The organism is Streptomyces sp. GS7, from assembly GCF_009834125.1.
GTDB lineage: Bacteria > Actinomycetota > Actinomycetes > Streptomycetales > Streptomycetaceae > Streptomyces.
Genome location: NZ_CP047146.1, coordinates 7,450,550 through 7,565,892, shown reverse-complemented (window position 1 = coordinate 7,565,892; position 115,343 = coordinate 7,450,550). Strand labels below are relative to the sequence as shown.

The following is a 115,343-nucleotide window of genomic DNA, read 5'->3' as shown; positions in this document are numbered from 1 at the left end:
CGGAGTCCGCGGTCGCCGCGGTTGCCGCCGTTGCCTCGCATTCCACTGCCTCGGGTTCCACCGTCGCGCTCGCCGACGTCCACGGCCACGCTCCCGTCGCGGTCTCATCCTCTGCTTCACCTTCCGCTTCCGCTTCCACCTCCGTCTCGTCCTCGGCTTCCGCCCGTGCCGAGCTGGCCGGGCTCGTGGCGCGGCTCGGTTCGGACGAGGCGCGCTGGGTGCTGCTGCGGCCGGCGGCGCAGGATCCGGTGCGGGTGCCGGAGCGGCCGGTGCAGCGGGAGGAGAATCCGCGGTTCCGGGTGCAGTACGCGTACGCCCGGACCCGGGCGATGGTGCGGGGCGCGCGCGAGCTGGGGTTCGCGGGTGAGCCCGGCGAGGTGATGACGGCCGGGGACGGCCCGGTGGAGTCCGGGCGTCCGCTTGATCCGTATCATCCGCGTGATCCGCAGGGGCCCGCGGGCGGGCGGTCGTCGCGGACCCTTCAGGCCCTGCAGACGTGCCTGGCGACGTACCCGTCGGCCACGGAGAGCGCTCTGCGGCTGGGGGCGCCGGATCGGCTGGTGCGGCATCTGGAGGCGACCGCGGACGCCTGGCTCCGGTGCCGGGAGGAACTTCCGCCGCTGCCCGTCGGCGAGGAGAAACCCTCGGCCGTGCACCGTGCCCGACTGGCTCTTGCCGAGGCCGCGGGGACGGTGCTGGGGAACGGCCTGCGCCTGCTCGGCATCTCTGCTCCTGAATACGTCTGATGTGTGTGAGGCGCCTGATGGATCCGTCCTACTGCCTTCGCGCACCCCTGATGACTACCTCTGAAAGATTTTGAGGGGATCGTTCCGTTATGAGTCGTTCCGCGCATCCTGCTGGGCCCCGGCATGGCGACGTCCTGCCTGAAGGGCACTACGCCGGGCCGCCCGCCGACCTCAACACCCTTGACCCGCAGGTCTGGTCCCGTACCGTCCGGCGCGACGCCGACGGTGTGGTCACCGTCGGCGGGCTGGCCGTGACCGCGCTCGCCGAGGAGTTCGGCACGCCGGCGTACTTCCTGGACGAGGAGGACTTCCGGGCGCGCTGCCGGGCCTGGAAGGACGCGTTCGGGGCGGACGCCGACGTGTTCTACGCGGGCAAGGCGTTCCTCTCCCGGGCCATCGTGCGATGGCTGAACGAAGAAGGGCTGAATCTCGACGTTTGCTCCGGCGGCGAGCTGGCAACGGCGCTGGCCGCCGGGATGCCCGCCGAGCGGATCGCGCTGCACGGCAACAACAAGAGCACCGAGGAGATCACCCGGGCCGTCGAGGCGGGGGTGGGCCGGATCGTGCTCGACTCCTTCCAGGAGATCGTGCGGGTCGCGCACATCGCCGAGAAGCTCGGCAAGCGGCAGCCGGTGCAGATCCGCGTGACCGTCGGCGTCGAGGCGCACACGCACGAGTTCATCGCCACCGCGCACGAGGACCAGAAGTTCGGCATCGCGCTCGCCGGCGGCCAGGCCGCCGAGGCGGTGCGCCGCGCGCTGAAGCTGGACGGCCTCGAACTCATCGGGATCCACAGCCACATCGGGTCGCAGATCTTCGACATGGCCGGTTTCGAGGTCTCCGCCCGCCGCGTCGTCCAGCTGCTCGCCGAGGTGCGCGACGAGCACGGCGTCGAGCTGCCGGAGATCGACCTCGGCGGCGGGCTCGGGATCGCGTACACCTCCGACGACGACCCCCGCGAGCCGCACGAGATCGCCAGGGCGCTGGGCGACATCGTGACCCGCGAGTGCGAGGCCGCCGGGCTGCGGGTGCCGCGGCTGTCGGTCGAGCCGGGGCGGGCGATCATCGGGCCGACGGCGTTCACGCTCTACGAGGTCGGCACGGTCAAGGAGCTCGAAGGGCTGCGGACGTATGTGTCCGTGGACGGCGGGATGTCCGACAACATCCGTACGGCGCTCTACGACGCGGAGTACAGCGTGGCGCTGGTGTCCCGCTCGTCGGACGCCGAGCCGATGCTGTCCCGGGTCGTCGGCAAGCACTGCGAGAGCGGCGACATCGTCGTACGCGACGCCTTCCTGCCCGGTGACGTGGCGCCCGGGGACCTGCTCGCGGTGCCGGCCACGGGTGCGTACTGCCGCTCCATGGCGAGCAACTACAACCACGCGCTGCGGCCCCCGGTCGTGGCCGTCAAGGACGGTGCGGCGCGGGTGATCGTCCGGCGGGAGACGGAGGAAGATCTCCTGCGGCTGGACGTCGGGTAGGGGCGGATCGCCGGGACCGGGCCCCGGATGAAATAAATGTCTCGGTATCCGGACCAACGACGGAAAGAGCCGTCCGGTGCGTGAGACTGGTGCATGACCAAGCATGAAAACCGCTGGATCGAAGAAAAGACGAGGTCGAATGATGCGTACGCGTCCGCTGAAGGTGGCGCTGCTGGGCTGTGGTGTGGTCGGCTCAGAGGTGGCGCGCATCATGACGACGCACGCCGACGACCTCACGGCCCGCATCGGTGCGCCCGTGGAGCTCGCCGGGATCGCCGTCCGCCGCCCCGAGAAGGTGCGCGACGGCATCCCGGCCGAGCTGATCACCACCGACGCGACCGCGCTCGTCAAGCGGGGCGACATCGACGTCGTCATCGAGGTGATCGGCGGGATCGAGCCCGCCCGCGGGCTGATCACCACCGCTTTCGAGCACGGCGCCAGTGTGGTTTCGGCCAACAAGGCGCTGGTGGCGGCCGATGGCGCCGCGCTGCACGCGGCGGCCGAGAAGCACAACGCCGACCTGTACTACGAGGCGGCGGTCGCCGGTGCGATCCCGCTGGTGCGCCCGCTGCGCGAGTCGCTGGCCGGTGACAAGGTCAACCGCGTCCTGGGCATCGTCAACGGCACCACCAACTTCATCCTCGACAAGATGGATTCGACCGGCGCCGGCTACAGCGAGGCGCTGGACGAGGCGACCGCGCTGGGCTACGCCGAGGCCGACCCGACCGCCGACGTCGAGGGCTTCGACGCCGCCGCCAAGGCCGCGATCCTCGCCGGGATCGCCTTCCACACCCGGGTCACCATCGACGACGTGCACCGCGAGGGGCTGACCGAGGTCACCGCGGCCGACATCGCCTCCGCCAAGCGCATGGGCTGCACCGTCAAGCTGCTGGCCATCTGCGAGCGGGCGGCGGACGGCGCGTCGGTGACCGCGCGGGTGCACCCTGCGATGATCCCGCTGACGCATCCGCTGGCGTCCGTGCGCGAGGCGTACAACGCGGTGTTCGTGGAGGCCGACGCGGCCGGCCGGCTGATGTTCTACGGGCCGGGCGCGGGCGGTTCGCCGACCGCCTCCGCGGTCCTCGGCGACCTCGTCGCGGTCTGCCGCAACAAGCTCGCCGGTGCCACCGGGCCGGGGGAGTCCGCGTACACCGCGCTGCCGGTGAGCCCCATGGGCGAGGTCGTCACCCGTTACCACATCAGTCTCGACGTGGCCGACAAACCCGGCGTTCTCGCGCAGGTAGCGACGGTTTTCGCCGAACACGGCGTATCGATCGATACGGTCCGTCAGCAGGGTAAGGACGGCGAAGCGGACCTCGTCGTCGTCACCCACCGAGCGACCGACGCGGCCCTGTCGTCGACGGTCGCGGCACTGCGCGAGCTGGACACCGTCCGCGGTGTCGTCAGCATCATGCGGGTCGAAGGGGAGTAAAGGAACCCATGTCTGCCAATTCCACCGTGACCACCACCAGCCGTCAGTGGCGCGGAATCATCGAGGAATACCGCGACCGGCTTCCGGTCAGCGACACGACCGAGATCGTCACCCTCCGGGAGGGCGGCACGCCTCTCGTGCCGGCCCAGGTGCTGTCCGAGCGCACCGGCTGCGAGGTGCACCTCAAGGTCGAGGGCGCCAACCCCACGGGCTCGTTCAAGGACCGCGGGATGACGATGGCCATCACCCGCGCCAAGGAGGAGGGCGCCAAGGCGGTCATCTGCGCCTCCACCGGCAACACCTCCGCCTCGGCCGCCGCCTACGCGGTCCGGGCCGGCATGGTCTGCGCGGTGCTGGTCCCGCAGGGCAAGATCGCGCTCGGCAAGATGGGCCAGGCCCTCGTGCACGGCGCCAAGATCCTCCAGGTCGACGGAAATTTCGACGACTGCCTGACGCTGGCCCGGGGCCTCTCGGAGAAGTACCCGGTCGCACTTGTGAACTCCGTCAACCCGGTACGCATCGAGGGCCAGAAGACCGCCGCCTTCGAGATCGTCGACATGCTCGACGACGCCCCGGACATCCACGTGCTGCCCGTCGGCAACGCCGGCAACATCACGGCCTACTGGAAGGGCTACCAGGAGTACGCGGCCGACGGCATCGCCTCGCACACCCCGCGGATGTGGGGCTTCCAGGCGTCCGGCAGCGCCCCGATCGTGCGCGGTGAGGTCGTCAAGGACCCGCACACCATCGCCACCGCGATCCGCATCGGCAACCCCGCCTCATGGGAGTTCGCGGAGCGCGCCCGGGACGAGTCCGGCGGCCTCATCGAGGATGTGACGGACCGTCAAATCCTCGCGGCCTACCGCCTGTTGGCCGCGCAGGAGGGCGTCTTCGTGGAGCCCGCGTCGGCCGCCTCGGTCGCCGGTCTGCTCAAGGCCGCCGAAGAGGGCAGGGTCGACCCCGGCCAGCGGATCGTCTGCACGGTCACCGGCAACGGCCTCAAGGACCCGGACTGGGCGGTCGCCGGAGCGCCGCAGCCGGTCACCGTCCCGATCGACGCGGACGCCGCCGCCGAGCGGCTCGGACTCGGCTGACCGGACCTCCGTGACCTGCGCGTACGGCAGGGGATGACGGGGCGGCCGGCCCCCCGTCATCCGCCGTGCAGCAAATTGCGCAAAGCCTGCAAAGCCAGGCCAGGGGCACAGGAAGGCGCGCGACACGCATCGTGCGCCTCCTGTGCGCCCTATGTCGCGACAGAACCTTCCTTCGATAGGCTGGCACCCAACTCCCCTCCCCACGGCATAACGCAGTGGCGTGCAGGGCAGGTCAGAACAGACCCCACGAGCCGTCCGGGCACCTCGGTGCCGCGGCGCTGTGCTCGGGGGCAGTACCGCAGCATCAATCAAGGAGAGTCATCGAGCGATGGCCGGTCCCGCGTTCCGCGCCGCCGCCGTCCGGGTGCGCACCCCCGCTACCAGCGCCAATCTCGGTCCCGGCTTCGATGCCCTGGGTCTTTCCCTGGGCCTGTACGACGATGTCGTGGTGCGTGTCGCCGACTCCGGGCTGCACGTCGACATCGCCGGTGAGGGGGCCGACACCCTTCCGCGCGACGAGAGCCACCTGCTCGTACGGTCCCTGCGCACCGCCTTCGACCTGCTCGGCGGGCAGCCGCGCGGCCTGGAAATCGTCTGCGCCAACCGCATTCCGCACGGCCGCGGCCTGGGCTCCTCATCGGCCGCCATCTGCGCCGGAATCGTCGCCGCCCGCGCCGTGACCATAGGCGGCGAGCAGAAGCTCGACGACGCCGCGCTGCTGGAACTGGCCAACGAGATCGAGGGGCACCCCGACAACGTCGCCGCCTGCCTGCTCGGCGGCTTCACGCTCGCCTGGATGGACACCGGAACCGCTCGCGCGATCCGGATGGATCCCGCCGATTCCATCGTTCCGGTGGTCTTCGTGCCCGGCAAGCCGGTGCTCACCGAGACCGCCCGTGGACTGCTGCCGCGCACCGTCCCGCACGTGGACGCCGCGGTGAACGCCGGCCGCGCCGCACTGCTCGTCGAGGCCCTGACCAGGCGCCCCGAGCTGCTGCTGGCCGCGACCGAGGACCGACTTCACCAGGACTACCGCGCCCCCGCGATGCCGGAGAGCGTGGCCCTGGTGAACCGACTGCGCGCGGACGGCGTCCCCGCAGTCATCTCCGGTGCGGGCCCGACGGTGCTCGCGCTGGTCGAGGACGCGGCGGCCGACAAGGTCGCGGCGCTGGCGGGAGAGGGGTGGGCGGCCAACCGGCTGACCCTCGACGCGGCCGGTACGTGTGTGCTGCCGCTCGCCGGGTGACCACGACCAGTGATCGACGATTGCCGGTCTTTGAGAGGGGGAATGTTTGTTGGATCCGGTAGTGTTAACCTCAAGTCAGTACTCGACGCCAGTGTGGCGCGGTGCTTCGTGTCCCCCTTCGGGACCACTTTCTTCCGGGAGCCTCCCAAACTGCTTGGAGCAATGGCCTGAGCAGAAGTGAGCACGCTCCGGAATCGGCGTGACGAACCAGAGCCACACCGCATATCTTCACGCCGGAGCCATGAACTGATCTTCCGCCGTATCCGGCGGGACCACCGCCCCGGCCCGGTCCGCAAGACCCGAGGACCCAGCCGGACAGCACAACCGGTCGCCGAGCCAGACAGGCCGACGCCCGCTCCAGGGAAGGACCCTTCGTGAGCGACACCACCGATCTGATGGGCGCGCGCACCGATGGCAGTGCCACCACGCCCGCCACGGACGCTCCCGCCGCGCCTGCTACCACGCGGCGCCGCCGTTCCGGCACCGGCCTTGACGGCATGGTCCTGGCAGAGCTGCAGCAGGTCGCCTCCGGCCTCGGTATCAAGGGCACCGCGCGGATGCGCAAGAGCCAGCTGATCGAGGTCATCAAGGAGAGGCAGGCCGGCGGCTCGGGATCCGCCGCCAAGGCCGACGCGCCCGCTGCCGACACCGAGACCAAGCCCAAGCGCCGTACGACCTCCAAGGCCCGCACGGGCGAGGACGGTGCCGAGTCGGCCGCCAAGGACGACAAGCCCGCCAAGACGGCCAAGGCCGCGGACAAGGGGGCTCAGCAGCAGATCGAGATCCCGGGCCAGCCTGTCAGCGACGAGCAGCCGGTCGGCGAGCGCCGCCGGCGCCGGGCCACCGCCGCCGCGGGCAGCCCGGAGACCGCCCTCGCGGGCGACGTCAAGACCGAGGTCAAGGCCGAGGTCAGGACCGAGACCGCGACGGCTCCGCAGGAGACCGGCGAGGGCCGGCCCGCCAAGAGTGGTGAGCGCCAGGACCGCGGCGACCGCCAGGAGCGCGGGCAGAAGGGCGACCGCCGCCAGCGTGAGCGCGACCGCGGTGACCGCCGCAAGGGCGACGCCGGCGACGGCGGCCAGGGCGGTGGTGGCCGCCAGCGCGACCGCCGACCCGACGAGGACGACGACTTCGAGGGCGGCCGGCGCGGCCGCCGCGGACGGTACCGCGACCGCCGTGGCCGCCGTGGCCGCGAGGACTTCGCGACTGAGCCGCAGGTGGCCGAGGACGACGTGCTCATCCCGGTCGCGGGCATCCTCGACATCCTCGACAACTACGCGTTCATCCGGACCTCGGGCTACCTGCCCGGCCCCAACGACGTGTACGTCTCGCTCGCCCAGGTCCGCAAGAACGGCCTGCGCAAGGGCGACCACGTCACCGGTGCGGTCCGCCAGCCCAAGGACGGCGAGCGGCGCGAGAAGTTCAACGCGCTGGTGCGGCTCGACACCGTCAACAGCATGGCGCCCGAACAGGGCCGCCAGCGGCCGGAGTTCGGCAAGCTGACGCCCCTTTACCCGCAGGAGCGGCTGCGCCTGGAGGGCGAGTCGGGCGGGCTGACGACCCGGATCATCGACCTGGTCACCCCGATCGGCAAGGGCCAGCGAGGGCTGATCGTGGCCCCGCCGAAGACCGGCAAGACCATGATCATGCAGGCGATCGCCAACTCGATCACCCGCAACAACCCCGAGTGCCACCTGATGGTCGTCCTCGTCGACGAGCGTCCCGAAGAGGTCACCGACATGCAGCGGTCGGTCAAGGGCGAGGTCATCTCCTCGACCTTCGACCGCCCGGCCGAGGACCACACCACCGTCGCCGAGCTGGCCATCGAGCGTGCCAAGCGGCTCGTCGAGCTGGGTCACGACGTGGTCGTCCTGCTGGACTCCATCACCCGCCTGGGCCGCGCGTACAACCTCGCGGCGCCCGCCTCCGGCCGCATCCTGTCCGGTGGTGTCGACTCGACCGCGCTCTACCCGCCGAAGCGCTTCTTCGGTGCCGCGCGCAACATCGAGGACGGCGGTTCGCTGACCATCCTGGCCACCGCGCTGGTCGAGACCGGCTCGCGGATGGACGAGGTGATCTTCGAGGAGTTCAAGGGCACCGGCAACCTGGAGCTCAAGCTCGACCGCAAGCTCTCCGACAAGCGCATCTTCCCGGCGGTGGACGTGGACGCGTCCAGCACCCGCAAGGAAGAGATCCTGATGGGCAGCGACGAGCTGGCCATCGTCTGGAAGCTGCGCCGGGTGCTGCACGCGCTGGACCAGCAGCAGGCCATCGAGCTGCTGCTGGACAAGATGAAGCAGACCAAGTCCAACGCGGAGTTCCTGCTGCAGATCCAGAAGACGACGCCGACCTCGGGCAACGGCAACGACTGACGCCCGCCGGACGCACGCGCCGCAGGCACGGTAGACACCAGCCCCCCTCGCCGCACCGGCGAGGGGGGCTGGTGTCTACCGTGCCTGCGGCGCCCCGCGGCGCGGTGCGGCGTGTCGGCGGTGCCGCACCGGCGAGCTGTCCCCCTTGAGACCTTCCGCACAGGTTCGTACCGCGCACACAGCTCGGGCAAAGCCGGATCACAGGACGAAAGCGCAGGTGAGAGGGCGAAAGTCCGATGTCGCACGGGCCGTACGGGGCGTCTTTCTAAGAAAGCGCTCATAACGCGCCGTGCAACCCTTCCGGTCGACCTCCCGTCTGAATAGGCACTCACCCGTGACCACGGGATGACGGCGAGGGGCAGCCGAGGGAAAAAGGGACTGAGGAGCAGATGGCGGACAGCAACGGAAGCGCGCGGGCGGCCGAGGGCCGCGGCCGCGGCATACGTGCCACGGGCCGTCGGCGCAAGGGCCCGACCCGGCGCCGCCGCGCCCTGACGGTCACGCTGTGCGCGCTGGTCGGCGCGGTGCTGCTCGGCGGCGCCGGGCTGGGCTACGTCTACTTCAAGCTCAACGGCAACCTCAAGGGCGTCGACATCAACGCGGCCCTCGGCCAGGACCGGCCGAAGAACGTCGACAACGGCTCGATGGACATCCTGGTCATGGGCTCCGACTCCCGGGCCGGCAAGAACGGCGAGTACGGCAAGGACGAGGGCGGTGCCCGCTCGGACACCGCGATGGTCGTCCACGTCTTCAAGGGCCACCAGAAGGCCAGCGTCGTCAGCATCCCCCGCGACACCCTGGTCACCCGGCCCAGCTGCACCAAGGACGGCAGGACCGTCCCCGCGGAGCGGCGGGCGATGTTCAACACCGCCTTCGAGGTCGGCGGACCGGCCTGCGCCGTCAAGACCGTCGAGTCGATGAGCGGGATCCGCATGGACCACTTCGTCGAGGTCGACTTCACCGGCTTCAAGAAGCTGATCGACGCGCTGGGCGGGGTGGACATCACCACCACCAAGCCCATCAACGACCGCTACAGCCATCTGCACCTGCAGCCCGGCAAGCACACCCTCAACGGCGAGGACGCGCTCGGACTCGTCCGGACCCGGCACGGCGTCCCCGGGGGCGACGGCAGCGACCTGGGCCGCATCCAGCTCCAGCAGACGTTCGTCAAGGCGCTGATGAACCAGGTCCGCAACGTCGGCGTGCTCACCAACCCGGCCAAGCTCTACTCCATCGCCGACACCGCCACCAAGGCCGTCACCACCGACACCGACCTCAACTCGGTCCCCCAGCTCACCGGGCTCGCCAAGACCCTGGGCGGGATCACCTCGGACCACATCGAGATGGTGACGCTGCCGGTGGAGTACGACCCGGTCAACCCCTCCCGGGTGCTGCCGCTGACCGAGCAGGGCCGGCTGGTCTGGGACGCGCTGCGGAACGACCAGGACATCCCGAAGTCGGCGCTCAAGGGCTCGGCGGGTGACAAGGGCGGTACGGGCAGCTACGTGAAGTAGCCGTCCGGGCCGCGCCCCGGCCGCCGGACCTGCCGGGGAATAGTCGCGTCCGCACCCCGGTTTTGGGAGATACGGCTAGTCCTGGCAGACTGGACCGTCGGCCCCGGTTCACGTGACGCAATTCGGCAACACGACCCGGTGCACTCCCGAACCTAGGAGAATCCCTTGAAGCGCGACATCCACCCGGAGTACGTCGAGACCCAGGTCAGCTGCACCTGTGGCGCGTCGTTCACCACCCGTAGCACGGTCGCCGGCGGCAGCATCCGCGCCGACATCTGCTCCGAGTGCCACCCGTTCTACACGGGCAAGCAGAAGATCATGGACACGGGCGGCCGCGTGGCCCGCTTCGAGGCCCGCTTCGGCAAGTCCGCCGCGGCCGCCAAGAAGTAGCGACCCGCAAGGCGCCGGTCTCCGGTCGCCCCCGGACAGGGGGGACCGGACCGGCGTCTTTGTCGTCCGTAGCCTCCGCCGCCCCGGCGGGGAACGGTCCGCCGCGCAGCGGCAGCGGGGCGCACCGGCCCCGGGAAGCCACATCAGCAGTCAGCAGAGGAACACACGATGTTCGAGGCGGTCGAGGAACTGGTCGGCGAGCACGCCGATCTCGAAAAGCGGCTGGCCGACCCGGCGGTCCACGCGGACCAGCGCGAGGCCATGCGGCTCAACAAGCGCTACTCCGAGCTGACCCCGATCATCACGGCGTACCGTTCCTGGAAGCAGACCGGCGACGACATCGAGACCGCCCGGGAACTGGCCGCGGACGACCCGGACTTCGCCGACGAGGTCAAGGAGCTGGACGTCCGCCGCGGCGAGCTCACCGAGAAGCTGCGGCTGCTGCTCGTCCCGCGCGACCCCAGCGACGACAAGGACGTCATCCTGGAGGTCAAGGCCGGTGAGGGCGGCGAGGAGTCCGCGCTGTTCGCCGGCGACCTGCTGCGGATGTACCTGCGGTACGCGGAGCGGGTCGGCTGGAAGACCGAGATCCTGGACGCCAACGAGTCCGACCTCGGCGGCTACAAGGACGTCCAGGTCGCGGTGAAGACCAAGGGCGGCGGCGGTGCCACCGAGCCGGGGCAGGGCGTCTGGGCGCGGCTGAAGTACGAGGGCGGGGTGCACCGCGTCCAGCGGGTGCCGGCCACCGAGTCGCAGGGCCGGATCCACACCTCCGCCGCCGGTGTGCTGGTCACGCCCGAGGCCGAGGAGGTCGAGGTCGAGATCCAGGCCAACGACCTGCGGATCGACGTCTACCGCTCCTCCGGGCCCGGCGGCCAGTCCGTCAACACCACCGACTCCGCGGTCCGGATCACGCACCTGCCCACCGGCATCGTCGTCTCCTGCCAGAACGAGAAGAGCCAGCTCCAGAACAAGGAGCAGGCGATGCGCATCCTGCGGTCGCGGCTGCTGGCCGCGGCCCAGGAAGAGGCCGAGCGGGAGGCGTCGGACGCCCGCCGCAGCCAGGTGCGCACGGTCGACCGCTCGGAGCGCATCCGGACGTACAACTTCCCGGAGAACCGCATCTCGGACCACCGGGTGGGTTTCAAGGCGTACAACTTGGACCAGGTGCTCGACGGCGAGCTCGACCCGGTCATCCAGGCGTGCGTGGACGCCGACTCGGCGGCCAAGCTCGCCGCCGCCCAGTAAGACCGCAAGACCAGTACAGACCGGCTGGAGGACCAGTGCCGCACGATTCAGGGGGGCGCCCCCCGAGCCCCCGATCGTTGCTGCTCGCGGAGGTGGCCCAGGCCACCCAGCGGCTGGCCGACGCCGGTGTGCCCTCACCGCGCTTCGACGCCGAGGAGCTGGCCGCGCATGTGCACGGCGTCAAGCGCAGCCAGCTGCACACGGTCCGCGACGCCGACTTCGACGCCCGCTACTGGGAGGCGATCGCCCGCCGCGAGGCGCGCGAACCGCTCCAGCACATCACCGGACGGGCCTTCTTCCGCTACCTCGAACTCAGCGTCGGGCCGGGGGTGTTCGTCCCCCGACCGGAGACCGAGTCGGTGGTCGGCTGGGCCATAGACGCGGTCCGCGCCATGGACGTCGTCGAGCCGCTGATCGTCGATCTGTGCACCGGCTCGGGCGCCATCGCCCTGGCCCTCGCGCAGGAGGTGCCGCGGTCGCGGGTGCACGCCGTGGAGCTGTCCGAGGAGGCGCTGCGCTACGCCCGCAAGAACGTCGAGGGGTCCCGCGTCGTTCTGCATCACGGCGACGCGCTGACCGCGCTTCCCGAACTGGACGGGCAGGTCGACCTGGTCGTCTCCAACCCGCCGTACATCCCGCTGACCGAGTGGGAGTACGTCGCCCCCGAGGCCCGCGACCACGACCCGGAGCTGGCGCTGTTCTCGGGCGAGGACGGCCTCGACACCATCCGCGGCATCGAGCGGACCGCCCACCGCCTGCTGCGGCCCGGCGGCGTGGTCGTCATCGAGCACGCCGACACCCAGGGCGGGCAGGTGCCGTGGATCTTCACCGAGGAGCGGGGCTGGGCCGACGCGGCCGACCACCCCGACCTCAACAACAGGCCCCGATTCGCCACCGCGCGCCGGGCGACGCCATGACGCGCCCCGTTCCCGCGCCCGATGCACGCGATGCATCCGAAGTATTCGTTCCGCACGAGGAGGTCCCGTAATGGCACGGCGATACGACTGCAGCGACGCGACCGACCGCGCGACCGGTCTGCGTGAGGCCGCCTCGGCCGTCCGCCGCGGTGAGCTGGTCGTGCTGCCGACCGACACCGTCTACGGCGTCGGCGCGGACGCCTTCAGCGCCGAGGCCGTCGGTGATCTGCTGGAGGCCAAGGGCCGCGGCCGGGGGATGCCCTCTCCGGTCCTGGTCGGGTCCCCCAACACCCTGCACGGGCTCGTCACCGAGTTCTCCGAGCAGGCGTGGGAGCTGGTCGACGCCTTCTGGCCGGGCGCGCTCACCCTCGTCGCCAAGCACCAGCCGTCGCTGACCTGGGACCTGGGCGAGACCCGCGGCACGGTCGCGGTGCGGATGCCGCTGCACCCCGTCGCGATCGAGCTGCTCAACGAGTTCGGCCCGATGGCGGTCTCCAGCGCCAACCTCACCGGCCACCCCTCCCCGCAGGACTGCGACGCCGCCCAGGAGATGCTGGGCGACTCGGTCTCCGTCTACCTCGACGGCGGCCCGACGCCCGCCGCCGTGCCGTCCTCGATCGTGGACGTCACCGGCCCGGTCCCGGTGCTGCTGCGCGCGGGCGCGATCAGCGCGGAGGAGCTGCGCAAGGTGGTACCCGAACTTGAGGTGGCGAATTGATGCCGCCCCTGGGGCGTGGCATAGCGGGACCCGGCGACGACACCTTCCCCTCCGCGGCCCTCTCGTCCCCCTCGCCCGCCTCCGCCACCTTCCGGATCCTCCACGTCAGCACCGGCAACGTCTGCCGCTCGCCGATCACCGAGCGGCTGCACCGGCATGCCCTGGAGGAGCGGCTCGGCGACGCCAGGGCCTGCGGGCTGCTCGTGGAGAGCGCGGGCACCTGGGGCCACGAAGGCGCCCCCATGGAGGTGCACGCCGCGACCGTGCTCGCCGACTACGGCGCGGACCCGGCCGGCTTCATCGGCCGCGAACTGCTCGACGAGCACGTCATCCGGGCCGACCTGGTGCTGACCGCGACCCGCGACCACCGCGCCCAGGTCATCTCCATGGGCCACTCCGCCGGGCTGCGGACCTTCACGCTCAAGGAGTTCAACCGGCTGGTACGGGCCATAGACCCCGCCACGCTCCCGGCGCCCGACCCGGAGCTCCCCGGCGGAGGGCTGGTCGAGCGCGCCCGCGCGCTGGTGGGCGCCGCCGCCGCGCTGCGCGGCTGGCTGCTGGCGCCCAACCCGGAGTCCGACGAGGTCTACGACCCCTACGGCGCGCCCATCACCTTCTTCCGCTCCATCGGCGACGAGATCAACCAGGCCCTCGACCCGGTCGTCACCGCCCTCACCGGGGTTCCGGCACCCGCGTAGCGGCCGTCCGGTGGGCCGCGCACGGGCCCTGGAAGGGCCCTGGACGCCCCCTGACGGGCCCGGGACCGGGCCCGGGACCCCGATGGCCCGCACACCGCGCCCGATCGCTGAGCCGCGCCTACATTGGGATTAGGGCCTGCCCGGTGGTTTGGGCCGGACCGGCCCAGGGGCACGCGCAGCGTGCCCTGGTCCCCGTACGAGGCCCGGAGCCAGCGATGCCCGCCACCACCGCGTCACCCCGCAGCCAGTCCCCGGTCGGCCGCGCGCGGGCCGCCGCACCGGCCGAGACCATCGAGGACCGGGCGCGGGCCGCGGCCCGCGACGACGTCACCCGGCCGCCCGGCTCGCCGGACTTCGCGGCGCTGCTGCGGCAGGACCCGGAGATCGCCGGCGTCCTGCTGGGGGAGAGCGCCCGGCAGCGCGACGGGCTCCAGCTGATCGCCGCGGAGAACTTCACCTCGCCCGCCGTACTCGCCGCCCTGGGCTCCCCGTTGGGCAACAAATACGCCGAGGGCTATCCGGGCGCCCGGCACCACGGCGGCTGCGAGATCGTCGACCTCGCCGAGCGGATCGCGGTGGAGCGCGCCAAGGCCCTGTTCGGCGCCGAACACGCCAACGTCCAGGCCCACTCCGGGTCTTCGGCCGTACTGGCCGCCTACGCCGCCCTGCTGCGCCCCGGAGACGCCGTCCTGGCGATGTCCCTGCCGCACGGCGGACACCTCACGCACGGATCGCCCGCCAACTTCTCCGGCCGGTGGTTCGACTTCACCGGTTACGGCGTCGACGAGGAGACCGGGCTGCTCGATTACGGCGCGATCCGCGCACTGGCCCGCGAGCGGCGGCCCAAAGCCCTTGTCTGCGGCTCGATTTCCTACCCCCGGCACATCGACTACGCCGCCTTCCGCGACATCGCCGACGAGATCGGCGCGTATCTGATCGCCGATGTGGCGCACCCGATGGGGCTCGTCGCGGGCGGCGCGGCGCCCAGCCCGGTCCCGTACGCCGATGTGGTGTGCGCCACCACCCACAAGGTGCTGCGCGGGCCGCGCGGCGGGATGATCCTGTGCGGGACGCGGCTGGCGGAGCGGATCGACCGCGCGGTGTTCCCGTTCACCCAGGGGGGCGCGCAGATGAACGCGGTCGCCGCCAAGGCCGTCGCCTTCGCCGAGGCCGCCACGCCCGCGTTCGGCACGTACGCGCATCAGGTGACCGCCAACGCCCGCACCCTCGCCGCCGCGCTGGCCGCACAGGGCCTTGCGATCACCACCGGCGGCACCGACACCCACCTGATCACCGCGGACTCCGCCCCGCTCGGGGTGGACGCGCGCACCGCCCGGGGCCGGCTGGCCGCCGCCGGGATCGTGCTGGACACCTGCGCGCTGCCGTGCGCCGGCGTGCCCGGCAAGCGCGGGGCGCGCCCGACCGGGATCCGGCTGGGGACGGCGGCGGTGACGACCCAGGGGATGGGCGAGGCCGAGATGCACCGGATCGCGGAGCTGATCGGGGCGGCGCTGCGGGAGGACCGGGGGGCCCGCGCCGAGACCGCCGCGCTGGTGCACCGCTTCCCGCCGTATCCGGAGCAGGACTGACCCGGGAACCGTCCGCGGACCGGGTGCGTCTTTCCCTGTATTCACGGCCAGGGGGCTGACACGCATAAGGTGTGGGGCTGTGATGGCCAGCTATCTCTATGGGGCAGCCCGTGCGTGAATACCTGCTGACGCTGTGCGTCACGGCCGCGGTGACCTACCTGCTGACCGGGCCGGTACGGAAATTCGCGATCGCGGCCGGTGCGATGCCGGAGATCCGCGCGCGTGATGTGCACCGCGAGCCGACACCGCGGCTCGGCGGTATCGCGATGTTCGGCGGGCTGTGCGCGGGGCTGCTGGTCGCCGCGCATCTGACCAACCTCAAGAGCGTCTTCGAGACCAACGAGCCGCGGGCGCTGCTGTCGGGCGCGGCGCTGATCTGGATCCTCGGCGTCCTGGACGACAAGTGGGGCGTGGACGCGCTGGTCAAGCTCGGCGGCCAGATGATCGCCGCGGGGGTGATGGTCCTCCAGGGCCTGACGATCCTGTGGATCCCGATCCCCGGTATCGGCACCGTCTCGCTGACCCCGATGCAGGGCACGCTGCTGACCGTCGCGCTGGTCGTCATCACCATCAACGCGGTCAACTTCGTCGACGGCCTGGACGGCCTGGCGTCCGGCATGGTGTGCATCGCCGCCGCGGCGTTCTTCATGTACACCTACCGTCTGTGGTTCGGCTACGGCATCGAGGCCGCCGCCCCCGCCACGCTGTTCTCGGTCGTGCTGATGGGCATGTGCATCGGCTTCCTGCCGCACAACATGCACCCGGCGCGGATCTTCATGGGCGACTCCGGCTCGATGCTGATCGGCCTGGTGATGGCCGCCGGCGCGGTCTCGGTGACCGGCCAGGTCGACCCGGACCTGCTCAACCAGAAGGCGGGCGGTCTGCGTGAGGCGACCCACGCGATGGTGCCGGTCTACATCCCGCTGCTGCTCCCGCTGACGATCATCGCGGTACCGGTAGCGGATCTGATTCTGGCCATTGTGCGGCGGACGTGGAAGGGCCAGTCGCCGTTCGCCGCGGACCGCGGGCATCTGCACCACCGGCTGCTGGAGATCGGCCACTCGCACAGCCGCGCGGTGCTGATCATGTACTTCTGGTCGGCGCTGATCGCGTTCGGCGCGGTGGCCTACTCGGCGAACGACGCCAGCATGTGGATCGTCCTTGGCATCGTGCTGCTCAGCGCGGTCGGCCTGGTGCTCCTCCTCCTGCCGCGCTTCACGCCGCGCGCCCCCCGCTGGGCGGAGCGGATGGTTCCGCCGCGCTACCGCCGGGTCGCGAGCGGGCCGGCGGCGGCCGGTGCGGAGTCCGCGGAGACGCCGCCGGAGGAGCGGCGGCCGGCGATTCCGCCGGGCATCCACGGCGCCACCGCGATCGGCGACCGGTCACGCTTCGTGGACCGCCGCAAGGCGGGGAGTCATCGCTGAGTGGTGCGCCGTCGCCCGAACGTGCCTCGGGAATCAGGGCGGTTGACCGCATACCAGACAATCCGCCGCCCGTCAGTGCACCAACGCGCAGGTTCACGCTCAGGTGTGACAGGGTCCACACGAACCAGGTAAAGACCTCATCAAATAGTTTGTGATACCGTTCACGAAACCCGGCGACAGAGCCGAAGGACCGTAGTGCGACGGCCCTTTGGCCTCAGGTTCTTCCTCAAGCCGGGTCTACGCTCGTCCCTGACGACACCACCCCACCCCTTGCCGGAGCGCCGCCATGCAGTCGAATGACGCCCGACTACTCCTCCACGCCGTTGTGCCCACCCTCGCCGCCGGCGCGATCGCCGCTGCCGTGAGCGGTGCGGTCGCGGGCGCGACCGGAGCGATCGGCGCCGTCGTCGGCACCGTGCTGGTGGTGCTGGTGATGGGCGCCGGACTCGTCGTCCTGCAGCAGACCGCGAAGAAGCTTCCGCAGCTGTTCCAGATGATGGGCCTGCTGCTGTACACGGTGCAGATTCTGTTCGTGGCGGTGTTCCTCATCGCCTTCAAGGACACAACGCTCTTCGACACCAAGGCATTTGCGTTCACCTTGCTCGCAGCCACTCTCGTATGGATCGCGGCACAGACCCGTGGCCATATGAAGGCGAAGATTCTGTATGTGGACCCCGACTCCGCGGACGCCGAGAAGGCGGAGACGGCGGGGTCGCCGACGTGACACGTAGGGCCGAGATAAACGGCCTCATGCGGGCCTGCTATCGTCCGGTGCCAACTGCGGCGCAGATGGCGCAGGCGGCTGAGCTCCCAGATTCCACGCGATGGAACGGGCAGTTCTCGCGGCCGATGCCTGTGATCCGGTCCGGCCCCGCGCCGACCAGCCGCCCCCCAATCCGTAAGACCAGTCCAGTGCCGCTCCGTGGCTCAACGCCGCGCCGACACAACGAGGTTGCCGTACCCATGCGCCACGCTGAAGGAGCTCGCGGTGAGTGCTGAAACGATGCTCGCCTTCGAGACCGACTGCCACATCTTTTCCGGGTGCGGCTTTGATGCTCCCGGGCTTCATAACTTCGTCTTCGAGCCGCTCTTCACCATCGGCGGCTTCGAGTTCAACAAGCCGATGCTGCTGGCCCTGCTCAGCACGGTCGTTGTGGTGTGGTTCTTCTGGGCTGCATTCGGCCGGGCGAAGGTGGTCCCCGGAAAGCTCCAGATGATCGGCGAGGCGGGCTATGACTTCGTGCGCCGCGGGCTCGTTTACGACGCGCTGGGGAAGAAGGAGGGCGACAAGTACGTCCCCTTCATGGTCTCGCTGTTCTTCTTCGTGTGGATGATGAACATCTGGTCGATCATCCCCGTCGCCTCTTTCCCGGTGACGTCGGTGATCGCCTTCCCCGCCGGACTGGCGGCGATCGTCTACATCCTGTGGGTCTTCCTCACCTTCAAGAAGCACGGCTTCGTCGGCGCCTTCAAGAACTTCACCGGCTACGACAAGTCGCTCGGCTGGGTCCTGCCGCTGCTCATGGTCATCGAGCTCTTCTCGAACCTGATCATCCGGCCCTTCACCCACGCGGTCCGGCTCTTCGCCAACATGTTCGCCGGCCACCTGCTGATCCTGATGTTCACCATCGCCAGCTGGTACCTGCTGAACGGCATCGGCTTCGTCTACGCCGGCGCCTCGTTCATCATGACCCTCCTGATGACGGCCTTCGAGCTGTTCATCCAGGCCGTCCAGGCGTACGTCTTCGTCCTTCTGGCCTGCAACTACGTCCAGGGCGCGCTCGCCGAGCACCACTGAGCACCCCGCCTCCCACCCCAACAGCTGTCCGGTGGCCAACCCCCACCGGTATGTGAAACGAGAAGGAAGTAACGGCATGTCCGCTGCTCTCGAGATGGTCAACCACCTCGCCGCCGCCGGTGACAACGCCAAGACCACGGTCGTCGGCAACGTCGCCTCGATCGGTTACGGCCTCGCCGCCATCGGCCCCGGTGTCGGCGTCGGCATCATCTTCGGTAACGGCACCCAGGCCCTGGCCCGCCAGCCCGAGGCCGCCGGCCTGATCCGCACCAACCAGATCATGGGTTTCGCCTTCTGTGAGGCTCTCGCCCTGATCGGCATCGTCATGGGCTTCGTCTACAAGTAAGCCGAAGCCACATCGACTATCCATTCAGACGGAAGGCACTGATGTGAACGCCCTGAACTTGGCGGTGGAGGTTCCTGAGAACCCCCTTGTCCCGCCGATTCCAGAGCTGGTCATCGGCCTGATCGCTTTCTTCATCGTCTTCGGCTTCCTCGCCAAGAAGCTCCTCCCGAACATCAACAAGGTTCTGGACGAGCGCCGGGCGCAGATCGAGGGCCGTATCGAGGATGCCGAGGCGACTCAGGCCGAGGCCCAGCAGGTTCTCGCGGACTACCGGGCCCAGCTCGCCGACGCTCGCCACGAGGCCGCGCGTCTGCGCCAGGAGGCGCAGGAGCAGGGCGCGACGCTCATCGCCGAGATGCGCGCCGAGGGCCAGCGGCAGCGTGAGGAGATCATCGCCGCCGGTCACGCCCAGATCGAGGCGGACCGCAAGGCGGCGGCGCAGGCGCTGCGCCAGGACGTGGGCCAGCTCGCCACCGAACTGGCCGGCAAGCTCGTCGGGGAGTCCCTTGAGGACCACGCCCGCCAGAGCCGGACCATCGACCGCTTCCTCGACGAGCTCGAGGCGAAGGCGGCGTCGGACACGACGAAGGCTGAGGCCGGCCGATGAACGGAGCGAGCCGCGAGGCACTCGCCTCCGCACGCGAGCGGTTCAACGCGCTGACGGACCACACCTCCGTCGACGCGGTGAAGCTCGCCGAGGAGCTGGCTGCCGTCACCGCTCTGCTCGACCGCGAGGTATCGCTGCGTCGGGTCCTCACCGACCCGGCGCAGGGCGGCGAGGCGCGCGCCCAGCTGGCCGAGCGGCTGCTCGGCGGCCAGGTCGGCGAGGCGACTCTCGACCTGGTGACCGGCATGGTGCGCTCCCGCTGGTCGCGCTCGCGCGACCTGCCCGACGCGATCGAGGAACTGGCGTACAGCGCCGACCTCGTCGCGGCGCAGCGGGACGACCGGCTCGACGACGTCGAGGACGAGCTGTTCCGGTTCGGCCGCATCGTCGCGTCCAACGGTGAGCTGCGCCGTGCGCTCACGGACCGCAACGCGTCAGCCGCTGCCAAGACGGAGCTGCTGCGCACGCTGCTGGGCGGCCGGGCCAACCCGGTCACCGAGCGCCTCGTGATCCGTCTTGTCGCACAGCCGCGGGGCCGTAGCCTGGAGGCAGGGCTCGAAGCCCTCTCCAAGCTGGCGGCGGCCCGCCGGGACCGGATGGTCGCGGTGGTCACCTCCGCGGTGCCGCTCAGCGAAGGGCAGCGGCAGCGTCTCGGCGCCGCACTGGCCGAGCTGTACGGACGGCAGATCCACCTGAACCTCGACGTGGACCCCGAGGTCCGCGGCGGCGTCCGGGTCCGGATCGGCGACGAGGTCATCAACGGGACCATCGCGGACCGCCTCGAAGAGGCAGCCCGGCGGATGGCCGGCTGATCCAGCCACCAACTCAAGAGCTGCACAACCGACGGCCAGGCACCGGACCGGCCGGCCGGACCGAAAGGTCCGGCTGCGGTCCGGAAGACGCCCCGGAAGAACAGCACAAGCATGACGGCGGCCCGAGTTGGGCCGTAAGCGGAAAGCCCCTGGGGGGACGAGCCCCCCGGACCCCGCAAGTAACTTCGGGCCCAACAAGGAGAGCAGGGAACCCAGATGGCGGAGCTCACGATCCGGCCGGAGGAGATCCGGGACGCGCTGGAGAACTTCGTCCAGGCGTACAAGCCGGACGCGGCCTCGCGCGAAGAGGTCGGCACGGTCAGCGATGCCGGTGACGGCATCGCGCACGTCGAGGGCCTGCCCTCGGCGATGGCGAACGAACTGCTGAAGTTCGAGGACGGCACGCTCGGTCTTGCGCTGAACCTGGAAGAGCGCGAGATCGGTGCGGTCATCCTCGGCGAGTTCAGCGGCATCGAGCAGGGCCAGCCGGTGCAGCGCACCGGCGAGGTGCTCTCGGTCGCCGTGGGCGAGGGCTACCTCGGCCGCGTCGTCGACCCGCTGGGCAACCCGATCGACGGCCTCGGCGAGATCGAGACCGAGGGCCGCCGCGCCCTGGAGCTCCAGGCTCCGGGCGTCATGGTCCGCAAGTCGGTGCACGAGCCCATGGAGACCGGCTACAAGGCCGTCGACTCGATGGTGCCGATCGGCCGCGGCCAGCGTCAGCTGATCATCGGTGACCGCCAGACCGGCAAGACCGCCCTGGCCGTCGACACGATCATCAACCAGCGCGACAACTGGCGCTCGGGCGACCCGAAGAAGCAGGTCCGCTGCATCTACGTCGCCATCGGCCAGAAGGGCTCCACCATCGCGTCCGTGCGCGGCGCGCTGGAGGAGGCCGGCGCCCTGGAGTACACCACCATCGTCGCCGCCCCGGCGTCCGACCCGGCGGGCTTCAAGTACCTGGCGCCCTACACCGGCTCGGCCATCGGCCAGCACTGGATGTACCAGGGCAAGCACGTCCTGATCATCTTCGACGACCTCTCGAAGCAGGCCGACGCCTACCGCGCCGTGTCCCTGCTGCTGCGCCGCCCGCCGGGCCGTGAGGCGTACCCGGGCGACGTCTTCTACCTGCACTCGCGTCTGCTGGAGCGCTGCGCCAAGCTCTCCGACGACATGGGCGCCGGCTCGATGACCGGTCTGCCGATCGTCGAGACCAAGGCCAACGACGTGTCGGCGTTCATCCCGACCAACGTCATCTCCATCACCGACGGCCAGTGCTTCCTGGAGTCGGACCTGTTCAACGCCAACCAGCGTCCGGCGCTGAACGTCGGTATCTCCGTCTCCCGTGTCGGTGGTTCCGCCCAGCACAAGGCCATGCGCCAGGTCTCCGGCCGGCTCCGCGTGGACCTCGCCCAGTACCGCGAGCTGGAGGCGTTCGCCGCCTTCGGTTCCGACCTGGACGCGGCCTCCAAGGCGCAGCTGGAGCGCGGTAAGCGCATGACCGAGCTGCTCAAGCAGGGCCAGTACGCCCCCTACGCGACCGAGGACCAGGTCGTCTCCATCTGGGCCGGCACCAACGGCAAGATGGACGACGTGCCGGTCGAGGACATCCGCCGGTTCGAGCGGGAGCTCCTGGACTACATGCACCGGGAGAAGAAGGACCTGCTGACCAGCATCCGCGAGGGCGCGAAGATGTCCGACGACACCATCGGTGCGATCTCCGAGGCCGTCGACGGCTTCAAGCGGCAGTTCGAGACTTCGGACGGCAAGCTGCTCGGCGACGACGCCCCGGCCGCCACCAGCAAGTGACGACGGAAGGGACCTGATCCATGGGAGCCAAGCTCCGGGTCTACAAGCGTCGCATCCGCTCCGTCACCGCGACCAAGAAGATCACCAAGGCGATGGAGATGATCGCCGCCTCGCGCGTCGTCAAGGCGCAGCGCCAGGTGGCGGCGTCGACGCCGTACGCGAGTGAACTGACCCGTGCGGTGACAGCGGTTGCCACGGGCTCGAACACCCAGCACCCGCTGACGACCGAGGCGGAGAAGCCGACCCGGGCCGCGCTGCTGCTCATCACGAGCGACCGCGGTCTGGCCGGCGGCTACTCCGCCAACGTCATCAAGGCCGCGGACCAGCTCACCGAGCGGCTGCGGGCCGAGGGCAAGGAGGTCGACGCCTACCTCGTCGGGCGCAAGGGTGTGGCGTACTACAGCTTCCGCGAGCGCACGTTCGTGGAGTCGTGGACCGGCTTCACCGACAACCCGACGTACGCGGACGCGAAGAAGATCGGCGCACCGCTGATCGAGTCCGTCCAGAAGGGCGCGGCCGAGGGCGGCGTGGACGAACTCCACATCGTCTACACCGAGTTCATCTCGATGATGACGCAGACCGCGCTCGACGACCGGCTGCTGCCGCTGTCCCTCGACAAGTCCGCGGCCGAGTCGGACGGGCAGGCCAAGGGCGAGATCCTTCCGCTGTTCGACTTCGAGCCGTCGGCCGAGGACGTCCTCGACGCGCTGCTGCCGCGGTACGTCGAGTCGCGGATCTACAACGCACTCCTGCAGGCCGCCGCCTCCAAGCACGCCGCCACCCGGCGCGCGATGAAGTCGGCGACCGACAACGCAGAAGAGCTCATCAAGTCGCTCTCGCGGCTTGCCAATGCGGCCCGCCAGGCCGAAATCACCCAGGAAATCAGCGAGATCGTCGGTGGCAGTGCCGCACTGGCCGACGCGACCGCGGGGAGTGACTGACAACTATGACCACCACTGTTGAGACGGCCACGGCGACGGGCCGCGTCGCGCGGGTCATCGGCCCGGTCGTCGACGTGGAGTTCCCCGTCGACGCGATGCCGGACATCTACAACGCACTGACCGTCGAGGTCTCCGACCCGGCCGAGAAGGGCAAGTCGAAGACGCTGACCCTTGAGGTCGCGCAGCACCTCGGCGAGGGCCTGGTCCGGGCGATCTCCATGCAGCCCACCGACGGTCTGGTCCGCCAGGCCGCGGTGACCAACACCGGCGCCGGGATCTCCGTCCCGGTCGGCGACGTCACCAAGGGCAAGGTGTTCAACACCCTCGGTGAGATCCTGAACAAGCCGGAGGCCGAGTCCGAGATCACCGAGCGGTGGCCCATCCACCGCAAGGCCCCCGGCTTCGACCAGCTCGAGTCCAAGACCGAGATGTTCGAGACCGGCATCAAGGTCATCGACCTGCTGACCCCGTACGTCAAGGGCGGCAAGATCGGTCTGTTCGGTGGTGCCGGTGTCGGCAAGACCGTTCTGATCCAGGAAATGATCTACCGCGTGGCCAACAACCACGACGGTGTGTCGGTGTTCGCCGGTGTCGGCGAGCGCACCCGTGAGGGCAACGACCTCATCGAGGAGATGACCGACTCCGGCGTCATCGACAAGACCGCGCTGGTCTTCGGTCAGATGGACGAGCCGCCGGGCACCCGTCTGCGTGTCGCGCTGGCCGGCCTGACCATGGCCGAGTACTTCCGCGACGTCCAGAAGCAGGACGTGCTGTTCTTCATCGACAACATCTTCCGCTTCACGCAGGCCGGCTCCGAGGTGTCGACCCTGCTCGGCCGGATGCCCTCCGCGGTGGGTTACCAGCCGAACCTGGCCGACGAGATGGGCCTCCTCCAGGAGCGCATCACCTCGACCCGCGGTCACTCGATCACCTCGATGCAGGCGATCTACGTCCCCGCGGACGACCTGACCGACCCGGCGCCGGCGACCACCTTCGCCCACCTGGACGCGACCACCGTTCTGTCGCGTCCGATCTCGGAGAAGGGCATCTACCCGGCGGTGGACCCGCTGGACTCGACGTCCCGGATCCTGGACCCCCGCTACATCTCGCAGGACCACTACGACTGCGCCTCGCGCGTCAAGACGATCCTGCAGAAGTACAAGGACCTCCAGGACATCATCTCCATCCTCGGTATGGACGAGCTCGGCGAGGAGGACCGGCTCACGGTCTACCGCGCCCGGCGTATCGAGCGGTTCCTGTCGCAGAACACCCACGTGGCGAAGCAGTTCACCGGTGTCGACGGCTCGGACGTGCCGCTGGACGAGACGGTCGCGGCCTTCAACGCGATCGCCGACGGCGAGTTCGACCACTACCCGGAGCAGGCGTTCTTCATGTGCGGTGGCCTGGAGGACCTGAAGAACAACGCCAAGGAGCTTGGCGTTTCCTGACCCGTGCTCCCGGTCCGGGGGCGGCCCTGGCCGTCCCCGGACCGTACGACCACTAGTATTTGACCCAACATCTGCCACACCAGGCAGGTGGAGACCCGAGGAGCCATCGTGGCTGAGCTGCACGTCGAGTTGGTCGCTGCGGACCGGCAGGTCTGGTCCGGCAAGGCCAGCCTGGTCGTCGCGCGCACCTCGTCGGGCGACATCGGCGTCATGCCCGGACACCAGCCGCTGCTCGGCGTGCTGCAGTCGGGCCCGGTGACGATTCGTACGACGGGTGAGAGCGGGGACGGCACCGTCGTCGCCGCGGTGCACGGCGGCTTCATCTCGTTCGCCGACAACAAGCTGTCTCTGCTCGCGGAGATCGCCGAGCTGTCGGACGAGATCGATGTCCAGCGCGCGGAGCGGGCCCTGGAGCGGGCGAAGTCGGATGCTGACGCAGCCGCCGAGCGCCGCGCCGATGTCCGGCTGCGTGCGGTGACGGGCGTTCACTGAGCCCCGTCAGCGACGAGATCGATCCTCAGCCGCGGGCCGCCCGGAGTTCCGGAGCGGGCCGCGGCTGAGGCAGTGCAGGTGCGATTCCCGAATACACAGCGAGGAGGTCGGTCGAGATGGTCCTCGCTCTGCTTGTGAGCGGCGCGGTCGTGGTGCTGGTGCTGGTGGGACTGTTCGTCTTCGGACTGAGGCGGCGGCTCATCCAGCGGTCCGGAGGCACGTTCGACTGCAGCCTGCGCTGGAACGTGCCGGAGAACGAGCCCAGCGGCAAGGGCTGGATCTACGGCGTGGCGCGGTACAACGGCGACCGGATCGAGTGGTTCCGGGTCTTCTCGTACGCGCCCCGGCCCCGTCGCCTGCTGGAGCGCTCCGCCATCGAGGTGCTGGAGCGCCGCACCCCGCAGGGCGAGGAGGAGCTGGCGCTGCTCTCCGACTCCATCGTGCTCGCGTGCCGGCACCGCGGTACCCGCGTCGAGCTGGCGATGAGCGAGGACGCGCTCACCGGCTTCCTGGCCTGGCTGGAGGCGGCACCCCCCGGACAACGGGTCAATGTCGCCTGAATGAGAGGCGTCTCGACGGGTGGGGCCCCCGGACGGAGTCTGGGGGAGGGGCAACGTGACGTAGCGGCGTAGTGGCGTAGTGGCGCGGCACGGGCGCAGTGCCGCGGCGCGTGACGTGGTGGCAATGGCACGTGGCGTAGTGGCGCGGGTGCGGCGGGTGCCGTGACGCGGGTGCGGCAGGGGTAGTGGCGCGGGGCGGTTTCGGTGCGGTCCGGTGCTGCGCTGCCGGAGCCCGGACCGCGGCTCCACGGGAATACCCCCATGCCCCGCCCCGTTGTGGCCCCGCAGGGGGCGCTGCCACCCCCTACGGGATGCGTTCGACCGCCCCCTACGGCGCTTCCCCCCGTTACGGCGGGTCCGCGTCCTACGGCGCGTCCACCCCCAACTCCTGTGCCAGCACGGCCGCTTGCACCCGGCTGCGCAGGTCCAGCTTGGCCAGCAGCCGGCTGACGTGGGTCTTCACGGTGGCCTCCGCCATCGCCAGCCGCAGTGCGATATCGGCGTTCGACAGCCCCTGGCCCAGACACCCCAGCACCTCCCGCTCGCGCGGCGTCAGCGCGTCCAGCACCGCCGGATCGGGCGTCTCGCGGCACCGCGGGGTGCGTACCGCCGGACGGGGCCGGGCGAACTCGGCGATCAGCCGGCGGGTCACGGCCGGGGCGATCAGCCCCTCACCGGAGGCGACCGTGCGCACCGCGGTCAGCAGCGCCGCCGCGTCGCTGTCCTTGAGCAGGAAGCCCGCGGCTCCGGCGCGCAGCGCGCCGAAGACGTACTCGTCGAGGTCGAAGGTGGTCAGCACCAGGACGTCCGCCAGCTGTTCCGCGACCACCTGGCGGGTCGCCGAGACCCCGTCGAGCCGGGGCATCTGGATGTCCATCAGGACCAGGTCGGGGCGTAACGTGCGGGCCAGGCGGACGGCCTCCTCGCCGTCCACCGCCTCCCCGACGACTTCGACGTCGGGCGCGGAACGCAGGATGAGGACCAGCCCGGCCCGTACGGCGGACTGGTCCTCGGCGACGAGGACCCGGATCGGCTGCGCGGCGGCGCCTGTCATGGTTGTTCTTCCTCCCCGGTGGCGGGCATCGTCGCCCGCACCAGCCAGTCTCTTCCTTCCGGCCCGCTCTCGGGGCCGGCGTCGAACTCCCCGCCCAGCAGGGCGATCCGCTCGCGCATGCCGACGAGCCCGGCGCCGGAACCCGGTGCGCGGGGGCGCGGCCGGTCGGCGTACGGACTGCGGACGAGGACGACGAGCGCGCCCTCGGGGCCGTGGGCGATACGCACCCGGACCCGGCCGGGCGCGGCGTGCTTGAGGGCGTTGGTCAGTGATTCCTGGACGATGCGGTACGCGGCCAGCTCGACCGGTGCGGGCGGCTTCGGTTCGGCGTCCGGGCCGGTCAGCCGCCGGGCGTCGTCGAGGACGAAGGTCAGGCCGCTGCCGGCGCCGTTCGTACGGGCCTGGTCGACCAGGGCCTCCAGCCCGTCGAGGGTGGGCGTGGCGGCCGGTTCGTCGTTGTTCCCGGTGGCCTTCGGATCCCGTAACAGCCCGATGAGGCGGCGCATTTCGGCCAGGCCCTGGACGCTGTTCTCCCGGATCACGCCCAGCGCCTCGCGGGTCGCGGCCGGGTCGTCGATGGTCTGCGCGGCGGTGGCGTGGATGGCGATGGCGGACAGGTGGTTGGCGACCAGGTCGTGCAGCTCGCGGGCCATCCGGGCGCGTTCGCCCGCCACCGCCTGGGTGCGGTCCATCTCGGCCAGCAGCGCGGTCTGTTCGGCCCGCAGCCGGGCGGTCTGCGCGGCGTCGCGGTGGTTGCGGATGATCAGCCCGGTCCAGGCCGGGGCGGTGGTGATGAGCGCGATCCCGATGCTGATCAGCACGACCTGCGGGTCGCGCCAGACCGCCGTCAGCACGATCGTGGCCAGCACCGTCACCAGTACGGAGTGCACCGGGATCCGGCGGGCCGCGGCCGGCGGCCCGTACAGCACCGCCGCGTAGACCACGTCGGTGAACATCAGGACGGTGGCGACCAGTGTGCCGGCGGCGATGTCCAGCGCGAGGGCCGGTACCGCGACGGCCAGTGCGGCCATCGGGGCCGTGCGGCGCATCAGTTCGGCCGTCGACATCGCCGTGAGCGCGAGCAGCGTCAGCGGTGCGGGCAGGCCGAGGACCGGCGGCCCGCCGTACAGATCCAGCGTCCACAGCAGCAGCCCGACGAGCAGCCCGCCGCTCGCGATGATCACATCGAGGCGGTGCGGCCGGCCGGGCGCGGCGGGGGATCTCGGGGTCACCCCTCCATGAAACACGGCGCCGGGGCCGGGTGCCCCGCGTCCGGCTCATCCGGCTGTTCCCCGGGCTACATCGAAAGATGCAGCTCCGGATCATCGCCTGCGACGACGTACCGGGCGGTGGCGGCTGGAACGCTGGAGGGGTTCGGTCCGAGCGGTCCTGGACTCGGAGCGGCCGGAGAGGAGACTGCCGTGGTCGTCACGCTGATCATCGCCTGCGAGGTCGGGTTCTGGGTGCTGCTGGCCCTGGGCCTGGCCCTGCGCTATCTGGCGCGGATGCCGCGTACGGGTGCTGCGGTGCTGCTGCTGGAGCCGCTGCTGGAGCTGGCGCTGCTGATCGTCACCGCGATCGACCTGAAGAACGGCGCCTCCGCGGACTGGAAGCACGGCCTGGCCGCCGTCTACATCGGCTACACGGTCGCCTACGGCCACTACACGATCAAGTGGGTCGACGGGCACGTCGCGCACCGTTTCGCGGGCGGCCCGCGCCCGGTCAAGCACTACGGCCTCGCCCGCTTCCGGCACGAGCTGAAGCTGGTGCTGCGGACGGTGCTGATGGTCGTCGTCGCGGTGGGGCTGCTCCAGGGCGCGATCTGGTACGTGGGCCACGACGGCGACACCGCGTCGCTGCGGCACTGGCAGATGATGAGCCTGCGCATCCTGATCATCCACGGCGTGATCGCGCTGACGTACCTGGTCTTCCCGAGCAAGGCACCGCGCCGGGCCGCCTCGGGGGAGGCGGCCCGGCCCCAGGAGAAGTCGCTGCGCTAGGTGTGCCGTCCGGACAACACACCCGGCGGGTCGGCGGGTTCAGCGTTCGCCGCCCGGTACCCAGAGCACGTCCCCGACCTCCTTGTTGGCCGTCCGGGCCAGGATGAACAGGAGGTCGGAGAGGCGGTTCAGGTACGTGGCGGTGAGCGGGTTCATGGTCTCGCCGTGCTGCTCGAAGGCCGCCCAGGTGGAGCGCTCGGCGCGGCGGACGACCGTGCACGCCTGGTGGAGCAGGGCGGCGCCGGGCGTGCCGCCGGGGAGGATGAAGCTGCGGAGCTTCTCCAGTTCGGCCAGGAAGCGGTCGCAGTCCGCCTCCAGCTTGTCGATGTAGGACTGCTCGACGCGCAGCGGCGGGAACTCCGGGTTCTCCACCACGGGCGTCGACAGGTCGGCGCCGACGTCGAAGAGGTCGTTCTGCACCCGCAGCAGCACCGCGGCGACGTCCTCGGGCAGCGAGCCGAGCGCCAGCGCCACCCCGATCGCGGCGTTGGCCTCGTTGGCGTCCGCGTACGCGGCGATCCGCGCATCGGTCTTGGCGGTGCGGCTCATGTCGCCCAGGGCGGTGGTGCCCTTGTCGCCGGTGCGGGTGTAGATGCGGGTCAGATTCACCATGGGGCGAGCCTACGCCGCGGCTCCGCGGACGGCCCGGGGCGGAGCGACGTGGCGGCCGGAGCGCCGTGGTGCACCGGCCGGTACGGCGGCGGACGCGGACCCGGTGAGGGAGCCCCGGGACGTGGCGTGCCCGCCCTGTCTGACAGCGGGTCAGGCCCGCTGGGCGCACCAGGGCCTGAAGGCCCGCGGCGCCCACGAGGCGCTCCGCCGCCGCGGCCCTGCCGAGGGCGCCGGCGAGGCGCCGGACCTGCCCGGCGAGGCCGGGGAGCCGCCGAGCGGAAAGGTCCTCAACTCCGCGGTGCGGGCGGCCGCATGACGGCCCTCAGGGGGTGCGGGGCGAGCCGCGCCGGTGTGATGTCCGTCATGGAGGCCGGGCTGCGGCCCGAAGGGCCTCGCCGCGGGGCGCGGGGTCTCCCCTGCTCGAACGCAGGGGAGAGCTTGGATCGGGGTCTCCCCTGTTCGAACGCGGTCGAGAGCTTGGGGAAGGGCGGGTGACGGCGGCGAGTGACGCGCATCTCTTACCCACCAATCGATCGCCAACGACCGCTAACGTCACTGAGGACCGTCAAATGCACAGGGTGTGAGGGGACAGCAGTGGCAAAGAAGCTCGCCGTCATCGGCGCCGGACTCATGGGTTCCGGTATCGCGCAGGTCTCGGCTCAGGCGGGCTGGGACGTGGTGCTCCGCGATGTGACGGATGAGGCGCTGGCCCGCGGCAAGGGCGGCATCCAGAGCTCGTACGAGAAGTTCGTGGCCAAGGGCAAGCTGGACGCCTCGGCCGCCGAGCAGGCGCTGGCCCGCATCACCACCACGACCGACCTGGACGCGGTCGCCGACGCGGACATCGTCGTCGAGGCCGTCTTCGAGAGGATCGACGTCAAGCGGGAGATCTTCCAGGCGCTGGACAAGCTCGCCAAGGACGACGCGGTGCTGGCCTCCAACACCTCGGCCATCCCGATCACCAAGATCGCCGCGGCCACCTCCCGCCCCGAGCGGGTCGTGGGTACCCACTTCTTCTCGCCGGTGCCGATGATGCAGCTGTGCGAGCTGGTGCGCGGTTACAAGACCAGCGACGAAACCCTCGCCACGGCACGGGAGTTCGCCGAGTCCGTGGGCAAGACCTGTGTCGTCGTCAACCGCGACGTGGCCGGCTTCGTCACCACCCGGCTGATCTCGGCGCTGGTCGTCGAGGCCGCCAAGCTCTACGAGTCGGGCGTCGCCAGCGCCGAGGACATCGACACCGCCTGCAAGCTCGGCTTCGGCCACGCGATGGGGCCGCTGGCCACCGCGGACCTGACCGGCGTCGACATCCTGCTGCACGCCACCGAGAACATCTACACCGAGTCCCAGGACGAGAAGTTCGCGCCGCCGGAGATCATGCGGCGGATGGTCGATGCGGGCGATATCGGCCGCAAGAGTGGGCAGGGCTTCTACGAGCACTGATGTCGCGTCAGAACTTTGGTCCGACGCCGTCACCCCGTGGGGTGAATTCGGTATCGGTTCGCTTACAGGCGGCAACTTCGCCGTATGAGAGGCAGTCAGATCTGTAGACGACAATGCACCACAACCCATGACATCGGGGAGCGCATATGCACATCAGGGGCGACCACGTCGAGTTGGTCGTCGGGGGCCGGCTCGACGTCCGCAGCGCTGCGGACGCCCGTACGGCCCTGCACGCCGCCGTCGACTCCGGCCGGGGCGATCTGGTGCTGGACCTGACCGAACTGGAGTCGTGGGACGCCACCGGCCTCGGCGTGATCATGGGTGCGCACCGGCGTGCGGGCCGGGTCAACCGCCGGCTGGTGCTGCGCGGAGTGCCGCCCCAGATGCAGCGCCTCCTGGTCGCCACCCGGCTCCACCGCATCCTCGCGATCGAGGGCGGCATCGAAGCGGAATCGCTTCCCCGGGTGTGACGCGCCGGCCGCGGTGACCGGCCGGGCCCGGGAGGAATGCCGCAAACCGCGCCTTGTCCCCCTGATCCGGGGCGTTCTCGTCAAGGTGCCACCCCGCCGTGCGCTCCCCGGGTCACCGGGGCTAGGGTTCGGTTCCCCGCCGTATGCCATCAACCGCGGCGGGGCACCGGACCAGACGCGACGGCTGAAGAGATCCGCCGGAGCCGGGGGAGTGCGGACGGCCGGAAGCACCGACGGCACGCACATTCTGGGAGCTTGCAGCATGGACCCGAACACGCACCGGGGACCTGAGGAGTACGGCGAGCAGGACGCGCCCGACGCGCCGCCGGCCTCCGCGTCCGCCGACCGGCAGGGCGGCTCCGGCGGGCTCGCCCGGGTCGTCCGGCTGGTCGCCGGCAACTACCTCGTCGCCGTCAACCCGGTCGACGGCAGCGAGATACAGCCGTGCCCGCCCGGCGACCGGCCCGCCCCGCCGGAGAAGCTCGACCAGCAGGAACGTGCCGAGTCGGCCCGCGCCGCGGCGCCCCCGGTGCCGTCCGGCCCGGTCTCCTTCGCCGGCCACGAGGTCCCCCTCGAAGAGCGCGACGAGGACGTCGAACGGCTGGTCCGGCTGCTCACCCGCGGACGCTCCGTCCGCGTCACCGGCCCCTCCGGCTCGGGCCGCACCCGGCTGCTGGAGTCCGTCGCCGACGCGGTGGCGGACCTCGCCCCCGACGGCGTGGTCCGGCTCTCCGGCTACCACAGAGGCGTCACCGACGTCCTGCACGCCCTGTACGCGGCGGTCTACCGGGCCCCGCAGCACCGCCCCGACCGGGCCGAGCTGCTGCGGCTCCTCGGCGGCATCGGCGCGATCGTCGTCGTCGACGACCTGGAGTTCGGCGGCGCCGCGCTCGACGAGCTCCTCGACGCCACCCCCGAGTGCGCCTTCCTGCTCTCCGCGACCCCCGACGTCCCGGCCCCCAGCGCCGACTCGCACCTCGAAGAGGTCTTCGTCGGCGGGATCAGCCGCAACGCCGGCGTACGGCTGCTGGAGCGCGCCGTGGGCCGCCCGCTCTCCGCCGACGAGGACACCTGGGCCGCCGACCTCTGGTTCGAGTCCGAGGGGCTGCCGCTGCGGTTCGTCCAGGCCGCCGCCCTGCTGCGGCACCGCGAGCGGGCACGCACCGCGCCCGGCGCCCTGGACGACGGCTACGGGCTGTTCCCCGAGGAGAGCCCGGCCGCGGCCAATGAGCCCGGCGAGCGCCCCGAGACGCCGCTGCCGCCGCTCGGGGAGGCCGCCGCGCCCGCGTCGCTGCTCGCCGACCGGCTCGGCGCCGCCGCCCAGGAGACGCTCCGCTTCGCGGTCGCCCTCAACGGCGAACTGCCGCACCAGGCGCACCTGCCGGCCCTCACCCAGGACACCCACGCGGACGCCGCCCTCGGCGAGCTGCTGGGCAGCGGCCTGATCAGCCCGGCCGGCACCCACTACCGGCTCGCCGGCTCCGTCCGGGACCAGCTGATCGCCGCCGGCTACGCCGAGGGCGCCGCCGGCCGCGCGCACACCGCGGCCCAGCACTACGCCTGGTGGGCCGGTCACCCCTCGGTCACCCCCGATCGCGCCGCCGCCGAGTCCGACGCGGTGCTGGCCGCGATGGGCGTGCTGACCGGCAGCCGGGAGAGCGGCCACCCGGCCGCGGCCGTGCTGCTGGCCCGTACGGCGGCGCCCGCGTTCGCCGCGGCGCTGCACTGGAGCGCCTGGGAGCGCAGCCTGCGGCACGGCCAGGAGGCCGCCCGGCTGGCCGGTGAGGTCGCCGAAGAGGCGTACTTCCACCACGAGTTGGGCGTACTGGCGCTGTGCAGCGGCAACATCGACCGGGCGCGCGCCGAGCTGGAGGCGTCCATCGGGCTGCGCGGGGTGCTCTCCGACCGCGACGGCGCGGTCGCCGGGCGGAGGGCGCTGGCCCTGGTCATCGACGGCGCGCGGGCGGCCTCGGCGAACGCGGCCACGACCGTGCTGAAGTCCGTCGGCCCGGCGACGGCCGGCGCGGCGGCGGCAGCCGCGGACGCCCGGGACGCCGCGCGGACCCCGGCCACCGGGTCGCCCGACGCCGTCTCGACCGCCAAGCTGAACGCCGTCCGCCCCGCCGGCACCGGCCCGACGGTCGTCGCCCGCGGGGCCACGGCCGCCGCCGCGTCCGGCTCCGCCGGCGAGAGCACCGCGCCCACCGCCGCGGTCCCGGCCGCCAAGGGCACCGCCGCCGGCATCGGGGGCGCCCGGCGCGGCATCCTGCGCGGCAGCCGCCGCAACCTCGTCGCCGCCGGCGCCGGGGTGCTGCTGGCCGCCGCGCTCGGCACCGCCGTCACCATCGGAGCGACCTCCGGCACCTCCACCACCCAAGACCGCAACGTCACCACCGAGCAGACCTCGGGCGGCGACAGCGGCAGCCCGGACACGCCGGGGCAGGACCCCGCCACGGGCTCCGGCCTGCCGGGGGCCTCGGCGGGGGCGTCCGGGACGACCCGGCCCGGCACGCCCGGCCACAAGCCCGTCCCGGCGCCGTCCACCGGCCGTCCCGGTACCACCGGCGCGCCGACCGGTACCGGCCCGGGCTCCCCGACGACCGGTCCCACCTGGCCGACCGGCGAGCCCACCACGCCCACCGGCCGGCCGACCCACCCCACGCACAGCCCGAGCAGCAGTCCCACGAAGTCGACGTCGCCCAGCCCGACCGGGGAGCCCACCACCACGCCGACCGGCCCCACGGGCAAGCCGACGGGCCAGACCCCGTCGCAGAGCGCCGGCGGCCCGTCGGGCAACAGCCCGTCCGGCACCAGCGCCGCGGCGGCCACGGCCACCGGCTCCGGCGACCCGGCGTCCGCATCCGGCCAGGGCACTCCGACCGGCTGACGCCCCAAGAACGTCCGGGAACACCACGACGGCCCGGTACGGACCGCCCGCCGGAAGGCGGGCCGGCCGGTACCGGGCCGTCGTGGTGTTCCGTTCTCAGAACAGCCGCAGCTTGTCGTCCTCGATGCCGCGCAGCCCGTCGTAGTCCAGCACCACGCAGCCGATCCCGCGGTCCGTGGCCAGCACCCGGGCCTGCGGCTTGATCTCCTGAGCTGCGAAGACGCCCTTCACCGGGGCCAAGTGCGGGTCGCGGTTGAGGAGTTCGAGGTAGCGGGTGAGCTGCTCGACACCGTCGATCTCGCCCCGCCGCTTGATCTCGACCGCAACGGTCTGGCCGTCGGCGTCCCGGCACAAGATATCCACCGGACCAATGGCGGTGGGGTATTCACGCCGAATCAGCGAATAGCCCTCGCCCAGTGTCTCGATCCGATCGGCGAGCAGCTCCTGGAGGTGGGCCTCCACACCGTCCTTGATGAGTCCCGGGTCCACCCCGAGCTCGTGCGAGGAGTCGTGGAAGATCTCCTCCAGGGTGATGATGAGCTTCTCCCCGCCCTTGTTCTCCACCGTCCACACATCGCCGTCCCCTTCCTTGAGGGAACAGGGCGGGGACATCCAGTTGAGGGGTTTGTAGGCCCGGTCGTCCGCGTGGATGGAGACGGAGCCGTCGGCCTTCACCAGGATGAGGCGGGGGGCGGAGGGCAGGTGGGCGGTGAGCCGGCCCGCGTAGTCCACGGAGCAGCGGGCGATGACGAGACGCATGGTGCTTCACGCTACTCGAACCGGGGCCGCTGACGCGATTCGCCCCTGGACGCCGGTCCCTTTACGGGGGAAACCCCCGCACCCCCGGCGCCCGCCATTGGCCGGTTGTATGTGCAATCCCATGGTGCGGGCCCCTTGCGCGGCATACCGTTGAAGCAGGGGGTCGTGGGGCGAACACGCTCTGTCGCGAATTCCCCTTGTCCCATCCCTAGGCCCCGTCCGTCCCGGCGGGTCCGCGAGAGGAGAACCTCATGTCGCTCGACGTCTCACCGGCCCTCCTCGAACAGGCCGAGCGAGGCGAGGTCGACGAAGCCGCATTTGTCGACTGCGTCCGGAACTCCCTGCCCTACGCATGGGGGATGATCAGCTCTCTGGTGGCCCAGCTGAAGGTGGACGGCGGACAGTTCGCCGACAACCAGACGCCGCCGCCGGACGAGCAGGCGCGCGGCCAGCTGCTGCGCGCGCTGGCGAGTGACGCCATTCGCGGTTCGTTGGAGCGTCACTTCGGTGTGCGACTCGCCTTCCAGAACTGCCACCGGGTCGCGGTCTTCCCGCTCGACCCGGCGGTGGACGCGCGGCTGGCAAAATTCACCTCGATCCGGGGCCAGCTGCTGAACCAGTCGCCCGAACTCCGCGACTGCTGATCGGAGTTGCTGCCGCTGAGCGGGTCGGCCGGAGCACCCTCCGAGACCGTGCACCGGCGGCAGCACCACCGACCAGCCGTACTCCGCAGCTCGCCCCGCCCCCTCGCCACGGCCCGCCTCGCCGGCCCGCGAGGGCGCGCGGTGGCCGACCGGACGGCCACCGGCCCCGGTCACCCCAGCTGCGGCAGCACCTCGGAGCCCAGCCGCCGGACGTTCTCCTCGGTGGCGGCGAGATCCCCGGAGCCCTCCACGAGCAGCGCGAACCGCCGGATGCCCGTACGCTCCGAGGTCGCCGCCAGCCGGTCCGCGCACGACTCCGGCGTGCCGACCGGATGCAGCGCGCACAACAGCTCCGTATACGCCAGCGGATCCCGCATCCGGCGATAGCGGCCGTCGACCGTCACATGCGCGCCGAGCCCCTGCCGCAGCCAGCCGGGCATCGTCTTCGTCAGCGTCTCCACGGCCGCCGCCCGGTCGTCCGCGATCTGCACCACGCCCGCCGACACATGCTCCGCCGCGGCGATTTCGTCGCCGTCCCGGCCGGCCTCCCGCGCCGCCGACCGCCACAGCGCGACCATGTCCGCCTTCTCCTCGTCGCCGCTGTGCATCCCGAGCAGCATCGGCAGCCCGCGCGCGGCGGCCAGTTTGACCGACTCGGCGGAGGTGCAGGCCACCACCACCGGCGGCCCGGCCGTCAGACCGTCCGGATCGTCCGGATCCCCCAGCGCCTCGGCCGGCCGCGGCACCACCGCCACCTCCCGGAACGCGTAGCGCTCGCCCTGCGCGCCCACCCGCGGCTCGCGCAGCCAGCGCAGCAGCAGATCCAGTGACTCCGGGAAGCCGTGGTCGTACGCGGCCAGGCCGGAGCCGAAGACCTCCAGATCGACCCAGGGGCCGCCCCGGCCGACGCCGAGCGTGAACCGCCCCTCGGACGTCAGATGCAGCAGCGCCGCCTGCTCGCCGAGCGCCACCGGATGCTGGGTCGGCAGCACGCTGACCGCCGTGCCCACACCGATCCGGCGGGTCCGTCCCAGCAGCAGCGCGGCCAGCGTCGCCGCCTGCGGGCAGACGCCGTACGGCACGAAGTGGTGTTCCGCCAGCCAGACGTCATGGAGGCCGGCCTGCTCCGCGATCTCCGCGGAGCGCACCGCGCGGTGCAGTGCTTCCCCCTGTCCCTGGCCCGGGAATTGAGCGGCCAGGATGAACGCACCTACGCGCATCGCTCTCTGCCTCCTCGCAGCCGACGCGACTCCCCCCTCACAGGCAACAACGTGCGACACGTGCCCAGGGCACGGCCTGAAGCGAAATTTCCAGATCATCGCAGAAACGCGGCAGCGGGCTTCTGCCCCTGACCGTGCCGCGTACGCTGGTCACGGCCCTCCCCCCAAGCTCTCCACTCGTCCCCCGCTCTCCACTTCTCCCCGCCCTCGACTCCTTTCGAGCGGGGGGACCCCCATGAGCGGGGGAACCACGAGCAAGGAGGGACCCCCATCCCCGTCGACCTCCCGAGGTGTGCTGTGTCCCCGCGTCGAAACCGCCAGCGCGGTGCGAAACCCGTCGAGCGCGCGGGCGGCGAGCGCTACGGCCTGGAAGCCACCGAGGAGTGGCGGGGCGAGGAGTGGGTCGTCCGGCAGGTCGGTGCGAGCGGCGCGGCCAAGCACTACCGCTGCCCGGGCTGTGACCAGGAGATCCCGCCGGGCGTCCCGCACGTCGTCACCTGGCCCCGGCACGGCGACGTCGACGACCGCCGCCACTGGCACCGCGCCTGCTGGAACGCACGGGACCGCCGGAGCGCACGGCTCCAGCGGTCCCGGAACGCGCCCAGGTACTGAGCGCGGAAGGCGAGTCGAGCGGTCAGACGTCCCGCTTGAGGAGCACCGCGTAGGCGCCGCCCAGGGCGACCGCGGTCACCCCCGCGAGGATCAGCACCGGCGTCCAGCCCGACGGCCCCTCGGGCAGGAACGGGATGTCGTAGAGCGTGGCGAACGCGTTGGGCACCGAGTACTCGATCATCTTGTGCTGGAAGTCCTTGAGGGACTCGCCCTGGAGGAACAGCGCCAGCAGCATCGGCAGCAGCACCACGCCCATCATGGCGCTGATGGCGCCCGCGGAGTGCCGCAGCAGGGCGCCGACGGACAGCGCCAGCAGACCGAGCAGCGCGACGTACAGACCGGCGCCGACGGTGCCGCGCAGCCACTGGTCGACGGTCGGCTCCGGGCCGTTGAGCATCCCGTAGTCGAGCAGCGCCACCAGGGTCGTGGCGATCGTGGTCAGCACCAGCGCCAGCCCGAAGAAGACGATCGCCTTCGCGGTCAGCACCCGGGCGCGGCTGGGGCAGGCGGTCAGCGTCGTACGGATCATGCCGGTGCCGTACTCCGACGAGATCGACAGCACGCCCAGCGTCATCACGCACAGGCTGCCGAGCAGCACGCCGACGAAACCCACCGCGAGCAGCGGGTTGACCCGCCGCTCCGAGCCCAGCGCGAGCGCCGACAGCAGCCCGACGCCGACGATGAGCAGCAGCATCACGCCGAGCGTCCACATCGTCGAGCGCACCGAGCGGATCTTGGTCCACTCGGAGACCAGCGCATCGCCGAGGTGGCTCGCGCGCACCGGGATGGGGGAGACGTAACCGGCCCCGCCGGCCTGCCAGTTGGGGGCCTCGGGGTGGTGCGGCTGCTGCGGGGGCGGGCCCTGCGGCTGGGGTTGAGGGTGGGGCTGCGGGTGCGGGCCGGCGGCCGGGACGGTCAGCATCATCGTGCCGGCCGCCCCACCCGGCCCGCCCGGACCGTGCGCCGCCAGCGGCGTCGGCTCGGAGTGGCCGCCGGCCGGCGGCTGGGCCTGGGGGAGCGGCTGGGCCTGGAGCATCATCGTGCCGGCCTCCTTGGCGGGGCCGGGCTGCTCCGGTGCCGGCTGGGCCTGGAGCATCATCGTCCCCGCCTCCCTGGCGGGCGCGGGCTGCCCGGGCGCCTGCTGGGCCTGGAGCATCATGGTGCCCGCCTCCTTGGCGGGCGCGGGCTGCTCCGGTGCCGGCTGCGGCGGGGCCGGGGGAGCGGCGGGCGGCATCGGCGCGGCCGGCGGCATCTCCTGCGCACCGGTGTCGTGCGGTCCGCGCTCCGGCTGCGGCTGGGGCTGCGGCTGCTGAGGGCTGGTCATCGGGCGTCCTCGTGGTGCGGCGTGGGCAGGTCGGCGGGTGCGGCGGCGGGCGGCGCGGCCGGCGGCACGGGGGCGGCGGGCTGCGGCTGCTGCCCGTACGGGTGGGGCGCGCCGTAGGGACCAGGAGCCCCGTACGGGTGACCCTGGCCCTGCGGCGGCAGCGGCTGACCCGGCACCGGAGCGGCCCCGGGGGGCTGGGCGTACGGGTTCGGCGGCAACTGGCCCGGCACCGGCGGCTGGAGCGCCCCGGGCGGCACCGCATATCCCTGCGGGACGGCTCCCTGCGGCGCGTATCCCTGCGGGGCGTACCCGGCCGGTGCCTGCTGCTGGAGGCCGGCCCGCTGGTCGGTCGTCGAGCGGTAGTCGACGGCGCCCTGCGTCATCCGCATGTACGCCTCTTCGAGAGACGCCTGGTGCGGCGAGAGCTCCCACAGCCGGACCTCGGCCGTGTGCGCCAGATCGCTGATCCGGGGCAGCGGCAGCCCGGTCACCCGCAGCGCGCCGTCCGGCTCGGGCACCGCCTGGCCGCCCGCCTCGCCGATCGCCGCGGTCAGCTTCTCGCGCTGCTCCGGCTCGCCGTCCGGCGTCCGCACCCGGGCGAAGTCCGCGGAGTGGGCCGAGATGAAGTCCTTGACGGACATGTCCGCCAGCAGCTGGCCGCGGCCGATCACGATCAGGTGCTCGGCGGTCAGCGCCATCTCGCTCATCAGGTGCGAGGAGACGAAGACGGTACGGCCCTCGGCCGCCAGCTGCTTCATCAGGTTCCGCACCCACAGGATGCCTTCGGGGTCCAGGCCGTTGACCGGCTCGTCGAAGAGCAGCACCTGCGGATCGCCGAGCAGCGCCGCCGCGATGCCCAGCCGCTGGCCCATACCGAGCGAGAAGCCCTTGGAGCGCCGGCTGGCGACGTCCTGGAGACCGACCACCCCGAGTACCTCGTCGACCCGCCGGGCCGGAATGCCGGACAGCTGGGCCAGCGACAGCAGATGCGACCGCGCGCTGCGCCCGCCGTGCACGGCCTTGGCGTCGAGCAAAGCGCCCACCTGGCGCGGGGCGTTGGGAACGTCGCGGAACGGACGGCCGCCGATCGTGGCGCGGCCCGACGTCGGCGTGTCCAGGCCCAGGATCATCCGCATCGTCGTCGACTTGCCGGAGCCGTTGGGCCCCAGGAAGCCGGTGACCGTGCCCGGCCGCACCCGGAACGACAGGTTGTGCACGGCCGTCTTGGGCCCGTAGCGCTTGGTCAGGCCGACTGCCTCGATCATTCTCCGCCCCTCGCAGATGGTCGGGGCAGAGGCGCTCTCGTACCCCCGTGAGGGTTAGGAGGCTATACGTCCCTTGACGGTTCCCGTCAAAACGGGGGGACTCCGGCACCGGTCGGGGCGGCCCGGGACGGTCCCGTCAGGCGTCGCGCCTGCGCAGCAGCAGGAAGCCGCCGAGCAGCGCCGCCGCCGTCCACGCCGCCATGATGGCGAAGCCGCCCCACGGCCCGTACGGCGTCTGGTCGTTGACGGGGGCGACCACCTGCATGATCTTCGAGCCGGCCTGGTCCGGGAGGTAGCGGCCGATCTTCCGGGTCGCCGAGACGTTCCCGAGGATGCTGGAGATCAGGAAGAAGAACGGCATCAGGATGCCGAGCGACAGCATCGGGCTGCGCAGCATCGTGGCCACCCCCATCGAGAACAGCGCGATCATCGTCATGTAGAGGCAGCCGCCGACCACCGCCCGCAGCACGCCCGGATCGTCGAGGTACGCCCGGTGCTCGCCGAGCGCCGCCTGCCCCGCGAAGAACGTCACGAAGCTGGTCGCCAGGCCGACCGCGAAGACCAGCGCGGTGGCCACCAGCAGCTTGCTGAACAGGAAGGTGCCGCGCTGCGGTACGGCGGCGAGCGAGGTGCGGATCATGCCGGTGCTGTACTCGTTCGAGACCACCAGCACCCCGAAGACGATCATCGACAGCTGGCCCAGGCCCATCCCGGCGAAGCTGATGTTGGTCGGGTCGAAGGCGAGCCGCCGGGAGTCCGGCAACGAGGCGAAGTCGTTTCTGGCGAGGGTGCAGATCAGCACGCCCACGACGACGGTCACCACCACCGCGATGCCCAGCGTCCACACCGTCGACCGCACCGACCTGATCTTGGTCCACTCCGACCGCAGGACCTGCCCGACCACGGCCATCCGTCAGCTCCTTCTCTTCTGCCACTGCGCGCCCCAGCCGCCCTGCTGCGGGCTTCCCTGCTGCGGACCCCCCGGTGGCGGACTGCCGGGTGGCGGACCGGCTGGTGGTGGACCGGCTGGTGGTGGACCGCCCTGCTGCGGACGGCCGGGCTGCGGACCCCACGGCCGCGGGCTTCCCGGCTGCGGACCCCCCGGCCGGGGGCCGGCCGCGTACGCGCCCTGCGGTACCGCGGGCCGCCGCGGCTGCCCGGCCCACGGCCCGGCCGGCTCGCCGTTGTGCGCGTGGTACTCCACCGAACCGGCCGTCAGCCGCATGAACGCCTCCTCCAGGGACGCCTGCTGGGGGCTCAGCTCGTGCAGCACCAGCCCGCGCGCGGCGGCCAGTTCGCCCAGCCGGCGGGCCGGCACCCCGTCGACCTCCAGCGAGCCGTCGCGGGCCGCCACCGCCGCGACGCCCTCGCGGCGCAGCACGTCCAGCAGCCGCTCCCGCTCCGGGGACCGCAGTCGGACGTACGACCGCGAGTTCTGCCGGATGAACTCCGCCATCGACGTGTCCGCCAGCAGCCGGCCCTGCCCGATCACCACCAAGTGGTCCGCGGTCAGCGCCATTTCGCTCATCAGGTGGGAGGAGACGAAGACCGTACGGCCCTGGGCCGCGAGGTTCTTCATCAGGTTGCGGATCCAGTGGATGCCCTCCGGGTCGAGCCCGTTGACCGGCTCGTCGAACATCAGGATCCGCGGGTCGCCGAGCAGCGCCGCCGCGATCCCGAGCCGCTGGCCCATGCCGAGCGAGAAGCCCTTGGACCGCTTCCCGGCGACCGCGGTCAGCCCGACGGTGTCCAGCACCTGGGCGACCCGGGACCGGGGGATGCCGTTGCTCTGGGCCAGACACAGCAGGTGGTTGGCGGCGCTGCGGCCACCGTGCATCGCCTTGGCGTCCAGCAGCGCGCCGACATACGTGAGGGGGTTCCTCAGCTGCCGGAAGTGCATGCCGTCGATGCGGACCGTGCCGGCCGTCGGATTGTCCAGATCGAGCATCATCCGCATGGTGGTGGACTTGCCCGCGCCGTTGGGACCGAGGAAGCCGGTGACGATGCCCGGCCGGACGGTGAACGTCAGATGGTCCACCGCAACCTTGTCGCCGTAATGCTTGGTCAGCCCCATGACCTCGATCATGTACAGCACGCTAGGCCCGCCCTGATGGCCCCGCCACCGGGGCGGCGCCGCCCGGTGGACCGGTCACGACGGCGCCCCCGCACCGCCACGGAGGCGGTACGGGGGCGCGGTTCGGCGATGCGGGAACGTGCCTGCGGTTCAGCGCGACTGCTGGGCGGGCACGCCGCGGGTGAGGGACTCCTCGTCGCCCGGCGCACCGGCCGCGGCCACCGCGGCACCGGTCAGCGTCGCCAGCATCTCGCGGACGTTGGTCAGCTGCGCGTTGATCGAGTCCCGGCGGTTGGTGAGCGCCGCCAGCTCGCGCTCCGATTCGCTGCGGATCCGGTCGGCCTTGGCGTTGGCGTCCGCCACGATGTCCTCGGCCTGGCGCTGCGCGGTCTCCACGGTCTGACGGGCCCGGCGCTCGGCGTCCGTCCGCAGCTTCTCGGCCTCCAGGCGCAGCTGCTCGGCGCGGTGCTCGATCTCCGCCAGTCGCTTCTCGGCCTTGGCCTGGCGCGAGGCCAGATCGCGCTCGGACTGCTCCCGGCGCTTGGCCAGGTTGGTCTCGAAGTCCGCGGCGGCCTGGGCGGCCTTGGCCCGGGTCTCCTCGAAGAGGGAGTCCGCCTCCTCCCGCTTGGACTGGGCGTCCTTCTGCGCCTCGGCGCGCAGGGTCGACGCCTCGCCCTTGGCCTTCTCGACGATCCTGGCGCCCTCGTCCTCGGCCTTCGCCTTGCGCTCGGCGGCGAACTGCTCGGCGTCGTTGCGGACCTGCTGGGCGGCCGACTCGGCCAGCTCGCGATGCTGCTCGGCAGCCCGACGAGCCTCCTCGCGCAGGTCCTTGGCCTCCTCCTCGGCGAGACGGAGGATCTTTTCGACGCGCGCGCCGAGGCCCGCGTAGGACGGCTCGGCGTCATTGACCTGAGCCTGGGCGTTCTGCGTTTCGAGGTGCAGCTCCTCGATGCGCTTCTCCAGCGAGGTGATACGGGCCAGCGCGCTGTCGCGGTCCGCGACGAGCTTCGTAATGCGGTCATCCACCTGACCGCGGTCGTACCCACGCCGCACGAGCTCGAAGCCGAAGGGGGAGGAAGTGTCGCTCATGGGGTTCCTGTCGAAAGAGACCGGTGAGGTGATAAGGAGAATCCTAGGGGTCTTAACGGCGTGTCATCGAGTCATTGCGCGTTTGAAGTGGAGAATGACCCCTCGTTTGAGTGGCTACCCTTCAGACTGCTTGCCACTCGAACGAGTTGCGCCCGCTCCCGCAGCGGCCTTCACACCCCCGCCCTTGCCGTCCGCGCCCCCCGCGGGGGTCTCGAACGACTCCAGCGCTTCCAGAACGTCCTGAACTCGGGAGATTTCGGCGTTGATGTCCTCGCGGCGGCGCACCAGCACCTCCAGCTCGCGCTTGCCCTCCTCCACGATCCGGGTGGCCTCCTCCTCGGCCTCCGTACGCATCCGCTTCGCGTCGCGCACCGCCTCGGCCTTCTTGTTCTCGGCCTCCTTGATGAGGCCCTCGGCCTTCTTGACGGCCTGGATCCGGACCTTGCTCGCCTCGCTGTTCGCGTCGGACATCATCCGGTCGGCCTTCTCCTCGGCCTCCACCTGCTGCGCGGTGGCCTGCGCGATGAGCTTGTCGACCCGCTCGCCGGCGTTCTTCATCGTCTCCGCCGACTCCCGGCGGGCCCGCTCGTGCAGCTCCTCGACCTCGGACTCGATGCGCACCCGCAGCTCCTCGGCGCGCTCCCTTATGGCCGTGGCGTCCCCGCGGGCCTCGCTCAGCAGCGTGTCGGCGTCCGTACGGGCCTTCTCCACGCGCGTGTTGCCCTCGTTCGTCGCCTCCCGGACGATCCGGTCGGCCTCCTTGCGGGCCGCCCCGACCATCGTGTCGGCCTGCTCCTCGGCGCCGGTGGCCGTCTTCAGCGCCTCCTCCTGGGCCTTGGCGATGAGCTGGTCGGCCTGCTCGGCGGCGTCGCCGCGGCGCTTGGCCGCGTCCTTGCGGGCCTCGTCCAGCAGTCCGTCGGCCTCCTCCTGAGCCTCGGTCCTGGTGCGCTCGGCGGCCGCCTCCGCGTCCTCGCGGACCTTCGCGGACTCGCTGCGGGTGCGGTTGGCGTGCTCCTGGGCGGCGGCGACGGTCTCGGCCGCCTCGGCGCGCAGCCGGTCCGCCTCCGCGGTGGCCGTGGCGATCATCCGGTCCGCCTGCTCGCGGGCGTCCGCCCGGGCGCGGTCCGCGTCCCGCTCGGCCTCCGCGGTCCGCTCCGCCGCCTCCGAACGCAGCCGCTCGGCCTCGCCGGCGGCCTCCGCCACCAGCTCGTCGGCCTGCGTCGCGGCGTCCGCACGCGTCTTGTTGGCCGCCTTGCGCGCCTCGTCGCCGGTGCGCTCAGCGTCCGTACGGGCGCCGTCCAGCACCTCGGCGGCCTCGGCCCGCAGCCGCTCGGCCTCCTCGGTGGCCTCCGCGACCCTCGCCCGCGCCTGCTGCTCGCCCTCCGCGCGCAGCAGGTCGGCGGCCTCCTGGCCCTCCCGGACCGTGCGGTCCGCGTCGTCCTGCGCCGAAGACGTCAGCTCGGTGGCCTCGGTGACGATCCGCTCGGCCTCCGTACGCGCCTCGGCGATCAGCCGGTCGGTCTGCCCGGCGGCCTCCGACCGCATCCGGTTCGCGTCGTCCCGCGCCTCGGCCCGCGCCCGCGCCGCGTCCTGCTCCGCCGACGCCAGCGCGTCCGACGCGTCGGTGCGCAGCTGCTGCGCCTTCGCGGTGGCGTCCGCGACCAGCTTGTCGGCCTGTGCGGTGGCTTCGGTGACGAGCCGGTCGGCCTGTTCGGCGGCTTCGGTGCGGGCGGCGTTGGCGTCGCGGCGGGCCTCGTCCAGGACGTCCGCGGCCTCGGTCCGCAGCTCCTCGGCCTGCGCGGTGGCGTCCGCGACCTGCTTCTCCGCCTCGGCGGTGGCTTCGGTGACGAGCCGGTCGGCCTGTTCGGCGGCTTCGGTGCGGGCGGCGTTGGCGTCGCGGCGGGCCTCGTCCAGGACGTCCGCGGCCTCCGTCCGCAGCCGCTCGGACTCCTCGATGGCCTGCGAAACCGTCCGCTCCGCAAGGGACTTGGCGGCCTCCGACGACTCCTGCGCGTCCCGCCGCACCCGCGCCGCGTCCTCCGACGCGCGCTCGCGCTCGGCGTAGGCGTCCGCGCGGACCCGGTCGGCCTCCTCCTGCGCCTCGGTCCTGGTCCGCTCGGCGGCGTGCTCGGCCGCCGAACGCAGCCCGGCGATCTCCTCGTTGGCCTGGTCGTGCAGCCCCGCGACCGCGTCGCGCACCTGCTGCGCGGTCTGCTCGGCCCCCGCCACCAGCTCGCCGGCCCGCCGGTCCGCCTCCTCGACCAGCCGCTCGGCCTCCGCCTGCGCCTCGCTCACCCGCGTACGGGCCGACGCCAGCAGCTCCTCGCTCTGCTCCCGCGCCGCGGTGCGCTCCTGGTGGGCCTCCTCGCGGGCCTCGCCCAGCAGCTGCTCGGCCTCCCGGCGGCGGCGCGCGGCCTCCTCCTGGGCCTCGGCGAGCGCCTGCGCCGCCTCCGTGCCGGTGCGCTCGGCTGCGGCCGCCGCCTCCGCGCGCACCCGGTCCGCGGTCTCCTGCGCCTCCGCCTTCAGCCGCTCCGCCTCGGCGGAGGCCTCGCCGCGCAGCCGTACGGACACCGCCTCGGCCTCGGAACGCGCCGCCGAGGCGTCCTCGGCGGCCTCCGCGCGCAGCCGTTCGGCCTCCTCCTCGGCCTGCTGCGCCAGCGACCGCCGGCGCTCCGCGGCCTCCGCCTTGAGCCGGGCCGCCTCCTCCTGCGTCTCCCGGCGCAGCTGCTCGGCCTCCGCACGGGCCTCGCGCAGTGCCTCCTCGGCGGCGGCGACCCGCTCCTCCGCCTCGACGCGCAGCCGGTCCAGCTCGGCCTGTGCCTCGGCCCGCCGCTCCTCGGTGGCCTCCTCGGCCTCCGCGCGCAGCGCCGCGGCGCTCTTCTCGGCCTCGGACGTCAGCTCCTCGGCGGCCTGGGTGCCCTCCAGCAGCAGCTGTTCGGCCTCCGCACGGGCCCGCTCCAGCGCCTCGTCGGCCTGCCGGCGCAGCCCCGAGGCCCGCTCGATGGCCTCCGTCCGCACCCGCTCGCTCTCCGCGACCGCGCCCGAACGGGTCTCCTCGGCACCGGCCTTGGCCTTGGCCAGCAGCTCCTCGGCGGTCCCGGCCGCCTCCTCGATCTGCTGAACGGCCTCCCGGCGCGCCTCACTGCGGATCCGCTCGCCCTCGGCGACCGCGTCCGCCCGCAGCTGCTCCGCCTCGCCGCGCAGCCGCCGCGCCTCCTCCTGGAGTTCGACGGTCTTGGCGCGGTACTCCTTGGTGTCGTCCTTCGCCGCGCCCTTGAGCTGCGCCGCGGTGTCGTGCGCCTCCTCGCGCAGCCGGTCCGCCTCGGACTCGGCCTCCCTGCGCAGCCGTTCGGCCTCCTCGGCGGCGGCCTTCGTGGTGGCCTTGGCGTCCTCGGACGCCCTGGTCAGCACCTCCTCGGCGGTCCGCGCCGCCTTCGCCAGCTGCGCCGCGGAGTCCTCCGCCACCTTGGAGCGCGCCGCGTCCTGCGCCTCCGAGAGCAGCCGATCGGACTCCGCCCGCGCGTCCGCCCGCAGTTGCTCGGCCTCCGCCTTGAGCGCCTCGGCCTCCTTGGTGGCCTCTCCCACCAGCCGGGCGATCTCCGCCTTGGCCGTACGGGTGCGCTGCTCGTTCTCCGACTCGGCGGCCGACAGCCGCTTGGTGGCGGACTGCTGCGCCTCCTCGACCAGCTTCTCCGCCTCGGTGCGCGCCTCGCGCAGTGCGGTGTCGGCCTCCTTGACCCGGGCCTCGGCGGTACGGGTCAGCTCCGCGGCCTGCCGGCGGGCCTCCTCCGACTCGCTGCCGGCCGTGGTGCGCAGCTGCTCGGCCTGGTCGGTGGCCTCCTGGGCCTGGTTGGACGCGGCGTTCAACAGCCGCTCGGCGTCCGTACGCGCCCGGCGCAGGATGGATTCCGCTTCGGCCCGCGCCTCTTCGGCCTGGGTGCCCAGCCGCTCGCGGGCCTGCTCGGCCAGCCGCTGCGCCTCGGCGCGCGCGGACGCCAGCGCCTGCTCGGCCTCCGCCCGGGACTCCTCCATCAGGCGGCGGGCCTGCGACTCCGTACGGGCGCGCAGTTGCTCGGCCCAGGCGACGTTCTCGTTGACGTGCGATTCGACGGTCTGGCGGCGCTCGTTGAGCTCCTCGTCCAGCCGCTGCCGGCGGCCGACCGCCTCGGCGTGCAGCTCGGCCTCCAGCCGGGCCTGCCGCTCGGCCTGGTCCTGGAGCAGCCGCTGGGTCTGCGCCCGTGCCTCGCGCAACTCCCGCTCGGCGTCCGAACGCAGCTGGTCGGCCTGGATCTGCGCGTTGCGCAGCAGTTGTTCGGCCTGGTGGCTGACGTTGTCGTAGGCAGGTCGGGTCGCGAGACTGCGGCGCGCCTCGTGGAGCTTGGCGCGCAGCACCTCGACCTGGTAACCGAGGTCGTCGGCGTGCTGGACGGCCTTGTCCCGCTCGGTCTTCAGCCGCTCCATCTCGGCTTCGAACTGAGAGAGGTGGTCGGCCTCAGCCCACTTACGCTCCTGGCGTTCGTTGCCCCGCACTGCGCGGTCCCATCCGTCCCCTGGTCATGGTGGCGGCCGGCTCCGGTCCTGCGATGCGCGTCCCGTACACGTCCCGTCGTACCCGACTCGCACCCATCGGAGCTGACCCTTCCGAAGAAATGGTGTCAGATCATCGGCAGAGTATGGACCGAGCCCCATTCCCTTACCCCGGCCGAAGCTGCACTCTACCGGCCGGGGAAGGCGAAGGTCAGTGGTCAGTCGCGGCAGGCGGCGCCGCGGTGACGAGTTCGGTGAGTACGCCGTGGCAGTCCTTGGGGTGCAGGAAGGTGATCCGCGAGCCCATCGAACCCGTCCTGGGCTCGTCGTAGAGGACCCGGACGCCCTTGTTCCGGATGTCGTCGGAGTCCCCGTCGACATCGGCCGTGCCGAAGGCGATGTGGTGCACGCCCTCGCCGTTCTTGGCCAGCCACTTGCCGACCGCGGAGTCCTCGCGGGTGGGCTCCAGGAGCTGCAGGTAGGACGCCCCGCCGTCGGACGTCTCGTTGATTTTGAGCATGGCCTCCCGCACGCCCTGCTCCTCGTTGACCTCGGAGTGGAACACCTCGAAGCCATACGTGGCACGGTAGAACTCGACGGTCTTGTCGAGGTCGAAACAGGCGATCCCGATGTGGTCGATTCGCGTCAGCATGGCTCCAGTGCACCGCCCGCACGGCTGGTTACGCAACGTGCGCGCGATCACACCTGCTTGCCGGTGACCCGGCGGCTACCCCTCAGTACATTGACGGGAACCCTCGTTAACTTCCCTGCAAAGGAAGGCCGCACCGTATGTCTGCAAACAACGGCACCACCTCAGTGATCGTGGCCGGAGCGCGCACCCCCATGGGCCGGCTCCTGGGGTCCCTGCGGACCTTCTCCGGAGCCGACCTCGGCGGCGTGGCCATCAAGGCGGCGCTGGACCGGGCCGGCATCGGCGGCGACCAGGTGCAGTACGTGATCATGGGCCAGGTGCTCCAGGCCGGGGCGGGGCAGATCCCGGCGCGCCAGGCCGCGGTCAAGGCCGGCATCCCCATGAACGTCCCCGCGCTGACCGTCAACAAGGTCTGCCTCTCCGGCCTCGACGCGATCGCGCTGGCCGACCAGCTCATCCGCGCCGGCGAGTTCGACGTGATCGTGGCCGGCGGCCAGGAGTCCATGACCAACGCCCCGCACCTGCTGCCGAAGTCCCGCGAGGGCTTCAAGTACGGCGCGGTGGAGATGCTCGACGCGATGGCGCACGACGGGCTCACGGACGCCTTCGAGAACATCGCGATGGGCGAGTCGACCGAGAAGCACAACACCCGCCTCGGCATCGGCCGCACCGAGCAGGACGAGATCGCCGCGGCCTCCCACCAGCGGGCCGCCGCCGCGCAGAAGAACGGCCTGTTCGAGGCCGAGATCACCCCCGTGGAGATCCCGCAGCGCAAGGGCGACCCGGTCATCTTCAGCAAGGACGAGGGCATCCGCGGCGAGACCACCGTGGAGTCGCTCGGCAAGCTCCGGCCGGCCTTCGCCAAGGACGGCACGATCACCGCCGGCACCTCGTCGCAGATCTCCGACGGCGCCGCCGCGGTGGTCGTCATGAGCAAGGCCAAGGCCCAGGCGCTGGGCCTGGAGTGGATCGCCGAGATCGGCGCGCACGGCAATGTCGCGGGCCCCGACAACTCCCTCCAGTCGCAGCCCTCCAACGCGATCGACCACGCCCTCGGCAAGGAGGGCCTGACCGTCGAAGATCTTGACCTGATCGAGATCAACGAGGCGTTCGCGGCGGTCGCCGTGCAGTCAATGAAGGATCTGGGGGTTTCCCCGGAAAAGGTGAATGTCAACGGTGGTGCGATCGCGCTCGGGCACCCGATCGGCATGTCCGGCGCCCGTATCGTGCTGCACCTCGCGCTGGAGCTGCGGCGGCGCGGCGGCGGCGTGGGCGCGGCGGCGCTGTGCGGCGGCGGCGGCCAGGGCGATGCGCTGATCATCCGGGTGCCTGGCAAGTAGGCGGATCCGCGCGGAGCGGGTACGGGAAAGAGTCCTCTTGTACCGGGCGGACCGGGCGGACCGGGCGGACCGGGCAAACCGGGTCCGGGAGCCGGCCCTCGCGTGCCGGCGTACCGGGTGAGGAAGCGAGCGCGTACGGGCGGGCCGGACGCGGACGAGCGAGCCGAAGGAGCCGAGCGGCGATGGTGGACGTCCCCCAGCTGGTGGAACAGGCCCGGCAGGGCCGGCCGAGGGCGGTGGCCCGGCTGATCTCCCTCGTCGAGGGGGCGGCGCCGGAGCTGCGCGAGGTGATGGCGGCGCTGGCGCCGCTGACCGGAGGCGCGTACGTGGTCGGGCTGACCGGCTCGCCCGGCGTCGGGAAGTCCACCACGACGTCCGCGCTGGTGACCGCGTACCGCAAGGCGGGCAAACGGGTCGGCGTGCTCGCCGTCGACCCGTCGTCGCCGTTCTCCGGGGGCGCGCTGCTCGGCGACCGGGTGCGGATGAGCGAGCACGCCTCGGACCCCGGCGTCTACATCCGCTCGATGGCCACCCGCGGCCATCTGGGCGGGCTGGCGTGGGCGGCGCCACAGGCGATCCGGGTGCTGGACGCGGCGGGCTGCGACGTGGTGCTGGTCGAGACGGTCGGCGTCGGGCAGTCGGAGGTGGAGATCGCCTCCCAGGCCGACACCAGCGTGGTGCTGCTGGCGCCCGGGATGGGCGACGGAATCCAGGCCGCGAAGGCGGGCATCCTGGAGATCGGCGACGTCTACGTGGTCAACAAGGCCGACCGGGACGGCGCGGACGCCACCGCGCGCGAGCTCAACCACATGCTGGGGCTGGGCGAGGCGCGGGCCCCCGGCGACTGGCGGCCCCCGATCGTGAAGACGGTGGCGGCGCGCGGCGAGGGCGTCGACGAGGTCGTCGAGGCGCTGGAGAAGCACCGGGCCTGGATGGAGGAGCACGGCGTCCTCGCGCAGCGGCGGCTCGCGCGGGCGGCCCGCGAGGTCGAGACGATCGCGGTCACGGCACTGCGGTCGCGGATCGGTGACCTGTCGGGCGACCGCCATGTGGACGCGCTGGCCGAGCGCATCGTGGCCGGCGACACGGACCCGTACCGGGCGGCGGACGAACTGGTGGCGGGCCTGACGTCGGGGGAGTGACCCGGACCCCGGCGGCCCGCTGCGGTCGCGGTCCGGTGGCGGCGTCGCTCCCCGGGCGCCGCCACCACCGGACCCACCCGCGCTACAGCGCGCTGCGCCGCTCGCGGAGGTGTTCGGCGACGGGGGCCAGCGAGACGCGGAAGGCTTCGAGGTCTTCGGGGGCGAAGAGGTCGATGAAGTGCCTGCGGACCGAGGTGACATGGTGCGGGGCGACCCGGCGCATGGTGTCCCAGCCCTCGTCCGTGAGGACGGCGTAGAGGCCGCGGCGGTCCGACTCGCAGCTCTCGCGGCGCACCAGGCCGGCGTTCTCCATACGCGTGATCTGGTGCGAGAGGCGGCTCTTGGACTGCAGGGTGCTGGCCGCCAGGTCGCTCATCCGCAGCCGGCGGTCCTCGGCTTCGGAGAGGTTGACCAGGATCTCGTAGTCGTTGTTGGTCAGGCCGAACGGCTGCAGATCGCGCTCCAGTTGGTGCATCAGCAGTCTGCTGACGTCCAGATGAGTGCGCCAGGCACGCTGCTCCTGGTCGGTCAGCCAGGGGGTGTCGCTGTCGGTCGTCATGGATGAATTCTACCCGTGAAAGTTGAATAGTGAATTAATCATGGCTGTGGTGTGACAGGCATCGGCCGGCCGGGACCTGGTGTTGGTCAGACGTTCGAGGTCACCGTCCGCAGACTACCGTTCACAGCCCGAAGCGGCGCTGGAGCCCCCCGACGCTGCCGGGAAGCCGCGGCGGTTGTGAGCCACTTTGCGCAGCGTGGCCGCCGCCGTCCGGTATGCGGTCCTCCTCGGCCGGCGCGCCGGTCGCCGGCTCCGGCAGCATCTGTTCGGTCGACTGGAGCAGGACCGTCCCGGCGCCGGTGAACTCGTACTGGTGCTCCTCGCCCGAGGCGCCGCCGAAACCCGTGTGCGCCCGTACGCCGCCCAGGAATCCGCGCAGGTACCGATGGTCGTAGTGATGACAGGGGGAGGGGCGGTCGGCCCAGCCGACGAGGGCCTGCGGGTCGACGCGGATCGGGGGCTCGACGAAGGCCACGGGGCCGTTGGAGGCGGCGACGAACTTCCCGGTGCCGAGGAGCGTGAGGAAGCCGGGGATGATCGACTGCTTCAGCGACAGAGATGGCTGAAAGGCGAGCACGTTGCCGGAGCGAATCGTGAGGTTGCCCTCGTCCAGGTCGTAGGAATTCACGTCGAAGGACCGGTCGGCGAGCAGCATCTTTCCCCGGCCCTCGGCGACGACCCAGTCCGCGGCGTGCAGTGGCGAATGGAAACTGCCGGCGACGAGGCGGTCCAGGGGGCCGTGCCCGACGCCGTGGAAGTCGATCTGCCCGTAGTAGGCGATCCGAAAACGAGCCACGGCCCCGACGGTATCGGCCCGGGGCCGCGCGGGGCAGGGCTTTTGTCCCGGACCTTCCCCCGACGTCCCCCTGGCGCCCCGCTGACCTCTCGCCGAGTCCGGGCGCCGACCCGGGCGCGGTGATCACCGGGGTGGCTGTAACAATGGGGCCGATGCTTGTGAACTCTCGCACAAGCATCCGTGCTTGCCTCCCCCCTCCGCCCGAACGAGGTTCCCGTGGACATCAAGACCGCCGCCGCCCTGCACCGACTGCGCCTGGCATCCATTCCGGAGGCGCTCTCCTTCCCGGCGCTGCTGATATTCGGCACCGGATTCAAGCTGTTCCTCCACTACGACGCGCTGGTGTTCCCGCTCGGCATGCTGCACGGCATCCTGTTCACCATCGTCGTGGTGCTGCTGCTGGACGCCTGGAACCGCACCAAGTGGCCCTGGAAGCGCGCCGCCTTCTTCTTCGTCCTGGCCATCGTGCCGTTCGGCGGCCTGTACGCGGACAAGGTGCTCAAGCGCGAGGAGCAGGCCAGCGTGATCGCCGCCCGCGCCCGCAAGGAAGGTGTCGTGAACGCATGATCGTCGCCTTCTCCGTGAGCCCGCTGGGCGTCGGCGAGGACGTCGGCGAGTACGTCGCCGACGCCGTCCGGGTCGTCCGCGAGTCCGGGCTGCCCAACCGCACGGACGCCATGTTCACCTCCATCGAGGGCGAGTGGGACGAGGTGATGGACGTCGTCAAGCGCGCCGTCGCCGCCGTCGAGGCGCGCTCCGGGCGGGTCTCGCTGGTCCTGAAGGCCGACATCCGGCCGGGTGTGACCGACGGGCTGACCTCGAAGGTCGAGACCGTCGAACGGCACCTGGCCCAGGACGCCCGGACCTCCTGAAGCCCGGACGTCCCGTAGTCCGGACCTCTTGGCGGACGCCCGCGCCAGGGCCGCCCCGTCAGCCGCCCGCCGCCAGGGCGATGCCCAGCGGCGTCCGCTCGTAGCGCACCTGATGCCCGTGCCGGCGCGAGACCAGCAGACCGGCCTCGCGCAGCACGGACAGATGCGCCGAGACGGACGACGCGGCCAGCCCGAGCCGGTGCGCCAGCGCCGAGGTCGTCGCCGGCGCGTCCAGGGCCGCCAGCACCGCGGCCCGGTTGGCGCCCAGCAGCCGCGCCAGTGCCGGGCCGGCCGCCGGGCCCTGCCACAGCCCGCCGATCCCGCGCGCCGGATAGATCACGGTCGGCTGCCACGGCGGATCGAAACCGCTCACCACGTCCGGCCACACGAAGACGCTCGGCAGCAGCAGCACCCCGCGCCCGTCCAGGTCCTGCATCTGCACGAAGTCCGTCCGGGTGCGGACCGTGAGCGTGCCCTCCGACCAGGACAGCCGCGGATGCAGATCGGCGAACAGCCGGCGCAGCCCGCCGTCCGCCAACTGCCGCGACCGATAGGCGATTTCGGCTTCCAGCAGCGCCCGCAGCCGGGGCCAGTCCGGGGCCAGCAGGGCGTGCCAGGCGCGCTCCGTGGTGTCCGCCAGCTCCTGGACGGCCCGCCGGGGATCGGCCAGCGCCGCCCGGCCGCGCGCCGATTCCGCGGCCCCCGGCGTACAGGCCAGCGACTTGGCCATCTCGGCGCGCGCCAGCGCCGGGTCGGTGGCCCGCAGCCGGGCCAGCTCCGCCGCGAAGTCCGCCAGGGGGACGTCCGGCGGCCGGCCCAGGAAATCGGGGGTGTACCCGGGCCGCGGCGACGGCATGAACAGCCACACCGGCGACAGGTCCAGCCCGGCCACCCGCTCCCGCATCCGCCGCAGCCACGGCAGGTGGTAGCCGTGCCGGTCGGTCCGCCGCAGGGTCCGCAGCGCCTCATGGGTCTCGCACAGCGGCGAGATCGCGAACCGGATACGCAGCAGGTCGTCCGCCCCGAAATGCAGGTCCAGCGGCACGGCCGGGCCCTCCCCTCCCCAGGATTCGGCTGGAGCCGAAACACTACGGCGCGCCCGGCGGCCCCGGCACGCTGGCGCCATGCCGTCCCCCTCCGGGCCCGCACAGCCGGGCCGCGCCCCCGCCTGCCCGCCGGCCCCCGACCGGGACGCGGACCGCCGCGCCCCGGCCCGCCGGGGCTACCGCGCGGTCTTCGCCGTCCCGGAGTTCCGCTGTGTCTTCGCCGCGCACCTGCTGTCCTCCCTGGGCGTGGTCGTCTGCGAGATCGCGCTCTCCGTCCTGGTCTTCCGGCTCACCGGCTCGCCGCTGCTCAGCGCCCTGACCTTCGCGCTGGGGCTGCTGCCGTACGTCCTCGGCGGCACCCTGCTGTCGGCCGTCGCCGACTGGTTCCCGGCCCGGCGGGTGCTGGTCCTGTGCGACACGCTGTGCGCGCTTGCGGCGGCGGCCATGGTGCTCCCCGGTGTCCCGGTGGCGGTGCTGCTCGCGCTGCGCTGTGTGATCGCGGCCATCGCGCCGGTCTTCGCCGGGACCCGCGCCGGGACGCTCGGCGAGATCCTCGGCGAGGGCGATCCGTTCGTCCTGGGGCGCTCGCTGATCCGGATCGTCAACCAGGGCGCCCAGCTGGCCGGTTTTGCCGCCGGGGGGCTGCTGCTGACCGTCGTTCCCCCGGGCGCGGTGCTCGGCGTCACCGCCGGCACCTTCGCCTGCTCGGCCCTGCTGCTGCGGCTGGGCACCGCCGCCCGCCCGGCGCGGGGGGCGGGTCGGCGCGGGGCGCCGTCTTCTGGGGGCGGAGGTCGGGTGACGGGAGGGCGGGCCCGCGGTGCGCTGCTGGGCGCCTCGCTGGCGGGCACCCGGCGGCTGCTCGCCGACCGGCGGATCCGGGCGCTGCTGCTCCTCGGCTGGGTGCCGCCGGCGGTCGTGGTCGTCCCCGAGGCGCTGCTCGTGCCGTACGGGGACCTCCTGGGCGCCGGGACGGCCGGACAGGGGCTGCTGATGTGCGGCATGCCCATCGGCGCGGTGGTCGCCGAAACCCTGGCCGGGTCCTTCCTCGGGCCGCGGGCGCGCGCCCGACTGACCTTCCCCATGGGCGTGTTCGCGGTGCTGCCCTCGCTGGGCTTCGCCGCCCGGCCGCCGCTCGGCTGGGCCGTGCTCCTGCTGGTGCTGACCGGGACCTCGATCTCGTACAACTTCGGCGTCGACCGGTGGTTCGCCGCCGCGGTCCCCGACGAACTGCTGGGGCAGGCGATGACGCTGATGCAGGCGGGCCGGATGACGGTCATGGGGCTGGCGATGGGGCTGGCCGGGGTGGCCGCCGACCACGCGCCGCTCCCGGTGGTCATGCCGGCCGCCGGGGTGGTGGGCGGGGTGTGCGTCCTGGCGGTGATCGCCGAGGTGCGGCGTACGCGGGCGCGGCCCGGCACCGGGCCGCGCCGTGCGGCGCGCGCCCGCACCGCCCCCTGAACCGCGTGTGCGTAGGGGGCGGTGCGTCCGTGAGGTCCCCGTGTGCGTAACGGCCCCCGCGTCCGTACGGCCCCCGGCACACTGGATCCGCGTGGGCCGGAGCCCGCTCCCTGAGGCCGGGGCCCGTCGCAGGAGACCGAAAACTGAGACAGGGCCGCCCAGCATATGACCGCCGGGTAGGGTCGGAGACGTGCCGAAGCCGCTCAGCCTTGCTTTCGACCCCATCGCCCGCGCCGACGAACTGTGGCAGCAGCGTTGGGGATCCGTCCCCTCGATGGCCGCGATCACGTCCATCATGCGGGCGCAGCAGATCCTGCTCTCGGAGGTCGACGCGGTGGTCAAGCCCTACGGGCTGACCTTCGCGCGCTACGAGGCACTGGTGCTGCTGACCTTCTCCAAGGCGGGCGAGCTGCCGATGTCGAAGATCGGCGAGCGGCTGATGGTGCACCCCACCTCGGTCACCAACACCGTCGACCGGCTGGTGAAGTCCGGCCTGGTCGCCAAGCGCCCGAACCCGAACGACGGGCGGGGCACCCTGGCGTCCATCACGGACAAGGGGCGCGAGGTGTGCGACGCGGCCACCCGCGACCTGATGGCGATGGACTTCGGGCTCGGGGTGTACGACGCCGAGGAGTGCGCGGAGATCTTCGCGATGCTGCGCCCGCTGCGGGTCGCGGCGGCGGACTTCTCCGAGGAGTGAACGGGGGCCGGACCGCGCCCCCTGGCAGGTGCCCGGAGGCCGCGGATCCGCGGCCGTGACGGGTGCTGTCTGCGGCTTTTCCACCGGGCGGGGGGTGGCGAAGATCGCCCCGGAACGGGTCGTTACGCTCAGGGGCATGAAGCGAAGCGTCCTGACCCGTTACCGGGCGATGGCCTACATCACCGCTGTGATGCTGCTGGTGCTGTGCGCCTGCATGGTTTTCAAGTACGGCTTCGGGATGGGCAAGGACCTGACCCTCGTCGTCGCCCAGATCCACGGCGTGCTCTACATCATCTACCTGGTCTTCGCCTTCGACCTGGGCTCCAAGGCGCGCTGGCCGTTCGCGAAGCTGCTGTGGGTGCTGGTCTCCGGCACGATCCCCACCGCCGCGTTCTTCGTCGAGCGCAAGGTCGTCCGCGAGGTCGAGCCGCTGCTGGCGGACGCCGCGCCGGAGCCGGTCAAGGTCTGACGGTTCCGCCCCGGCCGGCGGGCGCCCCGACGCGCCGCCCGTCGGAACCGCTCCCGGGTCCGGTACGGCCGGTCGGGTCCGGTACGGCCGGTGGATCCGATGCGTTCGCCACGCGCCTCTCCCGTCTGCCGGAGGGGCGCGTTTGCGCTGTTCAGGCCCGGGGCAGGGCCCGGTCCGGGGGCCCGCGCACCCCTTAGGGGACCGTCCCCGACCCCGAATCCGGGGCGCCAGCCATCGACAGGTACTAGGACGTCCTAGTAAATTCGACGGTATGGACGCTGACGCGATCGAAGAGGGCCGCCGCCGCTGGCAGGCCCGGTACGACTCCGCCCGGAAGCGCGATGCGGACTTCAGCACGCTCTCGGGCGATCCCGTCGAGCCGGTGTACGGGCCGCGGCCCGGCGATCCGGTCGAGGGGTTCGAGCGGATCGGGTGGCCGGGCGAGTACCCCTTCACGCGCGGGCTGTATCCGACCGGCTACCGGGGGCGCACCTGGACCATCCGCCAGTTCGCGGGCTTCGGCAACGCCGAGCAGACGAACGAGCGGTACAAGATGATCCTCGACGCCGGCGGCGGCGGCCTCTCCGTCGCGTTCGACATGCCGACCCTGATGGGACGGGACTCCGACGACCCGCGCTCGCTCGGCGAGGTCGGCCACTGCGGCGTGGCCATCGACTCGGCGGCGGACATGGAGGTCCTGTTCAAGGACATCCCGCTGGGCGACGTGACGACGTCCATGACGATCAGCGGGCCCGCCGTGCCGGTCTTCTGCATGTATCTCGTCGCCGCCGAGCGGCAGGGCGTCGACCCGGCGGTGCTCAACGGCACGCTCCAGACGGACATCTTCAAGGAGTACATCGCGCAGAAGGAGTGGCTGTTCCAGCCGGAGCCGCATCTGCGGCTGATCGGCGACCTGATGGAGCACTGCGCGCACGGCATCCCCGCCTACAAGCCGCTGTCCGTCTCCGGCTACCACATCCGGGAGGCCGGCGCGACGGCCGCCCAGGAGCTGGCGTACACCCTGGCCGACGGCTTCGGGTACGTCGAGCTGGGCCTCTCCCGCGGCCTGGACGTCGACAGGTTCGCACCCGGTCTGTCCTTCTTCTTCGACGCCCATCTGGACTTCTTCGAGGAGATCGCCAAGTTCCGCGCCGCGCGCCGGATCTGGGCCCGCTGGATGCGGGACGTCTACGGTGCCTCCAGCGAGAAGGCGCAGTGGCTGCGGTTCCACACCCAGACCGCGGGCGTGTCGCTGACCGCCCAGCAGCCGTACAACAACGTGGTACGGACCGCGGTGGAGGCGCTGGCCGCGGTGCTCGGCGGCACCAACTCGCTGCACACCAACGCCCTGGACGAGACGCTGGCGCTGCCCAGCGAGCAGGCGGCGGAGATCGCGCTCCGGACGCAGCAGGTGCTGATGGAGGAGATCGGGGTCGCCAATGTCGCCGACCCGCTGGGCGGTTCGTGGTTCGTCGAGGCGCTGACCGACCGCATCGAGGCGGACGCGGAGAAGATCTTCGCGCAGATAAAGGAGCGCGGGGCGCGCGCCGTGCCGGACGGGCAGCACCCGATCGGGCCGATGACCTCCGGCATTCTGCGGGGCATCGAGGACGGCTGGTTCACGGGCGAGATCGCCGAGTCCGCGTTCCGGTACCAACAGGCCCTGGAGAAGGGCGAGAAGAAGGTGGTCGGCGTCAACTGCCACGAGGGCTCGGTCACCGGCGACCTGGAGATCCTGCGGGTCAGCCACGAGGTCGAGCGCGAGCAGGTGCGGATGCTGGCGGAGCGCAAGGCGGCCCGGGACGACGCCCGGGTGGCGGCGGCGCTGAAGACGATGCTGACCGCCGCGCGCAGCGGGGCGAACATGATCGAGCCGATGCTGGAGGCCGTACGGGCCGAGGCGACGCTCGGCGAGATCTGCGGGGCGCTGCGCGACGAGTGGGGGGTGTACACCGAACCGGCCGGGTTCTGACGGGAGTCGGGTCCGGCGCGGCGGCCGCGCCGTGGCGGTGCCCGTCCACCTCTGAGACGGCCCGCCGCCGCGGCCGCAGGCCGCCGGTGTCTCGCCGTGCCGCCCCCGTCACCCCGCCGGCATCCGCAGCCGGAAGAGCGCCCCGCCGCCCGGCGCCCGCTCCGCCGTCAGCTCGGCGCCGTGGGCGCGGGCGATCTGACGGGCCATCGCCAGGCCGAGGCCCGAGCCGGGGAGGGCGCGGGCGGCCTGGGCGCGGTAGAAGCGGTCGAAGACATGCGGCAGGTCCTCGGGGGCGATACCGGGGCCGTGGTCGCGGACGGTCAGCTCCAGCGCGTCCGGCACGGCGGTGAGTTCGGCCTCCACGGGGCCGCCGGGCGGGGAGAACTTGGCGGCGTTGTCGAGGAGGTTGGACAGCAGCCGGTTCAGGCGCTGCGGGACGCCGGGGAGGGCCGTCCCGGCCGCCGCGGGGTCGGTGCGGCAGGTGAAGGTGATCTCCGGCCAGTGCTCGCGGGCCGCGGCCACCGCGTGCTCCAGGAGGGCGGCGGGGCGGACCTGCTCGACCAGGGGCCGGGGCTCCTCGTCGCGGGCGAGTTCGATGAGGTCGTTGACGAGGGTGGTGACCTCGCGCAGCTGGCGGCCCAGCGCGGCCGACGCCCGGTCCCGCTGAGTGTCCGTCAGGCGGTCGGAACGGGCGAGCAGTTCGGCGTTGGTGCGGAGCGCGGTCAGCGGGGTGCGCAGCTCGTGGGAGGCGTCGGCGACCAGCCGGCGCCGGGCGGTGACGGACTCCTCCAGTTCGCCGAGCATGGTGTTGAAGCTGGTGGCGAGCCGGGTGATCTCGTCCTCGTGGGTGTCCGGGCCGTCCGGCAGCTCGATGCGGTGGCGGGCGTCGCGGGTGGCGGCGATGCGCTCCGCGGTGGCGGTGAGCCGGGCGACGGGAGCCAGGCCCGTACGGGAGACCCAGTAGCCCAGGGCGGCGGCCAGCAGGACGCCCGCGCCGCCGACCACGGACAGGGCCCAGGCGGCCTGGCGCACGCCGCGGTCGACGGTGTCGGAGCGGAGCGCCACCTGGAGCGCCAGGTCCTTGTGCGGGAGGTGCCTGGTGAACATCCGGACGGGGTGCCCGGCGACGGTGAGGTCGGTGTAGTAGGCGGGGCGCGCTCCGGCGGCCACCTCGCGGGTGGCGGCCGAGACCGGGAGGGCGTACGGGCCGCGGGCGTCCTTGCGGGGGTCGGCGGGGACGATCTGGACGCAGGCGGCGGCCGGGTACTGGCAGGAGGCGTCGCCCGCGACCGGGCCCCAGTCGTGGATGCGCTGGAGCTGCTGGGTGGCCGTCTGCCCCAGGCTGAGGTTGAGCTGGCGGTTCATCTGGTGGCGGGTGACGAGGAACGCGGCGGCGCAGACCCCCACCGCGACCAGCGCCACCGCCGCGGAGGCGGCCAGCGCCAGGCGGGTGCGCAGCGGGCGGCGGCGGATCCAGCGGCCGCCCAGCCGGCGGCGGCCGGTCATGCGCCCTCCGCCCGGTCCAGGCGGTAGCCGACGCCGTGCACGGTGTGCACCAGGCGGGGCTCGCCGCCCGCCTCCAGCTTCCGGCGCAGATAACCGACGTACACGGCCAGGGAGTTGGATTCCGGGCCGAAGTCGCGGCCCCAGACGCGCTCCAGGATCACCTCGCGCGGCAGCACCTGGCCGGGGTGGAGCAGCAGCAGTTCCAGCAGGGCGTACTCGGTGCGGCTGAACTCCAGCGGCCGGCCGCCGCGGTGGCCGGTGCGGGTGACGGGGTCGACGACCAGATCGTCGTAGCAGAGCCGGGTGTCGTCGGCGGCGGGGGCCGCGGCCCGGCGCAGCAGGGCCCGGATACGGGCGATCAACTCGTCCAGGGCGAACGGCTTGACCAGGTAGTCGTCGGCGCCCGCGTCCAGGCCGTCGACCCGGTCGCTGACCGCGTCCAGGGCGGTCAGGACGAGGATCGGGGTGCGGTCGTCCAGGGCGCGCAGCCGGCGGCAGACCGCCAGGCCGTCCAGTACCGGCATCATCACGTCGAGGACGATGGCGTCGGGCTGCCAGGCGGCGACCTCGGAGAGCGCGGCCAGGCCGTCGGCGGCGCCGCGTACCGCGTAGCCCTCGACGGCGAGTCCGTCCGACACGGCGGCGCGGACCTCCGGTTCGTCGTCGACGACCAGGATCCTGGGGGCGGCGGACGGGGACGGGGAGTTCCCGGACGCGGTGGGCGCGGATCCGGGCGGTGGCGGAGTGGGCATGGCTACAGGCTCCCAAACACCCGTCTTAGAACCTTCTTAGGGCCGCGGGTGAGCGTGGCGGCCATGCGCACACCACTCTCGGTCGTGATCGGTGCGGGCGGCACCGGCGGCCACATCTATCCAGGACTTGCCCTCGCCGACGCCCTCCGCCGGGCCGTGCCCGACGCGGTGATCTCCTTCGTCGGCACCGAACGCGGGCTGGAGACGCGGCTCATCCCGGACGCCGGATACCGGCTGCACACCGTCGACATGATCCCCTTCGACCCGTCGCTGGGCGCCCGGCGCTTTCTGCTGCCGGCCGCGCTGCTGAAGTCCGGCGCCCAGTGCCGGGCCATCCTCAAGGAGCAGCGCGCCCAGGTCGCGGTCGGCATGGGCGGCTATCCCAGTGCCCCGGTGATCGTCGGGGCCCGGATGGCCGGGCTGCCGAGCCTGATCCACGAATCCAACGCGGTGCCGGGCCGGGCCAACCGGTTCGCCGCCCGGCTCACCCCTCACCTCGCCCTCGCCTTCGACCGCAGCCGGCCTCATCTGGCCGGCGGCGAGCGGGCGGAGACCGTCGGCCTGCCGCTGGTCGGTCCGCTGGCCGGACTGGACCGGGCGGCGCTGCGGCCGGCCGCCCGGCAGGCGCTGGGCATCCCGGAGAGCGCGCGGCTGCTGCTGTTCAACGGCGGCAGCCTGGGCGCCGCCCGGCTCACCGAGGCCGCCGTGGGCCTGGCGGCCCGCCACCGGTCGCGGGCGGACCTGCGGCTGCTGATCAAGACCGGTCCGGCGGCGCTGGACGACACCCGGGCGCGGCTCGTGGCGAGCGGCGGGTCCGCGGTCGCCGAGGCGGTGCCGTACCTGGACCGGATGGATCTGGCGTACGCGGCGGCCGACCTGGTGGTCTGCCGGGCCGGTTCGGCGACCGTCGCGGAGCTGGCCACCATCGGGATGCCCGCCGTCCTGGTCCCGTATCCGCATGCGCCCGGAGACCACCAGACGCACAACGCACGGGTGCTCTCGGACGCCGGGGCGGCGCTGCTGCTGTCCGACGCGGAGACCTCGGCGGAGCGGCTGGACGGGCTGGTCACCCCGCTCCTCGACGACCCCGGCCGGCTCGCCGCGATGAGTGCGGCGGCCGACCCCGGCACCCATGCGCACGCCGCCGACCTGCTGGCCGCCAAGACCCTGGCGCTGGCCGGCCGTCCGCACCACCCGGCCCACGACGGCCCCGTCCACGACGGCCACACCACCCGATACCCCAACCCCCTGAACCTGAAGGAGTCCGCATGACCACCAGCAGCAGCCCCACGACCCCCGCTGCCACCACCTCCCTCACCCCCCTCACCGGCAGCGGCGCGCGGCAGTGGGCCGGACGCCGGGTCCTGGTCACCGGGGCCGAGGGGTTCATCGGCTCCACGCTGGTCGATCTGCTGGTCGAGGCGGGCGCCGAGGTGCGCGCCTTCGTCCACTACAAGCCGTATGCCGAGAAGGGCAATCTGGCCCGCTACCTGGCGCCCGGCAGCCCGGTCGAGATGATCGCCGGCGACGTCCGGGACGCGGGCCGGGTGATGGACGCCGTCGCGGGCTGCGACACCGTCTTCCACCTGGCCGCGCTGATCGGCATCCCGTACAGCTACGACTCGCCCGGCGCCTATGTGCAGACCAACGTGGTGGGCACCGAGAACATCGCCGAGGCGTGCCGCCGGCACGGCGTGCGGCGGCTGGTGCACACCTCCACCAGCGAGGTCTACGGGACCGCGCGGACCGCCCCGATCAGCGAGGAGCACCCGCTCCAGCCGCAGTCGCCCTACTCCGCCTCGAAGATCGGCGCGGACATGATGGCGCTGTCGCACTGGCACGCCTTCGAGCTGCCGGTGACGGTGGTCCGCCCCTTCAACACCTACGGCCCCCGGCAGTCCGCGCGCGCCGTGATCCCGACGATCCTGGCCCAACTCCACTCCGGCGCCCGGCAGATCAAGCTCGGCTCGCTCACCCCGACCCGGGACTTCACCTACGTCACGGACACCGCGGCCGGGTTCCTGGCGCTGGCCGACTGCGACCGGGCACTCGGGCAGGTGGTGAACCTGGGCAGCGGGCGGGAGATCGCCATCGGGGCGCTGGCCGAGGCGCTGATCGCGGCCTCCGGGCGCAGCGCCGAGGTGGTGGTGGACCGTACGCGGCTGCGGCCGTCGGGCAGTGAGGTGGAGCGGCTGCTTTCGGACAACTCCCGGGCACGGCAATGGGCGTCATGGGAGCCGCGGGTTTCGCTGAAGGAGGGGCTGGAGCGGACCTCGGAATGGGTCGCGGACCATCTGCACCTGTTCCGGGCGGAGCGCTACCAGGTCTGACCGACCGGGCGGGTGACGGTACGTCAGCCCAGTCGGCCCGGCCGGCCGACCCGGCACCGTCGGCCGACTCAGCCCAGTCCGCCGAGGCCGGTCAGCAGCATCGTCGAGAACTGGTGGGCCCAGGCGGCGTCCACCGGCTCGGCGCTGACCAGGGTGCGGTGCACGATCGCGCCGGCGATCACGTCGAAGATCAGCCCGACGGTCCGGGTGGCGGCCAGTGCGCCCTCGGGCCCGGCGCCGTCGGGCGGCAGTTCGCCGCGCTGCTGGGCGCGTTCCCGGCCCAGCAGCACCAGCCGCTTCTGCCGGTCGACGATCGCCGACCGGATGCGCTCGCGCAGCGCGTCGTCGGTGGTCGACTCGGCGACCACCGCCATCAGCGCGGTCTTGGTCTCGGGCCGGGCGAGCAGCGCGCCGAACTGGAGCACCACGCCCTCGATGTCGGCCTGGAGGCAGCCGCGGTCGGGGAGTTCCAGTTCGTCGAAGAGGACCGCGACCGCGTCCACGACCAGCTCGTTCTTGTTGGCCCAGCGGCGGTAGAGGGTCGTCTTGGCCACGCCGGCGCGCGTCGCGACCTCGCTCATGGTGAGCTTCCCCCAGCCCACGTCGACGAGCGCGGCACGGGTCGCGTCGAGGATCGCGCGATCCGCCTCGGCGCTGCGGGGGCGGCCCGTGCGGCCTTTCCGGGGACAGGGGGAGCGGTGCATGCGGGCGACCATACCGGCGGGTAAGAGGGCGGGCGGGGCGCTCCGTGAGGCAGATCACTCCGTGGCGTGGGGGAACCGGTTGCCGGGCGGGGGCGGCTCCGAGTTACGCTACGACCCGTAGCGAAAGAGCGACAGCCACTGGCCGTGGGTGGGGACCCATGGCCGCGCACGCCGGCCCTCCTCGGGGCCGAACGCCGGCCCTCCTCGGGGCCGGACCGGGCACCGGTCCCCGAACGCACGCCGCATTCCGGCAGGGTGTACGGACGGGTGCGGAGCCCGCCGCCTGGCCCGGCCCGACCTCTGGTCCAGGACGTGTACGACGAATTCCGGAGCGTTCTCCGGACCGCTTTCCGGAACCGGCCGCGCAGGGGGGAGGATGGACTCATGCAGCCACGCAACATGTCCATGAGCGGAGTCGTCGATCTCGCAGCGGTGAAGGCGGCCGGCGAAGCGAAGCAGAAGGCGGAGCAGGCCCGTGCCGAGGCCGCCCGTACGGGCGCGGCGCCCGCGAGCGGCGCCCGTCTGGTGTTCGACGTCGACGAGGCGGGGTTCCAGCAGGACGTCCTCCAGCGTTCCACCGAGGTCCCGGTCGTCATCGACTTCTGGGCCGAGTGGTGCGAGCCGTGCAAGCAGCTGGGTCCTCTGCTGGAGCGCCTCGCGGCGGAGTACGCCGGCAAGTTCGTGCTGGCCAAGATCGACGTCGACGCCAACCAGATGCTGTTCCAGCAGTTCGGGGTGCAGGGCATCCCGGCGGTGTTCGCGGTCATCGCGGGCCAGCCCATCCCGCTGTTCCAGGGGGCCGCCCCCGAGGCGCAGATCCGGCAGGTGCTGGACCAGCTGGTGCAGGCCGCCGAGCAGCAGTTCGGCATCGTGGGCGCGCCCGTCGACCCCGCGGCGGCCGAGCAGCAGCCTGCCGCGGCGCCGGCCCCGGCCGGTCCGTACGACGCGGCGCTGACCGCGGCGAACGACGCGCTGGACTCCGGTGATCTGGGCGGCGCCATCCGCGCGTACCAGAACGTCCTCTCCGACGACCCCGGCAACCCGGAGGCCAAGCTCGGCCTCGCGCAGGCCGAACTCCTCTCCCGGGTGCAGGGCCTGGACGCACAGGAGGTGCGCACCGCCGCCGCGCAGCGCCCCTCCGACGTCGCGGCGCAGATCCGGGCCGCGGACCTGGACCTGGTGGGCGGTCATGTCGAGGACGCCTTCGGCCGGCTGGTCGAGACGGTGAAGCGGACCGCCGGCGAGGACCGGGAGGCCGCGCGGGTGCGGCTGCTGGAACTGTTCGACGTCATCGGCGCGGACGACCCCCGGGTGACCAAGGCGCGGACCGCGTTGGCGCGCGTCCTGTTCTGAGCCGACCCGCCCCGACTCACCTGCTCCTTCCGTCCTGCCCGCTTCTGACCTGTACGAACCTGCAGCACCTCCCGTGAGCCTGTCCGGCAAACGGAACCGCGGCCACGTTTTACCAAATCTTGGTAAGCGTGGCCGCTGTTACTTGGAGTAAGTCCAAGCGGCCACCTTGTGGCGTTATGTCGGTAATTGCCTTGTGTCCGCTTGTCGTTAGCGGCGACGCTGGGTGCCTGGTTGATCTCGGTCCGTCGCGGCGTGGTTATCGGTCCGTTACCCGCAAGTAACGAGGGCCTTGTGCGGCGGGCGGGAATGCACGACGATCGGCCACGCTCGGTCCATTCCCGCAGCCCGGCATCCGGTTGGCGCCGCGGGGTACTTGGGTCCCCACCGAGTCGGTCGGCGGCAGTGGCGCCGACCGAGGACAGGGGGGTCTCTGCCCCAACTGGCAGGGCCTGTCCGGTGAGGTTGCGCGAGAGCGTGGCCAGTGGTTGTCGCTCGGGGGTGATCGCCGGTATTCGGAAGCACGCAACTCCGAGGACAGGCGCTCTCCTTCCCGAGGACGTAGCACTTCTCCCATCCCAGGTACGGCCGCCCCAACTGAGGCGGCGCGTCCCGGAGATGTACGTCCGAGAAGGAGGAAAGTCATGGAGTCCCTGGCTCGTGGCGGTACCAGATGGAAGCGGTTCGCCGTCGTCATGGTGCCGAGCGTGGCGGCCACCGCCGCCATCGGCGTGGCCCTCTCGCAGGGTGCGCTCGCGGCGTCGTTCAGCGTGTCCGGCCAGCAGTTCAAGGTCAGCACGGACCGGCTGGACGGCACCGGATTCGTTCAGTACGGAGCGGTCGACGCCCAGAAGGACGGCAAGAACGTTCCGGTTGCGGTCTCGGGGTTCTCGAACGCCAAGATCCACAACCTGTGCCAGTCCGTCGTCGTGCCGGTCCCGGTCTTCGGCGACGTGTCGATGAAGCTGTCGGCCGGCGGTGGCAGCCAGCCCGTGGAGGCCAAGAACCTCTACATCGACCTCGATCAGCTGAACGCGGACGCGACCTTCAACAACATCAACATCGGTGTTGCCGCGGGTTCGACGTCCAAGGGTCCCGGCATGCACAAGGGCGACAAGGCGGACCCGGGCTCCTTTGCCCAGGAAGCCGACTCGGCCACGCTGACCCACGTCCAGCAGCGTGCCTGGGCCACCACGGCCGGCACGTTCAAGCTCAGCGGCCTGAAGATGAGCGTCGCCAAGGGCAAGAACGAGTGCTACTGACGCGCTGAGGCGTGCGGGTGCGGGGTGGAGCTGCGCGGCGAGAGCCGTTCCCCGTACCCGTACGCCCGGTAGCGCCGGGCAGTACCCACTGAACCACCGACTTGCCAGTCCGAGGAGCCGTACGACATGAGCGAGCGGAGCACGGGGGTCCTTCCGGCCGGAGGCTGGGGGAGAGTCAAGAACAGGCGCGCGCGGCACGACTTTTGCGGGCCCGCCGACCGCAAGGAGGCTGGTGCATGAGCGCCGAAACGCGATCAGGGCTGATCGAGATCCTCGGCCGGAAGCGGCTTGCGTTCCGGGAATGGCGCGGACACCGCCCGTTCTGGGGCGGCCTGCTGACTCTGCTGGCCGGCATACCGATCATGTACATCCCCTATGCGAACCTCACCATCGGTTCCCTGACCGTCCGCATGGCGACCACCGCCGGAGCAGGCTCGCTGATCATCGGCGTCCTGCTGGTGGTGCTCGGTCTGACCATGTGGTTCCAGCCGGCCTCGCGGGTCTTCGCGGGGGTCGCGGCGATTCTGCTCTCCCTGGTCTCCCTGGTCGTCTCGAACTTCGGCGCCTTCCTGATCGGCTTCCTGCTGGGGCTGATCGGCGGTGCGCTGGGTGTCTCCTGGGCGCCGGGCAAGCCCGAACAGAGCGCGGACGAGCCCGGTGATCCGGACCGCATCGTCGGACCGGTCGTCGCCACGAACCCCGCGCCGGCGGCCGGCGGTCCCGCGTTGGGCAACGGACTGGGCAACCTGTCAGGAACGAGCCCGACCAACGGAGAGAACGGGAGGCACCGTGCCGGGTGACGAGCTGCACCAGGAGAGCGCAGCCGCCGGGGCGAGATCCGGGCCGAGGCACGCCGCGCCCAGAAAGCCGCTGCTGACTCGGCTGCACGTGCCCGCGGGCAAGGCCATCGCCATCGCCGCGATGCCGTCCGCCGTGCTCATGGGCATGGGGCTGACGCCCCAGATGGCGATCGCCAAGTCGGCGCCGCCGGAGAGTCCCTTCAAGGACGGTCCGTGCGTCAGCGCGCCGGACACCTCCGGGCAGAGCGCCACGTCCAAGGACGACGCGAAGAGCAAGGACGGTACGGCCGGCAAGAGCACCGCCTCGCCGTCCGCCTCGCCCTCCGCGACGCCCTCGCCGTCCGCGAGCAAGCCCGCGGCGAAGCCCTCCGCCACCCCGAAGACCGACGCGCCCTCGGGCTCCGCGACGCCGTCGCCGTCGGCCTCCGCGAAGAAGGACGACGGCGGGCTGCTGGGCGGTATCGGTGATGCGCTCGGCGGTATCTTCGGCGTCCACAAGACCGCCCAGCCGTCGGCCTCGCCGAGCCCCTCGCCGTCCGCGTCCGCCACCAAGGCACCGGCCCCGGCCCCGTCCACCCCGGCGGCGTCGCCGGCGGACTCCGGACCCGGCCTGAACGAGGTCACCAAGCCGGTCAAGGACGCGCTCACGGACCCGTCGAAGGCGGTCAACGACACCACGCACGGCCTGGTGGGCACGGCCGACAACGCGGCCGGCGGCGCGCTGACCGGCAAGGACTCCAGCGGCAAGCAGGCCTACCCCTGCGTCGTCGAGAACAAGCAGAAGGGCAAGGACGAGCAGACGCCCGTCACCCTGCCGGACCTCCCCTGGCACCTGGAGTCCAGCGGGCTGACCCTGCGCGGTCTGAACTACGAGGGCGTCGTCAACGTCACGACGCAGAGCGGCCACGTCAAGCAGGCCCTGAAGTTCACCGCGGACAGCATCGACATCGGCGACCTGCACCAGATCGTCGACGACCCGTCGTCGGGCAAGCACTACCACGTGCGGTCGACGCCGGGCTCCACGTCCACCATCCGCGGTGGCAAGGTGACGCTGTACACCGAGCGGTTGCAGGGCAACCTCTTCGGGCTGATCCCGATCGTCTTCGACCCGGAGCACCCGCCGCCGCTCAACGTCCCGTACGCCTACTTCAGCAAGGTCAAGCTCGACCAGGCCGGCCAGTTCGGCGGCAACCTGCACGTCCCGGGCATGGCCGTGTCCATCGAGAACTGACCGGGGATCCACCCGGCCGGAATCCTCCGGGAGCCGCGGAAACGGCGGTGGGCCGCCCCCTACGAGGGGGCGGCCCACCGCCGTTTCCGTCCGCTCCGTCAGCGGGTGACCCGTCAGGCGGGGTCGCCGCCGAGGTGGTGCACCCGGACCATGTTGGTGGTGCCGGGGACGCCGGGGGGCGAACCGGCGGTGATGATCATGGTGTCGCCCTTGCCGTAGCGCTGGAGCTTGAGCAGCTCGGCGTCCACCAGGTCCACCATCGCGTCGGTGTTGTCGACGTGCTCGACGACGAAGCTGTCCACGCCCCAGCTCAGGGTGAGCTGGTTGCGGGTGGCGATGTCGGTGGTGAAGGCGAGGATCGGCTGGGCGGCGCGATAGCGCGACAGCCGGCGGGCGGTGTCACCGGACTTGGTGAAGGCGACCAGCGCCTTGCCGTCCAGGAAGTCGGCCATCTCGCAGGCCGCGCGGGCCACCGCACCGCCCTGCGTACGCGGCTTCTTGCCGGGCACCAGCGGCTGGAGGCCCTTGGACAGCAGCTCCTCCTCGGCCGCCTCGACGATCTTCGACATCGTCTTGACGGTCTCGATCGGGTACTGGCCCACCGAGGACTCCGCGGAGAGCATCACCGCGTCCGCGCCGTCCAGGATCGCGTTGGCGACGTCGGACGCCTCGGCGCGGGTCGGCCGGGAGTTGGTGATCATCGACTCCATCATCTGGGTCGCCACGATCACCGGCTTGGCGTTCCGGCGGCACAGCTCGATCAGCCGCTTCTGCACCATCGGGACCTTCTCCAGCGGGTACTCCACCGCCAGGTCGCCTCGGGCCACCATGACGGCGTCGAAGGCCATCACGACCTCCCGCATGTTGGCGACCGCCTGCGGCTTCTCGACCTTGGCGACGACCGGGACCCGGCGGCCCACCTCGTCCATGACGCGGTGCACGTCCTGGACGTCCTTGGCGTCCCGCACGAAGGACAGCGCGACCATGTCGCAGCCCATGTGCAGCGCGAACTTGAGGTCGTCGATGTCCTTCTCGGACAGCGCCGGGACGTTGACCGCGGCGCCGGGCAGGTTGATGCCCTTGTGGTCGGAGATGACCCCGCCCTCGATGACGATGGTGCGCACCTGCGGGCCGTCGACCTCGACGACCTGGAGGGCGACGTTGCCGTCGTTGATCAGGACCGGGTCGCCCTTGGAGACGTCGCCGGGCAGGCCCTTGTAGGTCGTGCCGCAGATGTGCTTGTCACCGGGCACGTCCTCGGTGGTGATGACGAACTCGTCACCGCGCACCAGCTCGACGGGGCCCTCGGCGAAGGTCTCCAGGCGGATCTTGGGGCCCTGGAGGTCGGCCAGCACGCCGACGGCGCGGCCGGTCTCCTCGGCCGCCTTGCGGAGGCGGTGGTACCGCTCCTCGTGCTCCGAGTGGGTCCCGTGGCTCATGTTGAAACGGGCCACGTTCATACCGGCCTCGATCAGCGTCTTCAGCTGGTCGTAGGAGTCGACGGCGGGGCCCAGGGTGCAGACGATTTTGGAACGGCGCATGGCTGGAATCCTATCCGTTTGTTTAGCAGCGGAATATTTCGGTAGGCGGAAACGCCGAGTGCTACGCGTTGACCAGGGCGTATGTCTGCTGGGCGATCTCCAGTTCCTCGTCGGTGGGCACCACGGCGACCGCGACCCGGGCGTACTCGGGCGAGATCAGCCGGGCCTCGTCGGACCGTACGGCGTTGAGCGAGGCGTCCACCGCCATGCCCAGCTCCTCCAGGCCGGCGACGGCGGCGGCCCGCACCGGGGCGGCGTTCTCGCCGACGCCCGCGGTGAAGGCCACCGCGTCGACCTTGCCGAGGACCGCGGTGTAGGCGCCGATGTACTTCTTCAGCCGGTGGATGTAGATGTCGAAGGCGAGCGCGGCGCGCTGGTCGCCTTCGTCGATCCGGCGGCGGATCTCCCGCATGTCGTTGTCGCCGCACAGCCCGAGCAGCCCGCTCTTCTTGTTGAGCAGCTCGTCGATCTCGTCCGCCGACATCCCGGCCACCCGCTTGAGGTGGAAGGTGACCGCCGGGTCGATGTCGCCGGAGCGGGTGCCCATGACCAGGCCCTCCAGCGGGGTCAGGCCCATGGACGTGTCGACGCACCGGCCGCCCCGCACGGCGGACGCGGAGGCGCCGTTGCCCAGGTGCAGCACGATCACGTTGACGTCCTCGGGCGCCTTGCCGAGCAGCTGCGCGGTTCTGCGGGAGACGTAGGCGTGCGAGGTGCCGTGGAAGCCGTAGCGGCGGATGCGGTGCGCGTCGGCGGTCGCCACGTCGATGGCGTAGCGGGCCGCGTACTCCGGCATCGTGGTGTGGAAGGCGGTGTCGAAGACCGCGACCTGCGGGAGGTCGGGGCGCAGCGCCTGCGCGGTGCGGATGCCGGTGATGTTCGCCGGGTTGTGCAGCGGGGCGACCGGCACCAGCCGCTCGATCTCCTTGAGCACCGCGTCGTCGACGACCGTCGGCGCGCTGAACTTCAGTCCGCCGTGCACCACCCGGTGCCCGATCGCGGCCAGCTCCGGGGAGTCCAGCCCGAGCCCGTCGGCGGCCAGCTCCGCGGCGACGGCCTTCAGCGCGGCCTCGTGGTCGGGTATCGCACCCTCGGTCTCGCGCCGGTCGCCGCCGGCGGGGGTGTGCACCAGGCGCGAGGTCTCCTCGCCGATCCGCTCGACCAGGCCGGTGGCGAGCCGGGCGCCCGCGGGGGCGCCGCTGTCCGGCGCCGTGCGCATGTCGAGCAGCTGGTACTTCACCGACGAGGAGCCGGAGTTGAGGACGAGGACGCGGGTGGCGGTGGCAGTCATGGAGCGGCTTTCCGGTGGGGAGGCGGTCAGGCGGTGGCAGGTGGTGTCAGGCGGTGTGTCCGGCGCCGGGCTGGGCGCCCTGGGCCTGGATGGCGGTGATGGCGACGGTGTTGACGATGTCCTGGACGAGGGCGCCGCGCGAGAGGTCGTTGACCGGCTTGCGCAGGCCCTGGAGGACCGGGCCGACCGCCACCGCGCCCGCCGAGCGCTGGACGGCCTTGTAGGTGTTGTTGCCGGTGTTGAGGTCCGGGAAGATCAGCACGGTGGCCTTGCCCGCCACGTCGGAGTCCGGCAGCTTGGTCCGTGCGACCGCCGCGTCCACCGCCGCGTCGTACTGGATCGGCCCCTCGACCAGCAGATCGGGCCGCAGCGCGCGGACGATCTCGGTGGCCTTGCGGACCTTGTCGACGTCCGCACCGGACCCGGAGGTGCCGGTGGAGTACGACAGCATCGCGATCCGCGGCTCCACGCCGAACCGGGCGGCGGTGGTGGCGGACTGGATGGCGATGTCGGCCAGCTGCTCGGCGTCGGGGTCGGGGTTGACCGCGCAGTCGCCGTAGACCAGCACCCGGTCGGCCAGGCACATGAAGAAGACCGACGAGACGATCCGGGCGCCCGGCCGGGTCTTGATGATCTCGAAGGCGGGGCGGATGGTGGCGGCGGTGGAGTGCACGGCACCGGACACCATGCCGTCGGCCAGCCCCTCCTGGACCATCAGCGTGCCGAAGTACGAGACATCGGCGACGACGTCGTAGGCCAGCTCGTAGCTGACGCCCTTGTGGGCGCGCAGCTGGGCGTACAGCTCGGCGAACCGCTCGCGCAGCTCGGAGGTGTGCGGGTCGATGATCTGCGCGTCCGCGAGGTCGATGGCCAGGTCGGCGGCGCGCTTGCGGATCGCCTCCGCCTCGCCCAGCAGCGTCAGGTCGCAGACGTCGCGGCGCAGCAGCACGTCGGCGGCGCGCAGCACCCGCTCCTCGGTGCCCTCGGGGAGGACGACCCGGCGGCGGCCGGCGCGGGAGCGCTCGATCAGCTCGTGCTCGAACATCATCGGGGTGACCCGGCCGGAGCGGGCGACGGAGATGCGGTTCGTCAGCTCCGCGGTGTCGACGTGCCGCTCGAAGAGCCCGAGCGCGGTCTCCGCCTTGCGCGGCGAGGCGGCGTTCAGCTTGCCCTCGATGGCGAACAGCTCGGCGGCGGTCGGGAACGAGCCGGCCGGTACGGAGATGACCGGGGTGCCGGGTGCCAGCCGGGCGGCCAGCGCCATGATGTCGGGGCCGGGCCGCTCGTCGAGGGTGAGCACCACTCCGGCGATCGGCGGGGCCCCGGCGCTGTGCGCGGCGAGCGAGCCGATGACCAGGTCGGCCCGGTCCCCGGGGGTGATCACCATGCAGCCGGGGGTCAGGGCCTTGAGGAAGGTCGGCAGCATGGCGCCGCCGAAGACGAAGTCCCGCGCGTCCCGGGCGAGCCCGGAGTCGTCGCCGAGCAGCACCTCGGCGCCCAGGGCGTGCACGATCTGGTTCACGGTCGGCGCGGAGAGCGAGCCCTCCTCGGGGAGCGCGTAGCAGGGCACCGGCAGCCGGGCCGCGAGCCGCTCCACGACGGCCTCGCGCAGCTCGGGGGTGACGCGGTTGACGACCATGGCGACGACGTCGCAGCCCAGCGAGGTGTAGGCGCGGTAGGCGTTGCGGGCCTCGGCGCGGACGGCCTCGGCCTCCTGGCCCTGGCCGCCCACGACGGGTATCACCGCGGCGCCGAACTCGTTGGCGAGCCGGGCGTTGAGGTTCAGCTCGGCCGGCAGGCTGGTGGCGGCGTAGTCCGAGCCGAGGACCAGGACGTACTCGTACTCCCTGGCGACCTGGTGGAAGCGGTCGACGAGCCGGGAGACCAGCTCGTCGGTGCCGCGCTCGGCCTGGAGGGTGGCCGCCTCCTCGTAGCTGATGCCGTAGACGGACTCGGCGGGCTGGGTGAGCCGGTAGCGGGCCCGGAGCAGTTCGAAGAGCCGGTCGGGTCCGTCGTGGACGAGCGGGCGGAAGACCCCCACCCGGTCGACGTGGCGGGTCAGGAGCTCCATGACTCCCAGTTCGACGACCTGGCGGCCGTCGCCGCGCTCGATACCGGTCACGTACACGCTGCGCGTCACGTGTGCTCTCCGTCCCTCTTCGATGCCCGCGAGCGTGCGTGCTCACGAGTTTTCCCTGCTCGCAAGGTCAAAATTACCCGTTATTGTGGGCTTGCCCCTCTTGACAATACCTGCGCGTGTGGCTAGGCCGCTCTCCCAGTTTCCCCGGTGCGCTCGGGGCGGGGACAGTGGGGGTGGTCCCTGTGTGAGGCACGGGCCGGCCGGCCCGTGAAACAATCGGACCGGCTCACACGAACCAACAGCGAGCACAGGAGACACAGCACGATGCGTATCGGAGTCCTCACCGCGGGCGGCGACTGCCCTGGCCTGAATGCTGTGATCCGGTCTGTCGTCCACCGCGCGCTCACCGGCCACGGCGACGAGGTCATCGGCTTCGAGGACGGCTTCAAGGGCCTGCTCGACGGCCGCTTCCGCAAGCTCGACCTCGACGCGGTCAGCGGCATCCTGGCCCGCGGCGGCACCATCCTCGGCTCCGCCCGGCTGGAGCGCGCCCGGCTGCGCGAGGCGTGCGAGAGCGCCAAGGACTTCTCGCGGGAGTACGGCATAGACGTGCTGATCCCGATCGGCGGCGAGGGCACGCTGACCGCGGCGCGGATGCTCTCCGACGCCGGGATGCCGGTCGTCGGCGTCCCCAAGACCATCGACAACGACATCTCCTCCACCGACCGGACATTCGGCTTCGACACCGCCGTCGGCGTCGCGACCGAGGCGATCGACCGCCTCAAGACCACCGCCGAGTCGCACCAGCGGGTCATGGTCGTCGAGGTCATGGGACGGCACGCCGGCTGGATCGCGCTGGAGTCCGGGATGGCCGGCGGCGCCCACGGCATCTGCCTGCCGGAGCGCGAGTTCGACGTCAACGACCTGGTCAAGATGGTCGAGGAGCGGTTCGACCGCGGCAAGAAGTTCGCCGTGGTCTGCGTCGCCGAGGGCGCCCACCCGCTCGCCGGCACCATGGACTACAAGAAGGGCGCCATCGACCAGTTCGGCCACGAGCGGTTCTCCGGCATCGGCACCGCGCTCGCCCATGAACTGGAGAAGCGCCTCGGCAAGGAGGCCCGCCCGGTCATCCTCGGCCACGTCCAGCGCGGCGGCACCCCGACCGCCTACGACCGGGTGCTGGCCACCCGCTTCGGCTGGCACGCCGTCGAGGCCGCGCACCGCGGCGAGTTCGGCCGGATGACCGCGCTGCGCGGCACCGACGTCACGATGGTCCCGCTGGCCGAGGCGGTCACCGAGCTCAAGCGGGTCCCGGCGAGCCGCATGGACGAGGCGGAGTCGGTCTTCTGACGTCCCCTCAACACGCCGCAGGCGGCGCGCCGTTGGGTGCGCCGCCTGCGTGCTTTCCGGGACCTCACTGGGCGCCGATGGCCTCCAGCATGTTCAGCCGGGCGGCCCGGCGGGCCGGCCAGAGCGCGGCCAGGACGCCGACGACCAGGGCGATCAGCAGGAACAGCCCGAGCCGGCCCCAGGGGAGCACCAGCGCGTACGCGGGGAACGACGAGCTGACCAGGCTGCCGCCGGCCCACGCCAGGAAGACGCCCACGCCCATGCCGAGCACCGCGCCGAACAGCGAGATGACCACCGACTCCAGCCGGACCATCTGCTTGATGCCGCTGCGGGCCAGGCCGATGGCGCGCAGCATGCCGATCTCGCGGGACCGCTCGAAGACCGACATGGCAAGGGTGTTGACCACGCCGACCACCGCGATGATCACGGCCATGCCGAGCAGCCCGTAGACCATGTTCACGATGGTGTCGATCGCCCCGGCGGCCTTCTTGCGCAGATCGTCGCGGGTCTGGACCTTCAGCAGCGGGCTGTCGCCGAGCGTGTGCCGGATGTCCTTGGCCAGCGCCGGGGAGCCGCCGCCGGACGCCTTCACCAGCAGCCGGTCGTTCTTGGCCCGGGGCAGATGCGGGTCGACCAGCGACATGTCGGCGAAGGACTCGCCCAGTACCTCGTTGTCCTTGTAGACGGCGGCGATCTTCAGTTTCGCCGGCTTCTTCTTGTCGAAGAAGTTCGCGCTCACCATGTCGCCGGCGTGCCAGCCGTGCTCCTCGGCGCCCTTCTCGGATACGGCGATCCCGCCGGCCCGGACCGTGTCCAACGAGCCCTGGACGAAGGTGATGCGGGTGACCTTGTCGATCTGGGCGAGGTCGGTGCCGCGGAGGTAGCCGAAGCCGCCCTGGCCGTCAGCCCGGGTGCTGAAGCCCACGCCGCGCAGCGGGGCCACCGCCTCGACGCCCGGGAGCTTCGCCACCTTCTTCGACAGTTCGGGGTCCAGGCCGACGAGCGTCGAGGTCTCGATCTGGTAGTCGGCGGTCAGCTCCTTGGCCGCCATCTTGTCCATGGCCACCTGCGCGGAGTGCCCCACGACCGTCATGCCGGTGATCAGGGTGAGGCCGATCATCAGGGCGGACGCGGTCGCCGCCGTACGGCGCGGATTGCGCAGCGCGTTCTCCTTGGCGAGCCTGCCGCCGATGCCGAAGAGGCGGGTGGTGACCGGGCCGGCGAGGGATATCAGCGGACGGGACAGCAGCGGGGCGAGGACGATCACGCCGGTCAGGGTCAGCATGGAGCCGAGCATGGCGACCGGGAGGCCGTCACCGGTCTTGAGGGTGGAGACGTAGAACATGACGGCTACGCCCAGTGCGGTGATCACCGCGCCGAGGGTGTTGCGCAGGACCAGACCGCGCTGCGTCGGCGGGGCCTCGACGCTGCTCAGCGCCTCCACCGGGGCGATCCGCGCCGCCTTGCGGGACGGCAGCCAGGCGGCCAGGACGGTCACCAGCACACCGACGGCCAGGGAAGCGAGCACCGTGGTGGGGCTGATGACCACCGGCCCGTCCGGGAAGCCCGCGCCGTTGGCGTCCAGGACGGCGCGCAGTCCCACCGCGATCCCGGTCCCCAGCGCGAAGCCGACGACGGAGGAGATCAGCCCCAGCAGACCCGCCTCGGCGAGCACCGAGCGCACGACCTGGCGGCGTGAGGCGCCCACCGCGCGCAGCAGCGCGATCTCGCGGCTGCGCTGGGAGATGAGCATGGTGAAGGTGTTGGCGATGATGAACACCCCGACGAACAGGGCGATCCCGGCGAAGGTCAGCAGCGTCTTGCTGAGCGCGCTGTTCTGCTCGGCGATCATCCGGGCCTGCTCGGCGGCGAGTTGCTTTCCGGAGGTCGCCTGGGCGCGCTTGGCGGGCAGCAGTTGGCTGACCTCGTCGGTCAGCTTCTGCTGGTCGGTGCCGGGGGCGGCGGCGACCACCAGCTCGTCGAACTGGCCGGGGTGCAGGTACAGCCGCTGCGCGGTGGCGGTGTCGAACAGCGCCAGGCTGCCGCCCGCGGTCACCGCCGGGTCGTCGGTCGCCACGATGCCGACCAGCTTCTTCGTCAGCACCGGGCCGTCGGTGGCGAACCGCACGGTGTCGCCGATGCCGACACCGGCCGACTTCGCGGTGGACTCGGCCAGTGCGATCTCGTTCCCGTTCGCCGGGCCGCGGCCCCGGACGAGCGGATAGCGGCTGTCCTTGCCGTCCGCGCCCGGCTGGTAGTTGACGGCGCGGTTCTGCCAGCCGTTGCCGATCGGCTGGTCGTCGCGGCCGGCCAGGGTCGCCTCGCCGGTGACGTCGGACCGTACGGACGCCACCCCCGGCAGTGCGCGGATCCGGTCGGCGAGCCGGGTGTCGAGGGCGGTGGTGCGCTTGCCGTCCTTTCCGGGCCCGGGGCCGGCGTCGGGGTCCGAGGTGGCCTTCACGGAGACGGCCACGTCCTTGAGGTTCTTGGCGGAGGCGTTCTTGACGGCCTCGCCGACGGAGTCGCTGAAGATCAGGGTGCCGGCGACGAAGGCGACGCCGAGCAGGACCGCGAGCGCGGTCATCAGCAGACGGGCTTTGTGCGCAAGGACGTTGCGCAGGGCGGTTCGCAGCATGGTGGTGGTGTCAGTCCTGGGTCCGGGGGGTGGCGGGGATGCGGCCGGGCGGTGCGCCGGCGGCCGTACGGCCTGTGGCGAGGGCGGGCCCTAGCTCGTCCGGCCCTTGGCGTCGAACATCCGCATCCGGTCCAGGACGGCGTCCGCGGTCGGCTCGTGCAGCTCCTCGACGATCCGGCCGTCCGCGAGGAAGACCACCCGGTCCGCGTACCCGGCGGCTACCGGATCGTGGGTCACCATCACCACGGTCTGGTCCATCGCGCGCACCGACTCCCGCAGGAAGCCCAGGACTTCGGCGCCGGACCGGGAGTCGAGGTTGCCGGTCGGCTCGTCCGCGAAGATGATCTCGGGCTGGGCGGCCAGTGCGCGGGCCACCGCGACCCGCTGCTGCTGGCCGCCGGAGAGCTGCGCGGGCCGGTGGCCGAGCCGCCCGGAGAGGCCGACGGTCTCCACGACCCGGGATATCCACTCCTGGTCGGGGCGGCGGCCGGCGATGGCCATCGGGAGCGTGATGTTCTCCAGTGCGGTCAGCGTCGGCAGCAGGTTGAACGCCTGGAAGATGAAGCCGATCTTGTCCCGGCGCAGCCGGGTCAGCTGCTTGTCGCCCAGCGACGCCAGCTCGACGTCCCCGATCCGGGCGGAGCCGGCGGAGATCGAGTCCAGCCCGGCCATGCAGTGCATGAGGGTTGACTTGCCGGAGCCCGACGGGCCCATGATGGCGGTGAACCGGGCCCGGCCGAACTCCACGTTCACGGAGTCCAGCGCGACCACCCGGGTCTCACCCTGGCCGTAGACCTTGCTCAGGTCGGTGGCGCGGGCGGCGACGGCGGTGGCGCGGGCGGGGACGGTGGGACGGGGGACGGCGGCGTGCGGCACCGGAACTCCTGAAGGGGCGTGGAAAGGGCGATACCCCCATCCTCGATCCCGCAGGTCAGCCCGGTCTTCGCCCGCAGGGACCGAATGCCGTACCGGCCGCAGGTGCCACGCCGGCCCCCGGCGTCATCCTCTGGACGGACGGGGCTCCGCCCGCAGACCGACGGGGACACGTCAGGGTCGGGACCTGCCGCGGCCGGTCACCCCGGTGGCTCCGCCTCACCGGCCCGGCGCCAGAACTCCGCCACGATGCCGCCGAGGAAGTCGCGCCCGGCCCGGCCGGACTCGTCGGGGGCCTCCCCGCCGGTCCAGCTCAGCGAGGCCGCCATGGTCGCGTGGTATTCGTCGTGCAGCTGCTCCAGGACGTCCTGGAGCAGTTCCTTGGGCAGCGGTGCGAGCTTGCCGACCGGACGGACGTAGCCCTGCCAGCGGGTGGTGGCGGCGCTCGTCAGCAGCTCGGCGAGCTTCGCCTCCTGACCGGTGCAGCGGAGCAGCGCGGACAGCGGCAGGTGCAGCACCTCGGTGAGGGCGGCGGCCTGGCGCTCGGTGCCGCGCCAGGGCCCGCCGCCTTCCAGGCGCTCGTACGCGGTCTGGTCCATGCCGATCCGCAGGGCCAGGTCGGCCGGGGCGAGGCCGAGCGCGAGGCGGTATTCGCGCAGGGTTCCGGGCGCACTGAGGAGTTCGGCGGGGGCGCACCACAAAGCGCCCGCGAGCGCGGTCAGCTCGGCTTCCGTGGGGGCGCTCTCGCCCAATTCCCAGGAAGCCACCGTCACCGGTTGCAGCTGAATTCCGTAAGCGGCCCAGATTCCATAGGCGACATGCGCATGGGTCATGCCGAGGGCCTCGCGCAGCCGGCGGGCGGCGGCGGCGTTGAAAGGGGGCCTGTGCGCGTCCCCGGCGTGCGTGTTCACCGGCACACGGTAAGTGACGGTACGGCTTCGCACCTATCGTGCGGATATCCAAGTTTCCGGGTTGGAGGAAGGTACGTGGCGACAGGCCGTCCCCGGCCGTATTTCGCTGCTTTCCGGCCAACGGGCCGCCGGGCCGGTGCGCCGGCGCTCCCGGCTCCCGTTCCGGTCCCGGCCGGTCAGCCCTTCACCGCGCCGCCGAGCGCGAAGCCGCCGCCCAGCCGCCTGGAGACAAGGATGTACAGAAGGATCACCGGTGTCGAGTACAGGATCGAGAATGCGGCGAGTTCACCGAAGGCGACGGCGCCGTAATTCCCGAAGAAAGTGAAAATGCTGACAGACGCCGGAAGCCGGTCGGGCGAGAGCAGCAGCATGAACGGGACGAAGAAGTTCCCCCACATCATGATGAAGGTGTAGATCGCGACGACACCGCAGCCGGGCCCCATGAGCGGCAGGATGATCCGCCGCAGGGTCTGCCACCAGGACGCGCCGTCCGTCCAGGCGGCCTCCTCCAGCGCCTTCGGCACCCCGTCCATGAAGTTCTTCATCAGCCAGATGGCGAACGGGAGTTGCGCCGCGGCCATGAACAGCGCGGTGCCGTACCGGGTGTCGATCAGGTCGACCCGCACGAACAGCCCGTAGACCGGGACCATCACCGCGGTGATCGGCAGGCAGGTCGCGAACAGGACGGTGAGCAGGTACGGGCGGCTGAAGCGGGACCGGTAGCGGGACAGCGGGTAGCCGGCGAGCGCCGCGCAGACCACCGTGAGCAGGGTCGCGCCGCCGCAGATCAGCAGGCTGTTGAGCATCGGGGTGAAGGTGATCTCGTCGGTCAGCACCGCCGAGAAGTTGTCCAGGGTGGGCGGGGCGGGGAGCCCCACCCGGAGCGTCGCGTGCGGGTCCAGCGACGCCAGCACCAGCCAGGCCAGCGGGATCGCGAACGCCACCGCGGCGACCAGCAGCGCGACGTCGGCGGCGAGCCGGTGCCGGGTGGCGCGCCGGAGCACCGGCCGCCCGCGGACCGTGCGCCGCCGCACGGCCACCGCCGGCCCTCGCGGTCCCGTACGCACCGGCCGCATCAGGTGTCCTCCCGCAGCAGCCGCAGATACACCGCCGAGAACAGCGCGCCCACCACGAGCAGCAGCAGCGCCACCGCCGTGCCGTACCCGATCAGGGACTTCAGGAACGCCTGGTCGTACATGAACACCGGCAGTGTCTGGCTGCGGTTGCCGGGGCCGCCGCGGGTGATCGCCCAGATCAGCCCGAAGACGGAGAGCGTCTGGAGGGTGTTGAGCATCAGGTTGGTGCCGATGGAGCGGCGGATCATCGGGAGCGTGATGTGCCACAGCCGGCGCAGCCCGCCCGCGCCGTCCACCGCCGCCGACTCGGCGACCTCCTGGGGGATCTCGGAGAGCGCCGCGGAGTAGACCAGCATCGAGAAGGCCGTGCCGCGCCAGACGTTGGCGAACGACACCGCCAGGATGGGCAGGGTGAACAGCCAGTCCTGGGTGGGGAGATGGAGCCAGGCCAGGAGGGCGTTGAGGGTGCCGCGCCGCTCGAAGAAGGTGTAGAGGAGGAAGCCCGCGACGATCTCCGGGAGCACCCAGGCGGTGATCACCACCGCGCCGGTCAGCGTCCGCACCGGCCGCGAGGCGCGCCGCATCAGCCCGGCCAGCGCCAGCCCGAGCGTGTTCTGGCCGAGGAGCGAGGAGACGACCGTGAACACCAGCGTCAGCACCACCGCGTTGCGGAAGGCCGGATCGGCGAAGGCGTGCCGGAAGTTGGCCAGCCCGACGAAGGACGCCGACTGCTGGCCCGTCAGCTGGGTGTCGGTGAAGGCGAGGTAGCCGCAGTAGCCGATGGGCCCGGCCAGGAAGAGCAGCAGCAGGACGGTGGCCGGGGCCAGCGGCGACCAGCGCAGCGGGTGCCGGTTCATGGTTTGGCGACGACCCGGCCGCCGACCACGGACCGCACCGCGGCGTCGTACTCCCCGGCCGCCTTGTCCGGCGAGGCGTCGCCGGCGGTGACGGACTCCGTCGCCTCCCCGATCGCCGCGGCGACCCTGGGGTATTCGGGCAGCGCGGGGCGGTACTGGCTGATGGGCACCAGACCGGTGAAGAAACCGACGCCCGGCACCGACTTCAGATACCGCGGATCGGCCGCGACGTCCTTGCGGACGGTGATCTGGGCGCCCCGTACGCACCACTCCAGCGCGTTGCTCCGCGACTGGAAGGTTTCGATCAACTTCCAGGCGAGATCGGGGTGTTGGGCGCGCCGCGGTACCGACCAGGTCCAGCCGCCGGCCAGGCTGACCCGGCCGGGCGGGGCGCCGTGCTGCGTCGGGAACGGCGCCTGGCCGAGCGTCGTCGACCAGGCCGGCCACGGCTTCCCGCCGCCCGTCTTCTGCCACTGCTGGGCCAGCCAGGAGCCGTCGAGGTCGATGGCGAGCTTCTGGCCGGGCAGCAGCTCGGCGGCCACGTTGGTCTGGATGTTGGGGCTGAGCGCGTCGGAGACGTCGGGCCCCAGTTTCTCCTTGTAGACGGTGTCGATGAAGCCGAGGCTGTCCTTGAACCCCTGGGTGCCGGTGACCCACTTCCGTGCGCCGGGGTCGTAGAGCTGGTCGTGCCCGGTGCCGTACAGCAGCATCTCGAAGCCCTGCATCACGGCCGCCTCGCCCGCGCCCTTGCCGGTGAAGACGTTCAGCGGGATGACGCCGGGGACCCGCTGCTTGATCGTGCGGGCGGCCTGCAGGACGTCGTCCCAGGTGCGGGGGTGCCAGTCGGCGGGCAGTCCGGCCTTGCGGAAGACGTTCTTGTTGAACCACAGCCCGCGGGTGTCGGTGCCGTCCGGGACGCCGTACGTCCGGCCGTCCTGCCCCCTCGCCGCGTCCCTGGCGGACGGCTCGAACTGCGGCCAGGCGGCCCACTTCGCCAGGTACGGGTCCAGGGGGCGCAACAGCCCCGCCGTGATGTCGGAGTTGACCAGGAAGGTGTCCTCGTAGACCACGTCGGGCGCGGTCTTCGGGGAGCGCATCATCTGCTGGATCTTGGTGTAGTAGTCGTTCTCCGCGGCCTGGATGGGGATCAGCCGGACCTTCTTGCCGGGGTTCGCCTTCTCGAACTGCCGCGCCACGAGGGCGACATAGTCGTCCCGGACGCGGACCGCGTTATTGGTGTCCTTGATGAAGGCGACCGTGACGGTGTCGCGGTCGCTCCCGGACCCGCTGCCGCAGGCGGTGAGTGTGCCAGCGGCCAGCACGGCGGCGGTGAACAACATCAGCGGGGTGGTGGAGCGCACGGCACGACCTCCAACGGACCACGGTCAACTCACCACGGCGTACTGCCTGCTGAAAGTAAGCCACCGGTCACACCGGGTCAATGCCCCGACCAGCGATAGCGCAACTCCGGGCGGCCGACCTGGCCGTACTGCGGGGCGCGGACGGCCTGGCCGCCCGCCACCAGGTGCTCCAGGTAGCGGCGCGCGGTGATCCGGGAGATTCCGACGTCCGCGGCGGCCTCGGTCGCGGTCAGCCCCTCGGCGGCGCCCCGCAGCACATCGGTCACCGCCCGCAGGGTGGCCGCGGTCAGCCCCTTGGGCAGCGAGGCCGGCCGCGGGGCGCGCAGCGCGGCGAGCGCCCGGTCCACCTCGTCCTGCCCGCTGGCCTCCCCGGTGGTCGCGCGGAACTCGGCGTAGCGGACCAGCCGGTCGCGCAGGGTGGCGAAGGTGAACGGCTTGAGCACGTACTGGACCACGCCCAGCGAGACGCCCTCGCGCACCATCGCCAGATCGCGGGCGGAGGTCACCGCGATGATGTCCGCGCCGTGCCCGGCCGCGCGCAGCGTCCGCACCAGCTGGAGTCCGTGCCCGTCCGGCAGGTAGAGGTCGAGCAGCAGCAGGTCTACCGGGTGGTGGTCGAGATGGCGGCGCGCGTCGGCGCACGAGTGCACGGTGCCGGACACCGCGAAGCCCGGCACCCGCCCCACGTACAGGGCGTGCGCGGCGGCGGCGACCGGATCGTCCTCGACGACCAGGACCCGGATGTCGGCAGGGCTCACCGGGCACGTCCTTTCGCCGCCGGGCGGCCGGCGGGGCGGGGGAGAGGGCGCCTCATGGTGCCACCCGCAGCGGCAGCCGGACGGTGAACCGGGCGCCGCCGTCCGGCCCCCGGCCGAGGACGATCGTGCCGCCGTTGCGCCGGACCGCCTGCCGGACCAGCGCGAGACCCAGTCCGCGAGAGCCGCCGCGGTTGCCGCCCCCGGCGGGCTCCTTGGTGCTCCAGCCGCGCCGGAACACCTCGTCGGTCGCGTCCGCGGCGACCCCGGGCCCGTTGTCCGCGACGCACAGCAGCAGTTCCCCGGCGTCCGCCCGCGCGCTCACCCGCACCTGCGGGGGCACGCCGTGCTCCTGCGGCGGGGCCGCGGCGTCGATGGCGTTGTCGACGAGGTTGCCCAGCACGGTCACCAGGTCGCGGGCCGGCAGCCGCGGCGGCAGCAGCCCGTCGTCGATCCGGCTGTCCGGGGTGAGGACCAGCTCGACGCCGCGCTCGCCGGCCTGGGCGGCCTTGCCGAGCAGCAGCGCGGCCAGCACCGGTTCGGCGACCGCGCCGACGACCCGGTCGGTCAGCGCCTGGGCCAGCTCCAGCTCGGCGGTGGCGAACTCCACCGCCTCCTCGGCGCGCCCCAGTTCGATCAGCGAGACCACCGTGTGCAGCCGGTTGGCGGCCTCGTGCGCCTGCGAGCGCAGCGCCTCGGCGAAGCCGCGTACGGAGTCCAACTCGCCGGACAGCGCCTGGAGTTCGGTGTGGTCGCGGAGGGTGACGACGCTGCCGCGGTGCTCCCCGCCGGAGACCGGGGAGGAGTTGACGACCAGCACCCGCTCGCCGGTCAGATGCAGCTCGTCGACCCGCGGGCCGGCCGCCCGCAGCGCCTCGGTCAGCGGCTCCGGCAGCCCCAGCTCGTCGACGGTGCGGCCCACCGCGTCCTGCGACAGGCCCAGCAGCTCCCGCCCGCCGTCGTTGATCAGCGCGACCCTGCGCTGCCCGTCGAGCATCAGCAGCCCCTCGCGGACGGCGTGCAGCGCGGCCTGGTGGTAGTCGTGCATCCGGCTCAGCTCGGCGGCGTTCATCCCGTGGGTGTGCCGGCGCAGCCGGGCGTTGATCACGTACGTTCCGGCGCCGCCCAGCGCCAGCGCCGCCGCGGCCACCCCGGCCAGCGCCAGCACCTGGTCCCGCAGCTGCTCGCTGATCGACGCGATGGTGATCCCGGAGCTGACCAGCGCGGTGATCCGGCCGCCCTGCCCCGGGTCGCGGACCGGCGCGACGACCCGCACCGACGGGCCCAGCACGCCCAGGTGCGTCTCGGCGAAGATCCGGCCGTGCAGCGCGGGCCCGATGTGCCCCAGGTACTTCCCGCCGATCGCGGACGGCTCCGGATGCGTCCAGCGCGTCCCGTCCGGCGCCATCACCACCACGAAGTCGACCCCGGCGTCCCTGCGCAACCGCTCGGCGTACGGCTGGAGCACGGCCGTCGGGTCCTTCGTCCGGGCCGCCGCCACCACCGCCGGGGAGTCGGCCACGGCGGTGGCCGCCGCGGTCGCCTGCCGGCGCGCGGTCTCCTCCGCCTGCCGCCCCGCGCTGAGGTACGCGAACACCGCGCAGCCCGCGACCACCACCGCGACCAGCACGACCTGCATGGCGAAGAGCTGCCCGGCGAGGCTGCGGGGGCCGCGCAGCCGCCAGGGCCGTCGGGGCCGCCGGGGACGGGGGAGGCGCATGCATAACAGTCTGCACGGTCACTTTTACGTGAACGAAATGTACGTAAGGGTGACGGGCGCCACACGGCCATGCATAGTCGCCGGGACTTGTTGTGCGCCGGAGCCGCAGATCGGCGCAGAACCGCAGACCCGAGGAGGCAGCCGTGGCTGCACAGACCCCGCCGTCCGGGGACACCGCCGAGGAGACCCCGCCGGCCAAGCGGGACCGGACCCATTTCCTCTACATCGCCGTCATCGCGGCGGTCCTGCTCGGCATCGCCGTGGGCTTCGCCGCACCCGGCTTCGCCGTCCAGCTCAAGCCGCTCGGCACGGGGTTCGTGAACCTCATCAAGATGATGATCTCGCCGATCATCTTCTGCACCATCGTGCTGGGCGTCGGCTCGGTCCGCAAGGCGGCCAAGGTCGGCGCGGTGGGCGGGCTGGCCCTCGGCTACTTCATGGCGATGTCCACCGTCGCGCTGGCCATCGGCCTGGTGGTCGGCAACATCCTGGAGCCCGGTTCCGGCCTGCACCTGACCGAGGCGCTCCGGCACGCCGGCCAGGCCCAGACCGCCGGCGGCCACGAGTCGACCACCGACTTCCTCCTCGGCATCATCCCGACCACCCTGGTCTCCGCCCTCACCAAGGGCGAGGTGCTCCAGACCCTGCTGGTGGCGCTGCTGGTCGGCTTCGGCCTCCAGGCGCTGGGCCCGGCCGGCGAGCCGGTGCTGCGCGGGATCGGCCACCTCCAGAAGCTGGTCTTCCGGGTGCTGTCGATGATCATGTGGGTGGCGCCGGTGGGTGCCTTCGGCGCCATGGCCGCCGTCGTCGGCGCCACCGGCGTGAAGGCGCTGACGTCCCTGGTCGCCATCATGACCGGCTTCTACGTCACCTGCCTGCTCTTCGTGATCGTGGTGCTCGGCGCACTGCTGCGGCTCTGCGCCGGGGTGAACATCTTCGCGCTCCTGAAGTACCTCGGCCGCGAGTTCCTGCTGATCCTGTCCACCTCCTCCTCGGAGTCGGCGCTGCCGCGGCTGATCGCGAAGATGGAGCACCTGGGCGTCAGCCGCCCGGTCGTCGGCATCACCGTCCCGACCGGCTACAGCTTCAACCTCGACGGCACCGCCATCTACCTGACGATGTCCTCGCTGTTCGTCGCCGAGGCGATGGGCAAGCCGCTCTCCCTCGGTCAACAGGTCTCGCTCCTGGTCTTCATGGTCATCGCGTCCAAGGGCGCGGCCGGCGTCACCGGCGCGGGCCTGGCGACCCTGGCCGGCGGCCTCCAGTCGCACCGCCCCGACCTCGTCGACGGCGTCGGCCTGATCGTCGGCATCGACCGCTTCATGAGCGAGGCCCGCGCGATGACCAACTTCGCCGGCAACGCGGTGGCCACCGTCCTGATCGGCACCTGGACCAAGGAGGTCGACAGGGCCCGGGTCGCCGAAGTGCTCGCCGGCCGGCTGCCGTTCGACGAGCGGATCCTGGCCGCCGACGCCCACGGCACACCGCCCGCCCCCGAGGCCGCCGCGCCGCGGGACGGTGCGGAGAAGACGTCCGCGACGGTCTGACGCTCCCCCGGCCAACGCCGGGCGGTGCCCGAGACGCGCAGGACGCGCAGGAGGGGAGAAGGGGCGGGCGCCACGGGGCGCCCGCCCCTTCGGCGCGGTCCCCCTGTCCGGCTGTCCGGCTATCCGGGCAGCAGCCAGAGCGTGGCCAGCGGCGGCAGGACCGCCGCGACGGAGCGCTCGCGGCCGTTCCAGGGGACCGGTTCGGCGGGCAGGGAGGCGGGGTTGGCGACGCCGCTGCCGCCGTAGCGGGGGTCGTCGGTGTTGAGGACCTCGCGCCAGGCGGGGACGCGGTCCGGGACGCCGATGCGGTACGCGTGGCGCACGACGGGCGAGAAGTTGGTCACCGCGACGAGCGGGCTGCCGTCGGCGGCGTGGCGGAGGAAGGAGAAGACGTTGTCCTCGCTCGCGCCGCCGTCGATCCACGAGAAGCCCGCGGGGTCGGTGTCGCGCTCCCACAGAGCGGGGAGGGCCGCGTACCGGCGGTTGAGGTCGCGCACCAGATCGCGCACGCCCCGGTGGTCCGGCTCCGCCTCGTACGACGGGTCCAGCAGCCACCAGTCCGGGCCGTGGCTCTCCGCCCACTCCGCGCCCTGGGCGAACTCCTGCCCCATGAAGAGGAGTTGCTTGCCCGGGTGGGCCCACATGAAGCCCAGGTACGCGCGGTGGTTGGCGCGCTGCTGCCACCAGTCGCCGGGCATCTTCGACACCAGGGCGCGCTTGCCGTGCACCACCTCGTCGTGCGAGATCGGCAGGACGTAGTTCTCCGAATAGGCGTAGATCATCGAGAAGGTCATCTCGCCGTGGTGGTACTTGCGGTGCACCGGCTCCTTCTCGACGTAGCCGAGGGAGTCGTGCATCCAGCCCATGTTCCACTTCAGCCCGAAGCCCAGCCCGCCGAAGCCGCCCGCCCCGACGTGGTGCGTGGCGCGGGTGACGCCGTCCCAGGCGGTGGACTCCTCGGCGATGGTGACGACGCCCGGGCAGCGCCGGTAGACCGTCGCGTTCATCTCCTGGAGGAAGGCGACCGCGTCCAGGTTCTCCCGCCCGCCGTGGGCGTTCGGCGTCCAGCCGCCGTCCCCGCGCGAGTAGTCGAGGTAGAGCATCGAGGCGACCGCGTCCACCCGCAGCCCGTCGATGTGGAACTCCTCGCACCAGTACACCGCGTTGGCGACCAGGAAGTTGCGCACCTCGGTACGGCCGTAGTCGAACTCCAGCGTGCCCCAGTCCGGGTGCGCGGCCCGTGCCGGGTCCCCCGGCTCGTACAGCGGGCGCCCGTCGAACTCGGCCAGCGCCCAGTCGTCGCGCGGGAAGTGCGCCGGCACCCAGTCCATCAGCACGCCGATCCCCGCCCGGTGCAGCGCGTCGATCAGGAACCGGAAGTCGTCCGGGGTGCCCATACGGGCGGTGGGCGCGTAGAAACCGGTCACCTGGTAGCCCCACGAGCCGCCGAAGGGGTGCTCGGCGACCGGCATGAACTCCACGTGCGTGAATCCCAGGTCCTTGACGTAGGAGGGGAGTTGGGCGGCCAGCTGGCGGTAGGTGAGACCGGGCCGCCAGGACGGGAGGTGGATCTCGTAGACCGAGAACGGCGAGGTGTGCACCGGCCGCGCACCGCGCCGGGCCATCCAGTCGGCGTCCCGCCAGCGGTAGTGCGACGCCTCCACCACCGACGCGCTGGCCGGCGGGCACTCGGTCCGGCGCGCCATCGGGTCGGCGCGCACGGTCTTCGAGCCGTCCGGCCGGGTGATCTCGAACTTGTACAGCTCGCCCTCGCCGATGCCCGGCAGGAACAGCTCCCAGACCCCGGACGACCCCAGCGACCGCATCGGGAAGCCGGTGCCGTCCCAGTAGTTGAAGTCCCCGACGACCCGCACCCCTTGGGCGTTGGGTGCCCACACCGTGAAGCGGGTGCCGAGCACGCCCTGGTGTTCCATGGTCCGCGCCCCCAGCGCCTGCCACAGCTGCTCGTGCCGGCCCTCGCCGAACAGGTGCAGATCCAGCTCCCCGAGCGCCGGCAGAAAGCGGTACGGGTCCCGTACGGTCAGCCGGCCGCCGTCGCCGTAGTCGACCAGCAGCTCGTAGTCCGGGACCGCGCGCAGCGGCAGGACGCCGGCGAACAGCCCGTCCCCTTCGGAGCGGAGCGTGGCCCGCAGCCCCTTCCCCACGACCGTGACGGCCTTCGCGTACGGCCGCAGCACCCGGATCCGCAGTCCGCCGGACACCGGGTGCGCGCCGAGCAGGGCATGCGGGTCGTGGTGCGCGCCGCCGAGCAGCCGCCCGCGGTCCTCGTCGGACAGCGGCTCGGCGGCGGGCAGCGGCCGGCCGCCGGCGGCCGGGGCGGGGGCCTGGGGAGCGGCCTGGGGGGCGGCGGCCCGTGCGGTGGGGTCGTGTGGCGGGGGGCCTCCGGGACGGAGCCCCGGGGAGAGTCCGTCCGGGGTGGTGGCGGGGGGTGACGGCGATGCGGGGGAGCATCGCGAAGCGATTCCGTCCGGGGTGGTGGCGGGTGACGGCGATGTGGGGGAGCATCGCGAAGCGATTCCGTCCGGGGTGGTGGCGGGTGACGGCGATGTGGGGGAGCATCGCGAAGCGATTCCGTCCGGGGTGGTGGCGGGTGACGGGCGGGCGGTCACGAGGGGGCCTCCTAGGGGCGGGTTCGGTCGGTGCCTGGCGGGTGGGGCGGGCCCGGCGTACGGGCGTGGGTCAGCCGGCCGCCCCCGGCTCCCCGCAGGCCGCCAGCCGGCGGATCGCCGCCATCGGCACGGACAGCCAGTCGGGCCGGTGCCGCGCCTCGTACAGCACCTCGTAGACGGCCTTGTCCGTCTCGTAGGCGCGCATCAGTTCCGGGGCGGAGCGCGGGTCCAGGCCGCCGGCCTCGGCATAGCCCAGGCAGTAGGCGGCGCGGGTGCGGCGGGCCCAGTCCAGCGCCCAGGGGTCGCCGCCGGCCGGTCCGCTGCGGGCCGCGTAGTCGAAGGAGCGGAGCATCGCCGCCACGTCGCGGACGGCCGGCTGGGGGCGGCGCCGCTCGGCCAGCGGCCGGGCCGGTTCGCCCTCGAAGTCGATCAGGGACCAGTGGCCTCCCCGGGCCGAGCGCAGCGTCTGGCCCAGATGGAGGTCGCCGTGGATGCGCTGGGCGGCCCAGCTGCGGCCGTCGTGGCCGACCGCGGCGAGCGCGTCGAAGGCGGTGCGCAGCCGCCCGCGGTAGGGCTGGAGTACCGGTACGGCGCGCGCGGTCGCCTCCAGCCGCTCGTGCATCTGGGCGGCGATCACCTCCAGCTGCGGGCGGCGCAGTTCGGTGGTGGGCAGGGTCTGGGCGAGCGCGGTGTGCACCTCTGCGGTGGCATGGCCGAGGGCCCGTGCCGACCCGGTGAAGTCGGCGCGCACCGCGAGCGCGTTGAGGGCCAGCTGCCAGCCGTCCGCCGAACCGGGCAGGAACGGCTGGAGGACGCCCAGCGTGGTCGCCTCGCCGGTCTCCTCGGGGGTCGCCGCCTCGAACCAGGCGGCGGGGGCCGGGACCCGGGCGCACTGGGCGCCGGCCAGGGCGCGCGGCAGCTCCAGGTCCGGGTTGACACCGGGCTCGATCCGCCGGAAGACCTTCAGAATGAACGTATCTCCATAGACGATGGACGAGTTGGACTGCTCGACGGCGATCGGCCGGGCGGTCAGCCCGGTGGGGATGTCGGTGTCCGGCTCCCGGCAGAAGCGCAGCGCCCCGATCCGGCCGGGGACCCGCAGCCGCTCCAGCAGCAGCCCGCAGAGCCGGTTGTCGAGCAGCGCGTCGTAGACGGTGCGGCCGCGCAGCGGGCCGCCGGCCGGGCGGCCGATCACCGCGGGCGCCAGCTGCGGCGGCGGCGCGGGATGGGCGCCCAGCAGCAGCTGGTAGCAGTCCCCGCCGGCCGGCGCGCGGCCCGGCGGGGCGCTCTGCTGGGCGCGGATCAGCATCTGGAGCAGCCCCGGTGTGCCGCCGCCGCCGTCGCCGTCGCCGTTGGACGGCAGCAGTTCGGTCGCCGAGACCAGCGTGAAGCCGGTGATCAGCCGTCCCTTGCCGGCGAACCAGCGCTGGCGGGGCACCCATTCGGCGAGCAGCGGTGCCAGCGAGGACAGCAGGTCGGGGGCGGTGACCAGCGGGCGGTCAGGGGTGTTTCGGGTGGCACGGGTCGAGGCGGTGTCCGACATGGCGTCGCGTCCTTTCCCCGGGCACACGACAGATAGGCAAAGTGTCCCGGAATGCGGCCTTCACTGAGCGGCGGTATGGGACGTGTCGGGCGAGATCGTCCGTACGCGCGCGCGTTTTCGGCGTTTCTGGGCGTTCGCTTCGCTGTGCGGCGGTGCTCCCCCGAACTCTGACGAGCAGGGGGGACCCTCGCCCCCGAGCTCTGACGAGCAGGGGACCCCCACCCGGGCCGGGGGGACCGTCCATGGCCCTCGCGGCCCGTGCGGTAGTAGGGAGGTTGCCCGAGCCGAAGGTCAGAAAACGCCCGTACGCGCCGGCAGGCCGCGTACGGGCGGGGAGCAACCCGGGGCCCGTGCCCGGTGGGGCAGGAGCTAAGCGGGGTTCTTGCGCAGTCGGAACCAGTAGAAGCCGTGGCCCGCGAGGGTCAGCAGGTACGGCAGCTGGCCGATGGCGGGGAAGCGCACGCCGCCGATGAGTTCCACCGGATGGCGGCCGTTGAAGGACTGCAGGTCCAGCTCCGTCGGCTGCGCGAAGCGCGAGAAGTTGTGCACGCACAGCACCAGGTCGTCGTCCGCGCCGTCGCTGCCCGGCGCCTCCCGCAGGAACGCCAGCACCGCGGGGTTCGAGGAGGGCAGTTCGGTGTAGCTGCCGAGCCCGAACGCCGGGTTCTGCTTGCGGATCTCGATCATCCGGCGGGTCCAGTGCAGCAGCGACGACGGCGAGCTCATCGCGGCCTCGACGTTGGTGACCTGGTAGCCGTAGACGGGATCCATGATGGTCGGCAGGAACAGCCGGCCCGGGTCGGACGAGGAGAATCCGGCGTTGCGGTCCGGCGTCCACTGCATCGGCGTGCGCACCGCGTCGCGGTCGCCGAGCCAGATGTTGTCGCCCATCCCGATCTCGTCGCCGTAGTAGAGGATCGGCGAGCCGGGCAGCGAGAGCAGCAGCGCGGTGAAGAGTTCGATCTGGTTGCGGTCGTTGTCCAGCAGCGGGGCGAGCCGGCGGCGGATGCCGATGTTGGCGCGCATACGCGGGTCCTTCGCGTATTCCGCGTACATGTAGTCGCGCTCTTCGTCCGTGACCATTTCGAGGGTCAGCTCGTCGTGGTTGCGCAGGAAGATGCCCCACTGGCAGCCGGAGGGGATCTGCGGGGTCTTGGCGAGGATCTCCGAGACCGGGTAGCGGGATTCACGGCGGACCGCCATGAAGATGCGCGGCATGACCGGGAAGTGGAAGGCCATGTGGCATTCGTCGCCGCCGACCCCGTAGTCGCCGAAGTAGTCGACCACGTCCTCCGGCCACTGGTTGGCCTCGGCCAGCAGCACGGTGTCCGGGTAGTGCGCGTCGATCTCCGCGCGGACCCGCTTGAGGAAGGCGTGCGAGGCGGGCAGGTTCTCGCAGTTGGTGCCCTCCTCGGCGTAGAGGTACGGCACCGCGTCCAGCCGGAAGCCGTCGATCCCCAGGTCGAGCCAGAACCGCAGGGCGGAGATCATCTCCTCCTGGACGGCCGGGTTCTCGTAGTTGAGGTCCGGCTGGTGGGAGAAGAACCGGTGCCAGTAGTACTGCTTGCGGACCGGGTCGAAGGTCCAGTTGGAGGCTTCGGTGTCGACGAAGATGATCCGGGCGTCGGCGTACTGCTTGTCGTCGTCGGCCCAGACGTAGTAGTCGCCGTACGGCCCTTCCGGATCGGTACGGGATTCCTGGAACCACGGGTGCTGATCGCTGGTGTGGTTCATCACCATGTCGATGATGACCCGCATTCCGCGGTGGTGCGCGGCGTCCACGAACTCCACGAAGTCGGCCAGGTCGCCGAACTCGGGGAGTACCGCGGTGTAGTCGGAGACGTCGTAGCCGCCGTCCCGCAGCGGGGACTTGAAGAACGGCGGCAGCCACAGACAGTCCACCCCCAGCCATTGCAGGTAGTCCAGCTTGGCCGTGATGCCTTTGAGGTCCCCGATGCCGTCGCCGTTGCTGTCCTGGAACGAGCGCACCAGGACCTCGTAGAAGACGGCCCGTTTGAACCATCCGGGGTCCCGGTCCTTCTCCGGGGTGTCTTCGAACGTGTCGGGAACAGGCTCATTGACGATCAATTGGGTGACCCTCCGATCGGTGAGGACGGTCGCAGTGACAGCACATGAGCGGGCGCGAGCGAACTGCCCGGCTCCAGGCGCACATAGTTGTCCCTGCCCCAGTGGTAGGTGTCGCCGGTGAGCTCGTCGCGCACCGGGAAGGAATCGTGCCGGCCGAGGCCGAGTTCCGGCATGTCCAACGACACCGTCGCCTCGTGGGTGTGGTGCGGGTCGAGGTTGACCACTGTGAGCACCGTGTCGGCTCCGTCGCCGTGCCCCTCGCGTTTCGAGTAGGCGATGACGGCGTCGTCGTCGACGCGGTGGAAGTGCAGGTTGCGCAGCTGCTGGAGTGCGGGATGGCGGCGGCGGACCCGGTTGAGGGCGGTGATGAGCGGGGCGATGGTACGCCCCTCGCGGGCCGCGGACTCCCAGTCGCGGGGCCTGAGTTGGTACTTCTCCGAGTCGAGGTACTCCTCGCTGCCGGGCCGCAGCGGGGTCCCCTCGCACAGCTCGTACCCCGCGTAGACGCCCCACGTCGGGGAGAGGGTGGCGGCCAGCACGGCGCGCACCTCGAAGGCGGGCCGGCCGCCCTCCTGGAGGTAGGCGTGCAGGATGTCGGGGGTGTTCACGAAGAAGTTGGGCCGCAGGTAGCCGGCGCTCTCGCCGGTCAGCTCGGTGAGGTACTCGGTCAGCTCCTGCTTGGTGTTGCGCCAGGTGAAGTAGGTGTACGACTGGTGGAAGCCGATCTGGGCGAGGGTGTGCAGCATCGCGGGGCGGGTGAACGCCTCGGCCAGGAACAGCACGTCCGGGTCGGTGCGGTTGATGTCGCTGATGACCTTCTCCCAGAACGCCACCGGCTTGGTGTGCGGGTTGTCCACCCGGAAGATCCGAACGCCCTTGGCCATCCAGAAGCGCAGCAGCCGCTCGGTCTCGCGGACCAGCCCGCGGAAGTCGCCGTCGAAGGCGATGGGGTAGATGTCCTGGTACTTCTTCGGCGGGTTCTCCGCGTAGGCGATGGAGCCGTCGGAGCGGTGGTGGAACCACTGGGGGTGCAGGGTGACCCAGGGGTGGTCGGGGGAGCACTGGAGGGCGAAGTCCAGCGCCACCTCCATCCGCAGGTCGCGGGCGGTCCGTACGAAGTGGTCGAAGTCCTCGAAGGTGCCCAGTTCGGGGTGGAGCGCGTCGTGGCCGCCGGCCGGCGAGCCGATGGCCCAGGGGGAGCCGACGTCGTCCGGGCCCGCGGACAGCGCGTTGTCGGGGCCCTTGCGGAAGGACGTGCCGATGGGGTGGACCGGCGGGAGGTAGACCACGTCGAAACCCATCGCGGCGACCGCCGGCAGCCGCTCGGCGGCGGTCCGCAGGGTGCCGCTCGCGGCGGTGCCGTCCGGTCCGGTGACGGCGCCCTCGGAGCGCGGGAAGAGCTCGTACCACGAGCCGTACAGGGCTCGGCGGCGCTCGACGACGAGCGGCATCGGGCGTGAGACGGTGAGCAGTTCGCGCAGCGGATGGCGGTCCAGGGCCTCGACGACCTCCGGGGCGAGCGCGGCGGCGAGTCGGGTGGCGGCCGGCCGGCCGGTGTCGCGCAGCGCGTCGACGGCGGTGAGCACGGACTCCCGGCCGTCGCTCTTGGGGACCTCGGCGGCGGCCCGTTCGTGCAGCTCGGCGCCCTCGGCGAGCACCAGCTCGGTGTCGATACCGGCCGGGATCTTGACCGCGGCGTGCTTGCGCCAGGTGGCGACCGGGTCGGACCACGCCTCCACGGTGAACGTCCAGCGCCCCTCGATCCCCGGCGTGACCTCGGCCGTCCACCGGTCGGTGCCCGGTGCCCGCTCCCGCATCGGGGTCCAGGGGCCGCAGCGGCCCGCGGGGTTGCGCAGCACCACGTTCGCGGCGACTGCGTCGTGTCCTTCGCGGAAGACGGTGGCCGAGACCTCGAAGGTCTCGTCCACCACCGCCTTCGCCGGGCGACGGCCGCAGTCGATCTGCGGGCGGATGTCCAGAACAGGGATGCGACCGATCATGGGCTCACCTGGGCTTGTGATGCTTTGCGGGGTTTTGTCCTTTGTATCCGCTCCACGGTAGGAGGACGGGGTGCGGGCATGGGCGCTCCTGTCCGCTTTCACTCTGCTGGCGGATGGCACGGCGGACCGGATCGGGTCCTGCGGATCGTGTGCGAGGAACGGCGTACCCGGTGAGCCTTCCCGTGCGGGGTGGCCGGGAAATCAGCCGGAACGTGAACTACTGATACGTAACCGCTCACGCCCCGCGATCCGGCGGGCAGGGCCCGGCGCCCTGGCGGGCGGCGGTGGCTCGGTGCTGCCACGGTCGGCGTTCGCCTCCTCAACTCGGTGTGATCACAGCGGAGTTGCGGTGTGCGGAAGTCCGGTGCCGCGCCGGGGCCCGTCGGCGCGCCACCGCAGCCTCTCGCCGCGGCGGGGTCCGTACAAGAGCGCACCAGGGGGTGGAATCGGCCATATCGGCGGACCGGGCGGTAGCGGGGCGGCGGCATGCGAGCGGGGCGGTGCCCGGAACACTTCCGGACACCGCCCCGCTCCTGGGGTGGGAGCACCCCGGTGCGCTCGGTGCGCGATCGGGCGGGTGCCCAATCAGCCGTTGCGCGAGTCTGCCTGACGCTATGTCAGCAGATGGCTCACTTGACGTTGACGCCGGTCCAGGCCGACTCGACGCCCTTGACCTCGGCGCTGTCCGCACCGTAGAGGTCGGTGGCGGCCTTGACGGTCGCCTCGCGGGCGGCCTTGTAGTCGGTGGTCGAGGTCATGTAGGCGGTCAGCGCCTTGAACCAGATCTTCTCGGCCTTGTCCCGGCCGATGCCGGTGACCTTGGAGCCGTCGGCGGTCGGGCTGTCGTAGTGGTCGCCGTTGGCGTCCTTCGGGCCGCTGCCCTCGGACAGCAGGTAGAAGAAGTGGTTGGCGATGCCGGAGGAGTAGTGGACGTCGACGTTGCCGGCGTCGGCGCTCCAGTTGTCCAGCGACTGGCCGTCCTTGCTGGGCTTGTCCATGTAGCGCAGCGGCTTGCCGTCGCCGTTGATGTCGATCTTCTTGCCGATGAAGTAGCTGCCCGGCTCGGCGGGGTTCTTGGCGTAGAACGCGACGGAGGCGCCGAAGATGTCCGAGGTGGCCTCGTTCAGGCCGCCGGACTCGCCGCTGTACTCCAGCTTCGCGGTGGCCGCGGTGACGCCGTGCGACATCTCGTGGCCGGCCACGTCCAGCGCGGTCAGCGGCTTCTTGTTGCCCTGGCCGTCGCCGTACGTCATGCAGAAGCAGCCGTCGTCCCAGAAGGCGTTGACGTAGTTCTGGCCGTAGTGGACGCGGGAGGTCGCGCCCTTGCCGTCGCCCTTGATGCCGCTGCGGCCGTGCACGTTCTTGTAGTAGTCCCAGGTCTCCTGGGCGCCGTAGGCGGCGTCGACGGCGGCGGTCTGCGGGTTCTCCGGCTTGCCGTCGCCCCACGTGTCGGTGGAGTTGGTGAAGAGCTTGCCGTTGCCGCTCTCGCTGCCGCCGAGGTCGAACGTCTGGTGGCCGCCGCGGCTGTCGTCGGTCAGCTCGTAGCCGTTGCCGCCCTTCTTGCTGGCGACGTCGACCTTGCCGGCGTACTCGCTGTTGCCGACGCCGTTCTCGATGCCCTGGTACTGGAAGAGCTTCTTGCCGGTGTTCGCGTCGGTGATGACGTGCAGCTCGTTGGGGGTGCCGTCCTTCTGGAGGCCGCCGACCACGGTCTCGTACGCCAGCACCGGGGTGCCCTTGGCGGCCCAGATCACCTTGCGCGGCGTCTGCGCGTCGGCCTTCTTGGCGCCGATGGTCTTGGTGGCGGTCGACTCGGCGGCCAGCGCGGCCGCCTTGGGGGCGATCTTCGCCGTGGTGGAGGGCACCGCGATGGCGGACTTCGCCGCCTTGGTGGTGCTCTTGATCGCGCCGCCCTTGGCGGTGTGCACCACCAAGTCGCCGCCCAGCACCGGCAGTCCGGCGTAGGTGCGGTCGTAGCGGGTGTGCGTGGTGCCGTCGGCGTCCTTGATGACGTCCCTGGCGACCAGCTGCTCCTGGGAGCCGAGGCCGAGCGCCTTCGCGGTCTGCGCGCGGGCGGCACCGGCGTCGCGGAGCAGTTCCGCGCGGTGCGAGCCGCTCAGCTTGAGCGGGGAGCCGCCCTGGGCGGAGGCGGTGGGGGCGGGGGAGGCTCCGGCGGTACCGGCGGTGATGCCGGCGGCGAGCAGGGCCGCCGCCGCGAAGGCGGTACCGGCCACACGGGTCTTACGGGATATGCGGGGGGTCACGCGTGCTCCTTCAACTTTGCCAAATGGTGGGGGTGCAAAGCGATGCGGGTGTGACATGCGTCGGGAAGACTGCCATTCGAACGCGTGCATGTCAGGGGGGTGTAAAGAGGTTGTCCGAAACTCGTTCGTGGAGAGGTGCACGCTGTCCGCATAACGGAGCCGGGCGCCGCCCCCGGAAGGCCGGGAGCGGCGCCCAACTTGTCCGCAGAGCGGGTGAGTTGCCGGAATCCAAGTGACGCCGTGGCGCCTCTTTCATATACAGGTGACGATCAGGTGGACACGCACCGTCAGAACGTCAACTTCCAGCCGTTGAGGGTGCCGGTGTCGCCGGGGTAGACGTCCCGGACCCGCAGCTTCCAGGTGCCGCGCGCCGGCTTCGCGGAGGCGTTGACGGTGTAGGTCGCCTTCACATCGGCGGCCGCGTCACGGGAGTTCGCGTTCTTCAGCCGGTAGGCCGTGCCGTCCGGGGCGAGCAGGTCGATCACCAGGTCGCCTCGGTAGGAGTGGGTGATGTCCACCCCGACCTTCAGGGTGCCGGGGGCGTTGCCACTGCGCTTGACGGAGATCGGCGAGGTGACCGCCGCACCCGCGTCCGGGATCGCCACCTTTGCGGTGCTCTCGAAGACCGTGCCGCCGCCGTCCGTGACGCGGGAGCCGACGTTGACCGCGGCCCAGGTGTCGGCGACCGTGTTGTACGTGGCGCTGCCCTGGCCGAAGAGGTCGGCCGCGGCCTGGAGGGTGGCGGTGCGGGCGCCCGCGTAGTCGGTGTTGGCGTTCATGTACTGGGTGAGCGCCTTGAACCACACCTGCTCCGCGTTGGCCCGGCCGATGCCCGGGACCGGCAGGTTGTCGGAGGTCGGGCTGTCGTAGTGGACGCCGTTGATGTCCTTGGGGCCGCTGCCCTCGGACAGCAGGTAGAAGTAGTGGTTGGCGACGCCGGAGGAGTAGTGGACGTCGAGGTTGCCGACGTCGCTCGACCAGTAGTCGGCCGAGGAGCCGTCCTTGGACGGCTTGTCCATGTAGCGCAGCGGGGTGCCGTCGCCGTTGATGTCGATCTTCTTGCCGATGAGATAGCTGCCCGGGTCGGCGGGGTTGTTGGCGTAGAACGCGACGGAGGTGCCGAAGATGTCCGAGGTCGCCTCGTTGAGACCGCCGGACTCGCCGCTGTAGTTCAGGGCCGCGGTGGCCGCGGTGACGCCGTGCGTCATCTCGTGGCCGGCCACGTCCAGCTCGGTCAGCGGCTTCTGGTTGCCCTGGCCGTCGCCGTACGTCATGCAGAAGCAGCCGTCGTCCCAGAAGGCGTTGACGTAGCTGTCGCCGTAGTGGACGCGGGAGTAGGCGCCGACGCCGTCGCCCCGGATGCCGGTGCGGCCGTGCACGTCCTTGTAGTAGTCCCAGGTCTCCTGGGCACCGTAGGCGGCGTCGACCGCGGCGGTCTCGGCGTTCTGCGGGGTGCCGTCGCCCCAGGTGTCGGTGGAGTTGGTGAGCAGCGAACCGGTCCCGGACGAGCCGTGGTTGAGGTCGTAGGTCTTGTGGTTGCCGCGGGTGGCGTCGGTCATCGTGAAGCTCGGCGACGAGCCGGACGTCCCGATGGTGACCTGGCCGCTGTACTCGCTGTTGCCGATGCCGTTCTCGATGCCCTGGTACGCGAAGATCCTGGCGCCGGTGGTGGCGTCGGTGACGACGTGCAGCTGGTTGGGGGTGCCGTCGTCCTGGAGGCCGCCGACCACCGTCTCGTACGCCAGCCGCGGGGTGCCGTCGGCCGCCCAGACCACCTTGCGCGGCGCCTTCGCCGCCGCCGTCCGCTTCGAGCCGCGGGCCTGGGCCGCCTTGACGGCCTTCGCCGCGGCGGCGGCCGGTGTGATCCTGGCGGTGGTGCCCGCCAGCGTGAGCCGTGCGCGGACGGCCCTGGTGACGCCCTTGAGCGCACCGCTCCTGGCCTGGTGCACCACGAGGTCGCCGCCGAGGACCGGCAGGCCCTGGTAGGTGCGCTCGTAGCGGGTGTGCAGGGTGCCGTCGGCGTCCTTCTCGACGTCCTTGACGACCAGCTTCTCCTGGGCACCGAGCCGCAGTTGCCGGGCGGTGGCCGCGGTGGTGGCGGTGGCCTTCCGTATCAGCTCCGCACGCTGGGACGGGGAGAGCTTGGCCGGCAGCGCGCCGGCGAACGGCGTGGCGTGCGCCGTGCCGGGACGGGCCGCGGCGCGCGGCTCGGCCGCTCCGGCGCCGGCCTGTGCGCCGACGGCCAGCAGCGCGGTGGCCGCGACGAGCGCGCAGGCGGCGGTGGTGCGTCTGGGGCGGGTCGGTGCATGGGGGGTGCGTCTCACACTGACTCCTTCTGCGGGGCCGCCGGCCTCGGGGAGGGCGGAGGCTGAGGGGGACCGGGCGGCGGAGCGGCCGTCCGGGCAGAGCGAGGCAGAACGGTGGAGCGTGTGGGGGGAACAGGTGGTGCGAGAGAGGCGACCGCCCGGGATGGCGCTGTGGGGGATCCGTGCGGTGGTTGCCGGGAAGAGTGCCACCGCCGCCGGGCGATTGTCAGGTGCAGTCCAACTAATTGGCCGGAAAACGTCCGTTGGGCGAAATCGATGTCCGGAAGCCGGACAGCGGGCCGGATTCCGAGGCGCAGCCCTCAGGCAGGGGCGGGCGAACCACCTTCATCGTCGGCGCAGTTGGGGATGCCGGAACGGCCGACCGTCACCCGACGCTCTCCCGCCACGCCCGGTGGAGCTGGGCGAACCGGCCCCCGGCGGCGGCCAGTTCGGCCGGGCTGCCGTCCTCGACGATCCGGCCGCCGGCCATCACCAGCACCCGGTCGGCGATCTCCACCGTCGACAGCCGGTGGGCGATCACCAGGGCCGTACGGGCGCGCAGCACCGTGGCCATGGCGCGCTGCACCGCGCGCTCGCCCGGGATGTCCAGCGAGCTGGTCGCCTCGTCCAGGATGAGGACGGACGGGTCGGCGAGCAGCGCGCGGGCGAAGCCGACCAACTGCCGCTGGCCCGCGGAGATCCGGCCGCCGCGCTTGCGGACGTCGGTGTCGTAGCCGTCCGGGAGGGCGGCGATGAAGTCATGGGCGCCGATCGCCTTCGCGGCCCGCTCCACCTCCCCGCGGGTGGCGTCCGGACGGCCGACGGTGATGTTGTCGGCGACCGTACCGGAGAACAGGAACGCCTCCTGGGTGACCATGACGACCTCCCGGCGCAGCTCGGCGCCGGCCAGTTCGCGCAGGTCGACGCCGTCCAGCAGGACCCGGCCCTGGGTGGGGTCGTAGAAGCGGGCCAGCAGCTTGGCCAGGGTGGACTTGCCGGCGCCGGTGGCGCCGACCACCGCCACGGTCGTGCCCGGCGCGAGCGCGAGGTCGAAGCGCGGCAGCACCTCGGCACCCGTCCGGTACGCGAACCGGACACCGTGGAAGGCCACTTCGCGGCCGGGCCGGGCGGGCGCCGCGGCCGGCAGCGCACGCGGTGCGGCGGGCTCGGGCACGGTCGGCCGCTGGGCGAGCAGCCCGGCGATCTTCTCCAGCGAAGCCGCCGCCGACTGGTAGTCGTTGAGGAACATCCCGAGGCGGTCGATGGGGTCGTACAGCCGGCGCAGATACAGCACCGAGGCGGCCAGCACACCGAGGACGAGAGTGCCGGTGGCGACGCGGTAGGCGCCCCACAGGACGATCGCGGCGATCGCGATGTTGGCCACCGCCCGGGAGCCGACGGTATAGCGCGCCATCTCCAGTATCGCGTCGCCGTTGATCCGCAGATGGCGGTCGTTCAGCCGGGCGAAGGCCGCGTCGTTGGCCCGCTCGCGGCGGAACGCCTGCACCGGGCGGATGCCGTTGAGGGTCTCCGCGAAGCGGACGATGACGGCCGCGACGGCGGTGGACCGCTTCTCGTACGCGCGCTTCGAGCGGCGCTGGAAGGAGCGGACGAGGAGCGCCAGCGGCACCGCGGAGACCAGGGCGGCGGCGCCGAACCCCCAGTCCAGCCAGAGGAGGGTCACGGTGATGTAGACCGTCGAGAGGGCGACCGTGACCAGCTCCTGGAGGCCCTCGTCGAGGAGTTCGCGCAGCGACTCCACGTCGGTGGTGGCCCGGGAGATCAGCCGGCCGGAGGTGTAGCGCTCGTGGAAATCCAGGCTGAGCGCCTGCGCGTGCCGGAAGATCCGGTCGCGCAGCTCGACCAGCACGTCCTGGCTGGCCCGGGCGGAGAGCCGGACGAAGGCGCACTGCAGCCCGCCGGCCGCCGTGGCGCACAGCGCCGCCACCACCGCCACCGCGATCAGCGGACCGTGGTCGCCCGCCCGCAGCGCCGGCACCGCGCGGTCGAGGGCGTAGGCGACCAGCAGCGGTCCGGTCTGCAGGGCGACCTGCTGGAGCAGCAGCACGAGGGCGGCGGCCCGGACGCGCCCGCGGTGCGGCGCCAGTAAGGACCGCAGCAGTGCGCGCGAGGCGCCCTTGGGGGTGGGCAGCCGGTCGGCCGCGAAGGCGTCGGGGGCGGCCTCCCGGGGGCGCCGCCCGGAGGGGGCGTCGTCCCGTTCGCCGCTGCTGTCCGGGTCGTCGGCCGGCAGGCCGGTCGCCGTGGTCGTCATCGGGCGCTCTCCCCCTCGCGCGGTCCGCTGCGGTCGGTACGGGTGGTGCCGCGGCCGGCTCCGGTGACCGGGCCGCCGTCCCGGGCGGGACCGCCGTCCTCGGGCTCCGCCGCACCGGACATCAGCGCGGCGTACTCCGGGCTGTCCCGAAGGAGTTGGTGGTGGGTGCCGACCGCGGCTATCCGGCCGCCCGACAGCAGAGCCACCCGGTCGGCGAGCAGGACCGTGGACGGGCGGTGGGCGACGACCAGCGCGGTGGTGCCCGCCAGGACCTTCCGCAGCGCCGCCTCCACCAGGGCCTCGGTATGGACGTCGAGGGCGGAGAGCGGGTCGTCGAGGATCAGGAAGCGCGGCCGGCCGACCACGGCGCGGGCCAGGGCCAGCCGCTGCCGCTGCCCTCCGGACAGGCTCAGCCCCTGCTCGCCGACCTCGGTGGCGGCGCCCTGGGGGAGCGCAGCCACGAAATCGTCGGCCTGCGCCACCTCCAACGCCCGCCGCAGGGCTGCGTGGTGGTCCGTCCTCCGGGCGGTGGCGAGGCCGGTGCGGTCGGCAGGGGCGTCGCGCTCGCCGTGGCCGTCCTGGCCGTGCCGGCCGTCCTGGCCGTGCTGCGCGTCCTTGGCGTCCGGGGTGCCCGACGCGCCCATGAGGACGTTCTCCGCCACGGTCGCCGAGAACAGGGTGGGCTCTTCGAACGCCACCGCCACCATCGCCCGCGCCTCGTCCCGGCCGAGCGTGGCCAGATCGCGGCCGTCCAGGGTGATCCGGCCCGCCGTGGGGTCGTACAGCCGCGGCACCAGCGCCGTCAGTGTGGTCTTCCCGCTGCCGGTCGCCCCGACCAGCGCCATCGTCTCCCCGGGCCGGATGCGCAGGTCGACGCCTCGGAGGGTGGCCGGGGTGCCCGGCGGCGCGTCCGGGTACCGGAACTCGACCGCTTCGAAGACCAGGCCGCCGACGGGCGGCGCACAGTCGGCCGGGCCGCCGCCGGCGACGTCCGCGGCGCGCGGCCCGTCCCCGTCTGCCGCCCCCTCCGCTGCCCGGCCCGCCGTCCCGTCCACTGCCCGGTCCACTGCCCGGTCCGGTGCTGCCGGGTCGTCCGGCAGGGGCTCGTCCATCACCTCGAAATAGCGGTCGGCCGCGGTCGCCGCCGCACTGCTCATCGCCAGCAGGAAGCCGATCGAACCCACCGGCCAGCGCAGCGCCAGCGCCGTGGACAGGAAGGCGACGAGCGTCCCCGCGGACAGCCGGCCGTCGGCCACCTGGACCGCCCCCAGCACCAGCGCGGTGCCCACCGCGAGCTCCGGGAGGAGGGTGTTGAAGCCCCAGATGACGGACAGCAGCCGGGCCTTGCGCAGTTCGGTCGTCCGGACCGACCGGGTCAGCTCCTTGAAGGCGCGGGCCTGGCTGCGGTGGCGGCCGAACCCCTTGATGATCCGGATGCCGAGGACCGACTCCTCGACGACCGTCGTCAGATCGCCCACCTGGTCCTGCGCCCGGCGCGCGGCCTGCGCGTACTTGGCCTGGAAGACCGAGCACATCACCATCAGCGGCAGCATCGGCGCCAGCAGCACCAGCCCGAGCGACCAGCGCTGGGCCAGCAGGATCGCACAACCCACCGCGATCGTCGTGCCGTTGACCACCAGGAACGTCAGCGGGAAGACCAGGAACAGGCGCAGCACCGTGAGATCCGTCGTGGCCCGGGAGAGCAACTGCCCCGATGCCCAGCGGTCGTGGAAGGCGACCGGCAGCCGCTGCACACGGCGGTAGAGCGCCTCGCGCATCGCGGCCTCCACCCCGGCCGTCGGCCGCGCCACCAGCCACCGCCGCAGCCCGAACAGGCCCGCCTCGGCGAGCCCGAGCAGCAGCAGGAAGCCGCCGCCCCACCACACCCCTCCGGTGTCGCCGGTCACCACCGGCCCGTCCACCAGCCACTTGAGGACCAGCGGGATGACCACGCCGATGCACGACGCGACCACCGCCACGAACGCGGCGGTGAACAGCCGCGCCCGCACCGGCCGCACGAACGGCCAGAGGCGCAACAGCGAGCGCACGGCGGAGAGTTGGACCGGCTCGGCCGGGTCCGCCGGGTCGGTCCGGGGCGTCGGGTGCGTGGTGAGTGCCATCACTCGCGAGCGTACGGCGAGCCACTGACAACGCTCATGCGGTTTTGCGGCATACGGGTCTTCCGCATACGGTCTCCCGCTTTCCGGAACATGACGTTCCGCGAGCTGTGAGCCACCGGGCACCGGCCACCAGCCGGTTTCCGCTACGCCGGCACCACCCGGAACAGCAGCACCGTCCGCCCGGGCACCGCCACCTCGCCCCCCGCCGCGTACCGCACGGCCGTCCGCGCCCCGCCGTCCGTCGCACCGTCGGCGTCCGCCCCCTCGGCCGAGGTGTCCACGACCAGCTCGTACGCACCCGCCCACGGCGGCCCCGGCAGCGTCACCGCCCGCGGCTGCGCGCCGGCGTGCAGTACGGCGAGGAAGCTGTCGTCGACGATCCGGATACCGCGGTCGTCGCGCTGCGGGATGTCGTTGCCGGACAGGTACATGGCCAGGGTGGCGCCCGGCGCGTACCAGTCCGGCTCGGTCATCTCCGTGCCGTCCGTGCCGAACCACGCCAGATCGCGCAGCCCGCCGTGCCGCTGCGGCCGGCCGGAGAAGAACGCCCGGCGGCGGAGCACCGGATGGGCGCGGCGCAGCGCGATCAGCCGGGCGGTGAGGGCGGCGAGCGCCCGCCAGTGGGGGTCGTCGAGGAGCGACCAGTCCAGCCAACTGGTGGGGCCGTCCTGGCAGTAGGCGTTGTTGTTGCCGTGCTGGGTGCGGCCCAGCTCGTCACCGGCGACCAGCATCGGGACCCCGGTCGACAGCAGCAGGGTGGTCAGCAGGTTGCGCAGCTGGCGGCGGCGCAGCGCGGTGACGCCGGGGTCGTCGGTCTCGCCCTCGGCGCCGCAGTTCCAGGACCTGTTGTCGTGGGTGCCGTCCCGGTTGTCCTCGCCGTTGGCCTCGTTGTGCTTGTGCTCGTAGGTGACCAGGTCGCGCAGGGTGAAGCCGTCGTGCGCGGTGATGAAGTTGACCGAGGCGTACGGGCGCCGGCCGCCCCAGGCGTACAGGTCGCTCGACCCGGAGAGCCGGTAGCCCAGGTCACGGACGTCCTGCGCGCCGCCGCGCCAGAAGTCGCGGACGGTGTCGCGGTAGCGGTCGTTCCACTCCGTCCACAGGGGCGGGAACGCGCCCACCTGATAGCCGCCGGAGCCCACGTCCCAGGGCTCGGCGATCAGCTTGACCCGGCGCAGCACCGGGTCCTGGGCGATCACCGCGAGGAACGGCGAGAGCATGTCGACGTCGTGCAGGGAGCGGGCCAGCGCCGCCGCCAGGTCGAAGCGGAAGCCGTCCACCCCCATCTCGGTGACCCAGTAGCGCAGCGAGTCGGTGATCAGCCGCAGCACGTTGGGCTGCACGACGTGCAGGGTGTTGCCGCAGCCGGTGTAGTCGGCGTAGCGGCGGGCGTCGCCCTGGAGGCGGTAGTAGCCGCGGTTGTCGATGCCCCGGAGGGAGAGCGTCGGGCCCAGTTCGCCGGCCTCCGCGGTGTGGTTGTAGACGACGTCCAGGATCACCTCGATACCGGCGTCGTGCAGCGCCCGCACCATCCGCTGGAACTCGCCGACCTGCTGGCCCCGGGTACCGGTGGCGGCGTACCCCGCGTGCGGCGCGAAGTAGCCGATGGAGTTGTAGCCCCAGTAGTTGCGCAGCCCCCGGCGCACCAGATGGTCCTCGTGCGCGAACTGGTGGACCGGCAGCAGCTCGACGGCGGTGACGCCGAGCCGGGTCAGATGGTCCAGCGCGGCCGGGTGCGCCAGCCCCGCGTAGGTGCCGCGCAGCTCCTCCGGGATGCCGGGGTGACGCATCGTGAAGCCCCGGACGTGCAGCTCGTAGAGGACGGAGTCCGGCCAGGGCGTCTTGGGCCGCCGGTCGTCCCGCCACGCGTCCCCGCCCTCGCCGTCGGCGACCACCACCCCCTTCGGGACGTACGGCGCCGAGTCGCGGTCGTCGCGCACCGTGTCGGCGTACTGCTGCTGCGGCCAGTCCCGGGCGTGCCCGTAGAGCTGGGCGGGCAGCGCGGGCCCTCCGGGGCCCGCTTCCGTGTACGTGCCGAAGTCGCCGTCCACCGCGCGGGCGTACGGGTCGAGCAGCAGCTTGGCCGGATTCCAGCGGGCGCCCGTCCAGGGGTCCCAGCGGCCGTGCACCCGGTAGCCGTAGCGCTGCCCCGGGCGGGCGCCGGGCAGGAAGCCGTGCCAGATCTCGTGGGTCAGCTCGGTGAGGGGGTGGCGGGTCTCCTGCCCTTCGTCGTCGAAGAGGCAGAGCTCGACGGCCTCGGCGCCGCCCGCCCACAAGGCGAAGTTGGTGCCCGCGACGCCGTCCGGCCCGGTGCGGCAGCGGGCCCCGAGGGGCGTCGGGCTGCCGGGGCGGACGTCCGCGGGCGCGGTGAGAGGTTCCCCCGCCACCGCCTCCTGCTCGGGTGCGCTGGACACTGCCGGCCTCCTGCGGCTTCGGGCTCGGTCGAGTGGTGGCCCCGAGCCTGGCGGCGCTCCCCCAGCTCACACTGGGGGGACCCCCACCCAGCGTGAGCTGGGGGAGTCCCGGCCGCGCGCGGGCCCACCGCCCGCAATGTCGTGCTGCGTCGTGCGGTGCCTGCTGCGTCGTACTGTGTCGTGCCGCGCCGTTCCGCGTCGATCCCCGTCGTCCACGGCGATCCTCGTTCCGTGTCGATCCCCGCCGTTCGGCGTCGCCCCCTCGTGCCGCGTCGCCCAGCGTCGTGCTGCCTTCTGCCGCACTGCTCGGCGTCATGCTGCGTTGGTCTCCGTTGTTCTTCCCGCAACCGGGCGTTGCCTCACGCTTCCCGTCGCCGCGGACATCCGGTGCTTTCGCCGCCCGCCCGCGCACCGTCCCCACCCCCCGCCGCGATCCCCGCCATGACATTCCGAACCGTGGCATACCGTCCAAGCGGCGCATCATCCGTCACAATCCGGCGTATGACCGGCCATCAGCACGACCGAGCAGGGGACCACACGGGGGACCGACCGGCGGACGGGACGAAGGTGCCGGGCCTGCCGGTCCGCCGCGCGCCCTCCGCGGGCCCGCGGGCCCCCCGTCTCCGCGCCGCCCACGCGCTGCTGGCCGCGCTCGCCGGCTGGGCGGCGCTGGCCGGCTGCGGCGGCCCGGACGCGCTGGTCGGCGGCCCGCCGGCCGCCCCCGAAGAGGCGATCCGGATCCTGCCGGGCGACGGCGCGCGCGGCGTACGGGCCAACGGGCGGCTGGAGGTCCGGGTCCAGGAGGGGCGGCTGGAGCGGGTGGAGGTCACCCGCACCGGGAGCGACGGCCGGGAACCGGTGAACGGCCGGCTCTCGCGGGACGGGACGATCTGGCGGCCGGCGGCCGACTCCCTCGAACTCGGCGCCCGCTACACCGTCGACGCCATCGCGCGCGACGGCGCCGGCCGCCGCCTGGCCCGCCACACCACCTTCACCACCTACCTGCCCCCGCACCGCATCATCGGCTCCTACACGCCCGAGAACGGCACCACCGTCGGCACCGGCCTGATCTTCTCGCTGGCCTTCAACCGGGCGGTCGCCGACCGCGCGGCCGTCGAGCGCGCCATCACGGTCAGCGCCGAGCCGGCCGTCGAGATCGCCCCCCACTGGTTCGGCCGCCGGCGACTGGACTTCCGGCCCCGGCACCGGTGGCGGCCGGGCACCCGGATCACCGTGAACCTGCGGCTGCGCGACGTGAAGGCCGGCCCCGGCTCCTACGGGCTCCAGAGCAAGACCCTGCACTACCGGGTCGACCGGGACCAGATCAGCGTCATCGACGCGGCCCTGCACACCCTGACCGTCCGCCGCTCGGGCCAGGTGCTGGCGACCCTGCCGGTGACCACGGGCAACGCCGAGAACCCCACCTACAACGGGAAGATGGTGATCCTGGAGCGCCATTCGGTGACCCGGATGGACGGCGGGACCGTCGGCTTCGGCGCCGAGTACGACATCCCGGACGTGCCGCACGCGATGCGGCTGACCCGGTCCGGGACCTTCCTGCACGGCAACTACTGGGCGCCGTCACGGGTCTTCGGCGGTGCCAACACCAGCCACGGCTGCGTCGGCCTCAAGGACGTCAAGGGCGGCGGCGCGGACACCCCGGCCGGCTGGCTCTACCGGAACTCGATGGTCGGGGACACCGTGGAGGTCCGCAATTCCCGGGACCGCACGGTCGCCCCGGACAACGGCTCGGGTGGCTGGAACATGTCGTGGCCGGCCTGGCGGGCGGGCGGCGCGCCCCACTGAGCGAGCCCCCGCCCGCGCTCGTACGTACGAGCGAGAGCCCACCCTCCCCCTTGGGACTGAACGGTGACATCCGGGGGGAGTTGAGTGTCAGTGCGGTGTGGTTATCTAGCGGCACGCGCGCGGCCCGCAGGTGCCGGCGCGCGGTGGTCCGCGGGCGGTGCGAGGGGAAGAGGGGCCAGTCGTGAACGTCCAGCCGATATCGGGGGAGCCGGTCCGCCGGCGGTCGTGGCCGCGCCGGGGACGCGCCCCGCTCGGGCTGCTGCTCGGTTCGCTGCTGCTGCTGGTGACGGCGTGCGGAGGCGGGGAGGGGGACGGCGGAAAACCGTCCGGCAAGACGGGGCCGGACACCTCCGCCTCGCAGGCCGTCGTGACGATCGCGCCCAAGGACGGCGCGCACGACGTCGCCACCAACGGCGCGCTGAAGGTGTCCGCGCAGAAGGGCCGGCTGCGGTCCGTCAAGGTCAAGGACGCCAAGGGCAACGAGGTCGACGGGAAGATATCCGGCGGCGGTGCCCTGTGGGAGCCGAGCGGTCATCTCGGCGCCTCGACGCAGTACACCGTCGACGCGGTCGCCGTGGACGCCCGGGGCCGCCAGGCCGCCGAGCACGCCACGTTCACCACGCTCGTCCCGAAGAACACCTTCATCGGCCAGTACAGCCCCGAGAACGGCCAGCAGGTCGGCGTCGGGATGCCGGTCTCCCTCCACTTCACCCGGGGGATCACCGACCCCGCGGCCGTCGAGAAGGCCATCACGGTCACGGCGCGTCCGTCCGTCCCGGTCGCCGGCCACTGGTTCGGCAACGACCGGCTCGACTTCCGCCCCGAGAAATACTGGGCGCCCGGCACCAAGGTCACCCTCAAGCTCGACCTCAACGGCGTCGAGGGCCGCCCCGGCGTCTACGGGACCCAGGCCAAGGAGATCTCCTTCACGGTCGGCCGCAGCCAGATCAGCACCGTCGACGCCCGCTCGAAGGAGATGACGGTGGTCCGCGACGGCGCGACGCTGAAGACCCTTCCGATCACCGCCGGCGCACCGGGCACCGAGACGTACAACGGCCGGATGGTGATCAGCGAGAAGCACCCGGTGACGCGGATGAACGGCGACACCGTCGGCTTCGGCGGCGAGTACGACATCAAGGACGTCCCGCACGCGATGCGGCTGAGCACGTCCGGCACGTTCATCCACGGCAACTACTGGTCGGGCCGGGACACGTTCGGCACCCGCAACGCCAGCCACGGCTGTGTCGGCCTGTTCGACGTGCGGGGCGGCGACGACGGATCCACGCCGGCGGCCTGGTTCTACCGGAACTCCCTCGTCGGCGACGTGGTCATCGTCGAGAACGCCCACGACGAAACGATCCAGCCCGACAACGGCTTCGGCGACTGGAACCTCTCCTGGGACACCTGGCGGGCCGGCGGGTAGCCCGGCCGGACGCGGGGCGGCGGGCGGCGTTAACGCGTACTAACCTGCCCGCATGACTGTGAATCTCGAGGTGGCCGACGGCGTCGGCACCATCCGCCTGGACCGCCCGCCGATGAACGCACTGGACATCGCCACCCAGGACCGGCTCCGCGAGCTGGCGGAGGAGGTCGGCCGCCGCGACGACATCCGTGCCGTCGTGGTCTGGGGCGGCGAGAAGGTGTTCGCGGCCGGTGCGGACATCAAGGAAATGCAGGCCATGGACCACGCCGCCATGGTCGTCCGCTCGAAGGCGCTCCAGGACGCGTTCACCGCCGTGGCCCGGATCCCCAAGCCGGTGGTCGCCGCGATCACCGGCTATGCGCTGGGCGGCGGCTGCGAGTTGGCGCTCTGCGCCGACTTCCGGATCGCCGCCGACGACGCCAGGCTGGGCCAGCCCGAGATCCTGCTGGGGCTGATCCCGGGCGCCGGCGGCACCCAGCGGCTGGCCCGGCTGGTGGGCCCGTCCAAGGCCAAGGACCTGATCTTCACCGGCCGCCACGTCAAGGCCGAAGAGGCGCTCGCCATCGGCCTGGTGGACCGCGTGGTCCCGGCCGCCGAGGTGTACGCGCAGGCGCACGCCTGGGCGGCCCGGCTGGCGTCCGGCCCCGCGCTCGCCCTGCGGGCCGCGAAGGAGTCGGTCGACGCCGGGCTGGAGACGGACATCGACACCGGGCTGACGATCGAACGCAACTGGTTCGCCGGGCTGTTCGCGACCGAGGACCGGGAGACCGGAATGCGCAGCTTCGTCGAGGAGGGTCCGGGCAAGGCCAAGTTCCGCTGATGCGCCTGGTGTTGACGGGGCACCTGCGGTTTGGCCGGGAGCCGGTGCCCCGTGCGGGCGAATTGCCGAAAACCTCGTTGCACCTTAAGAGAACCTTGCGGGCGGGTCCCGTCGGTCCGCCGCCGGTCCGCCGTCGGCGCAGGTCAGCGGGGTGACGCGGAACCTTAACTGCCGTTGGCATATGTCTGATCGGGGGTGTGGGGCCGGCGATTCCGGACAACGGATTCCGCCGGTTCCGCCCCCGGGGTGCCGAGTAGCGGCCATGATGGGGGCATGGCGGGCCTCGATGGAATGGAGCAGCCGCGGCCGGGGAGTGGTACGGCCGCCGCGCGTCGGTGCGCTCCCGGTGCGGACGGGGAGGCGGCTCCGGCGCCCGCCGGTCCGGCGTCCGCGCCCCTCGACCTGGTCGGCGACCCGACCCTGGGCGAGGTCAGACTCCCGTCGCGCCCCCAGTCCGCCGGCACCGCCCGGCGGTTGACCGCCGAGGTGTTCCTCAAGCAGTGGTCGCTCTCGCCGCAGCTCGCCGAGCACGCGGTGTTGCTGGTCTCCGAGTTGGTCGGCAACGCCGTACGGCACACGGGGGCCCGCACGTTCGGGCTGCGGATGCTCCGCCGGCGCGGCTGGATCCGCGTCGAGGTGCGCGACCCGTCCCGCGGGCTGCCCTGCCTGATGCCGGTACAGGCGATGGACACCAGCGGCCGCGGCCTCTTCCTCGTCGACAAGCTCTCCGACCGCTGGGGCGTGGACCTGCTGCCGCGCGGCAAGACCACGTGGTTCGAGGTGCGGGTCAACGACCGCTGACCGGGGTGCCCCCCGACACGGGACCGGGGTCCTCCCGCGGGGTGTCGCGGGGTGGGCCCCAGTAACCCGACCTCCGGCGGGCGGAAGGGGTGGGCCCGCGGGGTCGTGGACGGCCCGGAACGCATCGGCGGGGCCGACTATGGCAGGCGAGGCAGGGGCCGACCAAAGACGCGAAACTGCGTGTATCCGGGCATAGTGCTACTAATCGATCCGTCTCCGCGGGGTGAGGTGTGCCACCGCGGGCCACCGCGGGGCGTCGCGCGCCGGCGGTCCGTAGGATGGGACGTTCATCCGCGCGCCGGACCGGACCACCGGACGCAGACCAACGGATCACCGAGCCCGCCGGACACGGACCAGCGGAGCGGGACCGCCACCGAGGGGGAGGGAACATGCGCCAGCTGCGCCGGTCGGCGACGCTGACCCTGCTGCTCCTCCTCGCGGTCACCTTCGGGCCCATGCTCTGCCGGATCGGCGGCGACCAGGCATGGCTCGCGGGCCGGGCGGCGAACGCCACGGCGGCCTGGGAGTCCGGCGCCGCCGGCCCGGCCGCGCAGCGCGGTCTGCCGCTCGCCGAGGCCGCCCCGGTCGCGGTCGCCGACACCTCCAAGAAGTGCTCCGGCCGCCATGCGCCGAGCCCCGACGAATCGGCCCCGATCCCCGCGCCGCACCGCGCCGAGCCGCTCGCCCCGGCCACCACCGGGACCGGGCCGCTCCCCGCGGACCTGACCGCGCAGTTCGCGCGGGCCCGCCCGCCGACGGACGGCGCCACCGCCACCGACCACACCGCGCTCCTGCCCGTACTGCGGATATAGGCCGCTGCCCCGACGCACCCGCCTGTCGTTTTCCGCTTCCGTACGTCTGGAGCTCCCGCATGCCCACTTCCGCTTCCCCCACCCGAAAACTGGCCGCGATCGGCGCGGTCGTCGCACTCGTCGTGGCCGTGATCGCCATCGCGGTCGCCGTCGGCAAGGCCGTCGAGGGCGGCCGGGACGAGGGCGGCACCGCCGCACCCGACACCGCCGCCTCCGCGCAGTCCCAGGAGGACCCCGCACAGCAGAAGCTGTACGACGACTTCGCCCGGCGCACCAGCCGGCGCGTCGCCGGCGACCCGCTGGCCGTCGGCAAGCCGGACGCCCCCGTGGTCCTGGTCGAGTACGCCGACTACCAGTGCTCCTTCTGCGGGCGCTTCACCCGCGAGACCCAGCCCGCGCTGATCAAGAAGTTCGTCGACGCGGGCACCCTGCGCATCGAGTTCCGCAACTTCCCGGTCTTCGGCGCCGACTCCGAGCGCGCCGCCCGCGCCTCCTGGGCCGCCGGCCGGCAGGGCAGGTTCTGGCAGCTGCACGACCAGCTCTACGCCGAGACCCGCAAGGGCGACGCGCTGGCCGAGGACAAGCTCGTCGACCTGGCGCGCGCGAGCGGTGTGCCGGACATCGAGAAGTTCCGCGCCGACCTGAAGAGCCCCGCCGCCGACCAGGCCCTGAAGAAGGACCAGGACGAGGGCTACCAGCTCGGCGTGCAGTCCACCCCGTCCTTCCTGATCAACGGCCGGCCGGTGGCCGGGGCCCAGCCCACCGGGGTCTTCGAGCAGGCGATCACCCGGGCCGCCGCCGCGGCGAAGGGCGGGCACGGCACCGCGGGGGCCGGGAAGTGACCACCGACATCGGCTACCTCGCGGCATTCCTGGGCGGCGCGCTGGCGCTGGTCAGTCCGTGCAGCGCGCTGCTGCTGCCGGCGTTCTTCGCGTACTCCCTCGCCAACCCCGGCCGGCTGCTGGCCCGTACCGGCGTGTTCTATCTGGGACTGGCCACCACGCTGGTGCCGCTGGGCGCGGCCAGCACGGCGGCCAGCCGGCTGTTCAACGGCCACCGCGATCTGCTGGTCGCGGTCGGCGGCTGGGTGGTGATCGCGATGGGGCTCGCGCAGATCCTGGGCCTGGGCTTCGCCTCGAAGCGCGCCCAGGCCGCCGCCGCCCGGATCACCCCGCGCTCGGCGCTCTCCACCTTCCTGCTCGGCTGCGTCTACGGGCTCGCGGGCTTCTGCGCCGGCCCGATCCTGGGCGCGGTGCTGACCGTGACCGCGGTCAGCGGCTCACCGCTCTACGGCGCCTCGATGCTCGCCGTCTACGCCCTGGGCATGGCGCTGCCGCTGTTCGTCCTGGCGCTGCTGTGGGACCGCTTCCGGCTCGGCACCCGCGGCTGGCTGCGCGGCCGGGCCTTCCGCCTCGGCCGGCTGGAGCTGCACACCACGTCCGTGCTCTCCGGCGTCTTCTTCATCGGCATCGGCGTACTGTTCCTGCGCTTCAACGGGACCAGCGCGCTGCCCGGAATCCTGGACCCGGACGCCGAGATGCGGCTGGAGGAGTGGGCGACCCGGATCGGCGACGGCGTACCGGACTTCGTCCTGATCGCGCTGGCCGCGCTGGCCGCCGCCGCGGTGCTGGGCCGGATCGCCCTGCGGTCGGAGCGCACACCGCGGCCGGCGGACGACACCGCCGGGCCGCAGCCGGGGACCTCCGGCCGCGACCCCGGCCTGCCCGACGGGGCAGGCCCCGAGCCATCGGACCGGTCCTAAGCACTCAGCCGCCGGTGCCAGCGCGGATGCGGCCGGGGGCGCGGGCGGGCGTGCGGGGGGTGGGCGTCCGCCCGGCGCCGCCGGTCGTTGCAGAGCAGGCACTTGCCGTAGCCCGGCGGAAGGGGGTCCTCCGGGTCGCCGTAGAGCGGATCCACCGCGCCGTTGGGGTGCAGGGCGCAGCCCGTCGGGCCGGTGGGGTCCTCGCCCAGCGAGCTGGCGGCGGTCAGCGCGCGGCGGAGGGCGTCGACGAGCCGGTCGGCGTCCCGCCGGGTGGGCGCGGACGGCAGGGCGGAGGCGAGGTCGGAGGCGGTGGTCAGCGCGGTACGGAGTTCGCGCAGGCTTGCGTAACCCATGTCCTGGAGAGTAGGCGGCCCCACTGACAGTTGATCTTCCGATCGCACTTCGTGGCTTCCCATGGCCGCATGCATGCCCGCTCCGGCCCATGGTTTAGCACCGGGACGGTGACCGCCCCCTTGCCGGAGCATGACAGAACGGGGTGCCCCCACCGCGCGGGCGCGGGCACCCGCGGCGTCACGGGGCGATCGGCAGCGCCCGCTTGTGCTCGGTGAGGCGGTAGCGCCGGACGATCGACGCGAAGGCGTCCGCGTCGACATGGCGGCCCTCCAGGAAGTCGTCGATCTGGTCGTAGGTGACGCCGAGCGCGTCCTCGTCGGGCTTGCCCGGGTCGAGGGTCTCCAGGTCGGCGGTCGGGACCTTCCACACCAGCTCGGCCGGAGCGCCCAGGGCCTGCGCCACGGCGCGCACCCGGCGCTTGGTGAGCCCGGTGAGCGGTACGACGTCGGCCGCGCCGTCGCCGAACTTGGTGAAGAAGCCGGAGACCGCCTCGGCGGCGTGGTCGGTGCCCACGACCAGGCCGTCGTGGGCACCGGCGACCGCGTACTGGGCGATCATGCGCTGCCGGGCCTTGATGTTGCCCTGGACGAAGTCCTGGTGGTGGGCGTCGCGGAAGGTGACGCCGCCGGCCACCGACGCGGCCAGCGCCGCGTCGCTCGCCGGGCGGACGTCCACGGTCAGCAGCCGGTCGGCGCGGATGAACTCCACCGCCAGCTGCGCGTCCTTCTCGTCCGCCTGCTCGCCGTACGGCAGCCGCATCGCGTAGAACGTCGCGTCGTGGCCGGCCGCGCGGGCCCGCTCCACCGCGAGCTGGCAGAGCCGGCCCGCGGTGGTGGAGTCGACACCGCCACTGATGCCCAGCACCAGGGAGCGCAGACCCGTGGACGTCAGCCGCTCTGTGAGGAAGGCCACCCGGCGCTCGATCTCCCGCTCGGCGTCGAAGGCCGTGGTGGCCGGCGCCACCTGGAGTTCCTGGGCTATGTGCTGCTGCAGGGCCTTGGACGCCGGGTCGGTCACGGGTGCTCCTCTGATTCTCGTCACGCGCTGTGCGCACATTCCGCGAGATGGTCACGCGGTGTGTCCATGGCGCGCATCCGGATACTGCCGGAGAAGTTTATGCGGGGTGCGCCCAGCTCTTGAGCTCGGCCTTGTCGGAGAAAGCGGCGACGTCCTTGTCCAGCGGCTGGTCCGTGTACTGGTGGATACGCCACTTCGCCTTGACCCGCGGCTGCCCGGCGGTGACGTAGTCGGCGATCCACAGGCCGTCCGCGGCATACGACGTGGTGTCGCGGTTCAGCCAGAAATCGCGGTTGCAGTAGAGCAGCACGCGG

The 115,343-nt window shown here is 72.2% G+C and carries 94 protein-coding genes and 1 pseudogene (2 of these 95 running past the window's edge); 54 read left to right on the top strand and 41 right to left on the bottom strand.

All coding sequences use genetic code 11. The features are described from left to right. The 24 genes from nrtL to GR130_RS32650 all read left to right on the top strand — a co-directional run. Window positions 1-746, top strand: the 3' portion of a protein-coding gene (gene nrtL / locus GR130_RS32765) for an ArgS-related anticodon-binding protein NrtL (RefSeq protein WP_236573751.1). 628 nt of this gene lie to the left of the window's left edge; 746 of the gene's 1,374 nt are visible here — the last part of the coding sequence; its start codon lies off the left edge, out of view; the stop codon is at window positions 744-746. 89 nt (window positions 747-835) lie between these two features. After that, complete coding sequence (gene lysA / locus GR130_RS32760; protein ID WP_159508060.1) at window positions 836-2,227, top strand: diaminopimelate decarboxylase; 1,392 nt, start codon at window positions 836-838, stop codon at window positions 2,225-2,227. 139 nt (window positions 2,228-2,366) lie between these two features. Further along, on the top strand, window positions 2,367-3,659 hold the full coding sequence (locus GR130_RS32755) for a homoserine dehydrogenase (protein ID WP_159508059.1): 1,293 nt from the start codon (window positions 2,367-2,369) through the stop codon (window positions 3,657-3,659). 8 nt (window positions 3,660-3,667) lie between these two features. After that, entirely contained in the window at window positions 3,668-4,753 is a 1,086-nt protein-coding gene (gene thrC, locus GR130_RS32750) for a threonine synthase (protein ID WP_159508058.1), read from the top strand. A 328-nt stretch (window positions 4,754-5,081) separates the two neighbouring features. Then, window positions 5,082-5,999, top strand: a complete 918-nt coding sequence (thrB, locus tag GR130_RS32745) for a homoserine kinase (RefSeq protein WP_159508057.1) — start codon at window positions 5,082-5,084, stop codon at window positions 5,997-5,999. Window positions 6,000-6,373: 374 nt separating this feature from the next. After that, entirely contained in the window at window positions 6,374-8,371 is a 1,998-nt protein-coding gene (rho, locus tag GR130_RS32740; protein WP_159508056.1) for a transcription termination factor Rho, read from the top strand. 389 nt (window positions 8,372-8,760) lie between these two features. After that, on the top strand, window positions 8,761-9,885 hold the full coding sequence (locus GR130_RS32735; protein WP_159508055.1) for an LCP family protein: 1,125 nt from the start codon (window positions 8,761-8,763) through the stop codon (window positions 9,883-9,885). 165 nt (window positions 9,886-10,050) lie between these two features. Further along, window positions 10,051-10,275, top strand: coding sequence for a 50S ribosomal protein L31 (gene rpmE / locus GR130_RS32730; RefSeq protein ID WP_030065532.1), 225 nt, complete (start codon window positions 10,051-10,053; stop codon window positions 10,273-10,275). Between the two features lie 168 nt (window positions 10,276-10,443). After that, window positions 10,444-11,523, top strand: coding sequence for a peptide chain release factor 1 (gene prfA, locus GR130_RS32725; protein ID WP_159508054.1), 1,080 nt, complete (start codon window positions 10,444-10,446; stop codon window positions 11,521-11,523). Between the two features lie 35 nt (window positions 11,524-11,558). Further along, entirely contained in the window at window positions 11,559-12,440 is an 882-nt protein-coding gene (gene prmC / locus GR130_RS32720; protein ID WP_159508053.1) for a peptide chain release factor N(5)-glutamine methyltransferase, read from the top strand. A gap of 70 nt (window positions 12,441-12,510) precedes the next feature. After that, window positions 12,511-13,158, top strand: coding sequence for an L-threonylcarbamoyladenylate synthase (locus tag GR130_RS32715; RefSeq protein WP_159508052.1), 648 nt, complete (start codon window positions 12,511-12,513; stop codon window positions 13,156-13,158). Next, window positions 13,155-13,856: an arsenate reductase/protein-tyrosine-phosphatase family protein gene (locus GR130_RS32710; RefSeq protein WP_443043710.1), complete on the top strand. Its 702-nt coding sequence runs from the start codon at window positions 13,155-13,157 to the stop codon at window positions 13,854-13,856. Before GR130_RS32715 ends, GR130_RS32710 begins: the two co-directional genes overlap by 4 nt. Before the next feature lie 215 nt (window positions 13,857-14,071). Next, on the top strand, window positions 14,072-15,445 hold the full coding sequence (gene glyA, locus GR130_RS32705; protein ID WP_159508051.1) for a serine hydroxymethyltransferase: 1,374 nt from the start codon (window positions 14,072-14,074) through the stop codon (window positions 15,443-15,445). Window positions 15,446-15,543: 98 nt separating this feature from the next. After that, a complete protein-coding gene (locus GR130_RS32700; RefSeq protein ID WP_159508050.1) occupies window positions 15,544-16,869 on the top strand; it encodes an MraY family glycosyltransferase in 1,326 nt (441 codons plus the stop codon). A 286-nt stretch (window positions 16,870-17,155) separates the two neighbouring features. Then, the gene (locus GR130_RS32695) at window positions 17,156-17,593 is read left to right on the top strand and encodes a hypothetical protein (protein ID WP_159508049.1); all 438 of its coding nucleotides are present in this window, start codon (window positions 17,156-17,158) and stop codon (window positions 17,591-17,593) included. Window positions 17,594-17,872: 279 nt separating this feature from the next. Further along, on the top strand, window positions 17,873-18,667 hold the full coding sequence (atpB, locus tag GR130_RS32690; RefSeq protein WP_159510355.1) for a F0F1 ATP synthase subunit A: 795 nt from the start codon (window positions 17,873-17,875) through the stop codon (window positions 18,665-18,667). 76 nt (window positions 18,668-18,743) lie between these two features. Then, a complete protein-coding gene (gene atpE / locus GR130_RS32685) occupies window positions 18,744-19,013 on the top strand; it encodes an ATP synthase F0 subunit C (protein ID WP_189295580.1) in 270 nt (89 codons plus the stop codon). 43 nt (window positions 19,014-19,056) lie between these two features. Next, the gene (locus tag GR130_RS32680; protein ID WP_159508048.1) at window positions 19,057-19,620 is read left to right on the top strand and encodes a F0F1 ATP synthase subunit B; all 564 of its coding nucleotides are present in this window, start codon (window positions 19,057-19,059) and stop codon (window positions 19,618-19,620) included. Next, the gene (locus GR130_RS32675; RefSeq protein WP_159508047.1) at window positions 19,617-20,432 is read left to right on the top strand and encodes a F0F1 ATP synthase subunit delta; all 816 of its coding nucleotides are present in this window, start codon (window positions 19,617-19,619) and stop codon (window positions 20,430-20,432) included. Before GR130_RS32680 ends, GR130_RS32675 begins: the two co-directional genes overlap by 4 nt. Before the next feature lie 216 nt (window positions 20,433-20,648). Continuing rightward, window positions 20,649-22,241 carry a F0F1 ATP synthase subunit alpha gene (gene atpA, locus GR130_RS32670; protein WP_159508046.1) on the top strand — a complete coding sequence of 531 codons (1,593 nt, stop codon included), beginning with the start codon at window positions 20,649-20,651 and terminating at the stop codon, window positions 22,239-22,241. A gap of 20 nt (window positions 22,242-22,261) precedes the next feature. After that, complete coding sequence (locus GR130_RS32665; protein WP_159508045.1) at window positions 22,262-23,182, top strand: F0F1 ATP synthase subunit gamma; 921 nt, start codon at window positions 22,262-22,264, stop codon at window positions 23,180-23,182. A 5-nt stretch (window positions 23,183-23,187) separates the two neighbouring features. Further along, window positions 23,188-24,630 (top strand): F0F1 ATP synthase subunit beta, encoded by a 1,443-nt coding sequence (gene atpD / locus GR130_RS32660; RefSeq protein ID WP_159508044.1) that lies wholly within the window; start codon window positions 23,188-23,190, stop codon window positions 24,628-24,630. Between the two features lie 108 nt (window positions 24,631-24,738). Then, the gene (locus GR130_RS32655; protein WP_030065547.1) at window positions 24,739-25,122 is read left to right on the top strand and encodes a F0F1 ATP synthase subunit epsilon; all 384 of its coding nucleotides are present in this window, start codon (window positions 24,739-24,741) and stop codon (window positions 25,120-25,122) included. A gap of 116 nt (window positions 25,123-25,238) precedes the next feature. Beyond that, on the top strand, window positions 25,239-25,682 hold the full coding sequence (locus tag GR130_RS32650) for a DUF2550 domain-containing protein (RefSeq protein WP_159508043.1): 444 nt from the start codon (window positions 25,239-25,241) through the stop codon (window positions 25,680-25,682). A 364-nt stretch (window positions 25,683-26,046) separates the two neighbouring features. On the opposite strand, the gene GR130_RS32645 is transcribed toward GR130_RS32650, so the two are convergent. Together GR130_RS32645 and GR130_RS32640 are read right to left on the bottom strand one after the other, a co-directional pair. After that, complete coding sequence (locus tag GR130_RS32645) at window positions 26,047-26,736, bottom strand: response regulator (protein WP_159508042.1); 690 nt, start codon at window positions 26,734-26,736, stop codon at window positions 26,047-26,049. Next, window positions 26,733-27,968, bottom strand: a complete 1,236-nt coding sequence (locus GR130_RS32640) for a sensor histidine kinase (protein WP_159508041.1) — start codon at window positions 27,966-27,968, stop codon at window positions 26,733-26,735. Before GR130_RS32640 ends, GR130_RS32645 begins: the two co-directional genes overlap by 4 nt. Before the next feature lie 189 nt (window positions 27,969-28,157). On the opposite strand from GR130_RS32640, the gene GR130_RS32635 reads away from it, so the two are divergent. Further along, a complete protein-coding gene (locus tag GR130_RS32635; RefSeq protein ID WP_159508040.1) occupies window positions 28,158-28,736 on the top strand; it encodes a hypothetical protein in 579 nt (192 codons plus the stop codon). Between the two features lie 39 nt (window positions 28,737-28,775). On the opposite strand, the gene GR130_RS32630 is transcribed toward GR130_RS32635, so the two are convergent. Then, window positions 28,776-29,348 carry a cob(I)yrinic acid a,c-diamide adenosyltransferase gene (locus GR130_RS32630; protein ID WP_159508039.1) on the bottom strand — a complete coding sequence of 191 codons (573 nt, stop codon included), beginning with the start codon at window positions 29,346-29,348 and terminating at the stop codon, window positions 28,776-28,778. 121 nt (window positions 29,349-29,469) lie between these two features. On the opposite strand from GR130_RS32630, the gene GR130_RS32625 reads away from it, so the two are divergent. From GR130_RS32625 to GR130_RS32610, 4 genes are all read left to right on the top strand, one after another. Then, window positions 29,470-29,664 (top strand): hypothetical protein, encoded by a 195-nt coding sequence (locus GR130_RS32625; RefSeq protein WP_159508038.1) that lies wholly within the window; start codon window positions 29,470-29,472, stop codon window positions 29,662-29,664. 278 nt (window positions 29,665-29,942) lie between these two features. After that, window positions 29,943-30,791, top strand: coding sequence for a 3-hydroxyacyl-CoA dehydrogenase family protein (locus tag GR130_RS32620; RefSeq protein ID WP_159508037.1), 849 nt, complete (start codon window positions 29,943-29,945; stop codon window positions 30,789-30,791). Window positions 30,792-30,937: 146 nt separating this feature from the next. Then, window positions 30,938-31,261, top strand: a complete 324-nt coding sequence (locus GR130_RS32615; RefSeq protein ID WP_159508036.1) for an STAS domain-containing protein — start codon at window positions 30,938-30,940, stop codon at window positions 31,259-31,261. Window positions 31,262-31,523: 262 nt separating this feature from the next. After that, window positions 31,524-34,148, top strand: coding sequence for an ATP-binding protein (locus GR130_RS32610; protein WP_159508035.1), 2,625 nt, complete (start codon window positions 31,524-31,526; stop codon window positions 34,146-34,148). A 96-nt stretch (window positions 34,149-34,244) separates the two neighbouring features. Here GR130_RS32610 and nucS read toward each other — a convergent pair whose 3' ends face one another. Further along, window positions 34,245-34,907 carry an endonuclease NucS gene (gene nucS, locus GR130_RS32605; protein ID WP_159508034.1) on the bottom strand — a complete coding sequence of 221 codons (663 nt, stop codon included), beginning with the start codon at window positions 34,905-34,907 and terminating at the stop codon, window positions 34,245-34,247. 251 nt (window positions 34,908-35,158) lie between these two features. On the opposite strand from nucS, the gene GR130_RS32600 reads away from it, so the two are divergent. After that, window positions 35,159-35,551: an SCO5389 family protein gene (locus GR130_RS32600; protein ID WP_159508033.1), complete on the top strand. Its 393-nt coding sequence runs from the start codon at window positions 35,159-35,161 to the stop codon at window positions 35,549-35,551. A gap of 170 nt (window positions 35,552-35,721) precedes the next feature. Here GR130_RS32600 and GR130_RS32595 read toward each other — a convergent pair whose 3' ends face one another. Further along, on the bottom strand, window positions 35,722-36,771 hold the full coding sequence (locus GR130_RS32595) for an LLM class flavin-dependent oxidoreductase (RefSeq protein ID WP_159508032.1): 1,050 nt from the start codon (window positions 36,769-36,771) through the stop codon (window positions 35,722-35,724). A gap of 297 nt (window positions 36,772-37,068) precedes the next feature. Between GR130_RS32595 and GR130_RS32590 the strand changes: the two genes are divergently transcribed. Then, window positions 37,069-37,383 carry an ATP/GTP-binding protein gene (locus GR130_RS32590; RefSeq protein WP_159508031.1) on the top strand — a complete coding sequence of 105 codons (315 nt, stop codon included), beginning with the start codon at window positions 37,069-37,071 and terminating at the stop codon, window positions 37,381-37,383. Window positions 37,384-37,405: 22 nt separating this feature from the next. Here the strand turns inward: GR130_RS32590 and GR130_RS32585 are convergent, their stop codons facing one another. From GR130_RS32585 to mce, 7 genes are all read right to left on the bottom strand, one after another. Beyond that, the gene (locus tag GR130_RS32585; RefSeq protein WP_236574049.1) at window positions 37,406-38,302 is read right to left on the bottom strand and encodes an ABC transporter permease subunit; all 897 of its coding nucleotides are present in this window, start codon (window positions 38,300-38,302) and stop codon (window positions 37,406-37,408) included. Between the two features lie 401 nt (window positions 38,303-38,703). Further along, window positions 38,704-39,972 carry an ABC transporter ATP-binding protein gene (locus tag GR130_RS32580; RefSeq protein ID WP_159508029.1) on the bottom strand — a complete coding sequence of 423 codons (1,269 nt, stop codon included), beginning with the start codon at window positions 39,970-39,972 and terminating at the stop codon, window positions 38,704-38,706. Window positions 39,973-40,108: 136 nt separating this feature from the next. After that, window positions 40,109-40,882 (bottom strand): ABC transporter permease, encoded by a 774-nt coding sequence (locus GR130_RS32575; RefSeq protein ID WP_159508028.1) that lies wholly within the window; start codon window positions 40,880-40,882, stop codon window positions 40,109-40,111. A 3-nt stretch (window positions 40,883-40,885) separates the two neighbouring features. Continuing rightward, a complete protein-coding gene (locus tag GR130_RS32570) occupies window positions 40,886-42,058 on the bottom strand; it encodes an ABC transporter ATP-binding protein (RefSeq protein WP_159508027.1) in 1,173 nt (390 codons plus the stop codon). A 138-nt stretch (window positions 42,059-42,196) separates the two neighbouring features. Next, window positions 42,197-43,135, bottom strand: coding sequence for a cellulose-binding protein (locus GR130_RS32565; protein WP_159508026.1), 939 nt, complete (start codon window positions 43,133-43,135; stop codon window positions 42,197-42,199). A gap of 114 nt (window positions 43,136-43,249) precedes the next feature. Next, a complete protein-coding gene (scy, locus tag GR130_RS32560) occupies window positions 43,250-47,665 on the bottom strand; it encodes a polarized growth protein Scy (protein ID WP_159508025.1) in 4,416 nt (1,471 codons plus the stop codon). A gap of 208 nt (window positions 47,666-47,873) precedes the next feature. After that, window positions 47,874-48,314, bottom strand: a complete 441-nt coding sequence (mce, locus tag GR130_RS32555; RefSeq protein WP_159508024.1) for a methylmalonyl-CoA epimerase — start codon at window positions 48,312-48,314, stop codon at window positions 47,874-47,876. Window positions 48,315-48,478: 164 nt separating this feature from the next. On the opposite strand from mce, the gene GR130_RS32550 reads away from it, so the two are divergent. Next, window positions 48,479-49,654 carry an acetyl-CoA C-acetyltransferase gene (locus GR130_RS32550; protein ID WP_159510354.1) on the top strand — a complete coding sequence of 392 codons (1,176 nt, stop codon included), beginning with the start codon at window positions 48,479-48,481 and terminating at the stop codon, window positions 49,652-49,654. Between the two features lie 182 nt (window positions 49,655-49,836). Then, on the top strand, window positions 49,837-50,796 hold the full coding sequence (meaB, locus tag GR130_RS32545; RefSeq protein ID WP_159508023.1) for a methylmalonyl Co-A mutase-associated GTPase MeaB: 960 nt from the start codon (window positions 49,837-49,839) through the stop codon (window positions 50,794-50,796). Between the two features lie 82 nt (window positions 50,797-50,878). Here meaB and GR130_RS32540 read toward each other — a convergent pair whose 3' ends face one another. Further along, window positions 50,879-51,355 carry a MarR family winged helix-turn-helix transcriptional regulator gene (locus GR130_RS32540; RefSeq protein WP_159508022.1) on the bottom strand — a complete coding sequence of 159 codons (477 nt, stop codon included), beginning with the start codon at window positions 51,353-51,355 and terminating at the stop codon, window positions 50,879-50,881. A gap of 121 nt (window positions 51,356-51,476) precedes the next feature. Then, a pseudogene (locus GR130_RS32535) lies at window positions 51,477-52,136 on the bottom strand (AIM24 family protein); the annotation flags it as partial. 231 nt (window positions 52,137-52,367) lie between these two features. Between GR130_RS32535 and GR130_RS32530 the strand changes: the two are divergent. Together GR130_RS32530 and GR130_RS32525 are read left to right on the top strand one after the other, a co-directional pair. Continuing rightward, window positions 52,368-52,718 carry a DUF3817 domain-containing protein gene (locus tag GR130_RS32530; RefSeq protein ID WP_159508020.1) on the top strand — a complete coding sequence of 117 codons (351 nt, stop codon included), beginning with the start codon at window positions 52,368-52,370 and terminating at the stop codon, window positions 52,716-52,718. Then, window positions 52,715-53,023, top strand: coding sequence for an MTH1187 family thiamine-binding protein (locus GR130_RS32525; protein ID WP_159508019.1), 309 nt, complete (start codon window positions 52,715-52,717; stop codon window positions 53,021-53,023). The genes GR130_RS32530 and GR130_RS32525 overlap by 4 nt, the downstream gene beginning before the upstream one ends. Before the next feature lie 58 nt (window positions 53,024-53,081). On the opposite strand, the gene GR130_RS32520 is transcribed toward GR130_RS32525, so the two are convergent. After that, complete coding sequence (locus tag GR130_RS32520) at window positions 53,082-54,068, bottom strand: ArsR/SmtB family transcription factor (protein WP_159508018.1); 987 nt, start codon at window positions 54,066-54,068, stop codon at window positions 53,082-53,084. A 79-nt stretch (window positions 54,069-54,147) separates the two neighbouring features. Between GR130_RS32520 and GR130_RS32515 the strand changes: the two genes are divergently transcribed. The 4 genes from GR130_RS32515 (at window position 54,148) to GR130_RS32500 (ending at window position 58,668) form a co-directional block, all read left to right on the top strand. Further along, window positions 54,148-55,527, top strand: coding sequence for an MFS transporter (locus tag GR130_RS32515; protein WP_159508017.1), 1,380 nt, complete (start codon window positions 54,148-54,150; stop codon window positions 55,525-55,527). Window positions 55,528-55,717: 190 nt separating this feature from the next. After that, window positions 55,718-56,227, top strand: a complete 510-nt coding sequence (locus GR130_RS32510; protein WP_159508016.1) for a MarR family winged helix-turn-helix transcriptional regulator — start codon at window positions 55,718-55,720, stop codon at window positions 56,225-56,227. Between the two features lie 136 nt (window positions 56,228-56,363). Beyond that, entirely contained in the window at window positions 56,364-56,696 is a 333-nt protein-coding gene (locus GR130_RS32505) for a DUF3817 domain-containing protein (protein WP_159508015.1), read from the top strand. A gap of 271 nt (window positions 56,697-56,967) precedes the next feature. After that, window positions 56,968-58,668 carry an acyl-CoA mutase large subunit family protein gene (locus GR130_RS32500; protein WP_159508014.1) on the top strand — a complete coding sequence of 567 codons (1,701 nt, stop codon included), beginning with the start codon at window positions 56,968-56,970 and terminating at the stop codon, window positions 58,666-58,668. Between the two features lie 108 nt (window positions 58,669-58,776). Here GR130_RS32500 and GR130_RS32495 read toward each other — a convergent pair whose 3' ends face one another. Together GR130_RS32495 and GR130_RS32490 are read right to left on the bottom strand one after the other, a co-directional pair. Next, a complete protein-coding gene (locus tag GR130_RS32495) occupies window positions 58,777-60,174 on the bottom strand; it encodes a sensor histidine kinase (RefSeq protein ID WP_159508013.1) in 1,398 nt (465 codons plus the stop codon). Beyond that, on the bottom strand, window positions 60,171-60,926 hold the full coding sequence (locus GR130_RS32490; protein ID WP_159508012.1) for a response regulator transcription factor: 756 nt from the start codon (window positions 60,924-60,926) through the stop codon (window positions 60,171-60,173). The genes GR130_RS32495 and GR130_RS32490 overlap by 4 nt, the downstream gene beginning before the upstream one ends. Window positions 60,927-60,989: 63 nt before the next feature. Here GR130_RS32490 and GR130_RS32485 point away from each other — a divergent pair, with 63 nt between their 5' ends. Together GR130_RS32485 and GR130_RS32480 are read left to right on the top strand one after the other, a co-directional pair. Continuing rightward, the gene (locus GR130_RS32485) at window positions 60,990-62,198 is read left to right on the top strand and encodes a UDP-N-acetylglucosamine--N-acetylmuramyl-(pentapeptide) pyrophosphoryl-undecaprenol N-acetylglucosamine transferase (protein ID WP_159508011.1); all 1,209 of its coding nucleotides are present in this window, start codon (window positions 60,990-60,992) and stop codon (window positions 62,196-62,198) included. Next, window positions 62,195-63,256: a GDP-mannose 4,6-dehydratase gene (locus GR130_RS32480; protein ID WP_236573750.1), complete on the top strand. Its 1,062-nt coding sequence runs from the start codon at window positions 62,195-62,197 to the stop codon at window positions 63,254-63,256. The genes GR130_RS32485 and GR130_RS32480 overlap by 4 nt, the downstream gene beginning before the upstream one ends. A 68-nt stretch (window positions 63,257-63,324) precedes the next feature. On the opposite strand, the gene GR130_RS32475 is transcribed toward GR130_RS32480, so the two are convergent. After that, window positions 63,325-63,960, bottom strand: coding sequence for a TetR/AcrR family transcriptional regulator (locus GR130_RS32475; RefSeq protein ID WP_236573748.1), 636 nt, complete (start codon window positions 63,958-63,960; stop codon window positions 63,325-63,327). A 384-nt stretch (window positions 63,961-64,344) separates the two neighbouring features. Here GR130_RS32475 and GR130_RS32470 point away from each other — a divergent pair, with 384 nt between their 5' ends. The 4 genes from GR130_RS32470 (at window position 64,345) to GR130_RS32455 (ending at window position 68,603) form a co-directional block, all read left to right on the top strand. Then, window positions 64,345-65,313 (top strand): tetratricopeptide repeat protein, encoded by a 969-nt coding sequence (locus GR130_RS32470; protein ID WP_159508009.1) that lies wholly within the window; start codon window positions 64,345-64,347, stop codon window positions 65,311-65,313. 641 nt (window positions 65,314-65,954) lie between these two features. Continuing rightward, a complete protein-coding gene (locus GR130_RS32465) occupies window positions 65,955-66,572 on the top strand; it encodes a DUF6230 family protein (protein ID WP_159508008.1) in 618 nt (205 codons plus the stop codon). Between the two features lie 236 nt (window positions 66,573-66,808). Further along, window positions 66,809-67,372, top strand: coding sequence for a DUF6114 domain-containing protein (locus GR130_RS32460; protein WP_159508007.1), 564 nt, complete (start codon window positions 66,809-66,811; stop codon window positions 67,370-67,372). Continuing rightward, complete coding sequence (locus GR130_RS32455; RefSeq protein WP_201305062.1) at window positions 67,362-68,603, top strand: hypothetical protein; 1,242 nt, start codon at window positions 67,362-67,364, stop codon at window positions 68,601-68,603. The genes GR130_RS32460 and GR130_RS32455 overlap by 11 nt, the downstream gene beginning before the upstream one ends. A gap of 113 nt (window positions 68,604-68,716) precedes the next feature. Here GR130_RS32455 and pyk read toward each other — a convergent pair whose 3' ends face one another. The 3 genes from pyk to pta form a co-directional block, all read right to left on the bottom strand. Further along, the gene (gene pyk / locus GR130_RS32450) at window positions 68,717-70,144 is read right to left on the bottom strand and encodes a pyruvate kinase (protein ID WP_159508006.1); all 1,428 of its coding nucleotides are present in this window, start codon (window positions 70,142-70,144) and stop codon (window positions 68,717-68,719) included. Window positions 70,145-70,205: 61 nt separating this feature from the next. Further along, window positions 70,206-71,435: an acetate kinase gene (locus GR130_RS32445; protein ID WP_159508005.1), complete on the bottom strand. Its 1,230-nt coding sequence runs from the start codon at window positions 71,433-71,435 to the stop codon at window positions 70,206-70,208. A gap of 46 nt (window positions 71,436-71,481) precedes the next feature. After that, the gene (gene pta / locus GR130_RS32440; protein WP_159508004.1) at window positions 71,482-73,575 is read right to left on the bottom strand and encodes a phosphate acetyltransferase; all 2,094 of its coding nucleotides are present in this window, start codon (window positions 73,573-73,575) and stop codon (window positions 71,482-71,484) included. A 264-nt stretch (window positions 73,576-73,839) separates the two neighbouring features. On the opposite strand from pta, the gene GR130_RS32435 reads away from it, so the two are divergent. Further along, window positions 73,840-74,865, top strand: coding sequence for an ATP-dependent 6-phosphofructokinase (locus GR130_RS32435; protein ID WP_159508003.1), 1,026 nt, complete (start codon window positions 73,840-73,842; stop codon window positions 74,863-74,865). Between the two features lie 64 nt (window positions 74,866-74,929). Here GR130_RS32435 and GR130_RS32430 read toward each other — a convergent pair whose 3' ends face one another. The 8 genes from GR130_RS32430 to GR130_RS32395 all read right to left on the bottom strand — a co-directional run bounded on the left by GR130_RS32430 (window position 74,930) and on the right by GR130_RS32395 (window position 85,053). Continuing rightward, window positions 74,930-77,500 carry an ABC transporter permease gene (locus GR130_RS32430; RefSeq protein ID WP_159508002.1) on the bottom strand — a complete coding sequence of 857 codons (2,571 nt, stop codon included), beginning with the start codon at window positions 77,498-77,500 and terminating at the stop codon, window positions 74,930-74,932. A 90-nt stretch (window positions 77,501-77,590) separates the two neighbouring features. Beyond that, window positions 77,591-78,376 (bottom strand): ABC transporter ATP-binding protein, encoded by a 786-nt coding sequence (locus GR130_RS32425; RefSeq protein ID WP_159508001.1) that lies wholly within the window; start codon window positions 78,374-78,376, stop codon window positions 77,591-77,593. Between the two features lie 197 nt (window positions 78,377-78,573). Continuing rightward, window positions 78,574-79,290: an XRE family transcriptional regulator gene (locus GR130_RS32420; protein WP_159508000.1), complete on the bottom strand. Its 717-nt coding sequence runs from the start codon at window positions 79,288-79,290 to the stop codon at window positions 78,574-78,576. A gap of 170 nt (window positions 79,291-79,460) precedes the next feature. Next, window positions 79,461-80,360, bottom strand: a complete 900-nt coding sequence (locus GR130_RS32415) for a carbohydrate ABC transporter permease (protein WP_159507999.1) — start codon at window positions 80,358-80,360, stop codon at window positions 79,461-79,463. After that, window positions 80,360-81,217 carry a carbohydrate ABC transporter permease gene (locus tag GR130_RS32410; protein WP_159507998.1) on the bottom strand — a complete coding sequence of 286 codons (858 nt, stop codon included), beginning with the start codon at window positions 81,215-81,217 and terminating at the stop codon, window positions 80,360-80,362. Before GR130_RS32410 ends, GR130_RS32415 begins: the two co-directional genes overlap by 1 nt. Further along, on the bottom strand, window positions 81,214-82,578 hold the full coding sequence (locus tag GR130_RS32405) for an extracellular solute-binding protein (protein WP_201305061.1): 1,365 nt from the start codon (window positions 82,576-82,578) through the stop codon (window positions 81,214-81,216). The genes GR130_RS32410 and GR130_RS32405 overlap by 4 nt, the downstream gene beginning before the upstream one ends. A 77-nt stretch (window positions 82,579-82,655) precedes the next feature. After that, the gene (locus GR130_RS32400; RefSeq protein ID WP_159507997.1) at window positions 82,656-83,336 is read right to left on the bottom strand and encodes a response regulator; all 681 of its coding nucleotides are present in this window, start codon (window positions 83,334-83,336) and stop codon (window positions 82,656-82,658) included. A 52-nt stretch (window positions 83,337-83,388) separates the two neighbouring features. Then, entirely contained in the window at window positions 83,389-85,053 is a 1,665-nt protein-coding gene (locus tag GR130_RS32395) for a sensor histidine kinase (protein ID WP_159507996.1), read from the bottom strand. 143 nt (window positions 85,054-85,196) lie between these two features. On the opposite strand from GR130_RS32395, the gene GR130_RS32390 reads away from it, so the two are divergent. Beyond that, complete coding sequence (locus GR130_RS32390; protein ID WP_159507995.1) at window positions 85,197-86,600, top strand: cation:dicarboxylate symporter family transporter; 1,404 nt, start codon at window positions 85,197-85,199, stop codon at window positions 86,598-86,600. Window positions 86,601-86,719: 119 nt separating this feature from the next. Here GR130_RS32390 and glgB read toward each other — a convergent pair whose 3' ends face one another. The 9 genes from glgB to glgX form a co-directional block, all read right to left on the bottom strand. Next, the gene (gene glgB / locus GR130_RS32385) at window positions 86,720-89,230 is read right to left on the bottom strand and encodes a 1,4-alpha-glucan branching enzyme (RefSeq protein WP_443043708.1); all 2,511 of its coding nucleotides are present in this window, start codon (window positions 89,228-89,230) and stop codon (window positions 86,720-86,722) included. A 70-nt stretch (window positions 89,231-89,300) separates the two neighbouring features. Continuing rightward, window positions 89,301-90,773 carry a maltokinase N-terminal cap-like domain-containing protein gene (locus GR130_RS32380; protein ID WP_201305060.1) on the bottom strand — a complete coding sequence of 491 codons (1,473 nt, stop codon included), beginning with the start codon at window positions 90,771-90,773 and terminating at the stop codon, window positions 89,301-89,303. 369 nt (window positions 90,774-91,142) lie between these two features. Continuing rightward, the gene (gene treS, locus GR130_RS32375; protein WP_159507994.1) at window positions 91,143-92,861 is read right to left on the bottom strand and encodes a maltose alpha-D-glucosyltransferase; all 1,719 of its coding nucleotides are present in this window, start codon (window positions 92,859-92,861) and stop codon (window positions 91,143-91,145) included. Beyond that, window positions 92,858-94,861: an alpha-1,4-glucan--maltose-1-phosphate maltosyltransferase gene (locus GR130_RS32370; RefSeq protein WP_159507993.1), complete on the bottom strand. Its 2,004-nt coding sequence runs from the start codon at window positions 94,859-94,861 to the stop codon at window positions 92,858-92,860. The genes treS and GR130_RS32370 overlap by 4 nt, the downstream gene beginning before the upstream one ends. A 629-nt stretch (window positions 94,862-95,490) precedes the next feature. Then, window positions 95,491-97,125, bottom strand: a complete 1,635-nt coding sequence (locus GR130_RS32365; RefSeq protein ID WP_159507992.1) for a M4 family metallopeptidase — start codon at window positions 97,123-97,125, stop codon at window positions 95,491-95,493. 287 nt (window positions 97,126-97,412) lie between these two features. Continuing rightward, window positions 97,413-99,449: a M4 family metallopeptidase gene (locus tag GR130_RS32360; protein ID WP_159507991.1), complete on the bottom strand. Its 2,037-nt coding sequence runs from the start codon at window positions 99,447-99,449 to the stop codon at window positions 97,413-97,415. Between the two features lie 367 nt (window positions 99,450-99,816). Further along, complete coding sequence (locus GR130_RS32355) at window positions 99,817-101,703, bottom strand: ABC transporter ATP-binding protein (protein ID WP_159507990.1); 1,887 nt, start codon at window positions 101,701-101,703, stop codon at window positions 99,817-99,819. Continuing rightward, on the bottom strand, window positions 101,700-103,823 hold the full coding sequence (locus GR130_RS32350) for an ABC transporter ATP-binding protein (RefSeq protein ID WP_159507989.1): 2,124 nt from the start codon (window positions 103,821-103,823) through the stop codon (window positions 101,700-101,702). Before GR130_RS32350 ends, GR130_RS32355 begins: the two co-directional genes overlap by 4 nt. A 143-nt stretch (window positions 103,824-103,966) precedes the next feature. Then, the gene (glgX, locus tag GR130_RS32345) at window positions 103,967-106,234 is read right to left on the bottom strand and encodes a glycogen debranching protein GlgX (protein WP_159507988.1); all 2,268 of its coding nucleotides are present in this window, start codon (window positions 106,232-106,234) and stop codon (window positions 103,967-103,969) included. A 501-nt stretch (window positions 106,235-106,735) separates the two neighbouring features. On the opposite strand from glgX, the gene GR130_RS32340 reads away from it, so the two are divergent. From GR130_RS32340 to GR130_RS32310, 7 genes are all read left to right on the top strand, one after another. After that, window positions 106,736-108,040 (top strand): L,D-transpeptidase, encoded by a 1,305-nt coding sequence (locus GR130_RS32340; protein ID WP_159507987.1) that lies wholly within the window; start codon window positions 106,736-106,738, stop codon window positions 108,038-108,040. Between the two features lie 181 nt (window positions 108,041-108,221). Continuing rightward, window positions 108,222-109,463: a L,D-transpeptidase gene (locus tag GR130_RS32335; RefSeq protein ID WP_159507986.1), complete on the top strand. Its 1,242-nt coding sequence runs from the start codon at window positions 108,222-108,224 to the stop codon at window positions 109,461-109,463. A 52-nt stretch (window positions 109,464-109,515) separates the two neighbouring features. Continuing rightward, window positions 109,516-110,283, top strand: a complete 768-nt coding sequence (locus GR130_RS32330) for an enoyl-CoA hydratase/isomerase family protein (protein WP_159507985.1) — start codon at window positions 109,516-109,518, stop codon at window positions 110,281-110,283. A 273-nt stretch (window positions 110,284-110,556) separates the two neighbouring features. Continuing rightward, window positions 110,557-111,084 carry an ATP-binding protein gene (locus GR130_RS32325; protein WP_159507984.1) on the top strand — a complete coding sequence of 176 codons (528 nt, stop codon included), beginning with the start codon at window positions 110,557-110,559 and terminating at the stop codon, window positions 111,082-111,084. 389 nt (window positions 111,085-111,473) lie between these two features. Then, the gene (locus GR130_RS32320; RefSeq protein WP_159507983.1) at window positions 111,474-111,896 is read left to right on the top strand and encodes a hypothetical protein; all 423 of its coding nucleotides are present in this window, start codon (window positions 111,474-111,476) and stop codon (window positions 111,894-111,896) included. Between the two features lie 59 nt (window positions 111,897-111,955). After that, on the top strand, window positions 111,956-112,738 hold the full coding sequence (locus GR130_RS32315) for a DsbA family protein (RefSeq protein ID WP_159507982.1): 783 nt from the start codon (window positions 111,956-111,958) through the stop codon (window positions 112,736-112,738). After that, a complete protein-coding gene (locus GR130_RS32310) occupies window positions 112,735-113,658 on the top strand; it encodes a cytochrome c biogenesis CcdA family protein (protein ID WP_159507981.1) in 924 nt (307 codons plus the stop codon). Before GR130_RS32315 ends, GR130_RS32310 begins: the two co-directional genes overlap by 4 nt. Here GR130_RS32310 and GR130_RS32305 read toward each other — a convergent pair. From GR130_RS32305 to GR130_RS32295, 3 genes are all read right to left on the bottom strand, one after another. After that, window positions 113,655-114,011, bottom strand: coding sequence for a hypothetical protein (locus GR130_RS32305; RefSeq protein ID WP_159507980.1), 357 nt, complete (start codon window positions 114,009-114,011; stop codon window positions 113,655-113,657). The two genes, GR130_RS32310 and GR130_RS32305, sit on opposite strands and share 4 nt — an antisense overlap. A 178-nt stretch (window positions 114,012-114,189) precedes the next feature. Then, entirely contained in the window at window positions 114,190-115,029 is an 840-nt protein-coding gene (gene nadE, locus GR130_RS32300) for an ammonia-dependent NAD(+) synthetase (RefSeq protein WP_159507979.1), read from the bottom strand. 97 nt (window positions 115,030-115,126) lie between these two features. Then, window positions 115,127-115,343: the 3' end of a GH25 family lysozyme gene (locus GR130_RS32295; RefSeq protein ID WP_159507978.1), read on the bottom strand. 338 nt of this gene lie beyond the right edge of the window; the window shows 217 of its 555 coding nt (coding positions 339-555); its start codon lies beyond the right edge, outside the window; the stop codon is at window positions 115,127-115,129.

What these genes read in the sequence shown, in the direction of transcription:
- atpB (WP_159510355.1), top strand. Translation starts at nt 17,873, where the DNA reads ATGCTCGCCTTCGAGACCGACTGCCACATCTTTTCCGGGTGCGGCTTT.
- GR130_RS32755 (WP_159508059.1), top strand. Translation starts at nt 2,367, where the DNA reads ATGATGCGTACGCGTCCGCTGAAGGTGGCGCTGCTGGGCTGTGGTGTG.
- GR130_RS32645 (WP_159508042.1), bottom strand. Translation starts at nt 26,736, where the DNA reads ATGACAGGCGCCGCCGCGCAGCCGATCCGGGTCCTCGTCGCCGAGGAC.
- GR130_RS32650 (WP_159508043.1), top strand. Translation starts at nt 25,239, where the DNA reads ATGGTCCTCGCTCTGCTTGTGAGCGGCGCGGTCGTGGTGCTGGTGCTG.
- GR130_RS32490 (WP_159508012.1), bottom strand. Translation starts at nt 60,926, where the DNA reads ATGCCCACTCCGCCACCGCCCGGATCCGCGCCCACCGCGTCCGGGAAC.
- GR130_RS32565 (WP_159508026.1), bottom strand. Translation starts at nt 43,135, where the DNA reads ATGAGCGACACTTCCTCCCCCTTCGGCTTCGAGCTCGTGCGGCGTGGG.
- atpD (WP_159508044.1), top strand. Translation starts at nt 23,188, where the DNA reads ATGACCACCACTGTTGAGACGGCCACGGCGACGGGCCGCGTCGCGCGG.
- GR130_RS32315 (WP_159507982.1), top strand. Translation starts at nt 111,956, where the DNA reads ATGCCCACTTCCGCTTCCCCCACCCGAAAACTGGCCGCGATCGGCGCG.
- GR130_RS32445 (WP_159508005.1), bottom strand. Translation starts at nt 71,435, where the DNA reads ATGACTGCCACCGCCACCCGCGTCCTCGTCCTCAACTCCGGCTCCTCG.
- GR130_RS32470 (WP_159508009.1), top strand. Translation starts at nt 64,345, where the DNA reads ATGCAGCCACGCAACATGTCCATGAGCGGAGTCGTCGATCTCGCAGCG.
- GR130_RS32505 (WP_159508015.1), top strand. Translation starts at nt 56,364, where the DNA reads ATGAAGCGAAGCGTCCTGACCCGTTACCGGGCGATGGCCTACATCACC.
- lysA (WP_159508060.1), top strand. Translation starts at nt 836, where the DNA reads ATGAGTCGTTCCGCGCATCCTGCTGGGCCCCGGCATGGCGACGTCCTG.
- GR130_RS32495 (WP_159508013.1), bottom strand. Translation starts at nt 60,174, where the DNA reads ATGACCGGCCGCCGCCGGCTGGGCGGCCGCTGGATCCGCCGCCGCCCG.
- GR130_RS32575 (WP_159508028.1), bottom strand. Translation starts at nt 40,882, where the DNA reads ATGGCCGTGGTCGGGCAGGTCCTGCGGTCGGAGTGGACCAAGATCAGG.
- GR130_RS32485 (WP_159508011.1), top strand. Translation starts at nt 60,990, where the DNA reads ATGCGCACACCACTCTCGGTCGTGATCGGTGCGGGCGGCACCGGCGGC.
- GR130_RS32320 (WP_159507983.1), top strand. Translation starts at nt 111,474, where the DNA reads ATGCGCCAGCTGCGCCGGTCGGCGACGCTGACCCTGCTGCTCCTCCTC.
- GR130_RS32500 (WP_159508014.1), top strand. Translation starts at nt 56,968, where the DNA reads ATGGACGCTGACGCGATCGAAGAGGGCCGCCGCCGCTGGCAGGCCCGG.
- GR130_RS32395 (WP_159507996.1), bottom strand. Translation starts at nt 85,053, where the DNA reads ATGCGCCTCCCCCGTCCCCGGCGGCCCCGACGGCCCTGGCGGCTGCGC.
- GR130_RS32465 (WP_159508008.1), top strand. Translation starts at nt 65,955, where the DNA reads ATGGAGTCCCTGGCTCGTGGCGGTACCAGATGGAAGCGGTTCGCCGTC.
- GR130_RS32350 (WP_159507989.1), bottom strand. Translation starts at nt 103,823, where the DNA reads ATGGCACTCACCACGCACCCGACGCCCCGGACCGACCCGGCGGACCCG.
- GR130_RS32305 (WP_159507980.1), bottom strand. Translation starts at nt 114,011, where the DNA reads ATGGGTTACGCAAGCCTGCGCGAACTCCGTACCGCGCTGACCACCGCC.
- GR130_RS32515 (WP_159508017.1), top strand. Translation starts at nt 54,148, where the DNA reads ATGCCGTCCCCCTCCGGGCCCGCACAGCCGGGCCGCGCCCCCGCCTGC.
- GR130_RS32700 (WP_159508050.1), top strand. Translation starts at nt 15,544, where the DNA reads ATGGGGCAGCCCGTGCGTGAATACCTGCTGACGCTGTGCGTCACGGCC.
- GR130_RS32595 (WP_159508032.1), bottom strand. Translation starts at nt 36,771, where the DNA reads ATGCGCGTAGGTGCGTTCATCCTGGCCGCTCAATTCCCGGGCCAGGGA.
- GR130_RS32430 (WP_159508002.1), bottom strand. Translation starts at nt 77,500, where the DNA reads ATGCTGCGAACCGCCCTGCGCAACGTCCTTGCGCACAAAGCCCGTCTG.
- GR130_RS32695 (WP_159508049.1), top strand. Translation starts at nt 17,156, where the DNA reads ATGCAGTCGAATGACGCCCGACTACTCCTCCACGCCGTTGTGCCCACC.
- GR130_RS32415 (WP_159507999.1), bottom strand. Translation starts at nt 80,360, where the DNA reads ATGCGGCCGGTGCGTACGGGACCGCGAGGGCCGGCGGTGGCCGTGCGG.
- GR130_RS32325 (WP_159507984.1), top strand. Translation starts at nt 110,557, where the DNA reads ATGGCGGGCCTCGATGGAATGGAGCAGCCGCGGCCGGGGAGTGGTACG.
- GR130_RS32615 (WP_159508036.1), top strand. Translation starts at nt 30,938, where the DNA reads ATGCACATCAGGGGCGACCACGTCGAGTTGGTCGTCGGGGGCCGGCTC.
- GR130_RS32330 (WP_159507985.1), top strand. Translation starts at nt 109,516, where the DNA reads ATGACTGTGAATCTCGAGGTGGCCGACGGCGTCGGCACCATCCGCCTG.
- prfA (WP_159508054.1), top strand. Translation starts at nt 10,444, where the DNA reads ATGTTCGAGGCGGTCGAGGAACTGGTCGGCGAGCACGCCGATCTCGAA.
- GR130_RS32630 (WP_159508039.1), bottom strand. Translation starts at nt 29,348, where the DNA reads ATGGTGAATCTGACCCGCATCTACACCCGCACCGGCGACAAGGGCACC.
- thrC (WP_159508058.1), top strand. Translation starts at nt 3,668, where the DNA reads ATGTCTGCCAATTCCACCGTGACCACCACCAGCCGTCAGTGGCGCGGA.
- GR130_RS32600 (WP_159508033.1), top strand. Translation starts at nt 35,159, where the DNA reads ATGTCGCTCGACGTCTCACCGGCCCTCCTCGAACAGGCCGAGCGAGGC.
- meaB (WP_159508023.1), top strand. Translation starts at nt 49,837, where the DNA reads ATGGTGGACGTCCCCCAGCTGGTGGAACAGGCCCGGCAGGGCCGGCCG.
- thrB (WP_159508057.1), top strand. Translation starts at nt 5,082, where the DNA reads ATGGCCGGTCCCGCGTTCCGCGCCGCCGCCGTCCGGGTGCGCACCCCC.
- glyA (WP_159508051.1), top strand. Translation starts at nt 14,072, where the DNA reads ATGCCCGCCACCACCGCGTCACCCCGCAGCCAGTCCCCGGTCGGCCGC.
- GR130_RS32475 (WP_236573748.1), bottom strand. Translation starts at nt 63,960, where the DNA reads ATGCACCGCTCCCCCTGTCCCCGGAAAGGCCGCACGGGCCGCCCCCGC.
- GR130_RS32480 (WP_236573750.1), top strand. Translation starts at nt 62,195, where the DNA reads ATGACCACCAGCAGCAGCCCCACGACCCCCGCTGCCACCACCTCCCTC.
- GR130_RS32580 (WP_159508029.1), bottom strand. Translation starts at nt 39,972, where the DNA reads ATGATCGAGGCAGTCGGCCTGACCAAGCGCTACGGGCCCAAGACGGCC.
- GR130_RS32410 (WP_159507998.1), bottom strand. Translation starts at nt 81,217, where the DNA reads ATGAACCGGCACCCGCTGCGCTGGTCGCCGCTGGCCCCGGCCACCGTC.
- GR130_RS32540 (WP_159508022.1), bottom strand. Translation starts at nt 51,355, where the DNA reads ATGACGACCGACAGCGACACCCCCTGGCTGACCGACCAGGAGCAGCGT.
- GR130_RS32525 (WP_159508019.1), top strand. Translation starts at nt 52,715, where the DNA reads ATGATCGTCGCCTTCTCCGTGAGCCCGCTGGGCGTCGGCGAGGACGTC.
- GR130_RS32675 (WP_159508047.1), top strand. Translation starts at nt 19,617, where the DNA reads ATGAACGGAGCGAGCCGCGAGGCACTCGCCTCCGCACGCGAGCGGTTC.
- atpA (WP_159508046.1), top strand. Translation starts at nt 20,649, where the DNA reads ATGGCGGAGCTCACGATCCGGCCGGAGGAGATCCGGGACGCGCTGGAG.
- GR130_RS32340 (WP_159507987.1), top strand. Translation starts at nt 106,736, where the DNA reads ATGACCGGCCATCAGCACGACCGAGCAGGGGACCACACGGGGGACCGA.
- GR130_RS32460 (WP_159508007.1), top strand. Translation starts at nt 66,809, where the DNA reads ATGAGCGCCGAAACGCGATCAGGGCTGATCGAGATCCTCGGCCGGAAG.
- GR130_RS32355 (WP_159507990.1), bottom strand. Translation starts at nt 101,703, where the DNA reads ATGACGACCACGGCGACCGGCCTGCCGGCCGACGACCCGGACAGCAGC.
- nucS (WP_159508034.1), bottom strand. Translation starts at nt 34,907, where the DNA reads ATGCGTCTCGTCATCGCCCGCTGCTCCGTGGACTACGCGGGCCGGCTC.
- GR130_RS32735 (WP_159508055.1), top strand. Translation starts at nt 8,761, where the DNA reads ATGGCGGACAGCAACGGAAGCGCGCGGGCGGCCGAGGGCCGCGGCCGC.
- mce (WP_159508024.1), bottom strand. Translation starts at nt 48,314, where the DNA reads ATGCTGACGCGAATCGACCACATCGGGATCGCCTGTTTCGACCTCGAC.
- GR130_RS32665 (WP_159508045.1), top strand. Translation starts at nt 22,262, where the DNA reads ATGGGAGCCAAGCTCCGGGTCTACAAGCGTCGCATCCGCTCCGTCACC.
- GR130_RS32370 (WP_159507993.1), bottom strand. Translation starts at nt 94,861, where the DNA reads ATGATCGGTCGCATCCCTGTTCTGGACATCCGCCCGCAGATCGACTGC.
- atpE (WP_189295580.1), top strand. Translation starts at nt 18,744, where the DNA reads ATGTCCGCTGCTCTCGAGATGGTCAACCACCTCGCCGCCGCCGGTGAC.
- GR130_RS32610 (WP_159508035.1), top strand. Translation starts at nt 31,524, where the DNA reads ATGGACCCGAACACGCACCGGGGACCTGAGGAGTACGGCGAGCAGGAC.
- GR130_RS32435 (WP_159508003.1), top strand. Translation starts at nt 73,840, where the DNA reads ATGCGTATCGGAGTCCTCACCGCGGGCGGCGACTGCCCTGGCCTGAAT.
- pyk (WP_159508006.1), bottom strand. Translation starts at nt 70,144, where the DNA reads ATGCGCCGTTCCAAAATCGTCTGCACCCTGGGCCCCGCCGTCGACTCC.
- GR130_RS32570 (WP_159508027.1), bottom strand. Translation starts at nt 42,058, where the DNA reads ATGATCGAGGTCATGGGGCTGACCAAGCATTACGGCGACAAGGTTGCG.
- GR130_RS32380 (WP_201305060.1), bottom strand. Translation starts at nt 90,773, where the DNA reads ATGTCGGACACCGCCTCGACCCGTGCCACCCGAAACACCCCTGACCGC.
- GR130_RS32715 (WP_159508052.1), top strand. Translation starts at nt 12,511, where the DNA reads ATGGCACGGCGATACGACTGCAGCGACGCGACCGACCGCGCGACCGGT.